The sequence below is a fragment of the Vogesella sp. AC12 genome (assembly GCF_024437575.1).
Classification (GTDB): Bacteria; Pseudomonadota; Gammaproteobacteria; order Burkholderiales; family Chromobacteriaceae; genus Vogesella; species Vogesella indigofera.
Window position 1 is genome coordinate 308,877 of sequence record NZ_JANFNU010000002.1, and the last position, 111,694, is coordinate 420,570.

Here is a 111,694-nt window from a genome sequence, read left to right on the forward strand (position 1 = left end):
GCTGATCGCTGCCGATCAGCAGCAGATCGCCAAAGACATGGGCGCGCTGTCGCACATCGCGGCGGCCTCGCCGCTGGAGACGGGCAGTGCCGATACCGCGGTCAGTTTCTCCGGCGCGATGATGAATGCGGTCAGCGAGGTCGATACCCAGAACCGCGTCGCCAGCGACAAGATGGCCGATGTCGACAGCGGCCGCAGCGACGATCTGGTCGGCGCCATGATGCTGAGCCAGGAAGCCAGCCTGTCCTTCTCCATGCTGATGCAGGTCCGTAACAAGGTCGTCGCCGCCGTCGACGACCTGATCAAGATGCCAATCTGACTGGCGGTTCCCCGTGCTGACTCAACTCAAAAACGGCTTTTCCGGCCTGCGGGCCAAAGGCCTGCCCCCGGCGGCGCTGCCCGCCGCCACCTGGCGTTACCTGTTGCCGCTGCTGATGCTGGCGCTGGCCTTGACCGTGCTGGTGGTGGTCTACCTGTGGCACGACGACGCCAGCTACAAGCCGGTGTTCGGCGAACAGGAAAAGGTGTCCGCCGCCGACATGATGGCGGTGCTCGACGCCGAGAAAATCCCCTATCGCCTGCATCCGCAGAGCGGCCAGGTGCTGGTGCCGGAGGCGCAGCTGGGCCGCGTGCGTATGCAGCTGGCCGGCAAGGGCGTGGTGGCGCAGCTGCCGGCCGGGCTGGAGCTGCTGGACAACAATGACCCGCTGGGCGTCAGCCAGTTCGTGCAGGACGTGCGCTTCCGCCGCGGCCTGGAGGGCGAGCTGGTACAGAGCATCCTGGCGCTGGAGCCGGTGCGCGCCGCGCGCGTGCACCTGTCGCTGCCGAAAAGCAGCGCCTTCGTCGGCGCCAGCGAGGACAAGGGTTCGGCCTCGGTGGTGGTGACGCTGAAGGCGGGGCAGAGCCTGAGCAACGAACAGGTGTCCGCCATCGTCAAGCTGGTGTCCGGCAGCGTGTCCACGCTGGACCCGGCCCGAGTGACGCTGGTCGACCAGGCCGGCAACCTGCTGTCGGCGCGGCTGACGCTGGCCGAGGGCGGCATCGCGCTGAACGAGAGTGACAACGAGCGCCGCCACCGCGAGCAGGCGCTGGAAAACGTGCGCGCGCTGCTGGCGCCGGTGGTCGGCGCCGACAACTTCCGCGTCAGCATCGCCGCCGAAGTCGACAACGACCGCATCAACGAAACGCGCGAGAAGTACGGCGAGGCACCGAAGGTGACCAACGAGGCCTCGCGCGAGGAAAAGAGCAACGAAAAGGCGGCGCTGGGCATCCCCGGCTCGCTGTCCAACCTGCCGATCGACACCGATGCCTCGATGCCGGCGGCCGAGGGTTCCGCGGTCAGCAAGAACGCGGTCACCCGCCAGTACGCCTACGACCGCAGCATCATGCAGATCCAGCATGCGCGCGGCGAATTGTCCCGTCTCAGCGTGGCGGTGGTGCTGAACGAGGGCGCGGCGCCGAACGGCCGGGCGTGGACGCCTGCGCAGCTGGCCGGCATCGACAAGCTGCTGCGCGGCGGACTCGGCATCAAGGCCGAACGCGGCGACGCGCTGGTGCTGTCGGCACTGGCCTTTCCGGCACAGGCGGCGCCGCTGCCGTGGTGGGAGGAGGGCGGCGTGTGGCTGCCGACCGCGCTGTCGTGGGCCGGTTACGCCATCAGCGGCCTGCTGCTGTACCTGCTGCTGGCGCGGCCGCTGTTGAAGCTGCTGCGGCAAAGGTTGGCCGCACCGTTGCCGGCGGCACTGCCGGTGGCGTTTGCCAGCCCCGAGCCGCTGCTGCTGACCCCGGACGACACGCCGCAGCCGGCCCCGGCCGACGAGCGCGCCGCGGTGGCGGCGCTGCCCGACCCGACGGCGGCACGCAGCGGCAGCACCGTGGTGCCGCTGCTGGAGAACTACGATCTGCCGCCGGCCGGTTCCAGCGTCGACGTGCTGGTCGATCACCTGAAGCATCTGGCGGCGAAAGAGCCGGAGCGCGTCGCCGAAGTCGTCAAACAATGGGTACAGAAAAATGGACGAACTCAATAAGTCCGACCTGCTGCACAACGCGGCGGCCAGTGCCGGTGTCGCGCTGGGCAACGCGGAAGGCATGACGCCGCTGGAACAGGCCGCCATCCTGCTGCTGTGCATGGGCGAGGAGCCGGCATCGGCGGTGCTGCGCTGCCTGTCGCGCGAGGAGTTGCTGGCGGTGACGCAGGAGATGTCGTCGCTGAGCGGCATCAAGGTCGACGCGGTGAAGACCAGCATCCAGAAGTTCTTCGACGAATACCGCGAGCAGAGCGGGGTACACGGCGCCAGCCGCGCCTTCCTCAAGCGCTCGCTGGACCTGGCGCTGGGCAGCGACATCGCCAACAGCGTGCTCAACAATATCTACGGCGACGCCATCCGCCCGAAAATGGCGCGCCTGCAGTGGGTGTCGCCGAAGTGGCTGGCCGATCGCATCGCCGGCGAACACGTGCGCATGCAGGCGGTGTTCCTCGCCTTCCTGCCGCCGGCGCTGGCCGGGCAGGTGGTCGACGCGCTGCCGCAGGACAGCCGCGACCTGGTGCTGGTCAACATCGCGCGGCTGAAGGACATCGACCGCGAACTGCTGCAGGAGCTGGAGGAGCTGGTCAACAGCTGCCTGGACAGCCTGCACACGCAAAGCACGCTGGTGGAAGGCATGCAGCAGACCGCCGACATCATCAACCGCCTGCCGGGTGACCGCGCGCGCATGATCGAGCTGCTGCGCGGCCACGATCCGGAGATCGTCAACGAGATCGAGGCGCGCATGTACGACTTCTTCATCCTGTCGCGGCAGACCGAGACCGTGCTGCTGCGCCTGACCGAGGAAGTGCCGCTGGAAATGTGGGCGATCGCGCTGAAGGGCGCCGAGCCGGCGGTCAGCCTGGCCATCACCCAGACCATGCCGCGCCGCCAGGCGCAGGCGTTCGAGGCGATGATGCGCCGCTCCGGCCCGGTGCCGCTCAGCCGCGTCGAGGAAGTGCGCCGCGACATCATGGCGCAGGTCAAGGCGCTGGCCGAGGCCGGCGAGATCGACCTGCAGCTGTTCGCCGAGGAAGTCGTCGAGTGAACCCGTGGCGTCCCTACCGCTTTCCGCCGCTCATGGCGGCCCAGCTCGGCGCCCTGGCGGCCGCCGAGCCCGGCTCGGCGCAGGCTTCCGCCGCCGACGGCTTTCGCCAGGGCATGGACCTCGGTTACGGCGAGGGCTACGCCAGTGGCGAGAGCGCCGGCAAGCAGGCCGGCTTTGACGCCGGCCTCGCCGCCGGGCGCGAACAGGGCCGTCGCGAGGCGATGCAGCAGGTGCTGGCCCAGTTCGACGGCGCGGCGCGGCCGCTGGACGCCGCCACCGCCGCCATGGAGCGCTGCCGCGTCGACTACCAGAGCGCGCTGCGCGAGGACGTGATCAACCTGGTGGCCAAGGTGGCGCGGCAGGTGATCCGCTGCGAGCTGACGCTGAAACCGGCGCAGATCCTCGACCTGGTGGAAGAAACGTTGGCCGCACTGCCGCCGCGCGCCGGCGAGGTGGAAATCCTGCTCAACAGCGAGGAATACCAGCGCATCCGCGAGCTGGCACCGGAACGTGCCAGCCGCTGGGCGCTGCGCCCGGACAGCACGCTGGCGCAGGGCGAGTGCCGCATCCGCAGCGCCGACAGCGACATCGACGCCGGCTGCGAGCAACGCCTCGGCGCCTGCGTCGAGCGCCTGCGCGAACAATTGAGTGCCGACAGCGCGCTGCCGCTGCCGGCGGGAGACGACTGAGATGCTGCGCGACGCGCTGGCGCGGCTGGACCTGTCCGACGTGCCGCTGGCCACCGTCACCGGCAAGCTGGTCGGCGCCTCCGGCCTGCTGCTGGAGAGCATCGGCTGTCCGCTGCAAACCGGGCAGCGCTGCCTGATCGAAACCGCCAGCGGCCATTACCTGGAAGCGCAGGTGGTCGGTTTCCGCCGCGAGGTGTCCTACCTGATGCCGTTCAAGAAGCCGGTCGGACTGAGCACCGGCGCGCGGGTGATTCCCGCCGCCGACAGCGCCGGGCTGATGATCGGCGACAGCTGGCTGGGGCGCATCGTCAACGGTCTGGGTGAGCCGCTGGACGAACGCGGCCGCCTCGGCGGCGACATGCCGCTGGCGGCGCATCCACCGCAGATCAACCCGCTGCGCAAGCAGCCGGTGGCGCAGCCGCTGGATGTCGGCGTCGCCGCCATCAACGGCCTCTTGACGCTGGGCCGCGGCCAACGTGTCGGCCTGTTCGCCGGCAGCGGCGTCGGCAAGAGCGTGCTCTTGGGCATGATTACCCGCCATACCGAGGCCGAGGTCGTCGTGGTCGGCCTGATCGGCGAGCGCGGCCGCGAGGTGCGCGAATTCGTCGAGCACGCGCTGGGCAAGGACGGCCTCGCCAAGGCGGTGCTGGTGGTGGCGCCGGCCGATGAATCGCCGCTGATGCGGCTGAAGGCGACCGAGCTGTGCCACACCATCGCCGCCCATTTCCGCGATCAGGGCCGCAACGTGCTGCTGCTGGTCGATTCGCTGACCCGCTACGCGATGGCGCAGCGCGAGGTGGCGCTGGCGCTGGGCGAGCCGCCGGCGACGCGCGGCTACCCGCCGTCGGTGTTCGGCATGCTGCCGGCGCTGGCGGAGAGCGCCGGCAACGGCGAGGGCAGCAGCGGCAGCATGACCGCGATCTACACCGTGCTGGCGGAAGGCGACGACCAGCAGGACCCGGTGGTCGATACCGCGCGCGCCATTCTGGACGGCCACATCGTGCTGTCGCGGGCGCTGGCGGAGCAGGGCCACTACCCGGCGATCGATATCGGCGCCTCGGTCAGCCGCTGCATGAGCCAGATCGGCGGCCGGGGGCACCTGGACGCGGCGCGCACGCTGAAGGCGCTGTGGGGCCGCTACCAGGAAATCCGTGGCCTGATCCCGCTCGGCGGCTACGTGCCGGGCGCCGACGCCCAGGCCGACCGCGCGGTACGGCTGATGCCGCAGATCGAACAGCTGCTGTGCCAGCGCGCCGACGACGCCGTCACGCTGCCGCAGGTGATCGCACAACTGGAGGCACTGCTCGCATGATCAAGGCCCGCACCACGCTGCAAAACCTGCAGCAATTGCTGACGCTGAAGGACGCCGACGTGGCGCGCCTGCAGCGCGAAGTCGCCGACAAGCGGCAGCTGCAGGAACGCTACCAGCGCAACATCCAGCGCATGGACGAGCTGTGCCGCCACAGCGGCGCCAGCGGTAGCCGCACGCTGCCGGCGCTGGCGCTCAATTGCGCCGGCTACAAGGACGCGCTGCTGCAGCTGAAACAGTCGCAGCAGCTGGATCTGCAGCTGGCCGAGGCCGATACCGCGGTCAGCCAGCAGGCGCTGCTGGCGGCCAGCCTGCGGCGCGAGGTGCTGATGAGCCTGCAGCAGCGCACCGCCGCTGATCTCGCGCAGCAGCAGCAACGTCAGGAACAGAAGCGCAGCGACGACCAGGCCAGCCTGGCGTGGCTGCGACAGCAGGGGCCGATGTGATTATTCACACTTTTTCAAGCAAACAGCGCGCCGCGTCGCCTTGTCAGGTATTCGCTACGCGTTCGGAGGAACAGGAAAGTGGACATTAATCCGTCACAGATGGCATCGCAGATGGCATCGATCTACATGCAGAGCGCCGAGCAGCAGCTGGCGGCACAGAACAAGACCAGCAAGGCGCGCAGCGACGGCCTCAGCCAGTTGCAGAAGGCACTGCAGGATTTTCGTAGCAGCCTTGCCACCCTGGCCGGCAAGAAAAGCATGCTGGCGATGAGTGCCAGCCTGAGCCGCGACGGCATCGCCACCGCCAGCGCCGGTGCCACCGCGCAGGCCGGTAGCTATTCGCTGTTCGTGGACAAGGTCGCCTCCGCGCACCAGCTGGCGTTCGGCAATATCGGCGGCGTGCCGGCGGCCGAGGGCGGCAGCTTCAGCGTTACGCTGCAGGGCGGCGCCACCTTCAATGTCAGCCTCGCCAGCGCCGACGTCGACGGCGACCTCAGCCTGTCGGCCAGCGAGATCGCGCGCGCCATCAACCAGGCCGCCGACAACCAGGGCAAGGTCAACGCCATGGTGCTGACCGCCGACGGCCAGAGCCGGCTGGTGCTGTCGTCCGCCGCTACCGGCGCCGCCGGCCAGATCAGCCTCGATACCAGCGGTATTGGCAATGCCGCGCTGAAGGCGGCACTGGACGCGCCGACGCAGCTGAGCGCGGCGCAGGACGCGGAAGTGTGGCTGGGGGGCAAGACCACCGGGGTGCTGGTGAAGCAGGCCTCGAATACCTTTACCGCGATCCAGGGCGTGACGCTGACGCTCAGCCGCGCGATGAGCGACGGCGACGCGCTGCTGCAGCTGACGGTGGCGCGCAATGACGGCGACACCGCGGCCAACCTGCAAAGCTTCGTCGACAGCTACAACACGCTGCTGAAATCGCTGGGCACGCTGACCAGCAGCGGCGACGGCAAGACCGCCGCCGGCATCTTCGCCACCGATTCCGGGGTGCGCACCCTGCGCGACCAGCTCAACAACATGGTGCGGCAGAACATCGGCGGCGTGCGCCTGGCGGAGATGGGCGTCAGCGCCAGCCGCGATGGCAGCCTGACGCTGGACCGCAGCAAGCTGACCAAGCTATTGCAGGACAAGCCGGCGGCGCTGGACAGCTTCTTCAGCGACAGCAACGGCGACGGCCTGATCAAGTCGGTGCGCGGCTACCTCGACCAGTGGCTGAGCAGCACCAAGGGCGTGATCACGCAGCGCCGCGACTCCATCACCCGCACGCAGAACGATCTGGACAAGCGCCAGATCCGCCTCGAAGCCGAATACCAGCAGGTGTACCAGCGCTATCTGGGGCAGTACTCGCGCCTGCAGGCGATGCAGAGCCAGATGAGCAGCACGCTGGACAGCCTCAACAACTACTTCGCCCAGAACCAATAAGGACCGCCGCCATCGTGGACTACGACGCTTACCGCAGCTATCACGCTGTCAACCTGGAATCGCAAACCGCCACCGCCTCGCCGGTGCAGCTGGTGCTGGTGCTGTTTGACGGCCTGCTGGAAGAGCTGGCGCGGGCGCGTGGCCACCTGGAGCAGCAGCGCTACGAGCAGAAGGGCGACAGCATCAGCAAGTGCATCAACATCCTGGGTGGCCTGTCCAGCGCGCTGGACAGCGACCACGGCGGCGAGGTGGTGACCAATCTGGCGCGGCTGTACGACTACTGCGTGTTCCGCCTCTACCACGCCAGCATCGAGCTGGATCTGGCGGCGCTGGACGAGGTGGTGCAGCTGCTGCACACGCTGAAGGGCGGCTGGATGGGGGTACAGGAACAGCATGCCGCGCTTTGACGTCACCGCCTTCGGCCAGCAGCTGCAGCAGGCGGTGGCAAGCCGCGACTGGGATGCGTTGCAGCGCCTCGATCGCGCGCTGGCCGCGCAGCTGCCGCAAGCGCCAAGGCTGCGCCCGGACGAGGTGGCGCAGCTGCAGCAGTTCTACCAGGCGCTGCTGTGCGAGATCGGCAGCGCGCTGCAGCAATCGGAACAGGACATGGCGCGCTGCCTGCAGCAGCGCGAGCAGAGTCTTGCCTACGCCAACGTCAGCGAATTTGCGGAACAACCATGAACAGCACCCTCCTGGCGCCTGCCGCCCCCGTTCCTGCCAGCACCCCCGCGACCGCGGTGGTGGCCGCGGCCTTGCCGTCTGTCGCTGCCGGCAGCAGCGGCCCGTCGCTGTTTGCGCTGCTGATGGGCGGCCTGCCGGCCACCGACGGCGAACCCGCGACCGACACGGCTGCGCCCGAGGTGGCGACGGCCGCTGCGCCGGCGCCGCTTGCAGCCACCGCGTTGCCATTCGGCCCGCTGCCATTGCCGGCGGAGAGCACACCGGCACCGGCTACCGACACGGCGGCCACGCCGGGCGGCGCTAGCGCCGGGCTGACGCCTGCCGTCGCTGCCGGCGTGCCGGCATCCCCTGAGCCGGCTGTGCCAGTGGCGCTTGCCCCGCTGCCGCGCGGTGCGGCACCGGTCGCGCTTGCCCCGCTGACGCTTGGCGCGGCACCGGCGCTGGCGACGATGCCGGGCAGCCTGCTTGCGGCCAACGTTGGCCGCAACGGCGGCGTGAGCGGCGACGGCAACGCGAGCAGTACGGTGCCTGCCACCGACGGCAGCGAGCTGGCGGCGGTGGCGGTGGCCGACGCGGCGGCCAGTACGCCGCTGCCGGCCGAGCCGCGGCTGCTGGCTGGCGGCGTGCCCGCGTTGCCAGTGCCGGCGCACGAACTGGGCAAGCCACCGGCGGCCGCGGCGGCGCTGCCGGAGTGGGCGCCGCTGTCGGTCGACGACGGTAGCGCGGGCGCTCAGGGCGGTGCCTTGCACCAGCTGCTGGCGCAGCGGCTGGCGGTGCAGTCCAGCCACGGCATCGACCGCGCGCTGATCCGCCTCGACCCGCCATCGTTCGGCTCGCTGGAAATCGCGCTGCGCCACGAGGGTGGCCACCTGACGGTACAGCTGACCGCCAGCAACGGCGACATGGCGCGCCAGCTGCAGGGCATCGGCGAGCTGCTGCGCCAGGAGCTGGGCAACCGCCAGTTCCAGTCGGTGCAGCTGGAGGTGCGCCACGGCGCCGGTGACGGTCACGGCGGGCAGCAGCAGGGACGGCGCGAGCCGGAGCAGCAGGCGAGCCCGGGGCGCGCGCTGCAGCTGGCGGCAGAAGATGACGGATTTGGCCTGGCAGGTTATCAGGCAGGAGCAGAGGCATGAAAAGCAAAACGGTGGTGATTTTCCTGGTCAGCATGCTGCTGACGCTGTTGCTGGGCGGCGGTGCCACCTACTGGTGGCTGCAGCAGCAGGGCGGCGCGGCCCTGAGCAGCCCGCTGCGCGAGCCGGTGGCCACGGAGGCGGCCGAGCCGGCGACGCCGAAGCGCTACCTCACCCTCGACAAGATCATCGTGATGCTGCGCGAGGCGGGGCAGGACGAGCTGCACTACATGTCGATCGACCTGGTGTTCCGCACCGACAACGAGCAGCAGGCGCAGGTGAAGGAACAGCTGCCCTTGCTGAAGAGCATCGCGGTACGCGCGCTGTCGCAGCTGACGCGCACGCAGGCGGCGGCGATGAGCGTGGACGAATTCCAGGCCCTGCTGCTGCAGCACTACAGCGCGGCCTACCGCAAGGACCAGCAGCCGCAGCCGTTCAGCGACGTGATGGTCAGCAAGCTGATCGTCGAGTAAGCGATGAGCGCGGCCTACGCCTTGTTCGAGACGCCGGCGCTGGACGAGGGCGCCATCATCGCCCGCCATGCGCCGCTGGTGAAGCGCGCGGTACGGCAGCTGTCGTCGCAGGTCGGCGCGGTGCTGGAGCGCGAGGACATGGAGCAGGTCGGCCTGCTGGCGCTGCTGGAGGCGGCGCGGCGCTACGGCGAGCCGGACGAGCAGTTCACCGGCTTTGCCATGCTGCGCATCCGCGGGGCGATTCTCGACGAATTGCGGCGCCTGGACTGGCGGCCGCGCAGCGTGCGCCAGGATGCGCACCGCCTGCGCGACGGCTGGCGCGCGCTGACACGGCAGCTGGGGCGCGAGCCGTCGGAGCGCGAGGCGGCCGCAGCGCTGGGTATCGGCCTGGACGAGGTGCAGGCGCTGCTGCTGGCGGAAAACGCCGAGGCGATGCACAGCTTTGACGAGATCGTCGCCAACGGCGGCGATGTCGGCGACGAGCGCGCGCCGGAGCAGCAGATGCAGCTGCGCATCGCGCTGGCGTCGGCACTGCAGCACCTGGCGCCGCGCGAGCAGCAGGTGATCCAGCTGTACTACGAGCACGAGCTGAGCCTGAAGGAAATCGCGCTGGTGCTGGAGCTGACCGAGGCGCGGGTGTGCCAGATCAACAAGGCGGCACTGAAGAAGATGAAAAACTGCCTGGCGGCCGCGCCCGACTGAGGGCCAGCGCCGGGTCTTGCTTAACAGGGAAGGATCAACATGCAGCTCATCCTGGGCATCGGCATCGTGCTGGTGTGTGTATTTGGCGGCTTCATGCTGCATGGCGGCTCGATGGCGGTGATCTGGCAGCCGGTGGAGCTGCTGATCATCTGCGGCGCGGCGCTGGGGGCACTGGTGCTGGGCAACCCCAAGCACGTGCTGGTGGAGATGCTGGGCCAGATCAGGCGCATCGTGATGCGCAAGAAACATGGCGCCGAATTCCAGCGCCAGCTGCTGCTGCTGATGTACGAGCTGCTGATCACCGCGAGCCAAGGGCTGAAGGCGCTGGACGAGCACGTGGAATCGCCACGGCAGAGCCCGCTGTTCAACCGCTACCCGCTGGTGCTGCAGCAGCCGAAACTGCTGGCCTTCATCGTCGACAACTTCCGGTTGATGGCGATGGGCAAGATCAACGCCCACGAGCTGGAGGGCGTGCTGGACCAGGAGATCGACGCCATCCACGAGGAGCTGAACCAGCCGTCGAAATCGCTGCACAAGATCGGCGAGGCGATGCCCGGCTTCGGCATCCTGGCGGCGGTGCTCGGCATCGTGATGGCGATGAACAGCGTCAGCGAGGGCGCCAGCGCCGGCGAGATCAGCCAGAAGGTGGCGGCGGCGATGGTGGGCACCTTCATCGGCATTTTCTTCTGCTACGGCGTGCTCGACCCGTTGAGCAACGTGATGCACCAGCAGGTGAAGGAGGAACTGTCCAACTTCGAATCGGTGAAGGTGGTGCTGACCACCCACGCCGCCGGCAAGCCGCCGCTGTTGGCGATCGACGCCGGCCGCCGCCTGGTGCAGCTCAATACCAAGCCCAGCTTTTCGCAGCTGGAGTCGTGGATCAATGCGCTGGAAGGCGTGTGAGGCATAGCGCGCAATGAGTGCACTGAAACACCGCGAGCAGCACGAGGGCACGGTCATCAAGAAGGTGGCGCGGCGCGAGGAGGACGGCGGCCACGGTGGCGCGTGGAAGGTGGCATTTGCCGACTTCGTGCTGGCGCTGATGTGCCTGTTCCTGGTGCTGTGGGTGCTGGCGGCGCGCGAACAGGAAAACCTGGAACAGCTGCTGCGCGACGGCGGCGGCAAGCCGACCGCGGAAGGCACCAACTACCGCATCGAGCACCAGGGCACGCCGCCGGGCAGCCTGATCCCGCGCGAACTGGTGCCGGGGCTGAGCAGCACGCAGCCGAGCGCGGACAGCCGGCTGAAGACCACCGGCTTCCCGACGGTGCTGGACGGCGACGGCCGCCGCGTGCGGCAGAAGCTGGAATCGCCGGCGGCGCTGAACCAGCTGGCGCAGATGCTGGCGTCGATGTCGAAACAGGCCGGGCTGGAGAGCAACCTGCAGCTGGTGGTGACGCCGCAGGGGCTGCGCGTGATGCTGCACGACACCGAGCGCGAGGGCATGTTCGAGCGCGGCAGTGCCATCATCAACCGCCGCTTCAAGGGGCTTCTGCAGGAGATGGGGCAGCTGCTGTCTTCGCTCGACAACCAGCTGCTGGTGATCGGCCACACCGACGCCATGCAGTACCGCAGCGCCGGCAATACCGCGCTGTCGAACTGGAGCCTGTCCGCCAACCGCGCGATGAGCGCGCGGCTGCATCTGCTCGATGGCGGCCTGCGCAAGGAGAGCGTGCTGCAGGTGGTGGGCATGGCCGACCGCGCGCCGCTGGACAAGCGGCAACCGACCGCGGCGCACAACCGCCGCATCGAGCTGCTGGTGCTGACACCGGCGCAGGCGGACAGCATCAGCGCCATGTTCGGCTCGCCGCAAGCGGCGGGTGCCACCGAAAAACGCAGCGAAATCAGCGTGACGCCCAACCCCGATCTGGACATGCTGCGCGCCAAGATGAACAACCCCGGCTGACGACGCAAGCCCTTGTTGCGGCAAGAAAAAACCCGGCCTCGTGCCGGGTTTATTTATTGCGGCTAACACATTGTCGTGGCGCGATCGCGGCATTTATCGAGATTGTAAACATTGTGTGTCTAATTGACGGGTTGATTGGTAATATTTACAATCAAATCACAATATCAAAAACGACCCCGCCGGAAGATCCCGGCCGGGAACGCAACCCCGTAATGCACACTGTAGGAAGAAGTGAAGAAATGAACCTGGACGACATCAAGGCGCAGTTGGCCGCAACCGATTTTTTTGCCGACCAGTCCCCCGTGGTTTTGGACAGAGTGATCGACCATGCCATTTCCCTGCGCGTGCGCAAGGGCGAGTACGTGTTCCAGGAAGGGCAGACCGTGTCCGCCATCTACCTGGTGGTCAGCGGCCGCCTGCAGGCGCACGTCTCGGACAGCGCCAACCGCAAGTACGTGCTGATGTTCAACAACCCCGGCGAGCTGATGGGCGAGGTGTCCTACCTTGACGGCGGCCCCTGTGCCTGGAGCGCGATGGCGGAGGAGGACTGCCTGCTGTTCAAGTTCAACCGCAATGACCTGATCAGCATTTTCGGCACCGCCGACGGCCTGCCCAGCGACACGGTGCGCAACCAGATCCTGATGCGGCTGGCCGGCATGGTGCGCCGCATCTCGGCGTCGGCCAAAAGCCTGGCGCTGCTTGATGTCTACGGTCGCATCCGCCTGCTGTTCAACGATTACACCGTGACCCGTGACGGCGTGATGCAGCTGCAAAAAACCTTTACCCAGCAGGAAATCGCCGACCTGATCGGCTCCTCGCGCGAGATGGTGGCGCGCATCTTGAAGGAACTGGTGTTCGGCCGTTACATCACCATGGAAAACCGCCGCATCGTGCTGCTGAAGATGCTGCCGGAGAACTTCTGAGCCGGCGCCGCCGCCGATTTAAGTTTTCCGCCGCGACGGTCGTCCTTTACTGGATAACCGTCTTATTCCTGTCCGAGGCCGACATGCGCATCACCCCACTCCGTCCCGAACTGCGTGACAACGCAATCCAGTCCGACCGCAGCCAGGCGCCGGCCGCCAGCGGCAAGGCCGCGGTCGCGCCGCTGCCGGCTGCCCAGCCGTTGAGCCAGGCTGCCGGCGTGCTGCAGGCGCTGCCGGAGGTCGACCTCGACAAGGTGGCCGCGGTGCGTGCCGCGCTGGCGCGCGGCGAAATCAGCCTCGACGCACACAAGCTGGCGGCCACCATCGCCGCCTATCACCGGGGCTGAGCATGACGGCGAAGGCGCAGTGGCGACAGTTGCTGCAGGACATCCACAGCGATCTGGGCGATTACCGGCAGCTGCAGCTGGCGCTGGAGCAGCAGTTTTCCGCCGCGCTGGGGCACGACGCGGCGGCGCTGTCCTGCTACGCCGATCGCATCGGCCAGCTGGTGACGCAGCTGCAGCAACGCCGCCTGCGCCGCGAACAGCTGGCGCGGGCGCTGCTGGCCGGCAACGTTGGCCGCAAGCCGTCGCTGATGGCGCTGTTCGCGCTGCTGCCGGAGCCGGCACGCCAGCGCTGCCAGCAACAGTGGCAGGCGCTGCAGGCGCTGGCGGCCGACTGCAAGCAGCTCAACGAGCGCAACGGCCAGCTGCTGCTCAACCAGCACGAGTGCTACCAGCGCGTCCTGTTTGGCGAAAGCGATACCTATGCTGCACCCTGATTTCCGTATCAACTCCCCGGCCATGACGCCCTCCGCCAGCAGCATCGCGCCGGCGGCGGATGGCGGCCAGTTCGCCGCCGTGTTCCGCGACACGCGGCAGGAGATCGTGGCGCTGATCGACCAGGGCTTTCCGGCCGGCGACGAGGCGCTGACGCCGCAAGGGCTGCTGCTGCGGCAGCGGGCGCAGGCGGCCGCAGCGCCGCTGGCGGTGGATGGCAATCATCTCGACGCGCAGCAGCAGGCGTTTCTCGGCGACATCCTGCCGCACGCGCAGAAGGCGGCGCGCGCGCTGGGGGTGTCGCCCGACATCATCGCCGCGCACGCGGCACTGGAATCCGGCTGGGGACAGGCACCGCTGCGCCGTGCCGACGGCTCCAGCAGTCACAACCTGTTCGGCATCAAGGCCGGCCAGGGCTGGCGCGGCGAGCGCATCGCCGCGCTGACCACCGAACACCAGGACGGGGTGGACGTGAAGCAGGTGGCGCCGTTCCGCGCCTACGCCGACTACGACGGCGCCTTTGCTGACTACGTCAGCCTGCTGTCGTCGTCGCCGCGCTTCAAGGCGGTGCAGGGCGTGGGCAGCGATGCCGCCGCCTTTGCCGCGGTGCTGGCCCGCGGCGGTTACGCCACCGATCCCGCCTACGCCAGCAAGCTGCAGCAGACCGTCAGCCGCCTGCGCGGCCCGGCCTGAACCCGGCTCGCCGCCGCGATGGCGGCGGCGTGGCAACGCCGGCCGGTCGCGTCGCCGGCCCTGCGTGTTACTGGCTGATTTCCGGGCTGACCACGCCGGTATCGATGACGCGGGCGCGGATCACCTTGCCGCTGTTGCCGTTCTTCACCCGTACCCACTCGTCCTTGCCGGCGGTTTCCAGCGCCGTGCCCGCCACCTCGACGCGGATGCCTTCCTGTTCGGCGACGATCGCCACCGCCATGCCGCGTTTCACCAGTGGCGCCGTTTCCAGCAGCAGGCCGCGCAGCGGCGTGCCCTGGCGGATCTGCGTCTTGCTGCGCAGGCCGTCCAGCGCCGCGTCCGGCGCCAGCAGCGGCTGCGGGCTGCGCAGCGTCACGCGCTGCTCGCTGACGTCGGCCGTGCTCAGCGCCTGGCCGGGGGCGATGTCCCTGGCCGCGGCCAGTGCCAGGCCGCTGACTTCGGCGCGGAACAGGTAGCCGATCTCGCCGGCGCCCTGGCAGCGCACCCGTACCCGCACGCGGCCGAGCTGGCTGTCGCTGCCGATCTCGGCCACGGGCTTGCCGAGGCAGCTGCCCGGCGCCAGGCGGGCGGGCAGCGCTTGCAGCCGTACTTGCGGTGCGCGCAGGCCGCTGGCGGCGGCCTGTTGCAGCAGCCATTGCTGTGCACTCTGCTGCGCCAGCTCGGCCGCTGTGGCTGCCTGCGCGGCCGGAGACAGCAGGCTGCCGGCGCTGGCCAGCAGCAGGCCTGCCGTGCGCCACAGCGCGGCCGGCGGGCGGTTTGTGAATATTGCCATTGGCTCGGTCTTGGTAATTATTACGTGTACTTGCGGTAGGACGATTAATTAGTATCGCCTTATAACTGGTGGCCGGATTGTCAATCATTGCCACCATATCCATCTTAAGAGAACCGCAAGAGGTGTGGCAATGGGCTTCAGTCTGAGTCAGGCGCTGAGCGTGCATCCGGAGGCGCTGAAACTGCGTGCCGAGCGTACCAAGGTACTGGCATCCAATATCGCCAACGAAAGCACCCCCGGCTACCAGGCGCGGGATTTCGATTTCCGCAGCGCCCTTGCCGAATCCGACACCGGCGGCGGCCTGCTGCTGCAAACCGACGGCGGCGAGCTGGCGTACCGCACGCCCAATCATCCGTCGCGGGACGGCAATACCGTGGAGCTGGGCGTGGAGCAGGCCGAGTTCGCGCAGAACGTCGCCGATTTCCAGGTCAGCCTGACTTTTCTCAACATGAAATACAAGGGGCTGGCAAAAGTGATTGCCGGGCAATAAACCATGTCCTTCCGAGATATTTCCCGTATCGCCGGCTCGGCGATGACCGCGCAGACGGTGCGCCTCAATACCGTGGCCAGCAACCTGGCCAACGCCGATTCCGCCGCCGGCTCCGAGGCCGCCGCCTTTCGCGGCCGCAAGCCGGTTTTCGCCAGCCAGATGCAGGGCAGCGGCGAGTGGCAGGGCGTCGGCGTGCGCGTGCTGGACGTGGTGAAAAGCGACAAGCCGGTGCGCAAGGTCAACGATCCGTCCAATCCGCTGGCCGACCAGGACGGCAACGTCTACTTCGGCAACGTCAACGCGGTGGAAGAAATGACCGACATGATGGCCGCCTCGCGCGCATTCCAGACCAACGTCGAGGTGATGGCGCGGGTGAAGGTGATGCAGCAGGACCTGCTGAAACTGGGAGAAGGCTGATGGCCATCGACGCAAGCGCGCTCAACCAGCGCAGCCAGAACGGCAGCAGCACGCAGGCCACCGCGGTGGCCGGCCAGCAGCTGGGCGCCGATGGCGACATGTTCATGACGCTGCTGATGGCGCAGATCAAGAACCAGAACCCGCTGGAGCCGACCGACCCGGCGCAGTTCGTCAGCCAGCTGGTGCAGATGAACCAGATGCAGAGCACGCTGGGCATGCTGTCGGAGCTGAAAAGCAATGCGCTGATGATGCGCGAGCTGCAGGGCCTGGCGCTGGGCGAGCAGGTCGGCAAGCAGGTGCTGGTGCAGACCGACCAGCTGCTGCTGGACGGCAAGCCGGTCGACGGCCGCATCACGCTGGACGGCAGCGACGAGGTGCAGCTGCAGCTCACCGGCGCCGACGGCAGCAGCAAGCTGATCACGCTGGGGCGACAGGACGCCGGCGAATTTGCCTTCACGCTGGACCCGGCCGCCCACGGCCTGCCGGCCGGCCAGTACCAGGCGCAGGTGATCACCGCCGCCAAGTCCGCCGCGCGGCTGGAGTTTGCCGCCGAGGTGCAGGCGGTGCGGCTGCCGGTGCAGGGCGGCGAACCGATTCTTTCCCTTGCCGGGCTGGGTGAGTACCCGGCGTCGTCGATCACCCGACTGTTGGGGTCTGCCAGCAGCACCTCGTCTACCAGGAGCTAACTCAGCATGAGTTTCGAAATCGCGCTTTCCGGCATCAACGCCGTCAATAGCCAGCTTGGCAACATCAGCAACAACATCGCCAACTCCGGGACCTACGGCTTCAAGTCCAGCCGCGACAACTTCGCCTCGATGTACGCCGGCAGCCAGGCCACCGGCGTCGAGGTCGGCTCCACCACCCAGAACATCGGCCGCGGCGGCAGCGTGGTCGCCACCGGCCGCGCGCTGGACGCGGCGATCCAGGGCGGCGGCTTCTTCGTTACCAAGGACAACAACGGCAGCGTTGCCTACACCCGCGTCGGCATCTTCAATACCGACAAGGACGGCGTGCTGGTCGATGCCTTCGGCCGCAAGGTGCAGGGCTATGCCGCGGTAGAGGGCGCACCGGCCGGCACGCTGGGCGCACTGGGCGACATCCAGGTGCCGACCGGCCAGGTCGCGGCCAAGGCCAGCAGCACGCTGGCGTACAGCGGCAACCTGTCCTCCGGCTGGGTGGCGCCGGCGGTGGCGTTCGACAAGGACAATCCGGCCACCTTCAACGGCTCCAGCGTATCGACGGTGTTCGACTCGCTGGGCCAGAAGCACAGCGTCACGCAGTACTTCGTGAAGACCAATCCCAACGAAGTGACCGTGCACTACGCGATGAACGGTGCGCTGCTGCCGACCACCGCGGTGATGACCTTCGGCACCGACGGCCAACTGACTGCCCCGGCGGCCCCGGTGGCGCTGCCGCTGGGCACCCCGGCCGGCGCCTCGGCGCTGAGCGTCAACGTCGACTACAGCGGCACCTCGCAGTTTGCCGGCGAGACCACCTCGGCGGTGAACAGCAGCGACGGCTACGCCGCCGGCACCCGTACCGGCCTGCGGCTGGAAGAGGACGGCACCGTCACCGCCACCTACAGCAACGGCGAGAAACGCGCCGTCGGCACCATCGCGCTGGCGACCTTCCCCAACGAGAACGGCCTGGTGGCGGTGTCCGATACCAGCTGGACCGAGTCCGGCGCCTCCGGCACCGCGCTGCTGTCGGCGCCGGGCAGCGGCAACGTCGGCACGCTGGCGGTCAACGCACTGGAGCAGTCCAACGTCGACCTTACCGCCGAGCTGGTCAACCTGATGACCGCGCAGCGCAACTACCAGGCCAACACCAAGGTGATCTCCACCGAGAACCAGGTGATCCAGGCCCTGATGCAGGCCGTCTGAGCATGGACGCGCTGATCTACACCATCATGAGCGGTGCCAACCGCACCCTCAAGGCGCAGCAGGTGCGCGCCAACAACCTGGCCAACGCCGACACCCCCGGCTTTCGCGCCGACATCGAGGTCGCCAGCAGCCAGGCGGTGCCCGGTTACGGCTACGACGCGCGCCACATGACGGTACTGCAGCCCAGCGCGGTGTCGGTGAAGCAGGGCGTGATCGCGCAGACCGGCCGCGAGCTGGACGTGGCGATCCAGGGCGAGGGCTTCTTTACCGTCGCCACCGCCACCGGCGAGGCCTACACCCGGGGCGGCCAGTTCGATGTCGCCGCCGACGGCACGCTGATGCTGGGCGGCCGCCAGGTGCTGGGCGACGGCGGCGCCATCGTGCTGCCGGAACACCGCCAGGTACAGGTAGCCGCCGACGGTACGGTGTCGGTGCTGCCGCCGGGCTCGGAGGCGATGCAGGCGGTCGGCCGCCTCAAGCTGGTGAAACCGGCGCCGGAAGAACTGAGCAAGACCAGCGACGGCCTGATCGTCAGCCGGCTGGAGCCAACGTTGGCCGCAGACGACACGGTACGGGTGCAGGGCGGCCATCTGGAGCGCAGCAACGTATCGGCGGTGGAAGAGATGATCGCCTCGATGACGCTGAACCGCAGCTTCGAGATGCAGTTGAAGATGTTCAATGCCGCCAATGACATGGTCGAGGCCGGCAACCGCCTGGTGCGCGGCTGACAGGAGAAACCACCATGAATCCAGCACTGTGGATCAGCAAGACCGGCATCCAGGCGCAGGACGCGCGCCTGGGCGCCATCGCCAACAACCTCGCCAACGCCAATACCGTCGGCTTCAAGCGCGACCGCATGGTGTTCGAAGACCTGTTCTACCAGGTGGAACGCCAGCCCGGCGCGCAGGTGGACGACAACAACCTGTCGCCGTCCGGCGTGCAGCTGGGCAACGGCACCCGCCTGGTCGGCACCCAGAAGATCTTCACCACCGGCAGCATCAACACCACCGGCCAGGCGCTGGACGTGGCCATCGTCGGCCAGGGTTTTTTGCAGGTGCAGATGGCCAACGGCGAAACCGGCTACACCCGTGCCGGCCAGCTGCAGGTCAACGCCGAGGGCCGCCTGGTCAACGCGCAGGGCCTGCCGCTGCTGCCGGCGATCACGCTGCCGGCGGACACCACCGCGGTCAACATCAGCGACAGCGGCATGGTGTCGGTCACGCTGTCCGGCGGCACCGCCACCACCGAGGTCGGGCAGCTGACGCTGGCCAACTTCGTCAACCCCACCGGCCTGTTGGCGCTGGGCGACAACCTGTTCCAGCAGACCACCGCCAGCGGTGAGGCGGTGGTCGGCAACCCCGGCAGCGACGCATTGGGCAAGCTGCGCCAGCGCGCACTGGAAGGCTCCAACGTGCAGGTGGTGGAAGAAATGGTGGACATGATCGCCGCGCAGCGCACCTACGAGATGAACACCAAGGTGCTGTCCGCCGCCGACAACATGATGCAGAACCTGGCGCAGGCGGTGCGATGAAGGCGCTGCTGCCGCTGTTGCTGCTGCTGTCGGCCTGCGCGCAGCTGCCGCTGGCACAGGACAGCGCGGAGCTGCCGCTGCCGCCGGTACCGGAGGTGGCGGCGCGGGGCGTGGCCGGCGGCGTGTTCAATCCGGCCGCCGGCTGGTCGCTGCTGTCCGACCGGCGCGCCTTTCGCAGCGGCGACGTGCTGACGGTGCTGCTGGAAGAAACCACCCAGGCCAGCAAGAGCGCCGGCACCAGCTTCGACAAGCAGTCCGGCGTCAGCATCACGCCGTCCATCATCGGCACCCGCGAGTTCGACACCCGGGTCGGCATCTCCGCCGGCCGCGAGTTTGACGGCAATGCCTCCTCCTCGCAGCAGAACAGCCTGTCCGGCGCGCTGACCGTGGTGGTGCAGCAGGTGCTGCCCAACGGCCTGCTGCTGATCAAGGGCGAGAAGCAGCTGACGCTGAACCAGGGCGAGGAATTCCTGCGCCTGGCCGGCTACGTGCGCAGTGACGACATCGACGCGCGCAACCGCGTGTCCTCGCTGCGCATCGCCAATGCCCGCATCGCCTATTCCGGTCGCGGCGCGCTCAGCGACGCCAACGCCCCCGGCTGGCTGACGCGCTTCTTTACCAGTCCGTGGATGCCGTTCTAAGAGAAATCATGCCGAAATTCCTTTCCGTGCTGTTCGCGCTGCTGCTGTGCGGCAGCCTCCTCCCGGCGCAGGCGCAGCCGCTGCGTAACCTGGTGCACGTCGAGGGCATCCGCGACAACCAGCTGATCGGCTACGGCATCGTGGTCGGCCTCGACGGCAGCGGCGACAATTCGCAGGTCAAGTTCACCGGCCAGGCGGTGGCCAACCTGCTGAAACAGCTGGGCCTGCAGCAGGGCGAGCAGGCCGATCCGAAAGTGAAGAACGTGGCGGCGGTGACGGTCAGCGCGGTGCTGCCGCCCGGCTACCGCCGCGGCCAGACCATCGACGTCACGGTGTCGTCGCTGGGCGACGCCAAGAGCCTGCGTGGCGGCACCCTGTTGCTGACGCAGCTGCGCGCCGCCGACGGCGAGATCTACGCGCTGGCGCAGGGCAATGTGGTGATCGCCGGGCTGTCGGCGCAGGGCAAGAGCGGCTCCAGCATCACCGTCAACACTCCGACCTCCGGCCGCATTCCCAACGGCGCCTCGGTGGAGCGCGAGATCGCCAGCGATTTCGACAGCGGCCCCAGCGTCCACCTCAGCCTGAAGAAACCCAATTTCGAGACCGCCACCAACGTGGTCAACGCCATCAACCAGCGCTTCGGCCGTATCGCCAGCACCCGCAACGCCACCGCCATCGAGGTGCAGGCACCGGCGGACCCGACCGCGCGCGTCGCCTTCGTCGCGCGGCTGCAGGCGCTGAACATCAATGTCGGCGGCGAGCTGCCCAGGGTGGTGTTCAATTCGCGCACCGGCACCGTGGTGGTCAGCCAGGGGGTGACGGTACGCCCGGCGGCGGTATCGCACGGCAGCCTGAAGGTGGTGATTTCCGAGCGGCAGCAGGTCAGCCAGCCCGGCGCCTTCAGCAACGGCACCACCGTCGCGGTGCCGGAATCGCAGCTGCGGGTGGAGCAGGGCGAGGGCCGCATGTTCCAGTGGCCGGCCGGCGCGCGGCTGCAGAGCATCATCGACACCGTCAACAGCACCGGCGCCACCCCGGACGACATCATGGCCATCCTGCAGGCGCTGGATCAGGCCGGCGCCATCGACGGCGAACTGGTGGTGATCTGATGGAAACGGTTTTTTCCCCGGACAGCGGCGCAAGGTTGGCCGCAACGGCAGACAGCGCGACGGCCATCGCCCCGGCGCAGCGGCAGCAGGTCGAGCGCGCGGCGGAAGGTTTCGAGGCGCTGTTCATCAAGGAGATGCTGGCGCAGATGCGCAAGGCGACGCGCAGCATGGCCGGGCCGGACAGCATCTTTGCCGACAGCATCAACAGCGACATGCTCGATTTTGCCGACATGGCGATTGCCGAGCAGCTGGCGCGCGAGCGCCGCTTCGGCATCAGCGAGGTGCTGATCGCGCAGCTGCTGCCGCAAAATGCGGCGCCGCCACTTAAGGAATCGCCGGCGGCGGTCGCTTATTCCCCAGTACAGGCCGGCGCCGGCAGCGAACTTGCTGCCTTTGCGATGCCGGTGAATCTCCCTTTCCGTCAGTAAGGTTACGCTATGCGCATGGTGCACAACGCGCTGTCCGGTACCGCCGCCGCCCAGGCCGCGCTCAATACCGTCAGCCAGAACATCGCCAACGTGATGACTCCCGGCTACTCGCGCCAGGGCGTGGTGCTGGCCACGCTGGTGCCCAATGCCGGCGATCCGCACAGTGCCGGCTCCGGCGTCGATGTCAGCGCCATCCGCCGCTTCAGCGACGACTACAAGAACCTGCAGCTGTGGCAGGCGGCGGCCAGCCGTGGCGAGCTGGGCGCGGCACGTCCGTACTACACCCAGCTGGAACAGGTGATGGGCAACAGCGGCAGTAGCCTGTCGGTCGGCCTCGACAAGTTTTACGCCGCGCTGAACGCGGTCAGCGCCGATGTCGGCTCCAGCCCGCTGCGCGACCAGGTAATCAGCGAGGCCGGCGCGCTGGCGCAGCGCGTCAACCACCTCAACCGTGTCTATGCCACGCAGCAGGCGTCGGTCAACGAACAGCGCGGCGCCACGCTGACCCAGATCAACAGCCTGTCCGGCAATATCGCGGCCCTCAACGCCAAGATCGCCGCGGCACAGTCGTCGCAAGTGAACACCTCCGGCCTGCTCGACGAGCGCGACCGCCAGATCGACCAGCTGGCGGCGCTGGTCGACGTGCGGGTGATGTCGCAGCCGGACGGCAGCAAGAGTCTGACATTGCGCAGCGGCCAGCCGCTGGTGATGGGCGACACCGCCGCTCTGCTTGCCAGCAGCACGCAGCCGGACGGCTCGCAGCGGGTGACGCTGGCCTTCGCGCAGGAAACCTTCGTGCTGGCCAATGACAATGTCGGCGGCCAGCTCGGCGGCCTCAACCACTACGAACGCGCGGTGCTGCGCCCGATGGTGGCGGCGGTGAGCACGCTGGCGCAGGAACTGGCCGACCGCGTCAACGGCCAGCTGGCCGCCGGTTTCGACATGGCCGGCAACCCTGGCGCACCGCTGTTCGTGTTTGACGCCGCCAGCGCCGACGGCATGCTGCAGCTGGCCGCGATCCAGTCGTCGCAGCTGGGTTTTTCCGGCGACGCCACCGCCGCCGGCGACAGCCAGAACCTGCTGGCGCTGATCACGGTGAAAGACCAGCCGGTGGTGATCCCCGGCCTTGGCAGCGTGACGCTGAGCGACGCCTACTCGCAGCTCACCGGCCGCCTCGCCATCGACAGCCAGCAGAACAAGGCGGCGCTGAGCACCGCCGAGGTGGTGCGCGCCGAGGCGGAGAGCAGCTGGAAGTCGACCAGCAGCGTCAACAACGACGAAGAAGCGGTCAACCTGATCGAATTCCAGAAAATGTACCAGGCGAACATGAAAGTGATCGCCGTCGCCAACGAGCTGTTCGACAGCACGCTGGCCATGCTGTAAGGAGCCGCCGATGCGCATCGCCAGTACCCAGTACCACACCGCCATGAGCCTGGCGCTGGACCAGACCAGCGCCAAGACCGCCGAGCTGCTGCAGCAGATGTCGTCCGGCAAGCGCCTGCTGCTGCCGTCCGACGACCCGATCGCCAGCGTGCGCCTGCTGCGCCTGGGGCGGGAAGAGGCGGCGCTGGGGCAGTACCGTGACAACATCGCCAGCGTGCGCAGCAAGCTGTCGGTGAACGAGTCCTATCTTGCCGGCATGGGGCGCGACATGCTCGACGTGCGCGACCTGCTGCTGATGACGCTGGAAGGCAGTTACACCGCGCAGGACCTGCGCGACATGGCCGGGCCGCTGCAGAGCCTGCGCGACAGCCTGTTCTACGCCGCCAACAGCAAGGACCAGGAGGGGCGCTACCTGTTCTCCGGCACCGCCATCGCGCAGCCGGCGCTGAGCCTCGATGCGGCGCAACCGGCCGGCAGCCGCTACAGCTTCACTGGCAACAGCCTGCCGCAGCAGGTGATGGTCGGCCACGGCGTGACCCAGGCCGCCAACGTGACGCTGGAACACCTGCCGGACTTCCTCAACAGCCTGGACGCGACCATCGCCGTGCTGCAGGACCCGGCGCTGAACCCGCAGGACCCGGCCACCGGTAGCCAGCTGAGCGCCACGCTGCAGGCGCTGGACGTGGCGCACAACCGCAATACCAGCAAGATCTCGCAGCTGGGCAGCAGCCAGAACACGCTGCAGATGATGGCCGACAACCACGGTAACGTCAGTCTCTCCAATCAGCAGAGCATCACCCAGCTGGAAAGCCTGGATTACGCGCAGGCCAATATCAATATGAACAGCTACATGCTGGCGCTGCAGTCCAGCCAGAAGGCCTACGGCCGCGTCAGCAGCCTGACGCTGTTCGACGTGCTGTAAGGTTGGCCGCACCATGAGTCGCTCCTCGCTTCATCTGGACAGCCCGCGCCAGCCGCTGGCGCGCACCGGTGCCGGCAGTCCGGCCCCGGCCAGCAACGCCGGCGCCGCGCCGGCCACCCCCGCCAGCTCGCCGTCACCGTCTCTGCCGCGCAGCGGCGGCGATCACTGGCGCTACAGCAGCCAGCTCAACCAGCAACTGACCGCGGCGCAGCGCGCGCTCGGCTTTGTCGACGGCCTCGCCGGCCAGCTGGAGGCGCTGAAGGGCGAACTCAGTGGCCAGCTGACGCAGCGGCGGGTGGACAGCGCGCGGCTGGCGCGCGGCATCGAGCAGGTGGCGCAGCAGTGGTCGCAGCGCGGCGCGGCCAGCGGCGGCAGTCTCGACAGCCGCCTGCAGTTCCGCCTGGCCGCCGACGCGCGGCAGACCTTTACCGTGCGCGGCCTGGAAATCGCCAACCTGACCCAGGGCGCACCGGAAACGCTGGTGTTCTTCAGCGGCGAGCCGGGCAGCGGCCCGGCGGCGGTCAAGGTCGGCGAGCCGCTGAGCGAAGCGGCGCTGCTGGCCGCGCTCGGTCGCGCGCTGGCACCGTCCGGCATCCAGCCGCAGCTGGACGAACAGGGGCAGCTGCAGTTTTCGGTGGCGGAAATGGCGTGGCAGGGCGTGCGCGAGCGCTTCAGCCTGCGCGGCGGCGGCATCCGCTTTCCTGCCGGCCAGCCGCAGCACCTGAAACTGCAGCCGACGGAGCAGGCGCTGCAGCCGCAGCAGTGGCAAAGCGCCGACCACGCCGGCGCCCGCCAGACACTGCAGAAGGTGCTGCGCGCGCTGGACCAGCTGCAGCTGTCGCGCGCCGCCATCAGCCGTGCGATGGCCGAGGTGCGCCACGCCATCGCGCAGCTGTCGCAGATGAGCGAACAGCTGTGGGCCGACGGCTTCGTCAACGATTTCAATGCCCGCTTCAACACGCCGGACAGCGAGTCGGGGCTGTACGAGGTGGTGCCGGCGCTGCTCGGCGTCAGCCGCTACCGCGTGCTGTCGCTGCTGGCGTTGCCGTAGCCGACGGCGCGGCAAAGGTTGGCCGCAAAAAAAGGGCGTGCCTCCGTTACGGAGACACGCCCTTGTCGCGTGTGCGCTGGCGCGTCAGAGCCTGTTCAAAGTCTCGCGAGCTAGAGCGAGACAAGGCGAAAACGACTGAGGAGGCGGAGTTTACAAGTAGTAAATGAGCATTCCGAAGGCGTTTTTAACGCCGTATCGCCGAAGCACAGCAGACATTGAACAGGTTCTCAGGCGATCAGGCTGGCCACCTTGGTGGTGATGATATCCACCGCCGGATCGTTGGCACCGTGCGGCAGGATCACGTCGGCAAAGCGCTTGGTCGGCTCGATGAACTGGTTGTGCATCGGGCGCACCGTGGCCAGGTACTGCTCGATCACGCTGTCGGTGGTGCGGCCGCGTTCGGCGATGTCGCGCTTCAGGCGGCGGATGAAACGCACGTCGGCGTCGGTGTCGACGAAGATCTTCAGCGACATCATCTCGCGCAGCGCGGCGTCGTACAGCGGGAACAGGCCCTCGATCACGATCACCGGTGCCGGCTGGATGGTCACGGTGCGCTCGGCGCGGGTGTGGTTGGTGAAGTCGTAGCTCGGCATCTCGATGGCGCGGCCGCAGCGCAGCTCGTCGATGTGCTCGATCAACAGCGGCCAGTCGAAGGCGTGCGGGTGGTCGTAGTTGGTGGCGAGGCGCTGCTCGAAACTGAGGTGGCTCTGGTCGCGGTAGTAGTCATCCTGCACGATCACCGCCGCCATCTCTGCGCCTATGGTTTCCAGCACCTTGCGGGTCACCGTGGTTTTGCCGCTGCCGCTGCCGCCAGCGACGCCGATGATGAACGGAGTCGTCATTTGTCTGTGCCCGATCGAAATGAAAAACCGGCCATTCTAATGACTTGCCGCCAATTTCTCCATCGGCAATGCGTCATCGCTGGCCGGATATGCCAGAAAATCGCCGTTGCCGGCTGTTTTCTGGCAACGGCATGGTCAGGCGTCGGTGGCGGCCTGTTCCAGTTCCGCTTCATCCAGCCATTGCTGCATGGCCGGCAGCGACAGCAGGCTGTCGGCGTAGGCCTGCGACACCGGGTCCAGCGTCACGCCGTAGCTGACAAAGCGCAGCACCACCGGCGCGAACATGGCATCGGCGATGCCGAAGTGGCCGAACAGGAAGTCGCCGTCGGCGACGAAACGCTGGCGCAGCTGGCGCCAGATGGCGGTAATGCGCGCGATGTCGGCGGCGCAGTCGGCGGACGGCTGCAGCTGGGTACGCAGGCAGGCGTTCATCGGCATCTCGCTGCGCAGCGCGGTGAAACCGGCGTGCATCTCGGCGCTGATGGCGCGCGCCTCGGCGCGGTCGGCGCGTTCCTGCGGCCACAGCCGCGCCGCCGGGAACAGCTCGGCGAGGTATTCGCAGATCGCCAGCGAGTCGTGCACCCGCAGCAGGCCGTCGAACAGCACCGGCACCTTGCCGGCGGGGTTGGCGGCCAGCAGCTGCTGCTTGCTGTCCGGGTGGTAGAGGTGGATGTGTTTCTCGGCGAACGGCTCGCCCAGCTGTTTCAGTACCAGCCACGGCCGCAGCGACCACGACGAGAAGTTCTTGTTGCCGATGACGAGGGTCAGCATGATGGCTCCAGTGCAGGATTGAGGGTCATGCTGCATTACAGCCCAGCACCGGCATCAGGACAAGCAAAACGCCCTGCCGGGGTGGGCAGGGCGTGACGGCTGTTGCGGCCAACGTTGTCAGGGCCTTTCAATGTCTGCTGCGCTTCGGTGATACGGCGTTGAAAACGGCTTCGGAATGCTCATTGACCCCATGTCAACTCCGCTTCCTCAGCCGTTTTCGCCTTGTCTCACTCTAGCTCGCGAGACCTTGAACAGGACCTAGTCGGCTTCGTTGATCCAGGCCTGCTGGATCGCTTCCAGCACCTTTTCGCCACCGCGGCTGTGGTCGTCGTCAAAACCGGGCAGGTCTACCACCCAGTTGTGCAGCTCGACGAAGCGGATGGTGGTCGGGTCGATGTCCGGATGTGCCTCGTACAGTTCGATGGCGATATCGTTGATGTCGGTCCATTTCATGGCACGTCTCCTTGGATGCGGCGCGGCTCAGTGGTGTTCGCGGGCGTGGTTGATGGTGTAGCGCGGGATCTCCACCACCAGGTCTTCGCTGGTGACGATGGCCTGACAGGACAGTCGCGACTGCGCTTCCAGCCCCCACGCCTTGTCCAGCATGTCGTCTTCCAGGTCGTCGGACGGCGGCAGCGAGTTGAAGCCTTCGCGCACGATGACGTGGCAGGTGGTGCAGGCGCAGGACATCTCGCAGGCGTGTTCGATTTCGATGTCGTGGGCGAGCAGGGCTTCGCACACGGTGGTGCCGGTGGCGACATCGTCGAGCACGGCGCCCTCGGGGCACAGGTCGGCGTGTGGCAGCACAATGATACGCGGCATGGTCAATCCTTCAGGTGTCGTTCTGCGTTGCGGCCAACGTTGGCCGCAATGCTTACAGGGTTTCGATGTTCTTGCCGGTCAGCGCGCGCTGGATGTTGCGGTCCATGCGGCGCGCGGCAAACGGTTCACTGGCCTGGTTCAGCCGGTGCGAGCAGGCGTTGATGTCCTTGGTGCTCTCGGCGGCGATGGCGTCGCGCAGCGCCTGCATCGCGGCATCCAGCGCGGCGCGTTCGGCCTCGTCGAGCAGGTCGGCGTCGCTGGCCAGCGCGACGCCGATCGCGTCCAGCAGGCTGTCGGCGTCGACGATCGCCTCGCGCAGCTTGCGCGCGTTGATGTCGTCGGCGACGTGGGCGATCGAGTCGGTCAGCATGCGCGTGATCTCGTCATCGGACAGGCCGTAGGACGGTTTCACCTCGATGCTGGCCTCGACGCCGGAGATCATCTCGCGCGCGGTCACCGCCAGCAGGCCGTCGGCGTCGACCTGGAAGGTGACGCGGATGCGCGCGGCGCCGGCCACCATCGGCGGAATGCCGCGCAGCACGAACTTGGCCAGGCTGCGGCAATCGGACACCAGTTCGCGCTCGCCCTGCAGGATGTGCACGGAGAGGGCGGTCTGGCCGTCCTTGAAGGTGGTGAATTCCTGCGCCCGCGCGATCGGGATGGTGCTGTTGCGCGGGATGATCTTCTCGGTGAGGCCGCCCATGGTTTCCAGCCCCAGCGACAGCGGGATCACGTCCAGCAGCAGCCACTCGTCGTCGCCCTTGTTGCCGGCCAGCACGTTGGCCTGGATGGCGGCGCCCAGCGCCACCACCTTGTCCGGGTCGAGGTTGGTCAGCGGCGGGGTGCCGAAGAAATCGCCGACGGCTTTTTGTACCTGCGGCATGCGGGTGGCGCCGCCGACCATCACCACGCCCTTGACGTCCTCGGCGCCGATCTTGGCGTCGCGCAGCGCCTTGCGTACCGGCAGCAGCGTCTTGTCGATCAGCGTCTTGCTGATGGCGTGGAAGGTGGCCTGCGACAGTTGCAGGTCGATGGTCTGGCCGTCGGACAACAACGCGGTGATGCGGGTGTCGGCGTGCTCGGTCAGCGCTTCCTTCGCCTCGCGGGCACGGGTCAGCAGCAGGCGGGTGTCGTGGGCGGAGAGGCCGTGCAGGCCGGCCTGTTCCAGGATCCAGCAGTAGATGCGGTGGTCGAAGTCGTCGCCGCCGAGCGAGGAGTCGCCGCTGGTGGCCAGCACCTCGAACACGCCGCGGGTCAGCGCCAGCACCGACACGTCGAAGGTGCCGCCGCCGAGGTCGTACACCACGTAGGTGCCCTCGGCGCCGTTATCCAGCCCGTAGGCGATGGCGGCAGCGGTCGGCTCGTTCAGGAGGCGCAGCACGTTGAGGCCGGCCAGACGCGCCGCGTCCTTGGTCGCCTGCCGCTGCGCGTCGTCGAAGTAGGCCGGCACGGTGATCACCGCGCCGATCAGTTCGCCGCCGAGGCTGGCCTCGGCGCGTTCACGCAGGCTCTTCAGGATGTCGGCGGACACCTCCACCGGGCTCTTGTGGCCGGCGCGGGTCACCAGCTGCACCATGCCCGGCGCGTCGACGAAGCGGTACGGGCTGCGCGCCACGTCCAGCAGGTCGGCCAGGCCGCGGCCCATGAAGCGTTTCACCGACACGATGGTGTTGTTCGGGTCGCGGCTCTGTTCCGCCTGCGCGTCGAAACCGACGATGGTGCGGCCGTCGTCGCGGTAGCGCACCACCGACGGCAGCAGGCTGCGGCCGTGTTCGTCCGGCAGCACGGTGGCGGCACCGCTTTTCACGGTGGCGACCAGCGAGTTGGTGGTGCCAAGGTCGATCCCGACCGCCAGACGGTGCTGGTGCGGGGCGGCGGATAAGCCGGGTTCGGCGATTTGCAGTAGGGCCATGGCTGCTAGCTACTCTTTATTCAATGATCCGGGCTGGCCGCGGTATTGCGGCCAACCTTGGGTATGCTCAAAACAGCAACGCCTCGATGGCGTCGCCGATTTCCTGATCCAGCTTTTCCAGAAAGCGCAGCTTGCGCACCAGGAGCGCGGCGCTGGCGTGGTCGTGCTGCTCATCCAGCGCGGCGCCCAGCTCGTCTTCCATCGCGCGCACGTCCTGGCGCAGCTGGCGCGACAGCCGTTCCAGCGCGTCGACATCATGACCGTGGCGGGCGTCCTCGATCGCTTCGCGCCATTCCATCTGCGCCATCAGGAAGGCCGGCGGCATGCTGGTGTTGGTTTCCTCGGCGGTGTCGACACCGGCCAGTCGCAGCAGGTAGCGCGCGCGCGCCAGCGGCGATTTCAGCGTCTGGTAGGCTTCGTTGACACGGGTGGCGGCCATCAGCGCGACGCGCTTTTCGGCATCGCCGGCGCTGGCGAAACGGTCCGGATGCACCTGCGCCGCGGCGGTGCGCCACAGCGTGTCCAGTGCGGCGCCGTCCAGCGCAAAGCGGCGCGGCAGGCCGAACAGGGCAAAGTGGTCCTGCTGGAAGTCGGAGAACAGGTCGGCGGTCATGGAGGCTTTCTGCGGGCAACACCCGAGGCGGGCTCGGGACGCGACAGCGGCCCCTGTCAGACAGGGGCCGTCAGCGCGGCAAGGAAATCAGACGTTGAAGCTCTCGCCACAACCGCATTCGTTTTTCACGTTCGGGTTGTTGAACTTGAAGCCTTCGTTGAGGCCTTCCTTGGTGTAGTCCAGCTCGGTGCCGTCAAGGTAGGCGAGGCTCTTGGCGTCGGTGAACACCTTGACGCCGAAGCTCTCGAACGCGATGTCGTCATCGCTGGCGACATCGACGAATTCCAGCTTGTAGGCCATGCCGGAACAGCCGGAAGTCTTGACGCCGAGGCGGACGCCCAGACCCTTGCCGCGCTTGGCGATAAAGTTGCTGACGTGACGGGCGGCGTTTTCGGAAAGCGTGATAGCCATAGTGCGTTTGCCTTCAGGATTAAGAGGGCGGCCACGGCCGCCCGGAATCATTTAGCGTGCTTTTGCTTGTAGTCGGCGACGGCCGCCTTGATCGCGTCTTCGGCCAGGATCGAGCAGTGGATCTTGACCGGTGGCAAGGCCAGTTCTTCGGCGATTTCGGTGTTCTTCAGCGCCATCGCCTGGTCCAGCGTCTTGCCCTTGACCCATTCGGTCACCAGCGAGCTGGAGGCAATGGCGGAGCCACAGCCGTAGGTCTTGAACTTGGCGTCTTCGATCACGCCCTGTTCGTTGACCTTGATCTGCAGCTTCATCACGTCGCCACAGGCCGGGGCGCCGACCATGCCGGTGCCGACCGATTCGTCGCCCTTGTCAAAAGCCCCCACGTTACGCGGGTTCTCGTAGTGGTCCATTACCTTGTCGCTGTATGCCATGATTTTCTCCTTGTCGATGCGGCCGGCCGGTGCAAGGTTGGCCGCATCATGCCATCTGTTAGTGTGCAGCCCATTCGATGCTGTTGAGGTCGACGCCGTCCTTGAACATCTCCCACAGCGGGGACATCTCGCGCAGCTTGCCGATCTTTTCCTGCAGCAGCTTGATCGCGTAGTCGACATCGGCTTCGGTGGTGAAGCGGCCGATGGAGAAGCGGATCGAGCTGTGCGCCAGTTCGTCGTTGCGGCCCAGTGCACGCAGCACGTAGGACGGTTCCAGCGAGGCCGAGGTACAGGCGGAGCCGGACGATACCGCCAGGTCCTTGATCGCCATGATCAGGCTTTCGCCTTCGACGAAGTTGAAGCTCACGTTCAGGTTGTGCGGCACGCGGGCGTCGATGTCGCCGTTGAGGTAGGTTTCCTCGATGCCTTGCAGGCCGGCCCACAGGCGGTCGCGCAGCATGCGGATGCGCTCGTTCTCGGCGTGCATGCTTTCACGGGCGATGCGGTAGGCTTCACCCATGCCGGCGATCTGGTGCGTGGCCAGGGTGCCGGAGCGGAAACCGCGCTCGTGGCCGCCACCGTGCATCTGCGCTTCCAGGCGCACGCGCGGCTTGCGGCGGATGTACAGCGCGCCGATGCCTTTCGGGCCGTAGGTCTTGTGCGCGGAGAAGCTCATCAGGTCGACCTTGAGCTTGTCCAGGTCGATGTCGATCTTGCCGGTGGCCTGCGCCGAATCCACGTGCAGCAGGATGCCGCGGCTGCGCAGCATTTCGCCGATGGCCGGGATGTCCTGGATCACGCCGATTTCGTTGTTCACGAACAGCACGGAGACCAGGATGGTGTCCGGACGCAGCGCCGCTTCCAGTGCCGCGAGGTCGAGCAGGCCGTTGTCCTGCACGTCGAGGTAGGTAACCTCGAAGCCCTGGCGTTCCAGCTCGCGCATGGTGTCCAGCGTGGCCTTGTGTTCGGTCTTCAGCGTGATCAGGTGCTTGCCCTTGCTCTTGTAGAACTGGGCGGCGCCTTTCAGCGCGAGGTTGATCGATTCGGTGGCACCGGAGGTCCACACGATTTCTTTCGGATCGCAGTTCACGAGGGCAGCGACCTGGGCGCGGGCGTTTTCCACCGCTTCCTCGGCGGTCCAGCCGTAGGCGTGGCTACGCGATGCCGGGTTGCCGAAGTTTTCGGTCAGGAACGGGATCATTACCTCCGCCACACGCGGGTCGACCGGCGTGGTCGCGGAGTAATCGAGGTAAATGGGGTGTTTCAGCTCGCTCATTACGGGTTCTCCACGAGGTCGACGGTCAGATGGTGCCGGCGAGAGGCTCGCTACAGGTGCCATTACGGCGTTGTGGGCGTTGATCTATTACTACGCAGGTTTCTTTGGCGCGCTGCGCGTCGACCAGGCTGGCCAGGCTGACCTTCGACAGGTAGTCGAAAATGGTCAGGTTCAGGTTGGTCCACAGGTCGTGTGTCATGCAGCGGTGGTTGTCGTGACAGTTCTCGCGGCCACCGCACTGGGTGGCATCCACCGATTCGTCGACCGCGACGATGATGTCGGCGACGGAGATTTCCTGCACGGTGCGCGCCAGCGTGTAGCCGCCACCGGGGCCGCGCACGCTGTCTACCAGCTGCGAGCGGCGCAGCTTGCCAAATAATTGCTCGAGATACGACAGGGAAATGCCCTGGCGCTCGCTGATGCCGGCCAGCGTCACCGGACCGTTTGCTTCGCGCAGGGCGAGGTCCAGCATGGCTGTTACGGCAAAGCGGCCTTTGGTGGTCAAGCGCATGGTGAAAGGCTCCCTGAATAGTTGTGGCGATTATACCCTAAATCCGAGTAATTTAGTCAACTATTACGGGGCTTGGTTCCACGGGACTGTGGTATCGGGAGTGCCGTCTGGCAAGGGTTGGCCGCAAGGGCCGGGGCAGGCTAGCGCGTGATTATAACGCGCTTTGCTGCGCGTGGCCGGGATTTTTCCGCCGCGACTGGTGTATGATTCGCACAAACAATTGTTTGAATTTTAGCTGCCATAGCGCACACGCCGAAGGATTCTCTATGTATAAGGTTGTCATCAGCGGCACCGGCCTGTTTACCCCGCCCCACGCCGTCAGCAACGAGGCCCTGGTGGTGGCCTTCAACCAGTACGTCGCCGATTTCAATGCTGCCCACGCGGCGCAGATCGCCGGCGGCGAGATCGCGGCGCTGACCGAATCCAGTGCCGAATTCATCGAGAAGGCCTCCGGCATCAAGCAGCGCTACCTGATGGACGCCGCCGGCGTGCTCGACAGCCGGCGCATGGCGCCATCGCTGCCCGAGCGCGACAACGACGCGCTGTCGGTGCAGGCGGAGATGGCGGTGGCGGCGGCGCGCGAGGCGCTGGCCCGCGCCGGGCGCACGGCGGCCGACATCGACATGGTGATCGTGGCCTGCTCCAATATGCCGCGCCCGTACCCGGCGCTGTCGATCGAGGTGCAGCAGGCACTGGGCATCAGCGGCTACGCCTTCGACATGAACGTCGCCTGCTCCTCGGCCACTTTCGGCATCCAGACTGCGGTGGGCGCCATTGCCAGCGGTCAGGCGCGCGCGGTGCTGATGGTGAACCCGGAGATCTGCTCGGCGCACCTCAACTTCCGCGACCGCGACAGCCATTTCATCTTCGGCGATGCCTGCACCGCGGTGCTGCTGGAGCGCGCCGAGCTGGCCACGGCGGCACAGCGCTTCGAGGTGGTGGACTGCAAGCTGGCGACGCTGTTCTCCAACAATATCCGCAACAACTTCGGCTTCCTCAATCGTTGCGACGAGCGCGGCATCGGCGCACTGGACAAGCTGTTTGTGCAGCAGGGGCGCAAGGTATTTAAAGACGTGTGTCCGATGGTGGGCGAACACATCGTCGCGCACCTGGACAGTCAGGCGATCCAGCCTGGCGACGTGAAGCGCTTCTGGCTGCACCAGGCCAATCTGAGCATGAATCAGCTGATCGCGCGCCGTGTGTTGGGGCGCGACGCCGCGGCCGACGAGGCGCCGGTGATCCTGGATCGCTACGCCAATACCAGCTCCGCCGGCTCGGTGATCGCGCTGCACCTGCACCATGAAGACATGGCCGCCGGCGACCTTGGTGTACTGTCGTCGTTCGGTGCCGGTTACTCGGTGGGTAGCGTGATCCTGCGCAAATGCTGAGTGGCAAAATTTAAGTGTCACTAAAATGCCACAGTTTACGGTGGCATTTTTTGCGGCTTTTTTTAGTGGTTGGCGGCATGTTGCCATGGCACCAGCGCCGGGTCCTGAATCACTTTCATGGTGGCGGTACGGAAGTCATGCACCAGAGTGGAGCGGCGGCCGGTGCTGGGGTAGGCCAGTACGTAATCGTGGGTCGCCTCGGTCTGGAATGGCTTTACGACAACGCCATGTTTCTCCCATACCTGGGCGCCAAACGGCTCGACAATGGAGACGCCGAGACCGTGCGCCACCATCGCGTAGCGGGTGTGCGAGGTGTGGGTGCGGATCGGAAACCTAGGTTTTTCAATGCCTTGCGGGAAGTACTTGTCTTCCTGGCCCTGGCTGAGCGGACGGTTGGGTATCCAGCCGATCACGTTCTCGCCGGCGAGGTCGGCCGGGGTGATCACCTCCCTGTCGCACAGCCGGTGTCCGGCCGGCAGCGCGCACAGCACCTCGGCCTGCAGGATCGGTTCCACCTCGATGCCGGCGATCGCGGGGAAGGCGAGGCTGAGGGCGACGTCCACTTTCAGGTCCTGCAGCCGCACCAGTACCTCGGCATTGCCGACCGAGTCGATGTTGACCGGTACGTCCGGCTGCATCTTGAAAAACTCTTTTAAAATCAAAGGTAATAGAGTGGTGGACAGTACCGGCATGCAGGCGACGCTCAGCGCCTGGGTCTCGTCCTTGCGGATGGTTTCGGCGGCCTTGCGCAGGCGTTCGAGGCCGAGGAAATTCTCTTCTACCGCCAGCTGGAAGCGCACCGCCGCGGTGGTTGGTTCCATGCGGCCCTTGGTGCGGTTGAACAGGCGGAAGCCGAGGTCGGCCTCCAGGTCGGCGATCAGGCGGCTGACCGCCGGCTGGGTGATGTGCATGCGCCGCGCCGCGCCCACCGTGGTGCCGGTGTCCATTAACGAGCGGAATGCCTCAATTTGGCGAAAACGGATCATGCCGCGGCCCTGGAAAAGTGAAAGCAAAATCCTATAACAAAATCACATTGATGATGATAATAACTTAGTGGATGTGATAGGTTGGCTGTGAAATACTGCGCCGCAGCCGGCAGACTTTGCCCGGTTCGCAGTTTTTTTACTTGGGCTGAGGTGTGCTTTTTCTGATGCTCCGTTGCAGCGATCGGTATAAAGTCAACTCAAACATGCTGCTGCCAGCCATACACGTAGAACGTTATCGGCTTGTTAGTTGCATGTCGTAATCGGGAAGGGCTTTGCCGCGGTCGTCCGTCAGGATGGCAGCGGAAAACGAGCGGCCCGTCAGCCCGGAACATGGAGGCGTATCAACGCCGTCATTAAAAACACAATAAGGAATAGAGAAACTATGCGAGTTGCTAAACACCTTTTGCTGGCCGCCGGTCTGACTGCCGCGGCATCCGCCGCCCAGGCTGCAGGGACCCTGATCTACTGCTCCGAAGCCAGCCCTGAGGGCTTTGATTCCGCACAATACACTGGCGGCTCTACCTTTGACGCTGCCGGTCACGCCATGTTCAACCGCCTGATCGAGTTCAAGGCCGGCTCCACCAATATCGAGCCGGGTCTGGCCGAGTCGTGGACTTCGTCGCCGGACGGCCTGACTTACACCTTCAAGCTGCGCAAGGGCGTCAAGTTCCACACGACCGAATACTTCACCCCGTCCCGCGATTTCAACGCTGATGACGTGGTGTTCAGCTTCATGCGGATGATCGACAAGAACCATCCGTTCCGCAAAGCGTACAACGTTGAATTCCCGTACGCCTCCGATACCGGCCTGGACAGCAACATCACCGCCGTCGAGAAGACCGATCCGTACACCGTGGTGTTCAAGCTGAAGGCTCCGGATGCCGACCTGCTGGCCAAGATCGCGATGCCGTTCGCGTCGATCCTGTCTGCCGAATTCGGCGACAAGCTGATGAAGGAAGGCAAGGCGTCGATGATCAACCAGCAGCCGGTCGGCACTGGTCCGTTCATCCTGAAGCGCTACCAGAAAGACGCGCAGATCCGTTATGCGGCCAACAAGCAGTACTGGAAAAAAGGCGACGTCAAGGTCGACAACCTGATTTTCGCGATCACCACCGACCCGTCGGTACGTGCGCAGAAGATGAAGGCCGGCGAATGCCAGATCATGTCTTATCCTAAGCCGCAGGATCTGGCCGGTATGAAGGCTGATCCGTCGCTGAAGATGCTGTCCGCTCCGGGCTTCAACATCGGCTACCTCGCCTACAACGTTGAAAAGCCGCAGCTGAAGAAGCTGGAAGTGCGCCAGGCACTGGACATGGCCATCAACCGCAAGGCGATCATCGATGCCGTGTACCAGGGCCAGGGCCAGGAAGCGGCCAACCCGTTCCCGGCATCCTTGTGGTCGTATAACAAGTCGCTGCGCAACCAGCCGACCGATATCGCCAAGGCCAAGGCCCTGCTGGCCAAGGCCGGCTACCCGAACGGCTTTGAAATCACCCTGTGGGCGATGCCGGTACAGCGTCCGTACAACCCGAACGCCAAGCTGATGGCGGAAATGATCCAGGCCGACTGGGCCAAGATCGGCGTCAAGGCCAAGATCACTTCCTACGAGTGGGGCGAATACCTCAAGCGCATGAAGAACGGCGAGCATGATGCCGGCCTGATCGGCTGGACCGGCGACTACGCCAGCCCGGACAACTTCCTCGGCGTATTGCTGACTTGCGAAGCTATCGGCGGTTCCAACTACGCGCGCTACTGCAGCAAGGCTTTCGACAAGGAAGTGCTGGGCGCCCGCAAGAGCACCGACCTGAAGCAGCGCACCGCCATGTACGCGAAGGCCCAGGAAATCTTCAAGAAAGATATGCCATGGTCGACCATCGCCCACTCGGTGGTGAACCAGCCGATGCGCAAGGAAGTGAACGGCTTCAAGATCAGCCCGTTCGGCGACTATTCCTTCAAGGGTGTTAGCGTCAAGTAAGTTCGCGGTATCGCCCGGCGGGTCCGGGTGAATGGCAAGGAGGGCGCCTTTGGCCCCTCCTTGTTCATTATCAGGCGAACGGTTTATGCAAAAGGAAAGTCGGGGCGCGGCAGCGGTGGGTAGATGTCTCGTGATTGACCTGCATCAAGGCGGTCACGGCGTGCGATCCGTAAAGTGCGTCTTGCCGTGGCGGCGATTGCATCTGGTGTAGGTGGGTGGTCAGATGCAGCTACGTCGCCCGGCACCCCTCCCGCTTTCCTTCCTGCTGTTCCCGTTCCCTGTCTCTTGCAGCAATACGTCACGCCAGTCTTGTGCGTGTACGGGAGACCTTCACATGTTTTTCTTTATCCTGCGTCGTCTTGGCGTACTGATTCCGACATTTTTCGGCATCACGCTGATTACCTTCAGCCTGATCCGCATGATCCCGGGCGATCCCATCGAAGTGATGATGGGGGAGCGTTCGCTTGACCCCGCCCTGCACGCGGCGGCGATGAAGCGTCTGGGTCTGGATCAGCCGCTGTATATCCAGTACTTCGACTACATCAGCAACCTGTTCCAGGGCAACCTGGGTGCCTCGCTGAAAACCCAGCAAAGCGTGTGGAGCGAATTCACCACCCTGTTCCCGGCGACGCTGGAACTGGCGCTGTGCGCACTGGTGTTCGCCACCGTCTGTGGCCTGCTGGCCGGCGTGGTGGCGGCGATCAAGCGCGGCTCCATCTTCGACCACGGCGTGATGGGCATCTCGCTGACGGGCTTCTCGATGCCGATCTTCTGGTGGGGCCTGATCCTGATCATGCTGTTCTCGGTACAGCTGGGCTGGACCCCGGTTTCCGGCCGCCTCGATCTTGCCTTTGACGTGCAGCCGCAGACCGGCTTCATGCTGATCGACGCCTGGCGCGCCGAAATGGCCGATCCCGAATACAACGCCGGCGCCTTCAAGGACGCGGTGATGCACCTGATCCTGCCGGCCATCGTGCTGGGCACCATCCCGCTGGCGGTGATCGCGCGGATGACGCGCTCGTCGATGCTGGAAGTGCTGCGCGAAGACTACGTGCGCACCGCTCGCGCCAAGGGCCTGTCGCCGGCGCGCGTGATCTTCATCCACACCCTGCGCAACGCGCTGATCCCGGTGCTGACCGTGATCGGGCTGCAGGTGGGCACGCTGATGGGTGGTGCGGTGCTGACCGAGACCATCTTCTCCTGGCCCGGCATCGGCAAGTGGCTGATCGACGCCATTGGCCGTCGCGACTACCCGGTGGTGCAGAACGGCATCCTGATCGTGGCCACACTGGTGATCGTCACCAACTTCATCGTAGACATCCTGTACGGCATCGCGAACCCGCGCATCCGTCATGCCAAGTAAGAGGCGAGCAATGACATCCATTTCTACTGCGCCCGCTGCGGCGCCGGTCGAAGAGCTGGCCGCCGGCTATCCTTCGCCGCTCAAGGAGTTCTGGCAGGGCTTCTCCCACAACAAGGGCGCCGTCGCCGGGCTGGTGTTCATGTCCATCGTCGCCTTCTGTGCGCTGTTTGCGCCGTGGATCGCGCCGTATGACCCGATCGAACAGTTCCGCGACTACTTCCTGACACCGCCGGCCTGGGCCGCGGGTGGCAGCAGCCAGTTCCTGCTCGGCACCGACGAGCTTGGCCGCGATATCCTGTCGCGCCTGATCTACGGCGCGCGCCTGTCGCTGCTGATCGGTCTGGTATCGGTGGTGATGGCGCTGATTCCCGGCGTGGTGATGGGCCTGCTGGCCGCCTTCTTCCCCAAGGCGCTGGGCACCCTGATCATGCGCCTGATGGACGTGATGATGGCCTTGCCGTCGCTGCTGCTGGCGGTGGCGATCATGGCCATCCTCGGGCCGGGCCTGGTCAACGCGATGATCGCCATTGCCGTGGTGTCGCTGCCGGCCTACGTGCGGCTGACGCGTGCCTCGGCGATGACCGAACTGAACCGTGACTACGTGACCGCCTCGCGCGTCGCCGGTGCCGGCCTGTTCCGTCTGATGTTCGTTACCGTGCTGCCCAACTGCATGGCGCCGCTGATCGTGCACGCCACCATGAGCTTCTCCTCCGCCATCCTGGAAATCGCCGCCCTGGGCTTCCTCGGTCTCGGCGTACAGCCGCCGACACCGGAGTGGGGCACCATGCTGGCCTCGGCGCGTGACTACATGGACAGCGCCTGGTGGGTGGTAACCCTGCCGGGTCTGACCATCCTGGTCTCGGTGTTGTCGATCAACCTGATGGGCGACGGCCTGCGCGATGCGCTGGACCCGAAAATGAAGCGCGCGGCGTAAGGGAAAATCATGAGTCTGTTGCAAATCAAGAACCTCTCGGTCGAGTTCGGCTCCGAGAAAAACCCGTTCCGCGCCGTGGAAGGGCTGGACCTGTCGGTCGACCAGGGCGAGATTGTCGGCATCGTCGGCGAATCCGGCTCCGGCAAGTCGGTAACCATGATGGCGATGATGGGCCTCTTGGAAGGGCAGGGCCGCATCGTGGCCGACGAACTGACCTTCGACGGCAAGAACCTGCTCACCATCAGCGCGCGGGAACGCCGCAAGATCGTCGGCAAGGACATCGCCATGATCTTCCAGGACCCGATGACCTCGCTCAACCCGAGCTACACCGTCGGCTACCAGATCATGGAAGTGCTGAAGGTGCACCAGGGCCTGCGCGGCGCCGAGCTGAAGGCGCGCGCACTGGAACTGATGGAGCTGGTGGAGATTCCGGCGGCGAAGACCCGTCTCGAAGCCTACCCGCACCAGCTGTCCGGCGGCATGAGCCAGCGCGTGATGATCGCGGTGGCACTGGCCTGTAACCCCAAGCTGCTGATTGCCGACGAGCCGACCACCGCGCTGGACGTCACCATCCAGGCGCAGATCATGGACCTGCTGGTCAATCTGCAAAAAGAACGCAATATGGCTCTGCTGATGATCACCCACGATCTGGCGGTGATTGCCGAGGTGGCACACCGCGTGGCGGTGATGTACGCCGGCCAGGTAGCCGAGGAAGGCACCGTGCCGCAGCTGTTCCGTCACCCGGTGCATCCGTATACCCAGGCGCTGCTGTCCTCCATTCCGGAACACAGCAAGGGCGCACGCCGGCTGGTGACCCTGCCCGGCATCGTGCCCGGCCAGTACGACCGCCCCAGCGGCTGCCTGCTGTCGCCGCGCTGCCCGTACGTGCAGGAACGCTGCCGCAACGAGCGTCCCGGCATCACTGCGCACGAGCATGGTGCCGTGCGTTGCTTCTACCCGCTGTTCGAGAAGAAGGAGGCCCCATGAGCCAGACCGTATTGCAGGCTCGCGACCTGACCCGTCACTACGAGGTGTCGCAGGGCTTCATGAAACCGAAGGCCGTGGTCAAGGCGCTGAACGGCGTGTCGTTTGAACTGCAGGCTGGCAAGACGCTGGCGGTGGTCGGCGAATCCGGCTGCGGCAAGTCCACGCTGGCGCGGCAGCTGACGCTGATCGAGGCGCCGACCGCCGGTTCGCTGGTGCTGGACGGTGTCGACATCGCCAGCGCCGGCAAGGCCGCGCTGAAGGCGCTGCGCAGCAAAGTGCAGATGGTGTTCCAGAACCCGTACGCCTCGCTCAACCCGCGGCAGAAGGTCGGCGACCAGCTGGGCGAGCCGCTGCTGATTAACACCAAGCTGACGGCGCAGCAGCGCGAGGACAAGGTCAAGGCGATGATGAAGCGCGTCGGCCTGCGCCCCGAGCACTACTACCGCTACCCGCACATGTTCTCCGGCGGCCAGCGCCAGCGTATCGCCATCGCCCGTGCCATGATGCTGCAGCCGCAGATCGTGATTGCCGACGAGCCGACTTCGGCACTGGATGTGTCGATCCAGGCGCAGGTGCTGAACCTGTTCATGGACCTGCAGGAAGAGTTCAACACCGCCTACGTGTTCATCTCGCACAACCTGGCGGTGGTGGAGCACGTCGCCGACGACCTGATGGTGATGTACCTCGGCCGCGCGGTGGAGGTGGGCAGCAAGGAAGTGATCTACGCCAAGCCGCTGCATCCCTATACCCAGGCGCTGCTGTCGGCGACACCGTCGATCTATCCGGAAGACCGCAGCATCAAGATCAAGATCCACGGCGAGCTGCCCAGCCCGCTCAATCCGCCAAGCGGCTGCGCCTTCCACAAGCGCTGCCCCTACGCGACCGATCTGTGCGGCAAGGAAGTACCGCAATTGCGCAGCCTCGAAGGCCGCGAAGTGGCGTGCCATCATGCGGAAACCATCAACGCCTGATATTCTGTAAGAGAGTGCCGCACCGGCGTGATGCGTTACCGCACCGCGCCGGTGCTTTTATTTTTGCAATGCAGCAAAAATACCTTGTCCACCATCCCTAGCCACGCTACATTCCGCCATGACAAATAGTCGCAAAGGAAAGCATCAATTGAAGCGCGCCGTCTATGCCGGTAGTTTTGACCCGGTGACCAACGGGCACTTGTGGATGATACGCGAGGCCGTGGAACTGTTTGACGAGGTGGTAGTGGCCATCGGCGTCAATCCGGAAAAACATTGCACCTTCAGCGTGGACGAGCGTCTGGACATGCTGCGTGCGGTGACGCGCGGCTTTTCCAAGCTGCGGGTCGAGGTATTCGAGAACCAGTTCCTGGTCAACTACGCGCAGAGCATTGAAGCCAACTACATCATTCGCGGCATCCGCACCGCCAGCGACTACGAGTACGAGCGCACCATGCGCTACATCAACTCCGACCTGCACGCCGACATCACCACCATCTTCCTGCTGCCGCCGCGCGAGTACGCCGAGGTATCCTCCACCATGGTCAAGGGACTGATGGGGCCGCAGGGCTGGGAACAGATGATCCGCCAGTACGTGCCGGAACCGGTATACCGCCGCCTGGTGGCCTATCATGAACGGCAGCAGGCCGCGCTGAACAACGACTAGCCGTGCGGCCAACCCTGGCCGCCACCGAGAGCTGAATAGGCGCCGGACATGTTCCGGCGTTTGGTTTTTATTGAAAAGGAAGTTGCATGGTTGACGTTTCCGCCTTTGCCAACCGGCTTGCCAAGAACTACAAGCACTACGCCAAATGGGCGCGCCGCAACGAGCTGGACGCCTGGCGCGTCTACGACCGCGACGTGCCGCAGTTTCCGCTGATCATCGATGTCTACGGCCAGCGCATCCACCTGCAGGAATACGACACCGGCTGGCAGATCGAGGAATCCGAGTACGTGGCGTGGATCGCCGCGGTGCAGCAGGCGATCAGCGACATCACCGGCGTGCCCCTGTGGAACATCGCACTGAAGACCCGCCGCCGCCAGAAGGGCGAAAGCCAGTACGAGAAGACCGGCCGCGACGGCGAGGACTTCGTGGTGGCCGAGCAGGGGCAGCGCTTCTGGGTCAACCTCGATGCCTACCTGGATACCGGCTTGTTCCTCGACCACCGCAACACCCGCAAGCGGGTAAGCGACGAAGCCGCCGGCAAGCGCTTCCTCAACCTGTTCGCCTACACCGGCAGCTTTACCGTGTATGCGGCCAACGGTGGCGCGGTCAGCAGCGAAACTGTCGATCTGTCCAACACCTACCAGGCGTGGAGCCGGCGCAATTTCGAGCTCAACGGCCTGGACCCGGCCAAGCACCAGCTGATCCGCGACGACGTGTTCCAGTATCTGGAAGATGCCGCCTTTGCCGGCAAGCAGTTCGACCTGATCGTGATGGACCCGCCCAGCTTCTCCAACTCCAAGAAGATGATGGACGAGCTGGACGTGCAGCGCGACCAGGTCAAGCTGGTCGACGGCGCGATGCGGCTGCTGGCGCCGGACGGCGTGCTGTACTTCTCCAACAACCTGCGCAGCTTCACGCTGGACGACAGGTTGGTCGCCGACTACGCGGTGCAGGACATCAGTGCGCAGTCGGTGCCGGAGGACTTCCGCAACAAGAAGATCCACCAGTGCTGGCGCATCCGTCATCGCCACTGATAGCGACCGCCAATATGCGGTATCGCGAAATTTAATGGCGGCCATCCCTTGCCTAGTCGCCGTGCAGCGACAATCTTGAAAAGCAGCAAGGTTGGCCGCAGCGGCCGCCGCAAACGAATCCAAGGAGCCGTCATGGCCTATGTAAACGTAACTGCCGATACCTTTAACGACACCGTCGAGGGCGACGGCATGGTGATTCTCGACTTCTGGGCGCCGTGGTGCGGCCCGTGCAAGTCGTTCGGCCCGATCTTCGAGGCGGCGGCGGAAAAACACGGCGACATCGTGTTCGCCAAGATCAACACCGAGGACGAGCAGGAGCTGGCCGCCCACTTCAAGATCCGTTCCATTCCGACGCTGATGGCGCTGAAGGACGGCATCGTGGTGTTCCACCAGGCCGGCGCGATGATGGCGCCGCAGTTCGAGCAACTGGTGCAGGCGGTACGCGATCTGGACATGGACCAGGTCCGCGCCGACATGGCCGCGCAGGACCAGGGCTGAGCACCTGTTCATGATCTGCTGCGCTTCGGCGATACGGCGTTGAAAACGGCTTCGGAATGCTCATTGACCCCATGTCAACTCCGCTTCCTCAGCCGTTTTCGCCTTGTCTCGCCCTAGCTCGCGAGATAGTGAACACGGCTCTGAGCCGCAAGACGGGGAGGGCAGGCTGATGCGCAAGCAAGCATGGTGGCTGTGGCTGCTGCTGGCGGCACCGCTGGCGCAGGCAGCCTGCCCGCCGCTGCTGGATTACCGGGTGCCGCGCCTGACCGGCGGCAGCACCGACCTGTGCCAGTATCAGGACAAGACCATCGTGGTGGTCAACACCGCCAGCGAGTGCGGCTTCACGCCGCAGTTTGCCCAGCTGCAGACGCTGTGGCAGCAATACCGCAGTCGCGGCGTGGTGGTGCTCGGCTTCCCCAGCGACGATTTCTTCCAGGAGCTGGAACAGGCCAAGGACATTGCCGAGTTCTGCCACAGCAATTACGGCGTCGATTTCCCGATGATGAGCCGGATCAGCGTGCGTGGCAGCAACGCGCACCCGTTCTACCAGGCGCTGGCCAGCGCGGCCGGCAGCACGCCGAAGTGGAATTTCTACAAGTACATCATCGCGCCGGGCGGCAAGTCGGTGATCGCCTTCGGCCCGCTGACGCGGCCGGATGATCCGGCCTTCCTCAAGGCGCTGCAGCAGCGGTTGCCGGCCGCACCCTGAGCGCGGCGCTGGCCGGATGCACGACAGCTGCATTGTTATTCCGGCTGCCGTTCCAGTACCATCCGAACTTTCCGGAGCCGTACCGCTCTAGCACCCGTGCCTGTTCCGGGTTTTCCGAGAGTCCTGTTTCCATGCTGAACCGTTTACTGCTGTGCGGCAGCCTGCTGTTGCTGGCCGCCTGTTCCACCGTTTCCACCCCGCCGACGTCGTCGCCCGCCGATAGCATCCGCTACCAGCCGGCCGCGTTCAGCCAGCTGCCGCAATGGGACAGCTCGTTGGCCAGCGAGAGCCTGCTGGCGCTGCGCGAAAGCTGCCGCCCGCTGGCCGGCCGCCCGCAGTGGCAGGCGGTCTGCAGCGAGGCCGCGACGCTGGATGCGGCCAACGTTGACGGCATCCGCCGCTTTTACGAGAGCCGCTTTGTGCCGTGGCAGGTCAGTGACGCCGGCAAGGACAGCGGGCTGATCACCGGCTACTACGAGCCCTTGCTGACTGGCAGCCGCCAGCGCAGCGCGCAGACGCCGTACCCGGTGTACGGCGTGCCGCAGGACCTGCTGCTGCTCGACATCAGCGCCGAACAGCGCGCGGCCACGCAACTGGTGGCGCGCCGCAGCGGCGGCAACCGGCTGCAGGTGGTGGCGGGCAAGCCCCAGCCCGGCGCCGACGAACTGCTGGTGACGCTGGCCGATTTCGTCATCGACAGCCGTACCCGTAGCCTGAAAGGGCGCCTCGACGGCAACCGCCTGCTGCCGTACTACAGCCGCGCCGAGATCAACGCCGGCAAGGGCATCAACAGCGCGCCGGTGTTGGCCTGGGTGGAGGACGAAACCGAGCTGTTCTTCCTGCAGGTGCAGGGCTCCGGCCGCATCCAGCTGGAAGACGGCAGCTTCTTGCGCGTGACCTACGCCGAGCAGAACGGCCACCCGTACAAGTCCATCGGCCGCTGGCTGATCGACCAGCAGCAGCTGACGCTGGCCGAAGCCAGCATGCAGGGCATCAAGGGCTGGCTGGAAGCCAACCCGCAGCGCCGGCGCGAGCTGTTCGACGTCAACCCCAGCTACGTGTTCTTCCGTACCCTGAACAGCAGCGGCGGCGGCCCGATCGGCGCGCTGGGCGTGCCGCTGACCGACGGCCACAGCCTGGCGGTCGATCCGCGTTACATCCCGCTGGGGGCGCCGGTGTACCTGGCCACCACCTGGCCGCTGGACGGCAGCCCCAAGCCGCTGACCCGGCTGATGCACGCGCAGGACACCGGCGGTGCCATCCGCGGTGCGGTGCGCGGCGATTTCTTTTTCGGCTTCGGCACCGAGGCCGGCATGTACGCCGGCCGCATGAAGCAGCAGGGCCGGTTCTGGCTGCTGTTGCCGCGCGGCATGACCCCGGTAGCGCGTCCCTGAGCGCGTGTTCACGATCGCGCGCACTCCCGCGAACGCCGGCGAAAACGGCTGAGACCGCGGCGTTTGTCGAGAGATAAACAGGCATGCCGCTGCCAGCGCCGTTTCGTCGCGCCGGGAGCCGCCACCGCTGATCGTGCGCCGGCTCTGCGCCGCCACCAGATTTGAGAAAGCCTGTCACCATGACCAGTCCGACCCTGTTCCGAACTGCCTGCCTTGCCGCCAGCGTGCTGTTGCTGGCCGCCTGCGGCCAACCTGCCACCAGCGGCCATGACGCCAGCGCCGCGGCCGCCGCCGCGCCGTTGCGCCAGCTGGCGCGCGGCGACGTGCTGCAGGCGCGGCTGGCGCCGGTGGCCGCCAGCCTGCCGTTTACCGCCACCCTCAACGCGCTGACCAGCATCGAGGTCGCCGCCGAAATCGACGCCAGCGTGCGCGAGGTGCTGGTGCGCGAGGGCGAAAGCGTGCGCCGCGGCCAGCTCTTGGCGCGGCTGGACGGCGAGACGCTGCAGCAGGCGCTGGTGGAACAGCAGGCGCAGCTGGCCAACGACGAGGCGCGGCTGCGACTGGCGCGGCTGAAGCTGGACAAGCAGCGAGAGCTGTACCAGCAGGGCTTCATTTCCAAGCTGGCGTTCGACGAGGTGGACAGCGAATACCGCATCCGCGAAGGCGACGTCAACGCCCGCCGCAGCCAGCTGGCGCGTGCGCGCAAGAGCCTGGCCGATACCGCGGTGCACTCGCCGATGGACGGCGTGGTCTACGCCCGCCGCATCCAGCCGGGCGAGCAGGTCAGCCGCAACCAGAAGCTGTTCGCCATTGCCGACCTCAGCCAGCTGGAGGCGACCGCCAGCATCCCGGCGCGGCAGGTGGCGCAGGTGCAGCCAGGCCAGCGCGCGCGCTTCCGCGTCGAGGGCGCGACCGAGCCGTTTGCCGCGCAGCTGGTGCGCATCAACCCGGTGGCCAATGCCGGCAGCCGCACCTTCAATGCCTATCTGCGCGTCGACAACCGCGCCGGCCGGCTGCAGGCCGGCCAGTTCGTCACCGGCGAGGTGATCCTGCGCGAAATCAGCGACGCGGTGCGCCTGCCGCAGGCGGCGGTGCGCGATGCCGACGGCAGCAAGCCGTGGGTGATGCTGCTGGACGGCAACACCCTGCGCCGCCAGCCGGTCAGCATCGTGCTGCGCAACGACAGCGAGCGGGTGCTGGCGGTGCGCGGTATCGAGCTTGGCCGCACGCTGCTGGCGGCGCCGCTGCTGGGGCTGAAACCCGGCGACCGCGTGGCGCTGCCGCGCTAAGGAGAAGGTGACACTATGTGGTTAACCCGCGTCAGCGTGCAGAACCCCTATCTTGCCGCCGTGATGATGCTGCTGCTGACGGTGCTGGGCCTGTTTGCCTGGAAGCAGCTGCCGGTGGAGGAGTTTCCCGATATCCGCTTCCCGGTGGCGGTGGTGTCGGCATCCTATCCCGGCGCCTCGCCGGAGGTGATCGAGAGCGAGGTCACCCGCCCGCTGGAAGAGGCGGTCAACACCATCAACGGCGTCAAGCACATCCGCTCCTACTCCTCCGAGGGCGTCGCCACGCTGGTGGTGGAGTTCGAGCTGTCCACCGATCCGGCCATCGGCCTGCAGGAGGTACGCGACAAGGTCGGCGCCGCCCAGGGCCGGCTGCGGCGCGAGGTGAGCACGCCGACCATCTCGCAGATGAACCCCAACGACGAGCCGCTGATGTCGTACACCTTCAGCCAGCAGGACGGTTCGCAGCGCGAGCTGAGCAACTGGCTGGACAATGTGCTGAAGAAGCGGCTGCAGACGGTGAGCGGGGTCGGCGAGGTGAAACTGGTCGGCGCCAGCAAGCGCGAGATCCGCATCGAGCTGCAGCCTTACCGGCTGGAGGCGCTGGGGCTGTCGGTCAGCGAGGTGGCCGACGCCATCGCCGCGGCCAACCGTGATTTCCCGGCCGGTCAGGTCAGCAGCCAGCGCAACGAGCTGTCGGTGCGCGTCGCCGGCAAGCTTGAGTCGGTGGACGACTTCCGCGAGCTGGGCATCGCCACGCGCCAGGGCGCCACCATCCGCCTGGCGGACGTGGCCGAAGTGCGCGACAGCGAGGAAGAAAAGAACAGCATCAGCCTGATCGACGGCAAGCCGGCGGTGGGGCTGGACGTGCGTGCCGCGCGCGGCGCCAACGTGGTGGCGGTGGCCGATGCGGTGAAGGCAATCATCGCCGAGCAGCGGCCGCTGATGCCGGCCGGCAGCGAGGTCAAGCTCACCTACGACAAGTCGGACGAGGTGCGCAAGTCGCTGAGCGGGGTGCAGCAGACGCTGCTGGAAGGCGCCGGGCTGACGGTGCTGATCGTGTTCCTGTTCCTCGGCAGCTGGCGCAGCACGGTGATTACCGGCCTGACGCTGCCGATCGCGCTGCTGGGCACCCTGTTCGCGGTGCAGGCGCTGGGGTTCACCCTCAACGTGATGACGCTGATGGCGCTGTCGCTGTCCATCGGCCTGTTGATCGACGACGCCATCGTGGTGCGCGAGAACATCGTGCGCCACGCCACGCTGGGCAAGGGCCACTACCAGGCGGCGCTGGACGGCACCAACGAGATCGGCCTCGCGGTACTGGCCACCACGCTGACCATCGTCGCGGTGTTCCTGCCGGTCGGCTTCATGGGTGGCATCATCGGCAAGTTCTTCCACCAGTTCGGCCTCGCGGTGACGGTGGCGGTGCTGATCTCGATGTTCGTGTCGTTCACGCTGGACCCGATGCTGTCCTCGGTGTGGCACGACCCGCACCGCCACGGCGATCACCACAAGGGCCCGGTCGGCCGCGCGCTGGACTGGTTCGAGGCCTCGCTCGACCGCCTCGCCGACGGCTACGTGCGGGTGATCCGCTGGGCGCTGGCGCACCGCAAGACGGTGCTGCTCACGGCGCTGGCGCTGACCGTCGGCAGCTTTATGCTGGTGCCGGTGATCGGTGGCGAATTCCTGCCGCGTGCCGACAACGGCGATTTCCGCCTGTCGTTCAAGACCGCGCCCGGCTCGACGCTGGAATACACCGCCGCCAAGGCGCGCGAGGTGGAGGCGCAGCTGCGCAGCATTCCGGAGGTGAACACCGTCGACAGCAAGATCGGCGGCGGTCGCTTTGGCGCCGGCCGCAACGAGGCGCAGCTGACCATCGATGTCGGCGACAAGCAGTCGCGCCAGCGCGACCTGTTCCAGCTGATGGCGGCGGCGCGCAGCAGCGCGCAGCGGGTGGCCGGCATCGAGCTGGATTCGGTGCAGGAGCTGGGCCAGCACGGCCCCGGCGGCAAGCCGGTCAATATCGGCATCCGTGGCAGCGACCTGCAGGCGCTGAGCCAGGCCACCGACGCGGTGATGGCGGCGATTGCACGCGTCAACGGCGTGCGCGACGTGCAGAGCAGCTTTTCCGACGCCGATCCGGCGCTGGACGTGCGCCTGGACCGCGATGCCGCCGCCTCGCTGGGTGTCGATCTCACCCGCGTCGGCAACACGCTGTCGGTGCTGCTGGCCGGCAGCACGGTGACGACGTGGGAGGCGCCGGACGGCGAAAACTACGATGTGCGCCTGCAATTGCCGCGCGAGGGGCGCGAGGCGGCGCTGCTGGAGGTGCTGATGGTGCCCGGCACGCGGCGCGACAACGGCGAGGCCAATATGGTGCCGCTGGCACAGCTGGCGCGCATCGAGCCGGGCAGCAGCCCGCGCCAGATCGAGCGCACCGACCTGATGCGCGAGATCAGCGTCACCGCCAACATCAGCGGTCGCAGCGCCGGCGAGGTGTTTGCCGGTGTCGACGCCGCGCTGAAACAGCTGCGGCTGCCGGCCGGGGTGATGCTGTCGCAGGAGGGCGAGCGCAAGAGCATGCAGGAATCGCTGGACTACGCGGTACAGGCGCTGGCGATGGGGGTGATCTTCATCTATCTCATTCTCGCCGCGCAGTTCCGCAGCTTTACGCTGCCGGTGACCATCATGATGGCGCTGCCGCTGGCCTTCGTCGGCGTGTTCGCCGCGCTGTGGCTGTTCGGCTCCACGCTGAACATGTTCTCGGTGATCGGCATCATCATGCTGATGGGGTTGGCAGCGAAGAACGGCATCCTGCTGGTCGACTTCATCAACCAGAGCCGCAAGGAAGGCATGGCGCGGCTGGATGCCATCGTCGAGGCCGGCCGCGTGCGGCTGCGCCCGATCATGATGACCAGCTTGGCGATGATCTTCGGCATGCTGCCGCTGGCGCTGGCCAGCGGCGCCGGTTCGGAGACGCAGCGGCCGATGGCGCACGCCATCATCGGCGGCCTGATCACCTCCACCGTGCTGACGCTGATCGTGCTGCCGGTGGTGTACACCTACCTCGACGGCCTGCGCACGCGCATCCGCCGCCTGCTGGCGCGGCTCACCGGCCAGACGGCGGCCTCGCCGCACTGAGCCGCCGGGCATTGACGACGCTTGCGGCCAACCTTACTGCTTCACGTACACCACCTGCGCCGGCATCGGCGGCGGGAAGGCCGCGCCGCCCAGTGCGTCGCGGATCTGCTGGTTGGTGTCGAAGTACACCTGCCAGTAGTGGTCGTTATGGCAGAACGGGCGTACCGCCAGCACCGGCCCCACCAGATTGAACTCCAGGATCGCCACCTCCACCGCCGGCTCCGCCTGCACGTTGGGGATGGCGGCCAGCCGCTGCCGCAGCAGCGCGATGGCGGCGGCGGGGTCGGCGCTGCCGGCCAGCTGCGCCTTCAGCTCCACGCGGCGGTAGGGATTGCTGCTGAAGTTCTGCAGCGTGTCGCCCATGATCTTGCCGTTGCCGACCATGGTCAGCACGTTGTCCGGGGTGTTGATGGCGGTGGTGAACAGGCCGATCTCCTTCACCGTGCCGGTGACGCCGCCGGCGGTGACGAAATCGCCGACCTTCATCGGCCGCAGCACGATCAGGAACACCCCGGCGGCAAAGTTGGACAGCAACCCGGACCAGGCCATGCCGATGGCGACGCCTGCGGCGGCGAACAGCGCGGCAAAGGTGGTGGTCTGGATGCCGAAGTAGCCGAGGATGCCGACCACCAGGATCACGTTGAGGGTGACGTGGATGGTGGTGCCGAGGTAACGCATGATGGTGGCGTCGACATGCTGCCGCTCCAGCGTGCGCTGCAGCAGGCGGCCGACCTGGCCGATCAGCCAGCGGCCGATGATCCAGAAGGCCAGCGCGGCCAGCAGCGTGCCGCCGATATTGAACGCATAATCCGTGGCGACCTGCTGCCAGTGGGAAAGGTCGATCTGATTCATGACAACTCCTTGTCGGGCGGGTGGGATCTGCATCCAGTTAAGCAGCTGGCATTGCCGGCAACAAGTTCATTTGCATGAATTGTCGCCGCTGGCGGGCAAAAACATCGGGCGATGCCGCAGTCAGGTCAAGGCAGCGCCGCCGGCGCAGGGTATAATGCGGCCAACCTTTTTCTGCCCGTATAGCCAACATGACCCAGCTCAAGAACGATACCTTCCTGCGCGCGCTGCTGAAGCAGCCGGTTGAATACACCCCGATCTGGATGATGCGCCAGGCCGGCCGCTACCTGCCGGAATACCGCGCCACCCGCGCCCGCGCCGGTAGCTTCATGGGCCTGTGCACCAGCCCGGACTACGCGACGGAGGTCACGCTGCAGCCGCTGGAGCGCTTCCCGCTGGATGCGGCCATCCTGTTCTCCGACATCCTGACGGTGCCGGACGCGATGGGGCTGGGGCTGTCCTTCGCCGAGGGCGAGGGCCCGCGCTTTGCCCGTCCGCTGCGCGACGAGGCGGCGATCAAGGCGCTGCAGGTGGCGCCACTGGACAAGCTGCAGTACGTGTTCGACGCGGTATCCAGCATCCGCAAGGCACTCGACGGTCGCGTGCCGCTGATCGGCTTCTCCGGCAGCCCGTTCACGCTGGCCTGTTACATGATCGAGGGCGCCGGCTCCGCCGACTTCCGTCACGTGAAGGCGATGCTGTACGGCCGCCCGGAACTGCTGCACCACATCCTGCGCATCACCGCCGACTCGGTGACCGCCTACCTCAACGCGCAGATCGATGCCGGCGCCCAGGCGGTGCAGATCTTCGATACCTGGGGTGGCGCGCTGAGTCACGCCGCCTACCAGGAATTCTCGCTGGCCTATATGCAGCAGATCATCGCCGGCCTCAAGCGCGAGGCCGACGGCCGCCGCGTGCCGGTGATCGTGTTCACCAAGGGTGGCGGCCAGTGGCTGGAACAGATCGCCGCCATCGGCGCCGACTGCGTCGGCCTGGACTGGACCACCGACATCGGCCAGGCGCGCGCGCGCGTCGGCGACCAGGTGGCGCTGCAGGGCAACTTCGACCCCAACGCGCTGTTCGGCAGCCCGGCGGCGATCGAGCAGGAAGCCGGCCGCATCCTGGCGGCGTACGGCCACGGCTCCGGCCACGTGTTCAACCTCGGTCACGGCATTTCGCAGTTTGCCGACCCGGAACACGCCAAGGCACTGGTCGCCGCCGTACACCGCCTGTCGCGCCCGTACCACGCCGTCTGACACGTCAAACCGGTCACAGCCACCGCCTGCCGGCGGTGGCTTTTTTTGATGCATAAACAAAGCTTGCCGGCAAGGCTTGACAGTTGTCGCCGCAGTTGTTCCACGACTTATGCACACCAAAACGGGGCATTTTTCCGGCCTGTCAAGGCTTGTTGCCAAAGAAAGATGAAATTTATATAAGCATCTGATTTTATTGGTTTTAATATTTCAGATTAAAATTTGTGCAATCTAATGGAATGCCCGATTGACGTGCTTTTTGCCAGCCGGCTCGTCAGTTGTTCACAAAGTTATCCACAGTATCTGTGCACAGCTGGCGCCAAGCCGCGCCAGTGCTGGATTAGCGGGGAGTCCGTCCAATCATGACTGCAATGCAGCACATCAGTGTCTGGCTCGATGTGCCCTTGCGTGGTGCATTTACCTACCTGCATCCGCAGCCGCTGCCCAGTGGCCAGCGCGTCCGCGTCGCCTTCGGCAATCGCGAGTTGTGCGGGGTGGTCGACAACAGTGTGCCGCCGCAGGCGCTGGACGAGGCGCGCTGCAAGCCTATCCTGGCGGTGCTGGACGAGCTGCCGCCGCTGCCGGAGACGCTGCTGCAGCAAGTGCGCTTTGCCGCGCGCTACTACCTGCATCCGCAGGGGCAGGCGCTGTTCACCGCCTTGCCCACCGCGCTGCGCGAGCCGCGCGCGGTGACGCTGGCCGATCGCCGCCAGTATCGCCTCAATGCCGCCGGTCTTGACGCCGAGCCGTCGGCGCGCAGCACGGTACAGCGGCAGTTGTGGCAGGCGCTGCAGCAGCCGCAATCGCGCGACGCGCTGCGCCGCGTGCACCCGCAGGCGACGGCTTTTCTCAAGCAAAGGTTGGCCGCAGGCCATATCGACATCCTGCCGTGGCAGGCGCCGCCCTTGCAGATCGCCGCAGCGCTAACGCTGAACGACGAGCAGCAGGCGGCGCTGGACGTGGTGGCGGCCAACCTTGGCCGCTTTGGCGCCTTCCTGCTGCACGGCATCACCGGCAGCGGCAAGACCGAGGTCTACCTGCAGCTGATCGCCCGCGTGCTGGCGGCCGGGCAGCAGGCGCTGGTGATCATTCCCGAGATCAACCTCACCCCGCAGCTGATCGAACGCTTCGCGCAGCGTTTTCCCGCCAGCCACATCGTCTGCCTGCACAGCGGCCTGTCCGACGGCGAGCGGCTGCAGGGCTGGGTCGACGCCTGGCAGGGCGTCGCCGACATCGTGATCGGCACCCGGCTGGCGGTGTTCACACCGCTGCCGCGTGCCGGGCTGGTGATCGTCGACGAGGAGCACGACGGCTCGTTCAAGCAGCAGGACGGCCTGCGCTACCACGCGCGCGATCTGGCGGTGTGGCGCGCCAACCAGGCGCAGGTGCCGGTGCTGCTGGGCAGCGCCACCCCCAGCCTGGAAACGGTGGCCAACGTCGAGGCCGGCCGCTACCGCAAGCTGCTGCTGTCGGCGCGGGCGCACGGCAGCGCGCGGCTGCCGCGCATCGGCCTGGTCGACACTCGCCGCCTGAAGCTGGTCGACGGCCTGTCCGAACCGGTGATCGCCGCGCTGCAGCAGCGCCTGGCGCGGCGCGAGATGAGCCTGCTGTTCATCAACCGCCGCGGCTATTCGCCGGTGCTGGCCTGCACCGCCTGCGGCTGGACCTCGGCCTGCAAGCACTGCAGCGCGCGCATGGTGCTGCACCTGTCGGCGCGCCAGCTGCGCTGCCACCATTGCGGTGCGCAGCAGCGGGTGCCGCTGCAGTGCCCGGCCTGCGGCAATCCCGACGTGCAGCCGCTGGGCGAGGGCACGCAGCGGCTGGAAGAGGCGCTGCGCCGGCTGTTGCCGGAGGCGCGCATCCTGCGCATCGACCGCGACAGCACCAGCCACAAGGCGGCGTGGGACGCGGTGTACCAGCGCGTGCACGCCGGCGAAGTGGACATCCTGCTCGGCACCCAGATGCTGGCCAAGGGCCACGACTTCGGCGCGCTGTCGCTGGTGGTGGTGCTGGGCAGCGACGGCGGCCTCTATTCCGCCGATTACCGCGCCAGCGAGCGCCTGTTCGCGCAGCTGCTGCAGGTGTCCGGCCGTGCCGGCCGCGCCGAGCTGGCCGGCGATGTCATCGTGCAGACCAACTGGCCGGAGCACCCGCTGTATCTCGCGCTGACGCGGCACGATTTCGACGGCTTTGCCGCCAGCCAGCTGCAGGAGCGGCGCGAGGCCGGCTTCCCGCCGGCGGCCAGCCAGGTAATCCTGCGTGCCGACGCGCCGCAGTACCACGAGGCCGAGGCCTTCCTGCAGCAGGTGCTGGCGCTGTGCGGCGAACTGCCGCCGCCGCTGTTCGTGTTCGGCCCGGCGCCGGCGCTGATGGCGCGCCTCGCCGGCCGCGAGCGGGCACAGCTGACCTTCGAGGCGCCGCAACGGGCGGCGCTGCACGCCTGGCTGCGCGCGCTGTTGCCGCAGCTGGATGCGCTGGCGCGCAAGGCGCCGCGCCAATTACGCTGGTCGCTGGATGTCGACCCGCAGGAGATCTGAGTGACACTACGTTTGCTGATTGCCATGCTGGCCGTTTCGCCGCTGGCGCTTGCGGCCAACCTTGGCGCCTTGCGCGCCGACGAGGTGGCGCTGTGGGCGGCACCGGTGGAAGGACGCACGGTGTTCGACGAGCACCGTGCCGATGCCGCGATGAACCCGGCCTCGACCATGAAGCTGGTCACCGCCTGGGCGGCGCTGAACCGGCTGGGGCCGGGCTACCGCTGGCGCAGCGAGCTGAAAAGCAATGCCGTGCTGGAAAACGGCGTGCTGCGTGGCGACCTGTACTGGATCGGCCGCGGCGATCCGCGTTTCGATTCCGCACGCCTGACCGAGCTGCTGCGCCAGCTGCGCCTGCGCGGCGTGCAGCGCATCGATGGCCAGCTGCTGCTGGACAAGCGCGCCTTCAGCCGCATCAGCAGCGCCGACGGCTTCGATGGCGACGCCGAGCGCGTGTTCTCGGTGCCGCCGGATACCCACCTGTCCAACCTGAAGGTGGCGTGGCTGCGCTATTTCTACGAGCAGGGCCGGCCGCAGGTGGTGCTGGACCCGCCGCTGCCGGCCTTTCGCCTCGACAACCGGCTGCAGCCCGGCGCCGCCGCCAGCTGCGGCGACGTGCGCGAGCACGCCGCGGTCAGCATCAGCGGCAACAGCATCCGCGTCAGCGGCAAGCTGCCGCCGGCCTGCGACGGGACGGCCAGCTACGTCAACGTGCTGGATAACGACGGCTACGCCGGACAGAGTTTTGCCGCCATCTGGCAGATGCTGGGCGGCGAGGGGCCGCGCGGCATCGCGCAGGGCAGCACCCCGCCCGACGCGCGCCAGTTGGTACGCCTGGATTCCGAGCCGCTGCCGCAGGCGCTGAGCGACATCAACAAGTACAGCAACAACACCATGGCGCGCAGTGTGTGGCTGACGCTGGGGGCGGAAAACCCGCACAGCGGCGATACCGTGGCCGATGCGCAGCTGGCGGTGCGCTCGCTGCTGCTGGAGCGCGGCATCGCCGCCGAGCCACTGCAGCTGGAAAACGGCGCCGGCCTGTCGCGGCGCGAGCGCATCAGCGCGCGCCAGCTGGGCGCGATCCTGCTCGATGCCGCACGCGGGCCGTACGCGGCGGAATTCATCGCCAGCCTGCCGCTGGCCAGCGAGGACGGCACCCTGCGTCGCCGCTTTGCCGAGCTGGGGCCACGGCTGCGGCTGAAGACCGGCACTCTCGGCGATACCCGTGCGCTGGCCGGCTACTGGCAGGCGCCGTCCGGGCAGCGGCTGGCGATCGTGGCGCTGCTCAATTCCGCGCGGGCGGCGCAGCTGCAGGGCGCGCTGGACGCGCTGGTCGGCGATGTGGTCGAGCGTTACGCGGCGCAGCTGCAACGGCAGCCCTGAGCCTTGCCTTGGGCGCGGTAACTGGCCTTATAATCACTGTTTGTTTTAGCTTAAGGCCGTCACCATGAAACCCGTTACCATGTACACCTCGGCCTATTGCCCGTACTGCATTCGTGCCAAGCAGGTGCTGGCCCAGAACGGCGTGACCGACATTGAAGAAGTCCGCATCGACCTTGACCCGCAGGCGCGCGACACCATGATGTCGCTGACCGGGCGCCGCACCGTGCCGCAGATCTTCATCGGCGACGTGCACGTCGGCGGCTGTGACGACCTGGTGGCGCTGCATTCGGCCGGCAAGCTCGATGTGCTGCTGGCCGGTTGACGCGCGCAGCTGTCATCATTTTCGTGCGATGATCCGCACTTGATTCCAACCCCGCGCCTGACGGCGCTACCGAGATCCAACACCATGAGCGAACAACAAGAGCTGCAACCGGTATTCTCCATCGAAAAAATCTACGTCAAAGACCTGTCGCTGGAAATCCCGAACGCACCCGCCATCTTCCTGGAGCAGGAACAGCCGGAAATCGACATGCAGCTGGCTTCCGAAGGCCGCCAGCTGGAAGACGGCTTCTTCGAAGTGTCGCTGACCGTGACCGTCACCGCCAAGCTGCCGGAAAAAACCATGTTCCTGTGCGAAGTGGCACAGGCCGGCATCTTCCAGATCCAGAATATTCCTGCTGAAGACATCGACCCGATCCTCGGCGTGGCCTGCCCGAACATCCTGTTCCCGTACGCCCGCGAAACCGTGTCCAGCCTGGTTGGCCGCGCCGGTTTCCCGCCGGTACTGCTGGCACCGATCAACTTCGAAGCCCTGTACATGCAGCAACGCGCCGCCCAGGCCGAAGCCGGTACAGCCTGATCGCGATGAAACCGACTCGCATTGTGTTTGCAGCCGTACTGGCCCTGCTGGCCAGTACGGTTTTTGCATTGGAATTCCGTTCGGTCAAGGAAACCGGCGTCGCGCTGTACGAGGCGCCCAACCTTGCCGCCAAGAAACTGTTCGTGGTCAGCCGCTACTACCCGGTGGAAGTGCTGGTGACACAGAAGGACTGGGCGCGGGTGCGTGACGCCACCGGCGGCATCGCCTGGATCCCGGCGGCGGCGCTGTCGACGCGGCAGATGCTGCTGGTCACCGCCGAGCAGCTGCCGGTGCGTGCTGCGCCGGCGGAAAGCGCGGCCGTGCTGTACCAGGCCGGCAAGGATCTGGCGCTGGAGCTCTTGGAGCCGCCGCAAAGCGGCTGGGTCAAGGTACGTCATCGCGACAATACCGTGGGTTATGCCCGCATTGCCGGCCTGTGGGGGCTGTAAGGAACACGATGAAAATAGCCGTACTTGGTGCCGGTGCCTGGGGCACGGCGCTGGCGTTCGCGTTTTGCCGCCAGCATCATGTCACGCTGTGGGGCCGCAACGCCGAGCAGATGATCGACATGCAGGCCACGCGCCTGAACCGGCGCTACCTGCCGGAGTGCCCGTTCCCGGCCGATCTGCACCTGTCCGCCGACCTGTCCGAGGCGGTGGTCGGGGTCGATCTGGTACTGGTGGTGACGCCGATCGCCGGCTTGCGGCCAACCTTGCGCGAGCTCGCGCGGCTGAAGGTGGATGCGCCGCTGCTGTGGGCGTGCAAGGGCTTCGAGGCCGGCTCCAGCCTGCTGCCGCACCAGGTGGTGGCCGAGGAATTTCCCCATCTCAAGAGCGTCGGCGTGCTGTCCGGCCCCAGCTTTGCCCGCGAAGTGGCGCAGGGGCTGCCGGCGGCGGTGACGCTGGCGTCGGAAAACTACGCCTTTGCCCGCGACTACGCGCGCGAGCTGCACAGCCCGCTGCTGCGCATCTACGCCAATGACGATCTGGTCGGCGTGGAAGTCGGCGGTGCGGTGAAAAACGTGATGGCGATCGCCACCGGCGTCGCCGACGGCCTCGGCTTCGGCATGAACGCGCGCGCGGCGCTGATTACCCGCGGCCTCGCCGAAATCACCCGCCTGGCAGTGGCGCTGGGCGGCAGCCAGCAGAGCATGATGGGCTTGTCCGGCGTTGGCGACCTGCTGCTGACCTGCACCGGCGCACTGTCGCGCAACCGTCAGGTCGGTCTCAAGCTGGCGGAGGGCAAGTCGCTGGACACCATCCTCGCCGAGCTGGGCCACGTCGCCGAAGGGGTGCCGACCGCGCGTGAGGTGCTGAAGATGGCGGAACGGCTGCAGGTGGACATGCCGATCACCGCCGCGGTGTGCGAGCTGCTCTATCACCAGGCCACGCCGCAGCACGTGGTGGAGCGCCTGCTCGGACGCTCGCCCAAGCCGGAGTTTCACGCCCCCGGCGCCTAAACCGTTGCTACGCAGCAAGCGCAACATCCTCACCGGCAGCCTGGCGCTGCCGGTTTTCACGTCTGCACTGGTCTAGCGCGGCAGGGTGGAGTAGCGTTCCACCAGCTTCTGCCGCAGCTCGGCGAAGTTGAAGTCGTCGTCTTCGTGGCGCAGCCGCTGCGCGTAGTCGATGCGATCGTCGCCATCCACCAGCCACAGCGCCGGGCAGGTCATGCCGGCCAGCGGCACATCCTGGATCAGCACGCCGAAGTGCTTGTGGAAGTCGCGTCCGCGCAGGGTGGAGAGCAGCACCGCGTAGGGCAGGCCGTGCGCCTGGCGCGCGCGGGCGAGGCTGAACGGTGAGTCGACGGTGATCACGATCAGCTGCAGCTGCGGCCACGGCTCCAGCTGGCGGCGCAATTCCTGCAGCAGCGCCAGCCCGGCCTTGGGCGCGTCCAGCGACAGCAGGGTCACCACCAGCTTGTCGTGGCCGAGAAAACGCTCCAGCGACACATCGCGCAGCTGTTCGTCGACCAGCATGAAGCTGGGCAGGGTCTCGCCCGCCTGCGGGAAACGGCCTTCTACCGCCAGCCATTCGTCGGCATAGCGGAAATGGGTGTGGGTCATGGTCTGCTCCTGGTTGTTTCTTCATGGTGGAACAGAACATGCGAAAAGCAAGCGCGGGGTGGTGAGCTTATGAAAAAAGCCGGTGACCGGCAGCGTGATGGCTGCGGGCACCGGCTTTAGCGCCAGGCGGGGTCAGGGGTAGTAGAAGTGCAGGCTGTAGCCCAGCGCCTTGGCGTCGCGGACTTCCATGCGGGTGACAATCTTCAGCTCGCTGCTGGCGTTGAAGCGGCCCAGCTTGAGGTCGTCGGCGGACAGGTACTGTTCCGGTTTCAGCGTCTTGCGAATCAGCACGCGGTCCTCGCCATCCTTCAGCGACACCTCCATCAGCGGGAAGGCCTGCGGATAGGGGGCCAGGTTCTTCAGGGTGGCGTCCAGCTGGATCAGGTGCTCGTGCTGCGGCACGAACGACAGCTCGGACCACTCGGTGCGGATCAGCTGGCGCTGGGTCGGCAGCGGCACCTCGCAGCCGAGCGACTGGCACAGCGACTCGAAGGCGGGGCGCAGTTCCGGCAGCTCGGCGCTGACCGCGGTGCGGTTGATGAAGGCCAGCTGCAACAGCAGCAGCAGCACGCCGATGACGCCGAGCAGGCCGAAGGCGGTGGCGCGCAGCCAGCTGCCATCGCCGGTGCTTGCGGTGTCGCTTTCTTCTGCGTCGTGGTTGCTGGCGGCCGGCGCCGGCACGTCGTCGTCCAGGTCGGCGGCGGAAATCGGTGGCAGCGGGCTGTCCGTGTGCTCTGTGTCGTACTGTGCGGCCAACCTTTGCTGACGGTTGGGTGCCGGCGTTGTGGGTGCCGGCGGTTCGTCGATCAGTGCCACCGGCTCACTGGCACGGCTGGCCGGAGTCTGCAGCGCTTCGGCCAGCGCGCGCTGGAAGGCGGCGATGTCCTGCTGCGGCTCGGCGGCCGGGGTGTCGTCTTGCCGGGGCGGGGTATCCAGGTCCTGCCACGACAGCGGCTGTTCCGGTTCCGGCAGCAGGTCGAAGTCGGGCAGATCCAGTGCCGCCTCAGGCCCGGGGGTGGCGGCTACCGCTGCCGCGCGCGGCTCGGCGCTGGCGGCAAGGTTGGCCGCATCCCGCTCCGGATGAAAGTCCGGCAGCTCCAGCTCGAAGTCGTCGTCGGGCACCGTTTCGAGGCGATTGCTGGCCGCATTAGCCGGGGTGCTGATGACCGGCGGCGCCTCGGCGACTGTCGGCGCCTGCTCGAAATGGCTGGGTGCGTGGAAGACATGGCTACAGCGCCCGCAGCGCACCATGCCGGCAGCAAGGGCGAGGTGGGCATCGGAGACCTTGAAGCGGGTCTGGCAGGCGGGGCACTGTGTGGTGTAGCTCATGGTTCAGCCGCGTTTCACGCCGGAAAGGCGGGTCCAGCCGTCGTCGAACACCGGCGCGTCCATGTCGAACCATTGGCTGTAGATCGCCGCCAGTTCTTCGGCCTGTTCCTGCAGGATGCCGGACAGCACGATGCGGCCACCGGCACGCACATGGCCAGCCAGCAGGCCGCCGAGCAGACGCAGCGGATTGGCCAGAATGTTGGCGACCACGACATCGTACTCGCCCGGCAGCAGGCTGTCGGGCAGGCCGAAGTCGGCGCTGACGTCATTCTGCGCGGCGTTGTCGATGCTGGCGCGCACCGCTTGGGCATCGATGTCGATACCGCGGGTGGCGCCGGCGCCCAGCTTCAGCGCGGCAATGGCGAGGATGCCGGAGCCGCAGCCGTAGTCGAGCACCGTTTCGCCGCCCTTGATCTGTTCATCCAGCCACTGCAGGCACAGGCGGGTGGTCGGGTGGCTGCCGGTACCGAAGGCGAGGCCCGGGTCCAGCTGCAGGTTGATCGCCGCCGGATCCGGCGACTGGTGCCAGGTCGGGGTGATCCACAGTCGCGACGAAATGCGGATCGGGTCGAACTGGCTTTGCGTCAGGCGCACCCAGTCCTGTTCCTCGACGCGGCCAACCTCGTACTGCGGCAGCGGCAGGCCGCACTTGAGCGCGGCCATGGCGACCATGGCGGCGACGTCGGCGTCCTCGGCAAACAGGCAGTTGATCAGGCTGTGTTGCCACATCTGGTCAACCGGCTCGCCCGGTTCGCCGAAAATCGGCTGCTCTTCGGCGGTGCCGGCCAGCGCGTCCTCGATGGTGGCGGACAGGGCGCCGACCTCCATCAGGACGTCGGCGAAGCGCTCGGCTACCGCCGAGTCAGCTTGAATGGTGGCTTGCAGCCATGCCATAGAATTAACTGCCTTTCTTCAACTGCGCCAGACGTTCTTCCAGGTAGTGAATGCTGGTGCTGCCTTTTTGGAAGGCGGCATCGAGGAACAGTTCCTGGTGCAGCGGGATATTGGTTTTGATGCCGGTGATGGCCATTTCCGACAGCGCGACGCGCATGCGCGCCATCGCCTGATCGCGGGTATCGCCGTAGGCAATCAGTTTACCCACCATCGAATCGTAATGCGACGGCACGGTATAGCCCTGGTAGATGTGCGAATCGATGCGGATGCCCGGGCCGCCGGCCGGATGGTAGCTCTCGATCTTGCCTGGTGACGGCACGAAGGTGAACGGGTCTTCGGCGTTGATGCGGCATTCCATGGCGTGGCCACGGAAGTGGATGTCCTTCTGCTTGAAACGCAGCGGCAGGCCGGCGGCGATGCGGATCTGTTCCTGCACGATGTCGATGCCGGTGATCAGCTCCGATACCGGATGCTCCACCTGCACGCGGGTGTTCATCTCGATGAAGTAGAACTCGCCGTTTTCGTACAGGAATTCAAAGGTACCGGCGCCGCGGTAGCCGATACGGCGGCAGGCGTCGGCGCAGGCTTCGCCGATGCGCTTGCGCTGCTCGGCGGTGATGCCCGGTGCCGGTGCTTCTTCGATGATCTTCTGGTGACGGCGCTGCATCGAGCAGTCGCGCTCGCCCAGATGCACGGCGTTGCCGTGCTGGTCGGACAGTACCTGGATCTCGATGTGGCGCGGCTGCTCCAGGAACTTTTCCATGTACACGGTCGGGTTGCCGAAGGCGGCACCGGCTTCGGTACGGGTCATGTTCACCGAGTTGATCAGTGCGGCTTCGGTGTGCACCACGCGCATGCCGCGACCGCCACCACCGCCGGAGGCCTTGATGATCACCGGGAAGCCGATCTTGCGGGCGATCTTGGTGATTTCAGCCGGATCATCCGGCAGGGCACCGGCGACGCCGGGCACCGTTGGTACGCCGGCTTCGATCATTGCCTGCTTGGCGGACACCTTGTCGCCCATCAGACGGATGGTCTCCGAGCGCGGGCCGATGAACACGAAGCCGGACTGCTCGACGCGTTCGGCAAAGTCGGCGTTTTCCGACAGGAAACCGTAGCCGGGGTGGATCGCCTGCGCGTCGGTGACTTCAGCCGCAGCGATCAGCGCCGGTACGTTCAGGTAGCTGAGGGTTGAGGAGGCCGGGCCGATGCAGACCGATTCGTCGGCCAGCTTCACGTATTTGGCTTCGCGGTCGGCCTCGGAGTGCACCACCACGGTCTTGATGCCCATTTCGCGGCAGGCGCGCTGGATGCGCAGGGCGATTTCGCCGCGGTTTGCAATCAGGATCTTTTCAAACATGTATTTCTCCACTGCAGGGCGCGCGCCGGTGTGCGATCTGGACCGGGCGCCGTGCGCAGGCTGGGGTTTTTCCCGTAAACGGTGCGTCAAACAACAAGGGCACTGACCAGACTGGCGTGCCCTGTGTTCAGCATGTCGTGCGGCAGGCTGCTTATTCGATGATGAACATCGGCTCGCCGAACTCGACCGGCTGGCCTTCTTCGATCAGGATGGCTTTCACCACGCCGGCGCGCTCGGCCTCGATCTCGTTCATCAGCTTCATCGCTTCGATGATGCACAGCGTGTCGCCGACATTGACCTGCTGGCCAACCTCAACGAACGGGGTCGATTGCGGGCTAGGGCGACGGTAGAAGGTGCCGACCATCGGCGACTTGACGGTGCCGGGGTTGTTGGCCACTGATACCACGGCCGGTGCTTCGGCGGCGGCCGGCGCGGCGGCTGGTGCGGCGTGCTGCGGCACCTGCATGGTCATCGGCTGTGCGTAGTGCACGGTGCTGTTCGGGGAAACGCGGGTAATGCGGACTTTTTCTTCGCCTTCGGTCACTTCCAGTTCGGCAATGCCGGACTCTTCGACCAGATCAATCAGCTTTTTCAGTTTGCGCAGGTCCATGGTTTTCCTTCTTTAGGTATTCGGGTGTTTATGCCGGCTGTGCCAGACGCTTGATCGCGTGGGCCAGGGCCAGCTCGTAGCCGTGTGCGCCCAGACCGCAAATGACGCCGATCGCCAGATCCGAGAAATAGGAATGGTGGCGGAAGGCTTCGCGGGCGTGGACGTTCGACAGGTGAACTTCGATGAACGGTACCTTGACACCGGCCAGGGCATCGCGCAGGGCGACGCTGGTATGGGTGAATGCGGCCGGATTGATGATGACCAGATCGGTGCCGTCACCGAGACAGGCGTGGATGCGGTCGATCAGTACGGACTCGGCGTTGCTTTGCAGCGAATCCAGTTCAATACCGGCCGCAGCGGCCTGTTCCTGCAGACGACGGTTGATGTCGTCCAGTGTGTCCCGGCCATAATGCTGTGGCTCGCGCAGTCCGAGGAGATTCAGATTGGGGCCGTGCAGCACAAGGATTTTTCGGGTCAAGGTAGCAGTCTCGATTTTGATATGGGCGCGAGTTTGCCGCAATTGTCAGCACGATGTCCAGTATTTGCAGTATTTCAAACGCGCGTTTGCTTTTTGCGGTGGCGGAAAATTGTGCTGGTTTGGAGTAAAAACCCCAGCGCCGGTTCCCGCGACACGGCAGCTTGCCGCCTTGTCGCCGGCGATGACTTGATCTGGGGCAAGTGATGCCACCGGCGGAACGCTGTGCGGCAAACGCGCTCGAAAGGTATAATCCGCCGGTTTCCTTGAAGATGCCTGTCATGCTTGTTTCCGATTTCGATTACCACCTGCCCGAACACCTGATTGCCCAGCATCCGCCGGCCGAACGCGGCGGCAGCCGTCTGCTGCGCGTCAACGGGCGGGTGTTGCAGGATGATCACTTTGCCGCTATCGCCGACGCCCTCGACGCCGGCGACGTGCTGGTCTTCAACGATACCCGCGTGATCAAGGCGCGCCTGTTTGGCGAGAAGGCCAGCGGCGGCAAGATCGAGGCGCTGGTGGAGCGGGTGCTGAACGAGCACGAGGTGCTGGCGCACGTGCGCGCCAGCAAGTCGCCGAAACCGGGCACGCGGCTGGTGTTTGCCGGCCGCTGGCAGGCGGAGATGGTCGAGCGCGCCGGCGAGCTGTTCAAGCTGCGCTTTCTGGATGCGGCCAACGTGTTCGACATCCTCGATGCCTCCGGCAAGCTGCCGCTGCCTCCTTATATCGAGCGCGACACCGACGGCGACGACGACGAGCGCTACCAGACGGTGTACGCACGGGAGAAGGGCGCGGTGGCGGCGCCGACCGCCGGCCTGCACTTCACCGACGCCATGCTGCAGACGCTGCGCGACAAGGGCGTGATCCTGTGCAGCGTGACGCTGCACGTCGGCGCCGGCACCTTCCAGCCGGTGCGGGTGGAGAACATCGCCGAGCACAAGATGCACAGCGAGATCTACGACATCCCGCAGGCGACGGTGGACGCCATCGACGCGGCACACAAGGTTGGCCGCAAGGTGCTGGCGGTGGGTACCACCAGCATGCGCGCACTGGAATCGGCGGCACGGCCGGATGGCGTGTTGCGCGCCGGTCGCGGCGAGACCGACATCTTCATCACACCCGGCTACCGTTTCAATGTGGTGGACAAGCTGCTGACCAATTTCCACCTGCCCAAATCCACGCTGCTGATGCTGGTGTCGGCGTTTGCCGGTTACGAGGAAATGCGCGCCGCCTATGCCCACGCGGTGGCGCAGGAGTACCGTTTCTTCAGCTATGGCGATGCCATGCTGCTAACCCGCAAGGAGTGATGCCATGAGCGGACTGAGCCCGGACAGCGCCCGCCCGGTGGAGATCAAGCTGCACAGCGTGTCGAAAAAGCTGGAGATCAGCTTCGACGACGGTGCCAGCTTCCAGCTGCCGGCCGAGTACCTGCGCGTCTATTCGCCGTCGGCGGAAGTGCGCGGCCACGGTGTCGGCAACGAAACGCTGCAGACCGGCAAGATGCACGTCGGCATCACCGCGCTGGAGCCGGTCGGCCACTACGCGTTGAAGATCACCTTTGATGACGGCCACGACAGCGGGCTGTATAGCTGGGCCTACTTATATGAGCTGGGCGTCAAGCACGACCAGTACTGGCAGGATTATCTGAATCGGCTCGCCGCTGCCGGCGCGCTCAGGGAGTAAACATGGACAAGCAGACGCACTTTGGTTTCAAGACCGTCGACGAGAGCGAAAAGGCGGACAAGGTCGCCGAGGTGTTCCACTCGGTGGCACAGAAGTACGACGTGATGAACGACCTGATGTCCGGTGGCCTGCACCGGGTGTGGAAGCACTTCACGCTGACCACCTCCGGCGTGCGCGCCGGTGACAAGGTGCTGGACATCGCCGGCGGTACCGGCGATCTCGCCCGCGGCTGGGCCAAGCGTGTCGGCAAGAGCGGCGAAGTGTGGCTGACCGACATCAACAGCTCGATGCTGACCGTCGGCCGCGACCGGCTGCTGGACGAGGGCATGATCCTGCCGGTGTCGCTGGCCGACGCCGAGAAGCTGCCGTTCCCCGACAACTATTTCAACGCGGTGTCGGTGGCCTTCGGCCTGCGCAACATGACGCACAAGGATGCGGCGCTGAAGGAAATGTGCCGCGTGCTGAAGCCGGGCGGCAAGCTGTTCGTGCTGGAATTCTCCAAGGTGTGGAAGCCGCTGTCGCCGTTTTACGACTTCTATTCCTTCAAGGCGCTGCCGGTGATGGGCAAGCTGGTGGCCGGCGATGCCGACAGCTACCAGTACCTGGCCGAATCCATCCGCATGCACCCGGACCAGGAAACACTGAAGCAGATGATGCTGGACGCCGGCTTCGGCCGCGTCGACTACCACAACATGACCGGCGGCGTGGTCGCGCTGCACAAGGGCGTGAAGTTCTGATGCCGGACGAGCTGGCCGCCCTCAACGCCACCCTCGGCATCGACGTGCAAACGTTGGCCGCACGCGGCCTGGTGCCGTTCGCCGAGGCGGACACGCTGGTGGTGGCGGAGCGCAATGCCAGCGGCCGCGAGTTCGAACTGACGCCGGCAGCCGCCGGCGCGTGGCTGGCGATGCGCGACGCCGCTGCCGCGGACGGGGTGACATTGCAGCTGGTGTCGGCCTATCGCAGCATCGCGCGCCAGCACGAGATCGTCGCCGCCAAGCTGGCGCGTGGTCAGAGCCTGGACGCCATCCTGCAGGTCAGCGCCGCGCCCGGTTTCAGCGAGCATCATACCGGCCGCGCCGTCGATATCGGCACCCCGGATTCGCCGGCGCTGGAAGAAGCATTCGAGCAGACGCCGGCCTTCGCCTGGCTGCAGGCCAATGCCGGCCGCTTCGGCTTCGTGCTGAGCTTCCCGCGCGACAACGCCTGCGGCTATCTGTACGAGCCGTGGCACTGGTGCTACCAGCAGGTGACGACATGAATCCGTGGCTGATGCTGGCGCTGGCGATCGGCACCGAGGTGATCGCCACCAGCTCGCTGAAGCTGGCCGCCGGTTTCACCAAACCGCTGCCGTCGCTGCTGGTGGTGCTCGGCTACATCGCCTCGTTCTGGCTGCTGTCGCAAGTGCTGCTCAGGCTCGATCTCGGCGTGGTGTACGCGATCTGGTGCGGGGTCGGCATCGCGGTTGTGGCGACGGTGGGCGTGCTGCTGTTCGGCGAGAGCCTGTCGCCGCTGCGTATCGCCGGGCTGCTGGCGATCATGATCGGCACCATCTTGTTGAGTTTGTCGGGCAAAGGACATTAATGATGCGTATCCGCGTGGCGGCTTTCAATCATCTGCTGAACCAGCATCCGGCGCAGCGTGCCGAGCTGGCGCAGTTCGCCGGGCGCCGCATCGGCATCGTGCTGCCGCCGCTGGACGTGCACGGCGTGGTCACCGAAGAGGGCTGGCTGGCGGTGTGCGAGGGCGGCGCCGAAGCCACCCTGCGCCTGAAACACGGCGTGGCGCTGGCGCAGCTGTCCGGCCGCGCGCCGGACCTGGCCGACGTGCTGCTGGAAGGCGATACCGAACTGGCGGCCAACGTTGGCCGCATCGTGCGCCAGCTGAAGTGGGACGCCACCGAAGACCTGTCGCGCGTGGTCGGCGACATCGCCGCGCAGCGGCTGCAGGGCTTTGCCCGCGGCCTGTTCGGCATCAAGGGCGAGATCGGCGGCCGCCTGCTGGACAACTGGCTGGAACACCTGCGCGAGGAAAGCCCGCTGCTGGCGCGCAAGGATAGCGTCGAGCAGTTCGTGCGCGCGGTGGATACCCTGCGCGACGACGCCGAGCGGCTGGAAAAACGCCTCGCCCATCTCGAAGCCCTGGCGCAAGCCAGCAACCGGAACTGACCTCCCTCATCATGCGCATTGCCCGTTTTAGCAAAATCGTTGCCACCTTTTACCGTTTCGGTCTCGACGAATTCTTTGCCGGCCGCGCGCGCGTCGGTTTCATCCACCGCCTGTGCCAGCTGACGCCGCTGCCGCGCGATCTGTCGGCGCCGTTGCCGCAGCGGGTGCGGCTGGCGCTGGAAGCGCTGGGGCCGATCTTCGTCAAGTTCGGCCAGGTGTTGTCTACCCGCCGTGACCTGCTGCCGGAGGCGTACGCCGACGCGCTGGCCCATCTGCAGGACAATGTGCAGGCCTTCGACGGCGCCATCTCGCACCAGGTGATCGAGCGCAATCTGGGCCAGCCGGTGGCGGCGCTGTACGCCGAATTCGACGACGTGCCGGTGGCCAGTGCCTCGGTGGCGCAGGTGCACCGCGCGCGGCTGCACGGAACGGACGGCAAGCCGGGGCGCGCGGTGGCGGTGAAGGTGCTGCGTCCGGGCATCCTGCCGGTGATTGAGCAGGACCTGGCGCTGATGCGGCTGCTGGCGCGGCTGGTAGAGCGCTTTCTGCCGGACGGCAAGCGGCTGAAACCGCTGGAAGTGGTGGCCGAATTCGACCGCCACCTGCACGACGAGCTGGACCTGATGCACGAGGCCGGTAACGCCAGCCAGTTGCGCCGCAATTTCACCGGCTCCGACATGCTGCTGGTGCCGGAGGTGTTCTACGACTACTCGGCGCGCGAGGTGCTGACGCTGGAGTGGATGGACGGCATTCCGGTGGGGCAGATCGAGCGCCTGCGCGCCGCCGGCGTCGACCTGAAAAAACTCAGCCGCTTCGGCGTCGAGATCTTCTTCACCCAGGTGTTCCGCCACGGCTTCTTCCACGCCGACATGCACCCCGGCAATATTTTCGTCGCCGACGACGGCCGCTATATCGCGCTCGATTTCGGCATCGTCGGCAGCCTCACCGAGTCCGACAAGCACTACCTGGCGGTGAACTTCCTCGCCTTCTTCAACCGTGACTACCACCGCGTCGCCACCGCGCACATCGAATCCGGCTGGGTGCCGAAAGACACCCGCGCCGAGGAACTGGAAGCGGCGGTGCGCACGGTGTGCGAGCCGATCTTCGACAAGCCCTTGTCGCAGATCTCCTTCGGCCTGGTGCTCTTGCGCCTGTTCGAGACCAGCCGCCGCTTCAACGTCGAGATCCAGCCGCAGCTGGTGCTGCTGCAGAAGACGCTGCTCAACATCGAGGGCCTCGGTCGCCAGCTCGATCCCGATCTCGACCTGTGGGATACCGCCAAACCGTTCCTCACCAAGTGGATGAACGAGCAGATCGGCTGGCGCGGCCTGCTGCGCACGCTGAAGAACGAGGCGCCGGAGTGGGCGACCACGCTGCCGGCGATCCCGCGCAAGCTGAACGAGGCGCTGTCCGGCAAGGGTAGCGAGCTGGCGGTGCAGGGCTACATCCAGCTGATGCGCGAGCAGAAAACGCAGAATTTCATGCTGAAGCTGATCGCGCTGCTGCTCGCCGCACTGCTGCTGCGCGACTGGCTGTAACACGATCCGTCGCGTCTATATATAAGCCGCCTGCGGGCGGCTTTTTTGCGGCCAACGTTGGCCGCAGGCTTGACCTTGCGAATTAAATATATAAAAATATATAACGTAAATTATTTAATCGTAAGAGGGCAAGTATGAGTCACAACTATCAGGAGCTGACCGCCGCGCTGTCGGCCAAGCTGGCCGAATTCCGCAAGGAAATGCCGGACACCATGCGCGGCTTCGGCCAGATGAGCAAAAGCGCGCACAGCGACGGGGCACTCGACAACAAGACCAAGGAGCTGATCGCGCTGGCCATTGGCATCGCCGGCCGCTGCCAAGGCTGCCTCGCCTTTCACGGCAAGGCGCTGGTGGAGCTGGGCTGCACGCGCGCGCAATTCATGGAGATGCTGCAGGTGGCGGTGTACATGGGGGGCGGGCCGTCGCTGATGACGGCGGCGGAGGCGCTGCTGGCCTACGAGAGCTTCGGCGGCGAACGCGCCAGCTGACAATGGTGACGGGGTGGCAGGCTGGCTTGCGGCCAAGCTTGCGGGCTTCAGCTCATCAGCCGAGTCCAGCCCCACAGCAGCAGGGCGGCGGCCAGCAGCCAGGCGAGGGTGGCCAGCAGTAGCGTCGGCACCAGCGCGGTGCGGGTGCTGAGCCAGTACACCGCCAGCAGGTACAGCGCGTAGGGCAGCAGCGACCACAGCCCGAACAGCGCGGTGCGCTGCAGGGCCTGTGCGTCGCGCTCGCTGCCGACGATGTAGTGCGCGATCAGCGCGAAGGTGGGAAACAGCGGCACCAGGCCGGCAATATAAAAGGCGCGCGACTGCGACAGCAGCGCGATCAGCAGGACCGCCAGTGCGCCGAGGCTGCACTTGGCGAACAGCGCCAGCATCAGTCCTGCAGCAGCGCGGCGACCACGCCGCGGCCTTCGGCCAGCAGGATGTTATAGGTACGGCACAGCGCGGCGGTGTCCATCACCTCGACACCGATGCCGGCATTGGTCAGCGCCGCGTACAGCTTCGGGTGCGGAAAACGCAGCTTGCTGCCGGTACCCAGCAGCACCAGTTCCGGCTGCTTGGCCAGCACCGCGGCAAAGTCGGCGTCGCTGAAATCCTCGAAGCGGGCCGGGCGCCACGGCGTGATGCTGTCGGCGGTGACGATCAGGCTGCCCTCGTGGCGCACCTTGTTGATCTCGACATGGCCGGCGCCGGAGGCGGTGAACAGGTTGGATCCGGCGGTGTTGGCTTCGTGAAGTTTCATGATGTCATCCTGGCGTGAGAAGCTGGTGCAGTGCACCACGTATTGGGATAGGATTATACCTTGCCCGCAAGCGGTGCATGCCCTGCATTGCGCTTGCGACATATCGTGAACCGACCCCCAGCCAGTGGTAACAGTGCCCATGCAGCCTATCCAGAAATCACAAAAACTTGCCAACGTCTGCTATGACATTCGCGGCCCGGTGCTTGAGCACGCCAAGCGCATGGAAGAAGAAGGTCATCGCATCATCAAGCTCAATATCGGCAATCCGGCGCCATTCGGCTTTTTCGCCCCGGACGAGATCATCGAAGACGTGATCGCCAATTTGCAGAATGCGTCCGGCTATTGTGATTCCAAGGGCCTGTTCGCCGCGCGCAAGGCGATCATGCACTATGCGCAGCAAAAGCATATTCCCAACGTCGGCATGGAAGACATCTACATCGGCAACGGCGTGTCCGAGCTGATCGTGATGGCGATGCAGGCCTTGCTCGACAACGGCGACGAGGTACTGGTGCCGGCGCCGGACTATCCGCTGTGGACCGCTGCGGTGAGCCTCGCCGGCGGCCGCCCGGTGCACTACCTGTGCGACGAGGCCGAGGGCTGGCTGCCGTCGATCGCCGACATCCGCGCCAAGATCACGCCGCGCACCAAGGCGCTGGTGGTGATCAACCCCAACAACCCGACCGGCGCGCTGTACCCGGATCACATCCTGCAGCAACTGGTCGAGGTCGCCCGCGAGTTCGGTCTCATCCTCTACGCCGACGAAATCTACGACAAGGTGTTGTACGACGGCGCCACCCACACCTCCATCGCCTCGCTGGCGCCGGACCTGCTGGTGTGCACCTTCAACGGCCTGTCCAAGAACTACCGCGCCTGTGGCTACCGTGCCGGCTGGATGATCCTCGCCGGCGAAAAGCGCCACGCCAAGGACTATATCGAGGGCCTCAACATGCTGGCCTCAATGCGGCTGTGCGCCAACGTGCCGGCGCAGTACGCGATCCAGACCGCGCTGGGCGGCTACCAGAGCATCGACGATCTGGTGGCGCCGGGCGGGCGCCTGGCGCGACAGCGCGATCTGGCCTGGGAGCTGCTGACCGCGATTCCCGGCGTGACTTGCGTCAAGCCGCAGGGCGCGCTGTACCTGTTCCCGCGGCTGGACCCGGCGGTGTATCCGATCGAGGACGACCAGCAGTTCATCCTGGAACTGCTGCAGCAGGAGCGGGTGTTGCTGGTGCAGGGCAGCGGCTTCAACTGGGTTGCCCCCGATCACTTCCGCGTGGTATTCCTGCCTAATAGCGACGACCTGACCGAGGCCATTGGCCGTATCGCGCGTTTTCTGGAAAACTACCGCAAACAACACGGTACCGCCTGATCGTGATGCAAAGGGGAGCCGCGGGCTCCCCTTTTTTGCACGCGGCAGGACGCCCAGTACGGCTAATCAAGGTTGGCCGCACTGGACGCCTTGCGCCAGGGACAAATCAATAACACTTTGGAGTTCAGCATGAAACCGATCAACATTGGTCTGATGGGAGTGGGGACAGTCGGTGGCGGTACCGCCACCGTATTGAAGCGCAACGCGGAAGAGATCAGCCGCCGGGCCGGACGCGAGATCCGCCTGTTCATGGCTGCCAACCGCGATCTGGCGCGCGCGCGCGAGGTCGTCGGCGACGGCGTGCCGCTGGTCGATGATGCCTTCCAGGTGGTCAACCATCCGGAAGTCGACATCGTGGTCGAGCTGATCGGCGGCGACACCATCGCCAAGGAGCTGGTGCTCAAGGCCATCGACAACGGCAAGCACGTGGTCACCGCCAACAAGAAGCTCTTGGCGATGCACGGCAACGAGATCTTTGCCCGCGCCCAGGAAAAGGGCGTGATGGTGGCGTTCGAGGCCGCGGTGGCCGGCGGCATCCCGATCATCAAGGCGCTGCGTGAAGGCCTGTCCGCCAACCGAATCGAGTGGCTGGCCGGCATCATCAACGGCACTTCCAACTTCATCCTGTCGGAAATGCGCGAAAAAGGCGCCGATTTCGGCGACGTGCTGAAAGAGGCGCAGGCGCTGGGCTATGCCGAAGCGGATCCGACCTTCGACGTGGAAGGCCACGACGCCGGTCACAAGCTGACCATCATGGCGGCGATCGCGTTCGGCATCCCGATGAACTTCGACAACTGTTATCTGGAAGGCATCAGCCAGCTGGAAGGCAAGGACATCCAGTACGCGGAAGAACTGGGTTACCGCGTCAAGCTGCTGGGCCTGACCCGCCGCACCGCCGCCGGTGTCGAGCTGCGCGTGCACCCGACGCTGATCCCGGAAGACCAGCTGATCGCCAACGTCAACGGCGTGATGAACGCGGTGCTGGTGCGTGGCGATGCCATCGGCCAGGCGCTGTTCAACGGCCCGGGCGCCGGTGCGCTGCCGACGGCGTCGGCGGTGGTGGCCGACATCGTCGATGTGGCGCGCCTGTTGACCTCCGATCCGGAACACCGCGTGCCGCATCTCGCGTTCCAGCCGGACCAGCTGCAGAACCTGCCGATCCTGCCGATGGGCGAAGTGGTCAGCAGCTACTACCTGCGCATCCAGGCCGCCGACCGCGCCGGGGTGATGGCCGACATCACCCGCCTGCTGGCGGAGAACAACATCTCGATCGAAGCGCTGATCCAGAAGGGCTCCGCCACCGACGGTTCCGCCGAGATCGTGATCCTGACCCACCGCGTGGTGGAGAAGTCCGCCAACAAGGCGATCGCCGCCATCGAGGCGCTGGACAGCGTCGCCGGCAAGGTGGTGCGCCTGCGCATGGAAGAGTTGAATGGCTAAGTGTGGCTGGCTGCTGTTGCTGCTGCCGGCGCTGGCTTGCGCCGGCAACGGCGCCAGTGGCAGCGCTGGCGCGATCCCGCGCCAGCCGGTGATACAGCTGCTGACCTCCGCCTGTCTGGCCAAGGCCGGGCAGGAGCCGCTGCTGAAAAGCCTGCTCAGCAGCCCGGCGGCGGCCAGCGCCTACTGCGGTTGCGCCGGCGAGCGCATCGTCAGCGGCCTCAGCGACGACGAATTGCTGGATGCAGTCAGCAAGGGCAAGGGCGTGGCGCAGGACCCGGTGTGGAAACGGCGCCTGCTCAATGTCGGACTGCAATGTCTGGATCAACTGGTTAAATAAACAACATGCGATACATCAGCACCCGTGGCGGCATGGCGCCGCTTGAATTCTCCGACACCATCCTGATGGGGCTGGCCCCGGACGGCGGTCTGGCACTGCCGGAAAGCTATCCGCAGATCAGCCGCGCACAGCTGGACGCCTGGCGTGGTCTGTCCTACGCCGACCTCGCCTTCGAGATCATCAGCCTGTTCGCCACCGACATTCCGGCCGCCGACCTCAAGGACATCCTCGACCGCACCTACACCGCCAAGGTGTACGGTAGCGCGGCGATCACCCCGGTGAAGCGTCTTCACGACGGCCTGGTGATCCTGGAACTGTCCAACGGCCCGACGCTGGCGTTCAAGGATATGGCGATGCAGTTCCTCGGCAACCTGTTCGAGTACGTGCTGGCGAAAAAGGGCGAGCAGCTCAACATCCTCGGCGCCACTTCCGGCGACACCGGCTCCGCCGCCGAGTACGCGATGCGCGGCAAGCAGAACATCAACGTGTTCATGCTCAGCCCGGACGGCCTGATGAGCCCGTTCCAGCGCGCGCAGATGTACAGCCTGCAGGATGCCAACATCCACAACATTGCCATCCGTGGCATGTTCGACGATTGCCAGGACATCGTGAAGGCGGTGCAGAACGATCATGCCTTCAAGGCCAAGTACAAGGTCGGTACCGTCAACTCCATCAACTGGGCGCGCATCGTGGCGCAGGTGGTGTACTACTTCAAGGGCTACTTCAACGCCACCGCCAGCAACGACGAACAGGTCAGCTTCTGCGTGCCGTCCGGCAACTTCGGCAACATCTGCGCCGGTCACATCGCGCGCCAGATGGGGCTGCCGGTACAGCGCCTGATCGTGGCCACCAACGAAAACGACGTGCTGGACGAGTTCTTCAGCAGCGGCAAGTACGCGCCGCGCGGCACCGCCAACACCTGGGTCACCTCCAGCCCGTCGATGGACATCTCCAAGGCGTCCAACTTCGAGCGTTTCATCTTCGATCTGGTCGGCCGTGACGGCGCGCAGGTCAAGGCGCTGTGGGCGCAGGTGGACAGCGGCAACGGTTTCGACCTTGCGGCCAACCTTGGCGCGGTGCGCGAGCAGTTCGGCTTCGTGTCCGGCAAGAGTACGCACGCCGACCGCCTGGCCACCATCCGCGCCGTCGATGCCGAGGACGGCGTGGTGGTGGACACCCACACAGCCGACGGCATCAAGGTGGCACGTGAAGTGCGTCTGCCGGGCGAAACCGTCGTCTGCCTGGAAACGGCGCTGCCGGCCAAGTTCGCCGACACCATCCACGAGGCGCTGGGGCGCGACGCCCCGCGTCCGGACGGCTTCGAAGGCCTGGAAGACCTGCCGCAACGGGTGACGGTATTCGATGCCGACGCCGCGTCGGTGAAGACCTATATCGAGCAGACGCTGGCCTGATTCCGGCTGCGCCCGAAGCATCCAGCCCCCGCCATACGGCGGGGGCTTTTTGTTGCCCGGTGCGCGCCGCTGCTCTCAGCCGCGCGGACATCGGGCTAGCCGGCAATCGTTTTTGCATGCTCGGGTGGCGCGGGTACAATGGGCGGATGATGCGAAATCCATTGTTGTACGGCCTGCTGCTGCTCAGCCTGTTTGCCAGCGCCGCCGGGGTGCAGGATCTGCGCCAGCTGGAGCAGGTGGCAACGGCGTTTGCCGAGGCCGAGGCCGGTAGTGACGGCTTCCGCTACCAGGCCGGCAAGGCCGATCCGCGCTTGCGGCTGCCCGCTTGTGCGCAGCCGCCGACGGCCGGTTGGCCCGGCGGCCAGAAGCCGCCGTTCACGGCGCTGGAGCTGGCCTGTGCCGGACAGGGCTGGCGCATCCTGCTGCCGGTGACCGCCAGCCAGCTGAGCGTCGGCTACGTCACCACCCGGCAGTTGCGCGCCGGCGAGGTGCTGCAGCCGGGCGACATCAGGCTGATGCCGGTCAGCAACCGCGCACTGGCGCTGCAGGCGGTGCGCGATCCGGCGCTGATCGTGGGCAAGGCGCTACGCAGCACCCTGCCGGCCGGCAGCCTGCTGCGCGAAAGCCAGCTACGCCTGCCGCTGGTGATCAAGACCAACCAGCCGGTGCGGGTACTGGTGCAGGGCAGCGGCTTCGCCATCGGCAGTGATGCGGTGGCGCTGGGCAATGCCGCCGTCGGCGAACGGCTGAATGTGCGGGTACCGTCCGGCAAGGTGATCTCGGGTGTGGTGCAGGAAGATCTGAGCGTGCTGGTCGCGGCGCCCTGAAAAAATAGTCAAGTTTTTGCATTTTCAGGCGATAATGACTTCAGATTACAAAACTTTTTGTCGGGCGGGTGACATATGAAAATCGACAATTCGGGCAAGGTAGCGGCGGCTTATGGCGCGCCGGTACGTGCTGCCAAGAAGGAAGACGTGGCCACCACGGCGTCAGGCGCCACATCGCGTAGCGAAAGCGTAGCCATCAGCTCGCAGGGACTTGCCAAGGCGGCGCAAGCGGCCGAGGCTTTCGATGCGGACAAGGTTGCCGCCATCAAGGCTGCCATTGCCGCCGGCGAATTCAAGATCAATCCGGAAGCCATTGCCGACAGCCTGATCGCCAGCACGCGCGAGTTGCTGGCCGGCTGATAGCGGAAACGCGTGATGCCAAGCGAACTGTTCCTACAGCAGTGCCAGCAGGAAACGGCGGCACTGCATGCGCTATTGTCGCTGCTGGAAGAAGAGCAGCGCGCGATCGTGCGTTTTGACGCGCTGAAACTGGATGCCTGTGCCGTCAGCAAGCAGCAGCAACTGCAGCTGCTGCAGGACAGCAAGGCGCAGCGTCTTGCGCTGCTGGCCGCGCACCAGCTGGACGGCAAGACCGCCTTCCTCTCGTGGTTGTCCGCCGCCGAGCCGGCGCTGCAGCAAGCCTGGATGGCGCTGGAGCACGAGCTGGCCAAGGTGCAGGCGCTGAACGACAGCAATGCCGCGATGGCGGCGGAACGGATGACCTTTGCCACCGAGGCGCTGACCGCGCTGCGCGAGGAAGCCAAGGCCATCGACGGTTACGGCCGCGACGGCAACTTCGCCGCCACGCTGGCCGCGTCGCGCCGTCTGGGTTCTGCCTGACAGCGATTGTTGTTTTTGTGTTATCTTCCCTCGCGAGTTCATCTCTTGCGTCTGCGTTAATTCATGACCCTGATCTCCCTTATCGTTGCACTGGCTCTGGAACAATTGCGCCCCCTGGGTAACCGCAACCGGGTATGGCGCGTGTTTACCCGTTACGCCAACCATCTGGAACGCACGCTGAATGCCGGCTACAACCGGCACGGCGTACTGGCCTGGGTGGTGGCGGTGCTGCCGGTCGTGGCGGTGGTGATGGCGGTGTACTACGCGCTGTACCAGGCCAGCCCGCTGTTTGCCCTGCTGTGGAACATCCTGGTGCTGTACCTGACCATGGGCTTCCGTCATTTCTCGGGCTCGTTTTCCGAAATCGCGCTGGCACTGGGCGAGGGGCGGGATTTTGACGCACGCAAGGAACTGGCACGCTGGACCAACCAGCCAACCTCCGAGCTGTCGATCGAGGAAGTCTCGCGGCTGGCCATCGAGCAGGGCGTGCTGGACAGCTACCGCCACGTGTTCGGCACCATGTTCTGGTTCGTGCTGCTGCCCGGTCCGGCCGGTGCCGTGCTGTACCGTGCCACGCAGATGCTGGCGCAGAAGTGGGGCGCCCGCGACGACGACCTGTTCGGCCGTTTCTCGCGCCGTGCCGGTGAATGGCTGGACTGGATTCCGGTGCGTCTGACCGCGGCCAGCTTTGCGGTGATGGGCGATTTCGAGGACGCGGTGTACTGCTGGCGCTCGCAGGCCAAGACCTGGGGCAACTACGCGACCGGCATCCTGCTGGCCTCGGCGGCCGGCGCACTGGGCGTCAAGCTCGGCGATCCGCTGCGCCAGGACTACACCGTGAAATACCGCCCAGAACTGGGTGTCGGCGATGATGCCGATCCCAACTACCTGAAAAGCGCCGTCGGCCTGGTATGGCGTACCGTGCTGCTGTGGCTGTTCGTGGTATTGCTGATCAGCGTGATCTCATTCTTCGGCTGAACACAGCCTGTTGCTGCGCCGCCAGTGTTGGCGGCGCTTCGCTTTTTAATTGATTATTGAACAGGGGCCGGGGCGCAGCACAGCGCCAGCCCTGATGGAGTTCCCGACATGTCTTTTGCCGAACTGGGTCTATCGCCCGAAATCTTGCGGGCCGTAGATGAACTGGGGTACAGCGAAGCCACCCCGATCCAGGCCAAGGCGATTCCGCTGGTATTGTCCGGACGGGACCTGTTGGCCGCGGCGCAGACGGGTACCGGCAAGACGGCGGCCTTCCTGCTGCCGATCCTGGAGCGTCTGAAAAAATTTGCCAATCCCAGCGTGTCGCCGGCGATGCACCCGGTGCGCGCACTGATCCTGTCGCCGACGCGCGAGCTGGCCGACCAGATCGGCGTCAACGCCAAGGCCTACACCAAACACCTGCCGCTGCGCTGCACTACCATCTACGGTGGCGTGAACATGGATCCGCAGACGGCGGACCTGCGTCGCGGTATCGAAATCGTGATCGCCACCCCAGGCCGCCTGCTCGACCACATCCAGCAGAAAACCATCCAGCTGAACAAGGTCGACGTGCTGGTGCTGGACGAGGCCGACCGCATGCTGGACATGGGCTTTATCCAGGACATCCGCAAGATCATGTCGCTGCTGCCCAAGCAGCGCCAGACCCTGCTATTCTCCGCCACCTTCGCGCCGGAAATCAAAAGGTTGGCCGCAGACTTCATGCACGACCCGCAAACGGTGGAGGTGGCGCGCCAGAACTCCACCAATGCCCAGGTCGAGCAGCTGGTGTATGCCGTCGACAGCGGCCGCAAGCGCGCGCTGCTGTCGCACCTGATCCGCGAACGCGAGATGAGTCAGGTGATCGTGTTCTGCAAGACCAAGATTTCCGCCGACCAGCTGTCGCGCGACCTGAAGCGTGACGGCCACGCCGCCGAGGCGATCCACGGCGACAAGGCGCAGAGCGCACGCCTGGAAACGCTGAACAGCTTCAAGAGCGGCGAGGTGAAGGTGTTGGTGGCCACCGACGTGGCGGCGCGCGGTCTCGACATCTCCGAGCTGCCGTTCGTGGTCAACTACGAAATGCCGAACTCGCCGGAAGACTACGTGCACCGTATCGGTCGTACCGGCCGTGCCGGCGCCTCCGGGGTGGCGATTTCGCTGATGTCGCCGGACGAGGTCAAGCAGCACGAAGCTATCGAGAAACTGACCCGGCAGACGCTGCCGCCGCAGACTGTCAACGGTTTCGAGCGCCGCGATGCGTCGTCCGCCGCCGACAGCGGCTTTGGCAGCCGCAACGCCGGTCGCGAGCGCAGCGACGCGCGGCCAGTACGCGAACCGCGCGCCGAGCGGACGGAACGCAGCGAACGGCCGGAGCGCAGTGAGCGTCCCGAGCGCAGCGAACGCCCGGAACGCAGCGAGCGCCCGGAACGCAGCGAGCGTCCGGAGCGTACTGAACGTGCGCCGCGCGCGCCGCGTGACCTGCGCGATGCGGCCACCCGCAGCCGCGAGCAGCGCGACCCGCAGGAAGGCCTGAAAGTGGCGCGCGTTGGCGAGATCGGCGGTCGCATCCTGCCGCAGCGGCAGCGTGAAGTGCCGGCATTGTTGCTGCCGCCGCGCTACAAGGTGAACCAGGAGCGCTAAGCGCCTGTCCACGGTCTGCTGCGCTTCGGCGATACGGCGTTGAAAACGGCCTCGGAATGCCCATTGACCCCATGTCAACTCCGCTTCCTCAGCCGTTTTCGCCTTGTCTCGCTCTAGCTCACGAGATCGAGAACACGCTCTAAGCGCCGCGGTTCCGCCCCCACCCGCGCAAGCTGTATTGCGCGGGTTTGTTTTTCCGGCGCCTAGTCGGCGAGGGCGATCACCACCCGCTTGTTGCGTGCGCCCTTGCTTTCGATCTTTTTCACCAGCACGCGGCCGATTTCGCCGGTGCGGGCCACGTGGGTACCGCCACAAGGTTGCAGGTCGACGCCGTCGATCTCGATCAGGCGGATTTCCGGCAGGTGCAGCGGCGGGGTCACCGACATGGTCTTGATCAGCTCGGGTTGCGCCTGCAGCGCGGCGCCGCTGGTCATCTTGACGCTGACCGGCAGATCGCGCGCGATCAGCTCGTTGAGCGCCTGTTCGATGGGCTGCGGCTCCAGCTGCATGCCTTCGGGCAGGTCGAAGTCGAGACGGCCGCCGTCGGCGGTGAGGTTGCCGCCGGTGACGCCGGCCTTGATCACCACCGACAGCAGGTGCAGGCAGGTGTGCACCCGCATGTGGCGGTAGCGGCGTTCCCAGTCCAGGGTCAGCGTCAGCGGCGTGCCGGGCGCCAGCAGCGGCGCATCGGCGTCGAGCTGGTGCACGATGCGGCGGCTTTCCTTGTCGCGGCGGGTGTCGTGGACGGTCAGGCTGCGGCCGTCGGCCAGTGTCAGCGTGGCGCGGTCGCCGGGCTGGCCACCGCCCAGCGGGTAGCACAGGGTGTCGGCCAGCACCAGGCCGTGGGCGTCATGCTGCAGCACTCGGGTGTCCAGCGTGCGCTGGTAGGCGTCGAGATTGAATTGTTCGGACATGGTTTCCCCTGATGGTGTCGTGTGCCTCGTGGCGCACGACCGGTATGGTTACGCGCAAAGGTTGGCCGCAAGCGGTCAGCGAACAGAATAGATGATGACGTTGTCGCCACAATCAAGCATGCATACGCTGGATGATTACACGCCGCCGCAAGAGGCGGTCGCGGTGCTGCACGCCGATGCCCAGCTGCTGGTGGTGGCCAAGCCGGCCGGGCTGCTGGCGGTGCCGGGGCGGCTGCCCGAAATGCAGGACTGCCTGATTCACCGCGTGCAGCAGCAGTATCCGGACGCGCTGGTGGTGCATCGCCTGGACATGGCGACCTCGGGGCTGATGGTGCTGGCGCGCAGCCCGGCGGCGCAGCGCGCGCTGAGCGAGGCCTTTGCCAGCCGTGAGGTGAGCAAACAATATGTCGCGCTGCTGGATGGCCAACTGCCGGACGCGGCCGGGACGGTGGATTTCCCGCTGATGAGCGACTGGCTGCGGCGGCCACGACAGAAGGTGGATGCCGCCGGCAAGCCGGCACTGACCGAATACCGGCTGTTGCAGCGGCAGGCCGACGGCAGCCGCGTGCTGCTGACGCCGGTGACCGGCCGTACCCACCAGCTGCGGGTACACATGCTGGCGCTGGGCTGTCCGATTGTCGGCGACGCGCTGTACGGCGGCCGTGCCGCGCCGCGGCTGATGCTGCACGCACAGTCGCTGGCGCTGCGTCATCCACATAGCGATGCGTTGCTGCAGTGGCAGCTGGCGGCACCGTTCTGAACGGATGCCAAACCGAAACCCGAGGAAATGAGGCGCATGAGCCAGACCAGACAGTTGTCCCGAGACGAGATCAAGACCCTGCCGCTGTTCCCGGCGCTGGGGCCGGCGCAGATCACGGTGGTGGATCGCGCCGCCTTGCCGGGGGCGCTCGCGGCGCTGCGCGCGGCACGGGTGGCCGGCTTCGATACCGAGTCGCGGCCAACCTTTCGCAAGGGCGAAGAGGCCACCGGCCCGCACCTGATCCAGCTGGCCACCAGCGAGCACGCCTACCTGTTCCCGGTGTCCGATGCCGAGGTGCTGGCGGCGCTGGGCGCGCTGCTGGCCAGTGGCGAGGTGCTGGTGGTCGGTTTCGACCTGCGCTCCGACAAGCGCCACCTGCGCGACCGCTTCGGCATCGAGTGCCAGGCGCTGTTGGATGTCGGCAGCCTGTTCCAGAGCGATTCGCCAACCATCACCGTCGGCGCGGTGCAGGCGGTGGCGCGGGTGTTCGGCCAGTATTTCCGCAAGTCGAAAAAACTGTCCACCTCCAACTGGGGCGCGAAGGTGCTGAGCGAGGCGCAGCAGGTGTACGCCGCCAACGACGCCTGGGTGGCGCTGCGCATCTACCAGGCGCTGCGCCCGGAGACGTGATGCGGCCAACGTTGGCCGCAAGGTCATTGCCGCGCGGCAGCGGCGCTGCCGTGCCGGAACGATTAACAGGAGTCAGGGGTAAGCATGCTGTTTGATCGGCCTTGTGCCATTGTCGACCTGGAAACCACCGGCGGCCACATCAGCCGCGACCGGATCACCGAAGTCGGCGTCATCCTGATTGACGGCGAGCGCGTCGAGCGCTTCGACATGCTGGTCAATCCGGGGCAGCCGATCCCGCCCTTCATCGAGCAGATCACCGGCATCAGCGACGCGATGGTGGCCGACGCGCCGCCGTTCGCCGACATCGCCGCCATGCTGCTGGACAAGCTGCGCGGCCGGCTGCTGATCGCGCACAACGTGCGCTTCGACTATGGTTTCCTGAAGAACGAATTCAAGCGCCTCAAGCTGCCGTTCCGCAGCGAGGTGCTGTGCACCGTCAAGCTGTCGCGGCTGCTGTATCCGCAGCACTTCAAGCACAGCCTGGACAGCATCATCGCGCGCCACGGCATCGAGCAGGCCGAGCGCCACCGCGCGCTGGCCGATGCCGACGCGCTGTACCAGTTCCTGCAGCAGGCGATCGCCGAACACGGCCAGGCCGAGGTCGAGGCGCAGGCGGCCGTGCTGATGGCGGCACCGGCCGCGCCGCCGGGCATCGATCCGGAAGTGGTGGAGCAACTGCCGGACGTGCCGGGGGTGTATTCCTTCTACGGCGAGGACGGGCAGGCGCTGTATGTCGGCCGCAGCGACAACCTGCGCCGCCGCGTGCTGGCGCACTTCGGTGCCGAGCCACGCCCGCACAAGGACGTGCGCATCGGAGAGCCGATCAAGCGCATCGAGTGGCGGGAGACGGTCGGCGAGTTCGGAGCGCAACTGCAGGAATTGCAGCTGATCCGTGCCTTGCAGCCGCTGCACAACCTGCGCGGCCGCCTGTCGCAGGAGCTGTGCTCGCTGCAGCTGACGCCGCTGGACAGCGGCTTCCTGACACCGCGCATCGTGCTGGCGAGCGAAGTCGACTTCTCGCGGCTGGATACGCTGTACGGCCTGTTCCGCAGCCAGAAGGAAGCCAAGAAGGCGCTGGCGGAACTGTGCGCCGGAAACGGCCTGTGCCAGACCTGTCTTGCACTGGAAAAGCGCGGTGCGCGCAAGGGCGCCTGTTCCGCCTTCGCCCTCGGCCGCTGCAAGGGTGCCTGCATCGGGCGCGAGGACGCCGCCGCTCACAACCAGCGCCTGCAGCAGGCGCTGGCGCGGCTGAAGCTGCAAAGCTGGCCCTATCCCGGCGCGGTGGCGGTGCGCGAGACCGATCCGGTGTCCGGCCAGTGGCAGGAACACCTGTTCGAGCGCTGGTGCTATCTCGGCTCGCGCAGCGAGGAAGCGGCCGTGCCGCAGGGCACGCCGACCTTCGATGCCGATACCTACAAGCTGCTGGCGGCCTTTCTGCGCAAGCCGCTGCCCGATGCCGAATTGCGCGTGCTGTGACGCGCGCACCAGCCACGAGCGAGAGCCATGTTTGATCTGCTGCACACCGATCCGCGTTTTTACGTCATCGCCAAGCATCCCGGCGTCAGCTTCCACGCCGACGGCGAGGAGGCCGGGCTGATGAGCGCGCTGCGCGCCGGTCTCGGCGATGACGCGCTGTGGCCGGTGCACCGCCTCGACCGCGTCACCTCCGGCCTGCTGCTGATCGCGCGCAGCCAGCAGGTTGCGGCCAACCTTGGCGCCGCCTTTGCCGGGCGCGAGGTGGAGAAATACTACCTGGCGCTGTCCGACGCCAAACCGGCGAAAAAGCAGGGCCTGATCCGCGGCGACATGGAAAAGGGCCGTGGCGGCGCGTGGAAGCTGTGCCAGAGCCAGCTCAATCCGGCTGTGACGCAATTCTTCAGCCACTCGCTGGCGCCGGGGCGGCGCCTGTTCCTGCTGCGGCCGCGTACCGGCAAGACCCACCAGCTGCGGGTGGCGATGAAGTCGTTGGGCGCGCCCATCCTCGGCGACGCGCTGTATGGCGGCAGCGCCGCCGACCGCACCTATCTGCACGCCTATGCGCTGGCGCTGACGCTGGACGGCGAGGCGCTGCGTTTCGTCTGCCCGCCGACACAGGGTGACGAGTTCGCCGTGCCGGCACTGGCCGATTACCTGCAGCAACAGCCGCCGTGGATGCTGCCCTGGCCGCAACGCTAGCCTTTCTCCTGCTCTGGCCTGCGACGGGCCGGAACGCGCGCTGCTACACGGCATCTCCCGCCCGGATCACCGCTACGGCAACTGGATACACGGCAGAGCGTGGCGGCGACAGCTATGCTTTTAAGGGAAAGCGCCTTGCACGCCGTTTTAATTACGGCGCCATGGCGGGCAAGCGGCGATTTAATCGGCAAGCAGCGCCGCTGTACTGCTAAGCTCCGGACACAGGGGCCGCCGTTTTGCCCGCCATGTCAGCGGCGGTGCGGCGGCCGGTACGGCAGTGCGCCGGCGGTGGCCGCCACAGTCGCATTGCTTGAATAAAACATACTGCTCGACATTCTCGCTGGTGAAGCGACGCCATGGATAATTCAGACATCCAACTCAAAAAGGGTAACGGCCGCGGCTGTCGTTATGCGCTGTGGTCGGTCGGCATCCTGTTGCTGCTGCTGATTGGCGGGCTGCTGTATCTGCTGCTGGACGAGCTGCAGCACTCGCGGCAGCAGGCGCGCTTTTTCAGCGATGCGGCGCGGCACGCCAGCTATCAGGTCAAGGCGGGGCCGAGCCAGGCCATCCGCTTTCCGACGAGCGGCGGCCCCTACGACCAACGCCTGGGCTATACCGCGATGCCCGGCTATCTGCAACGGTTGCAGGCACGCGGCTACGCCATCGCCAGCCAGGCCGAGCTGTCCGACGGCATGCTGGCGCTGGCCGATCACGGCGTGACGGCGCCGTTTCTGCCGCTGGGCCTGTTCCTGCCGTATCACGAGAAGGACCAGACCGGCCTCACCCTGACTGACGGCTACGGCCAGACCATCTATCAGTCGCGCACGCCGCAGCGCGTGTACGCGGATTTCAACGCCTTGCCGTCCTTGCTGGTCGGCGGCCTGCTGTATATCGAGAACCGGACGCTGCTGGAGAAGGACAGTCCGCAGCGTAATCCGGCGGTGGACTGGTCGCGCTTCAGCAAGGCGCTGGTCGACAAGGCGCTGCACCTGTTTGATTCCGGCTATCGCGCCGCCGGCGCCAGCACCCTGGCGACCCAGATCGAGAAATACCGCCATTCGCCGGCCGGGCGCACCAGCTCGGATCAGGAAAAACTGCGCCAGATGCTGTCGGCCTCGGTGCGCGCTTATCTTGATGGCGAGGACACTACCGCCGCCCGCCGCCGGCTGGTGGTCAAATACCTGAACACGGTGCCGCTGGCGGCGCGCGCCGGTTTCGGCGAGGTGTCCGGCATCGGTGACGGCATGTGGGCGTGGTACGGGCGCGATTTCGCGCAGGTTAACCGGGCGCTGACCGGCGCCAGCGTGCCGGTGGCGGAGCGTGCGGTGGTGTTCAAGGAAGCGTTGAGCCTGATGATCGCACAGCGCAGCCCCTCCATTTTCCTGAACGGCGACATGAAGGTGCTGGAGGCGATGACCGACGCCTACCTGCGCATGATGGCCAGGGACAAGCTGATTCCCCCGGCGCTGCGTGACGCGGCGTTGCGGGTGTCGCTGCGGCAGCAGCGCGAACGGGTGCGGCTGCCGGTGGTGGCAGCGGTCGCGCAGAAGGGCGCCAATGCGGTGCGCATCAAGCTGGCCGGCTTGCTGGGTGTGCGGCGCATGTACGATCTGGACCGGCTGGATCTGGCCGCCAGCAGCACGCTGGACCTGACGCTGCAGCAGCAGGTCACCGCCGAGCTGCTCAGGCTGCGCGATCCGGAGTACGCGCGTGCGGCCAACCTTAACAACGAGTATCTGCTGCAACAGGGCTCGCCGCAGGGGGTGACCTACAGCTTCACCCTGATCGAGCGCACGCCCACCGGCAACAAGGTGCGGGTGCAGGCCGACAACTTCGCGCAGCCGTTCGACATCAACGAAGGCGCCAAGCTGGATCTCGGCTCCACCGCCAAGCTGCGCACGCTGGTCAGCTACCTGATGGTGGTCCACGAACTGCACCAGCAATACGCGGCGCTGGGCAGCGAGCAGCTGGCCGCCATCAGGCCCGGTGCCAGCGAATCCGTGCTGCGCCGCTGGGCGATCGACTATCTGGTGCAGGCGACGGACAACAGCCTGACCGCCATGCTGGAGGCGGCGCTGGAGCGCACCTATTCCGCCAGCCCCGGCGAGAGCTTCTTCACCGCCGGCGGGCTGCACACCTTCAACAACTTCGACGAAAATGACGACAGCAAGACACTCACCGTGCGCGAAGCCACCCGCCGCTCCGTCAATCTGGTCTACATCCGGCTGATGCGCGACATCGCGCGTTACTACATGCAGCCGGCGGCGGCCAGCGGCGAAACCGCGGACGAGGACGACGACACCACGCGCCGCGAATACCTGCAGCGTTTTGCCGATCGCGAAGGGCGCACCTTCCTTGCCGGTTTCTACAACAAGTACCGCCACAAGAGCGCGGAGGAAATCGACGCCCTGCTGGTGGCGCGGGCTCGGCAAAGCCCTAAGAAACTGGCGGTCATTTTCCGCAGTATCCGCCCCGAGGCCGGGCTGGATGCGTTCACCGCGTTCCTGGCCCGGCACCTCGACGTGCGGCAGCAGCCGGACGCCAAGACGCTGGCCAGGCTGTACGACGAGCTCGGCCCAGAGCGCTTCAACCTGAACGACCGCGGCTATCTGGCCGGCGTGCACCCGCTCGAGCTGTGGCTGGTGGCCTATCTGCACCAGCATCCGGACGCAGACTGGAGCGAGCTGGTCCGCGCCAGCACCCAGCAGCGGCAAGAGGTTTACCAGTGGCTGCTCAACAGCAAGAACCGGGCAGGGCAGGCGTCGCGGATCAGGGCCATCAAGGAGATCGACGCCTTCAAGCAGATCCACAAAGGCTGGAAACGGCTGGGCTATCCGTTTGACGCACTGGTGCCGTCCTACGCCACCGCGCTGGGTGCCTCCGCCGACCGCCCGGCGTCGCTGGCGGAACTGATGGGTATCCTGTCCAATGACGGCGTGCGCCTGCCGACGGTCTACCTCGACAAGCTGCACTTTGCCGCCGGCACCCCGTACGAAACCAGCCTGACCCAGACGCCGGCCAAAGGCGAGCGCGTGTTGCCGGCCGAGGTGGCACAGGTGGTGCGCCGGGCGCTGGCCGAGGTGGTGGAGCTGGGCACCGCGCGCCGTGTGGCCGGCGCCTTCGACCTGGCAGACGGTACCCGCATCCCGGTCGGTGGCAAGACCGGCACCGGCGATCACCGTTTCAAGGTGTTTGCCAGAGGCGGGGCGCTGCTCTCTGAGCGGGTGGTCAGCCGCGCCGGTGCCTTCGCGTTCTATATCGGTGACCGCTACTTCGGCACGCTGATTGCCTATGTGGCGGGGCCGCAGGCGGGCGATTACCGCTTCACCAGCGCCCTGCCGGTACAGGTGCTGAAGATACTGGCACCGACCCTGCGCCAGCGCCTCGAGCTGAAACCGGGCTAGTCCACCGGCCTTGCCAGACAGCCTTGCCCGAGCATGCTGGCGCATGGCGGCGCAGCCCGGTGTCCGTCATTTTCCGTCGTGACGGACTGCTCCCGCCGGCCGAGGACTATGCCCAGCGCGGCGCACCGCAGCACCGCTGCCTGCCTGGTGTGTGTTGGCGATGTCGCATCGAGTCGGCTTACCTGCCGGCCCCGGCAACGCTTTACTGTGCGGTGCTCAATCTCCTGACTGTGGCTTGCGGCCAACCTGCTATTTGTCATGTGCTGCCTGAAAGTGCAACAGTATCAATAAATGTCGAATGACTATTCCGCCAGTTGTGCTACATAGAAAAGGGTGTCTCCCGCGTTCTGATGCGATCCATAGCGAGTTACCCGAACCATGCAGCGATCAGCCTCATTGCAGTACGAAGGGTTCGCCTTTCTGTCCACCTCTGCCCCCTCGCAGAAACAGCAGCGCTTGATGCTGGCGGTGATCGTCATCTCCGCGCTGCTGTTCGCTGCGCTGGTGCCGTTTGCCAAGCAGCCGCAGGCCAAAGTATGGGCGTTTATCCCGGCCTATCAGTCGGCGCTGGTGCTGAACGACCTGATCACCGCGATCCTGCTGTTCGGCCAGTTCTATATCCTGCGCTCGCTGGCGCTGCTGACGCTGGCCACCGGCTACCTGTTCACCGCCTTTATGGCGGTGGTGCATGCGCTGAGCTTTCCCGGCCTGTTCTCCCCCGGCGGGCTGCTGGGTGCCGGGCCGCAGACCACAGCCTGGCTGTACATGTTCTGGCATGGCGGCTTTCCGCTGCTGGTGATGGTCTACACCATGCTGGCGCGGCGGAAGCTGGAACTGCCGCCACGCTGGCACCCTGCCTCCGCCATCCTGCTGTGCTGCATGTTTGCCGCACTGGCCACGCTGGCGCTGTTGCTGGTGGTCACGCTGGGACATGCCTATCTGCCGCCCATCATGCAGGGCAACCACTACACGCCGGTCATGCGCGGGGTGGTGTTCAGTGTGTGGGGGCTCAGTCTGCTGGCGTTTGTGCTGCTGCTGCGCGACCGGCTGCGCACGACGCTAGACTTGTGGCTGAGCGTGGTGATGTTCGCCTGGGTGTGCGATATCGCCTTGTCCGCGGTATTGAATGGCGGCCGTTTCGACCTTGGTTTCTACGCTGGCCGCATCTACGGGTTGCTGGCGGCCAGTTTTGTGCTGATCGTGCTGCTGCTGGAAAACGGCCTGCTGTACACCCGGCTGGCACAGAGCGCCGCCGCACTGCGCGCGGCGAAACACGAGGCCGAGCAAGCCACCAGTGCCAAGTCCATGTTCCTGGCGAACATGAGCCACGAGATCCGCACGCCGATGAACGCCATCATAGGCATGTCCTATCTGGCACTGAAAACCGAGCTGAGCCAGCGCCAGCGCGACTATGTCAGCAAGATCCACAATGCCGGCACCTCGCTGCTGGGCATCATCAACGACATTCTGGACTTCTCCAAGGTAGAGGCTGACCGCATCGAGCTGGAGACGGTGAGTTTCCGGCTGGACGAGGTGCTGGAAAATGTGTCGTCGCTGGTCGGGCAGAAGGCGGCGGACAAGGGGCTGGAGCTGCTGTTCGAATGCAGTCCGGCCGTGCCGCAGAACCTGGTGGGCGATCCGCTGCGCCTGGGGCAGGTGCTGACCAATCTGGTGGGCAATGCCATCAAGTTCACCGAACAGGGGCAGGTGACCGTGAGCATCCAGTTGCTGGAGCAGGTGGGCGACAAGGTCAAGCTGCGCATCGGTGTGACCGATAGCGGCATCGGCATGGATGAGGCGCAACAGGCGCGACTGTTCCGGGCCTTCAGCCAGGCCGATGGCTCCACCACGCGCCGGTTTGGTGGCACCGGGCTGGGCTTGGCGATTGCCAAGCGGCTGGTGGAGCTGATGGGTGGTGCGATCCAGGTGGAGTCGGCGCCAGGCTGCGGCAGCAGCTTCCTGTTCAGTGCCTGGCTTGGGGTGTCCAGTGCGGTTGATACCCGTGGCAAGTCCTTGTCCGATCTGGCAAGCGGGCTGCGCGTGCTGGTCATTGACGACAATGCCTCGGCGCGCGACATCCTGTCCGAGCAGTTGCGCGGACTGGGTTTTGCCGTCAGCACCTGCGCTTCCGGGCGCGAGGCGCTGGACATCTATCGCCAGGCCAGCATGGATCATCCTTTTGACATCGTGTTCGTGGACTGGATGATGCCGGTGATGGACGGTGTCGAGACCGCCCGCCGCATCCGGGCGCTGAATGGTGCCAGGATCATCATGGTCACCGCTTTCGGCCGTGACGACGTGCGCGCCGCGGCGGAGACGGCCGGCGTGGAGGCCTTCCTGGTCAAGCCGGTGAGCCAGTCGTCGCTGCTGGACGTGATGCTGGGCCTGTTCGGCGTGCAGCGCGAGAGCGATACCGCCCGCCAGATGCTGGCCTTGCCATGCCTGGACGGGGTGCGCGTGTTGCTGGCCGAGGACAACAAGATCAACCAGCAGCTGACGGTGGAGCTGTTGCAGGCGGCTGGCGCCACGGTCGAGGTGGTGGACAATGGCCGCGATGCGGTGATCCGCCTGGCAGAGCAGGCGGCGGATCACTACCAGCTGGTGCTGATGGACGTACAGATGCCGGTGCTGGACGGCATTGAGGCCACGCGGCTGATTCGCGGTGACCCGCGCCTGCTGGAGTTGCCCATCATCGCGCTGACCGCGGATGTGCAGGCAACCGAATACGATAATTGTATGGCGGCCGGGATGGTCGATCGCATCCTCAAACCGGTAGACCCGTACCTGATGTTCGAAACACTGCTGCGCTGGCTACCGTCGGGGCCGGCCGCTGCCGCGGCGACCCCGCCCGCAGTATCGGCTACCGCCGCGGCTATCCCTGCGGCATTGCTCAGCCAGAGTGCGGGCCTGGCCAGCGTGGCCGGCAACCGCAGCCTGTACCTGCACCTGCTGCGCCAGTTCGTGGCGGAAGAGGGCGACGCGGCCAGGCGGATCGCCTCCGCGCTGGCCGACGCCGACTACGAGACGGCGGTGCGGGTGGTGCACAGTCTCAAGGGGCTGGCCGGTACCCTGGGCTTCCTGCGCCTGCAGGTGGTGGCGGCCAGCCTGCAGCGGGCCATCGTCGAGCGCGAGGCCTATCAGCAGCTGCTGGCGGACTTCGACCAACAAATGCAGCGGGTGCTGTCGTTGCTGAAAGACGCGCTGGCGCAGGAGGAGCATGCCGGCGAGCTGCGCCCGGACAATACGGCGCTGCAGCTGCGTGAACTGGCCGCTCTGCTGGCCGCCAGCGACGGCGATGCGCTGGGCGTTTTTCTGGAACATTCCGATAGCCTGCGTGCCGTGTTGCCTGCCGCCAGTTATGCCGCTTTCGACAAGGCGATGCGGCAGTTCGACTTTCCCGCCGCGCGCGAATGGCTGGAGCAGGCCGCAACGGAGGCCGGCATTTGCTGGCAGGAGGACGCGCCATGATCGACTCTCCACTGCGGCAAGCGCGGCAGACGGTGTTGGTCGTCGACGACACGCCGGAAAACCTGACCCTGTTGTACGGCCTGCTGAAAGACCGCTACCGCGTGCTGGTGGCCAACAGCGGCGAGCGTGCTTTGCAGCTGCTGGAGGGCGAGCTGCTGCCGGATCTGGTGCTGCTGGACGTGATGATGCCGGGCATCGGCGGCTTTGCCGTGTGCCGCCAGCTCAAGAGCAGCGCGCGCACCGCCAGGATTCCGGTGATCTTCCTGACCGCGATGAGCGAGCACGACGACGAACAGGCCGGTTTCAATGCCGGCGCGGTCGACTACATCGTCAAGCCGATCTCGCCGCCCATCGTGCTGGCGCGGGTGAATACCCACATGCAGCTGAAGGCGGCAGCGGATTTTCTGGAGGACCAGGCGGCGTTCCTGCGGCGCGAGGTGGACATCCGCACCCGGGAAGTACAGGTGATCCAGGATGTCACCATCATGGCATTGGCGTCGCTGGCCGAAACCCGCGACCACGAAACCGGCAACCACATCCGCCGCACGCAGAACTACGTGCGGGCGCTGGCGCTGCAGCTGCAGTCTCTCCCGCGTTTTGGCGCCGTGCTGGACGACGACACCATCGACATGCTGTACAAGTCGGCGCCGCTGCACGACATCGGCAAGGTGGGCATTCCGGATGCCATCCTGCTCAAGCCGGGCAAGCTGACGCCGGAAGAATTCGAAATCATGAAGACGCACACCACGCTGGGGCGTGATGCCATCGCCACGGCGGAGAGGCTGCTGGACGCGCCCAGCAGCTTTCTGCGGCTGGCGCGCGAGATCGCCAACTATCACCAGGAAAAGTGGGATGGCAGCGGCTATCCGGAAGGCTTGGCCGGTGATGCCATCCCGGTATCGGCGCGGCTAATGGCGGTCGCCGATGTTTACGACGCGCTGATCTCGCGCCGGGTGTACAAACCGCCGTTTCCGCACGAGCAGGCGGTGGAGATAATCCGCGCCGGGCGCGGCCAGCACTTCGACCCAGACATGGTGGATGCCTTCGACGCGATTGCCGAGGAGTTCCGCGCCATCGCCCGGCGCTACGCCGACGAATAGGGGATGCGCGGCAGCCCGACTGCCATGATGGACGCGGCCACCATCAGGCACTGGATAGCTAAATGCAAAAAGCCCCGGCATCGCTGCCGGGGCTTTGGCCTGATCACGGTCTGGTTTTTCAGGTGCTGATGAGTTTCTTCACACACTCAGCGAAGCTGTTGCTCAGGCCTGGCCTTCCAGTCGCATCTGCGGGAACAGGATGACGTCGCGGATAGAAGGCGAATCGGTCAGCAGCATCACCAGACGGTCGATGCCGATGCCGCAGCCGCCGGTCGGTGGCAGGCCGTATTCCATGGCGCGGATGTAGTCGGCGTCGTAGTGCATCGCCTCGTCGTCGCCGGCATCCTTCTGCTCGACCTGCGACAGGAAGCGCGCGGCCTGGTCTTCCGGATCGTTCAGCTCGGAGTAGCCGTTGGCGTGTTCGCGGCCAACGATGAACAGCTCGAAACGCTCGGTGATCGACTGGTCGGCATCGGAGCCGCGTGCCAGTGGCGACACTTCGACCGGGTAGTCGACGATGAAGGTCGGGTTCCACAGCTGGCCTTCCGCGCACTCTTCAAACAGCGTCAGCTGCAGGCTGCCCAGGCCCGGTGCCGGTGGCAGTTTGCCGCCCAGGCGCTGGATCTCCGCGGTCACCCACTCGGCATCGAACAGCTGCGCGTCGGTGTACTGCGGGTTGTAGTGCATGATGGCGCCGACGATGGTGAAGCGGTCGAACGGCTTGCCGAGGTCCACTTCCTTGCCGTGGTAGGTCACGGTGGTGTGGCCGGTGGCGGCGATGGCGCACTGGCGGATGATGTGCTCGGTCATCTGCATCATGCGCTGGTAGTCGCTGTAGGCCTCGTAGAATTCGATCATGGTGAACTCGGGGTTGTGGCGCGTGCTCATCCCCTCGTTACGGAAGTTGCGGTTGATCTCGAACACGCGTTCCAGGCCGCCGACCACCAGGCGCTTCAGGTACAGCTCCGGGGCCACGCGCAGGTACAGCGACATGTCCAGCGCGTTGTGGTGGGTGACGAAGGGCTTGGCGGTGGCACCACCCGGGATCGGGTGCATCATCGGGGTTTCAACTTCCAGATAGTGCTGGGCGACCATCACTTCACGGATGGTCTGCACGATCTTGGAGCGCTTGATGAAGGTGTTGCGGCTGTGTTCGCTGGTGATCAGGTCGACGTAGCGCTGGCGGTACTTCTGTTCCTGGTCGGTCATGCCGTGGAACTTGTCCGGCAGCGGACGCAGCGACTTGGTCAGCAGGCGCAGCTCGGTCACGTTGACCGACAGTTCGCCCTTGTTGGTCTTGAACAGGGTGCCGCGCGCGGCAATGATGTCGCCCATGTCCCAGTGCTTGAACGCGGCGTGGACTTCCGGACCGACGCCCTGGTCGTTGATGTACAGCTGGATCTGGCCGGTCACGTCCTGGATGGTGGCGAAGCTGGCCTTGCCCATCACGCGCTTGAGCATCATGCGGCCGGCGACGGCAACCTGTACGTTCAGCGGCTCCAGCTCTTCCTTGCTGTTGTCGTTGTAGCGGGTGTGCAGATCGCCGCTGAAGTCTTCGCGTTTGAAGTCGTTGGGGAAGGCAACGCCGGCTTCGCGCAGGGCTTTCAGTTTGTCACGGCGCTCGGCCATGATGTGGTTTTCGTCGTGCTGCGGCTGGCTGGATTCGTGTTCCGACATGGTATCTCCATCAATGTAAAAGGTTGGCCGCATCGCGTGCGGCCAACCTTGGGTATCGTTTAAACGCCCTGTTTCAGGCTGGCTTCGATAAAGCCGTCCAGGTCGCCGTCCATCACGCCCTTGATGTTGCCAACTTCATAGCTGGTACGCAGGTCCTTGATGCGCGACTGGTCGAATACGTAGGAGCGGATCTGGTGGCCCCAGCCCACGTCCGTCTTGCTGTCTTCCAGCGACTGCTTGGCTTCGTTGCGCATTTTCAGTTCGCGCTCGTACAGCTTGGCGCGCAGCATCTGCCACGCTTCGTCGCGGTTGCGGTGCTGCGAGCGGTCGTTCTGGCACTGCACCACGATATTGGTCGGGATGTGCGTCAGGCGCACCGCCGAATCGGTCTTGTTGATGTGCTGGCCGCCGGCACCGGAGGCGCGGTAGGTGTCGGTGCGCACGTCGGCCGGGTTGATGGTGATCTCGAAGCTGTCGTCCACTTCCGGATACACGAACACCGAGCAGAACGAGGTATGGCGGCGCGCGTTGGAGTCGAACGGCGACACCCGTACCAGGCGATGGACGCCGACTTCGGTGCGCAGCAGGCCGTAGGCGTACTCGCCCTCGATCTTGATGGTGGCGCTGCTGATGCCGGCCACTTCGCCTTCGGATTCTTCCAGGATGTCGACCTTGAAGCCCTTGCGTTCGGCGTAGCGCACATACATGCGCAGCAGCATGCCGGCCCAGTCTTGGGCCTCGGTACCGCCGGCGCCGGCCTGGATGTCCAGGAAGCAGTGGTTCGGGTCCATCGGGTCGTGGAACATGCGACGGAATTCGAGCTTGGCCAGCTTGGCCTCGACCTCGTCCAGATCAGCCTTCACCGCCAGGATGGTGTCGTCGTCGCCTTCGGCGCGGCCCATTTCAAACAGTTCGGCGCAATCGGCGAGGGTGGCGGCGATGCCTTCGATCACCAGTACCACGTCTTCCAGCTGCTTGCGCTCACGGCCCAGTTCTTGTGCCTTTTTGGGGTCGTTCCAGATATCGGGATCTTCGGTCAGGCGGGAAACTTCTTCCAGACGGTCTTTTTTACCGTCGTAGTCAAAGATACCCCCGGATATCAGTGTTGCGGGTAGCCAGATCGTCGATCTGTGCCTGAATTTGATTGAGAACTTCGGCTTCAATCATGGTGTTTCGACCTCCAAAAAGAGCGGGATTGCGTTGTGATTCGGTAATTCGGTAAAGACAAAAAGCGCACCTTGCGGTGCGCTTTTGCCGGAACGCTCAGTCATCAACCCAGCAGGTGGGCAACGCCGGCGCGTTCTTCTTCCAGTTCGTTCAGGGTGACGTTGATGCAGTCACGGCTGAACTGATCGATTTCCAGGCCTTCGACCATCTTGTACTCGCCGTTTTCGCAAGTCACAGGGAAACCGAACATCACGTCTTTCGGGATGCCGTAGGAACCGTCGGATGGAATGCCCATGGTCACCCACTTGCCGTTGGTGCCCAGTACCCAGTCGCGGATGTGGTCGATGGCGGCGTTGGCGGCCGAGGCGGCCGAGGACAGACCGCGCGCTTCGATGATGGCGGCGCCACGCTTGCCCACGGTCGGCAGGAACACGTCGCGGTTCCATTCGTGGTCGTTGATCATGTCTTTTACCGACTGGCCATCGATGGTGGCGAAACGGTAGTCGGCGTACATGGTTGGCGAGTGGTTACCCCACACGGCCAGCTTCTCGATGGCGGCAACCGGCTTGCCGGTCTTGGCGGCGATTTGCGACAGCGCGCGGTTGTGGTCCAGACGCAACATGGCGGTGAAGTTTTTCGGATTCAGGTCCGGCGCCGACTTCATCGCGATGTAGGCGTTGGTGTTGGCCGGGTTGCCGACTACCAGTACTTTTACATTGCGGTCAGCCACTTTGTTCAGGGCGGCGCCCTGCACGGTGAAGATTTCGGCGTTGGCGGTCAGCAGGTCCTTGCGTTCCATGCCTTTGCTGCGCGGACGGGCGCCAACCAGCAGGGCAACCTGTACATCCTTGAAAGCCACTTCCGGGTCGTCGGTCGCAACCATGCCGGCCAGCAGCGGGAACGCGCAGTCTTCCAGTTCCATCATCACGCCTTTAACGGCGGTCTGGGCTTGTGGCAGGTCCAGCAGTTGCAGGATGACAGGCTGGTCCTTGCCCAGCATTTCACCACTGGCAATGCGGAACAACAGGCTGTAACCAATCTGACCGGCTGCACCAGTGACGGCGACGCGAACGGGGGCTTTCATCGATGTACTCTCCTTTAGAACTTTGGAATGACTGCTCTTTGGATGCTGCTTTGCAACAGTTTCAGCGAGTTTAGCATGCTGCACCGCCTTTGTGCTGCCCTTGCACCGCTCTGTGCAATCAGGACGTGACTTTTTGTCTTATGTCTTATATAAGACTAGTGTTTACCTTGATCGCGTTTGGTGTTAAAAAGTCCATGAACAGCAAGAGTCTCAATCGTATCCCTTTGTATAGACAGGCAAGACAGCAGATTCTGGAGCGTCTGTGCGATGGGGAGTGGCAGGTGGCGGAGTCGCTGCCCAGCGAGTGGGAGCTTGCCGAACAGCTGTCCGTCAGCCAGGGCACGGTACGCAAGGCGCTGACCGAGCTGGTGGCCGACGGGGTGCTGTACCGGCAGCAGGGCAAGGGCACTTTTGTGGCGCCCGGGGCCGATGACTGGGCCGGGATGTCGATGATCTCGCCGGGGCTGTTGTCGGAGAGTCCGGACCGTCTGCAGCGCGAGTTTCTCGGTATCGCGCGCGGCAATGCGCCGGATGATGTGTCGGCGGCGCTGGGTCTGCGCCGCGCGGCGCCGGTGTTTCGCATCCGCCTGTTGTGGCGGCTGCGCGGTCAGGCGGTGGCGCTGGACGAGGTGCTGTTGTCGGCCGAGCGTTTTCCGGCGCTGGATTCGCGCTGGCTGCGCCAGTTGCCCGGCGTGTGGGCGGTACTGCAGCAGCACTTCGGCGTCCGCCTGCGGGTGGCGACCGAACAGTGGCGGGCGGTGGTGCTGGAGCGCGACGAGGCGCAGTTGCTGGCGGCGGTGTCCGGCACGCCGGTGCTGTCGCACCTGCGGCTGGCGGTGGATGTCAACGGCGCGGCGGTGGAGTGGCGGCAGCGCTTGTGTCTGACCGACCGGCTGGCGTTGACGCTGCAGCATTTGCCGGCATGACGATGTGTCGCAAACGCGGTTCTATGTGTCGCATTTCGGATAGCCTGGTCGGCAGCGACGCGCAGATTTGGTAGAATCTTCAGATTATGTTGCACGTGCAGCATCGTGCAGCATGATCTTGATGGATCAGGGGTGGCCCCTGGCTCCTAACGGCGACGGCAGTTTTCGGGCCGCCGCTAACGTAAAAAACCACTTGGTTCATGCACATCCAAGGAAGCTATATGCAGAAGCAACGACCAAAGCACTTAGATCTGAGCAAGATCAGACTGCCCGTGCCGGGTATTGTCTCGATCCTGCACCGGATCAGCGGTGTGGCACTGTTTTTCTCCCTGCCACTCCTGATTTACCTTCTCAGCGGTTCGCTCAGTTCCGCCGACGCCTTTGACAGCTACCGTGCTGTTGTCGCCCATCCCCTGGTGAAATTGATCCTGATCGGCTTGCTGTGGGGCTTCCTGCACCACGCCGCCGCCGGCATCCGTTTCCTGCTGCTGGATATCCACAAGGGACTTGAGCTGCAAACTGCCCGCGCTACCGCGAAAATGGTTCTGGCCGTCAGCCTGAGTCTGACCGCCATCATCGGAGGCATCCTATGGTAAACCGTCAAGTTGTCGGTGCTCACTACGGCCTGAAAGACTGGATCGTCCAGCGCGCTACGGCCGTGATCATGCTGGTGTATACCGCCGCACTGATCCTGTTCCTGCTGGCGATGCCTTCCGGCTATGAAGGCTGGAAGCTGCTGTTCGGCCAGACCTGGGTAAAAGTGCTGACCCAGACCACCTTGATTGCGCTGTTCCTGCATGCATGGGTAGGCATTCGCGATCTCTGGATGGACTACATCAAACCGGTTGGCGTGCGTTTGACCATGCACACCCTGACTGCGGTTTGGCTGGTGTCCTGTTTTATTTATTCGCTTAAGGTTGTATGGGGGCTGTAATGACCATTCCCGTTCGTCGATTTGATGCAGTAATTGTTGGCGGCGGTGGCGCAGGTCTGCGTGCTGCCTTGCAACTGTCCGAGTCCGGCCTGAAAACTGCCGTACTGTCCAAAGTATTCCCGACCCGTTCGCACACCGTTGCCGCACAAGGTGGTATCTCCGCCTCGCTGGGCAATGTGCAGGAAGACCGCTGGGAATGGCACATGTTCGATACCGTGAAGGGTTCGGACTGGCTGGGTGACCAGGACGCCATCGAATTCATGTGCCGCAAGGCGCCTGAAGCCGTGATCGAGCTTGAGCACTTCGGCATGCCGTTCGACCGTCTGGAAAACGGCAAGATCTACCAGCGCCCGTTCGGCGGCCACACCCAGAATGAAGGCGAAGCGCCGGTGCAGCGTGCCTGTGCCGCGGCCGACCGTACCGGTCACGCGATGCTGCACACCCTGTACCAGCGTAACGTGCGCGCCAACACCCAGTTCTTCATCGAGTGGATGGCACTGGACCTGATCCGTGACGAAGACGGTGATGTGGTCGGTGTGACTGCTCTGGAAATGGAAACCGGCGAGGTTTACAACTTCCACGCCAAGGGCGTGCTGTTCGCCACCGGTGGTGCCGGCCGTATTTACGCCGCCTCCACCAACGCCTTCATCAACACCGGTGACGGCCTGGGCATGAGCGTGCGTGCCGGCATTCCGCTGGAAGACATGGAATTCTGGCAGTTCCACCCGACCGGCGTGGCCGGTGCCGGCGTGCTGATTACCGAAGGCGTGCGCGGCGAGGGCGGCATCCTGCTGAACAGCAATGGCGAACGCTTCATGGAGCGCTACGCGCCTAACCTGAAAGACCTGGCCCCGCGTGACTTCGTGGCCCGCTCGATGGAGCAGGAAGTGCTGGAAGGTCGTGGTTGCGGCCCGAACAAGGATCACGTGTTGCTGAAACTGGACCACCTCGGTCCGGACATCATCAAGCAGCGTCTGCCGGGCATCCGCGAGATCGCCATCAAGTTTGCCGGTGTCGACCCGATCAAGGAACCGATCCCGGTGATCCCGACCTGCCACTACATGATGGGCGGTATTCCGACCAACTACCGTGGCGAAGTGGTGATCCCGAAAGGCGACAATCCGGAAGCCCGCGTCAACGGCTTCTACGCTGCCGGCGAATGCGCGTGCGCCTCGGTGCACGGTGCCAACCGTCTGGGTACCAACTCGCTGCTCGACCTGGTGGTGTTCGGCAAGTCGGCCGGTGACAGCATGGTCGAATTCATCAAGAACGAAATGCCGACCTGGAAGCCGTTGCCAGCCAACGCCGGCCAGATCTCGCTGGATCGTATCGCGCGTCTGGACAACCAGACCGGTGGCGAAGAAGTCGCCGACGTGCGCGCCGCAATGCAGCGTACGGTACAGGCGCGTGCCGCCGTGTTCCGCAACTCGGAAAACCTGGCGCTGGGCGTGAAGGAAATCCAGGAAGTGGCCGAGCGCGTGAAGCGCACCCAGATCAAGGACAAGTCCAAGGTGTTCAACACCGCCCGCGTGGAAGCGCTGGAACTGGAAAACCTGATCGAAGTGGCCGTGGCGACCCTGATCTCGGCCGATGCGCGCAAGGAGTCCCGTGGCGCCCACGCCCACGCCGACTACCAGGAGCGCGACGACGAAGTCTGGATGAAGCACACCCTGTACTACGGTGAAGATCGTCGTCTGACCTACAAGCCGGTACACACCAAGCCGCTGTCGGTTGAGTACATCGCACCGAAAGTGCGTACCTTCTAAGCGCCGGCCGGAGACTTATATGAAAACAGCACGTTTTTCCATCTATCGCTACGATCCGGACAAGGACGCCAAGCCGTACATGCAGGATTACGAGGTCGAGCTGTCGCCGACCGACGTGAAACTGCTGGACGTGATCGTCAAGCTCAAGGCGATGGACGACACCCTGTCGTTCCGCCGCTCCTGCCGCGAGGGCATCTGCGGTTCCGATGCGATGAACATCAACGGCAAGAACGGTCTTGCCTGCGTGACCAACGTCGCCGATCTGAAACAGCCGATCGAGCTGCGTCCACTGCCGGGCCTGCCGGTCATCCGCGACCTGATCGTGGACATGACCCAGTTCTTCAAGCAGTACCACTCGATCAAGCCGTACGTGATCAACGACACGCCACCGCCAGAGCGCGAGCGTCTGCAGTCGCCGGAAGACCGCGAAGAGCTGGATGGCCTGTACGAGTGCATTCTGTGCGCTTGCTGTTCCACGTCCTGCCCGTCGTTCTGGTGGAACCCGGACAAGTTCGTCGGCCCGGCCGGCCTGCTGGCGGCGTATCGCTTCATTGCCGATACCCGCGACCTGGCGACCAACGAGCGTCTGGACAACCTGGAAGATCCGTACCGTCTGTTCCGCTGCCACACCATCATGAACTGTGTTGACGTATGTCCTAAGGGTCTGAACCCGACCAAGGCCATCGGCAAGATCAAAGACCTGATGGTCAAGCGTGCGGTATGACCGATTTTGATCCGATCGAACTGAAACGGATCCGCTGGCGCTCGCGCCGTGGCCTGCTCGAACTCGACCTGGTGCTGGAGCGTTTCCTCGCCAACGGTTTCGAGCAGCTCACCACGGCCGAGCTGTTTGCGTATCAGAAATGTCTGGATCTGGGCGATAACGACTTTCTGGACTACGTGAACGGCAAGGCGGAAGTGGACGATCCCGAGTTGGCGCACATCATCGGGATCTTGCGGGCAGCCTGAGGCCCGCAGCAGCAAACAATTATTACAACGACCACAAATTAGACTGGGAGTATTGCTGTGGAAAACAATCGTAAAGTGACGCTCACCTACAACGACGGCAAAGACACGCTGGAAATGCCGGTGCTGAAGGGTACCCTGGGACCGGACGTCGTTGATATCCGCGCCTTCTCCAAGACCGGCATGTTCACCTTTGACCCGGGTTTCCTGGCTACCGCCAGCTGCGAATCCGCCATCACCTTTATCGATGGTGATATCGGTCAGCTGTACTACCGCGGTTACCCGATCGAACAACTGGCCGAAAAGAGCGACTACCTCGAAGTCTGCTACCTGCTGCTGAACGGCGAACTGCCGACCGCGGCGCAACGTGCCGAGTTCGAACGTGGCGTGATGCGCCACAACATGCTGCACGACCAGATCATCAGCTTCTACAAGGGTTTCCGCCGCGATGCGCACCCGATGGCCGTGATGGTGGGTGTGGTCGGCGCGCTGTCCGCGTTCTATCACGATTCGCTGGACATCAATAACTCCGAACATCGCCGCATCTCCGCACACCGCCTGATCGCCAAGCTGCCGAACATCGCGGCACAGGCGTATCGCTACAACAAGGGCCTGCCGTTCTCCTATCCGAAGAACGGTCTGACCTACGCCGAGAACTTCCTGCACATGATGTTCTCCACCCCGTGCGAAGAGTACAAGGTGAATGCGGTGACCGCGCGCGCGCTGGACCGCATCTTCACCCTGCACGCCGACCACGAGCAGAACGCCTCCACCTCCACCGTGCGTCTGGCCGGCTCCTCCGGTGCCAACCCGTTCGCATGTATCGCCGCCGGTATCGCCTGCCTGTGGGGCCCGTCGCACGGCGGCGCCAACGAGGCGGTACTGAAGATGCTGGACGAAATCGGTTCCGTGGACAACGTGGCCGAATTCATGCAGGGCGTGAAAGACAAGCGCTACAAACTGATGGGCTTCGGCCACCGCGTGTACAAGAACATGGACCCGCGCGCCGCCATCATGAAGAAGACCTGCGACGAAGTGCTGACCGAACTGGGTCTGCAGAACGATCCGAAGTTCAAGCTGGCGATGGAACTGGAAAAGATCGCGCTGTCCGATCCGTACTTCATCGAGCGCAAGCTGTACCCGAACGTCGACTTCTACTCCGGCATCGTGCTGTCCGCGATCGGTATTCCGGTATCGATGTTCACGCCGATCTTCGCGCTGGCACGTACCGTGGGCTGGATCTCGCACTGGACCGAAATGATCGCCGATCCGGCGATGAAGATCGGCCGTCCGCGCCAGCTGTACACCGGTGCACCGCGTCGTGACTTCATCGACGAAGGCAACCGCTAAGCAGTAGACAAGGTTGGCCGCATGCTTGCGGCCAACCTTTTTCTGCCCGCTGGGGCAGGGCAGAGCGTTCTGTCAAAGGGAGCGGGGGTGTCAAGCGCCCACTCTCTTTGTCAAAACGGTTTTTGCAAAGCAGCAACGCAGACAAAAGGGTCGAATAATGATGCAATCCATGTACAGTCATTCCTACCTGTTTGGTGGGAATGCACCGTTCATCGAGGATCTCTACGAGCAGTACCTCGCTGATCCGACAGTCGTTTCGCAGGAATGGCGGGACTACTTCGACAAGCTTTCTACCGCGCCTGGTGCTGCCGACCGTGATGTCGCTCACCAGCCGATCCAGGAATCCTTCATCCAGCTGGCCAAGCGCCCGCCGGTAGCACAGCGCAGCAGCGCCGCTACCGACTGGGAGTCGATGCAGAAACAGGTGGCGGTGCTGAAGCTGATCTCGGCCTACCGCGTACTGGGTTCGCGCCAGGCCAACCTCGACCCGCTGAAGCGCATGGACCAGGCGACGCTGCGCGAGCTGGATCACGCCACCCACGGCCTGACCGATGCCGACATGGCAGTGCACTTCAATGTCGGCTCGCTGGTGGCGCCGCAAAAGCTGCCGCTGTCCGAGATCATTGCCCGTCTGAAGCAGACCTACTGCGGCAATATCGGCGTCGAGTACATGCACATCACCAACTCCGAAGAAAAGCACTGGGTACAGAAGCGCTTCGAGGGTGACCTGTCGACCCCGCACTACAACGCCGACAAGAAAAAGCGCATCTTCAAGCAGATCACCGCTGCCGAAACGCTGGAACGCTACCTGCACACCAAGTACGTCGGCCAGAAGCGTTTCTCGCTGGAAGGTGGCGAATCCGCCATTGCAGCGCTGGACCACCTGATCCAGAACGCTACCTCGGTGGGCGTGGAAGAGCTGATCATCGGCATGGCCCACCGTGGCCGCCTGAACGTGCTGGTCAACACCCTGGGCAAGCAGCCGCGCGACCTGTTCGCCGAGTTCGAAGGCAAGGCGGCGCAGGAGCTGGCTTCCGGCGACGTGAAGTACCACATGGGCTTCTCCTCCGACATCCCGACCGCCAACGGCCCGATGCACGTGTCGCTGGCGTTCAACCCGTCGCACCTCGAGATCGTCAACCCGGTGGTCGAGGGTTCGGTGCGCGCGCGTCAGGATCGCCGCAAGGACAGCGAGCGCAAGGCCGCGGTACCGGTGCTGATCCACGGTGACTCCGCCTTTGCCGGTCTCGGCGTCAACCAGGGCACCTTCAACCTGTCGCAAACGCGCGGTTACGGTACCGGCGGCACGCTGCACATCGTGATCAACAACCAGGTCGGCTTCACCACCTCCGATACCCGCGACATGCGTTCCACGCTGTACTGTACCGACGTGGCGAAGATGATCGAAGCGCCGATCTTCCACGTCAACGGCGACGATCCGGAAGCGGTGTGCTACGTGATGCAGGCAGCACTGGACTTCCGCATGAAGTTCAACAAGGACGTGGTCATCGACCTCGTCTGCTACCGCAAACTGGGCCACAACGAGGGCGATGACCCGTTCCTGACCCAGCCGATGATGTACAAGAAGATCGCCAAGCACGGCGGCGTGCGCGCGATGTACGCCGAGCGTCTGGTTGGCGAAGGCGTGCTGACCGCCGCCGAGGCCGACAACTTCATCCAGGCTTACCGCGATGCGCTGGACAAGGGCGAACACGTCGAACAGACCGTGCTGTCCAACTACCGCCGCGAACACGCGCTGGACTGGTCGCAGTACCAGGGCACCCACTGGGCACACCCGACCGACACCTCGCTGCCGCACGCCGATATCCAGCGTCTGGCCGAGAAGTTCACCTCGGTGCCGGAAAACTACAAGCTGCACCCGACCGTGAAGCGCGTGCAGGATGCCCGTCGCGCGATGGCTGCCGGCGAGCAGGCGATCGACTGGGGCATGGCCGAAACACTGGCTTACGCCTCGCTGGTAACCAACGGTTACGGCGTGCGCATCTCCGGTGAAGACTCCGGTCGCGGTACCTTCTCGCACCGTCATGCCGTAGTGCACGACCAGAACCGCGAGCGCTGGGACCAGGGCACCTACGTGCCGCTGCGCAACATGTCGGACAACCAGGCCGATTTCCTGGTGATCGACTCGATCCTGAACGAAGAAGCGGTCCTCGCTTACGAGTACGGCTACGCCTGCTCGGCACCGGACCAGCTGGTGATCTGGGAAGCGCAGTTCGGCGACTTCGCCAACGGCGCCCAGGTCGCGATCGACCAGTTCATCTCCTCCGGCGAAACCAAGTGGGGCCGTCTGTGTGGCCTGACCACCATCCTGCCGCACGGCTACGATGGCCAGGGTCCGGAGCACTCCTCCGCGCGTCTGGAACGCTGGCTGCAGCTGTGCGCCGAGCACAACATGCAGATCGTGATGCCGTCCGAAGCCAGCCAGATGTTCCACGTGCTGCGCCGCCAGGTACTGCGTCCGTTCCGCAAGCCGCTGGTGATCTTCCTGTCCAAGCGCCTGCTGCGCTACAAGGATGCGATGAGCCCGCTGGAAGACTTCACTTCCCACAGCTTCCGTCCGGTGATCGGCGATGCCGGCATCAGCGACGCCAAGGCAGTGAAGCGCGTGATCCTGTGTTCCGGCCAGGTCTACTACGATCTGGTCAACGGTCGCAAGGAGCGCGAGCTGGACAGCGAAGTGGCGATCATCCGCGTCGAGCAGCTGTATCCGTTCCCGACCGAACAGCTGCAGGCCGAGCTGGCACGCTTCTCCCACGTGAAGGAAATCATGTGGGTTCAGGAAGAGCCACGCAACCAGGGTGCCTGGTATCAGATCCGCCACCGTCTGGAGGCGCTGCTGGGCGCCAAGCAGACCCTGCTGTTTGCCGGTCGTCCGTCGTCGGCATCGCCGGCCGTGGGTTACATGAGCAAGCACGTTGCGCAACTGAAGGGCTTCATCGAAGAAGCCATGTCGGTTAACAAATAACACCTGTAGAACAAAGGGCGGCTGCCAGCCGCCCCAAAACGGAGAAGAACATGGCCATTATCGAAGTGAAAGTGCCGCAGTTGCCGGAATCGGTTTCCGAAGCCACCCTGATGTCCTGGCACAAGCGTGTCGGTCAGGCGGTTGCCCGTGACGAAAACCTGATCGATCTGGAGACCGACAAGGTCGTGCTGGAACTGCCGGCACCACTGGCCGGCGTGATCGTCGAAATCATCGAGCAGGATGGCGCGACCGTGGTTTCCGGTCAGCTGATCGCCCGCATCGACACCGCGGCTACCGCCGGCGATGCCGCCCCGGCCGCAGCAGCAGCTGCCCCGGCCCCGGTTGCCGCAGCACCGGTACAGGCTGCAGCGCCAGGCGGCGCGGCGATGCCGTCGGCTGCCAAGCTGGCTGCCGAAAGCGGCGTGGACCTGGCTGGCGTGGCCGGCTCCGGTCGTGACGGTCGCATCCTGAAAGAAGACGTGGCTGCTGCTGCCGCCAAGCCGGCACCTGCCGCTGCCAAGCCGGTAGCACCGCTGCCACCGGTTGCCGCCGATGCGTCCGGCCGTCCGGAGCAGCGCGTGGCGATGTCCCGCCTGCGCCAGCGCGTGGCCGAGCGCCTGCTGCAATCGCAGCAGACCAACGCGATTCTGACCACTTTCAACGAAGTGAACATGAAGCCGCTGATGGACCTGCGCGCCAAGTACAAGGACAAGTTCGAGAAAGAGCACGGCGTGAAGCTGGGCTTCATGGGCTTCTTCGTCAAGGCCGCCGTGGCCGCGCTGAAGAAATTCCCGATCGTGAACGCATCGGTTGACGGCAACGACATCATCTACCACGGCTACTTCGACATCGGCGTCGCCGTTGGCAGCCCGCGTGGTCTGGTGGTACCGGTGATCCGCAACGCCGACCAGCTGTCGCTGGCCGACATCGAGAAGCAGATCGCCGAATTCGGCAAGCGTGCGCAGGAAGGCAAGCTGACCGTGGAAGAGCTGACCGGCGGTACCTACACCATCTCCAACGGCGGTACTTTCGGCTCGATGATGTCGACCCCGATCATCAACCCGCCACAGTCCGCCATCCTCGGCATGCACGCCACCAAGGAGCGTGCGGTAGTGGAAAACGGCCAGGTAGTCGTGCGTCCGATGATGTACCTGGCGCAGTCCTACGACCACCGCATCATCGACGGCCGCGAAGCGGTGCTGTCGCTGGTGGCGATCAAGGACGCGATCGAAGATCCGGCCCGCCTGATCCTCGACCTGTAAGCCTGTCCGGGACGGCTGGTCCCGCTTTCCCGGTTGCGGCCAACCTTGAGGGGTTGGCCGCAATGAATACAAGGAACAATCATGAGTCAACAGTTTGACGTGGTGGTAATCGGCGGTGGCCCAGGCGGCTACGTCGCTGCCATCCGTGCTGCCCAGCTGGGTTTCAGCACCGCTTGCGTAGACGCCACCAAGAACCCGGAAGGCAAGCCTTCGCTGGGTGGTACCTGCCTCAACGTCGGTTGCATTCCGTCCAAGGCACTGCTGCAGTCGTCGGAAAACTTCCACGCGGTACAGCACGACTTCCAGAAGCACGGCATCAGCGTCGATGGCGCCCAGATGGACGTGGCCAAGATGCTGGCGCGCAAGAACGACATCATCACCAAGAACGCCGGCGGCATCGCCTTCCTGTTCAAGAAGAACAAGGTTGCCAACGTGCACGGTCTGGGTGGCCTCAAGGGCCGCCAGGGCGACAAGTGGCTGGTGGAAGTGACCGACAACGGTGCCGTGGTCGATACCCTGGAAGCCACCCACGTGATCGTCGCCACCGGCTCCAGCCCGCGTCAGCTGCCGGGCCTGCCGACCGACAACCAGATCGTGCTGGACAACGAAGGCGCACTGGCGCTGGCAGAAGTGCCGGCCCGCCTGGGCGTGATCGGCGCCGGTGTGATCGGCCTGGAAATGGGTTCGGTATGGAAGCGCCTCGGCGCCGACGTGACCATCCTCGAAGCGATGCCGACCTTCCTCGCCGCTGCCGATCAGCAGATCGCCAAGGAAGCGTTCAAGACGCTGACCAAGGATACCGGTCTCGACATCAAGCTGGGCGTGAAGATCGGCGAGATCGTCAAGGGCGACAAGGGCGTGACCGTCAACTACGAGCTGAACGGCGAAGCCGTGAAGGCCGAGTTCGACAAGCTGATCGTGTCCATCGGCCGCGTGCCGCACACTGCCGGTCTCGGTGCCGAAACCGTCGGCCTGCAGCTGGACGAGCGCGGTTTCGTGGTGGTCGATGACCACTGCCTCACCAACCTGCCGAACGTATGGGCGATTGGCGACGTGGTGCGTGGCCCGATGCTGGCGCACAAGGCGTCGGAAGAGGGCGTGGCGGTGGCCGAGCGTATCGCCGGTCAAAAGCCGCACGTCGATTTCGGCGTGATTCCGTGGGTGATCTACACCTCGCCGGAAATCGCCTGGGTCGGCAAGACCGAAGAGCAGCTCAAGGCCGAAGGCATCGAGTACAAGAAGGGCACCTCCGGCTTTGCCGCCAACGGTCGCGCGCTGGGTCTGGGTCAGGCACAGGGCACCGTCAAGCTCTTGGCCTGCGCCAAGACCGATCGCATCCTCGGCCTGCACATGATCGGCCCGATGGTGTCCGAGCTGGTCACCGAAGGCGTGGTGTCGATGGAGTTCAAGGCGGCCAGCGAAGACCTGGCGCGCATTGTCCACGCCCATCCAAGCCTGTCGGAAGTGGTGCACGAGGCGGCGCTGGCTGCCGACAAGCGCGCACTGCACGGCTAAGCACGCTACACGATTAAACAAGACCGCCCGCGCCGCGGGCGGTACAATCGCAGAATCACAGGCATAGCAAGGTTGGCCGCAAGGCCTGCCAACTATCCACCCGAAAGGAAACTCAATGAACCTGCACGAATACCAAGCGAAAGAGCTGCTGGCCAAATACGGCTTGCCGGTGCAAAAGGGCATTCTGGCGAACTCGCCAGAAGAAGCCGCTGCTGCTTACGACACTCTGGGCGGCAAATTTGCCGTTGTTAAGGCCCAGGTCCACGCCGGTGGCCGTGGCAAGGCCGGTGGCGTGAAAGTGGTGAAAAGCCGCGAAGAAGCCGCTGAAGTTGCCAAGAGCCTGATCGGTACCAATCTGGTGACCTACCAGACTGACGCCGCTGGCCAGCCAGTTCACAGCGTACTGGTATGCGAAGACATGTACCCGGTACAGCGCGAACTGTACCTGGGCGCCGTGGTTGACCGTGGCTCCCAGCGCGTGGTGTTCATGGTTTCCACCGAAGGCGGTGTGGAAATCGAAAAAGTAGCGGAAGAAACCCCGGAAAAGATCATCAAGGTGGAAGTGGATCCGCTGGTCGGCATGCAGCCGTTCCAGGCACGCGATTGCGCGTTCGCCCTGGGCCTGTCCGGCAAGCAGATCGGTGAATTCACCAAGCTGATGCTGGGCGCTTACGACGCGTTCGTGTCCAACGATTTCGCACTGTTCGAAGTGAACCCGCTGGCGCTGCGTGAAAACGGCGAACTGGCCTGCGTCGACGGCAAGATCAACCTCGACTCCAACGCCCTGTACCGTCACCCTGAGCTGCTGGCCCAGCGCGACAAGTCGCAGGAAAACGAGCGCGAAGTGAAAGCTTCCGAGTTCGACCTGAACTACGTGGCACTGGAAGGCAACATCGGCTGCATGGTGAACGGCGCCGGTCTGGCGATGGCCACCATGGACATCATCAAGCTGAAAGGCGGCCAGCCGGCCAACTTCCTGGACGTAGGCGGCGGCGCCACCAAAGAGCGCGTGATCGAAGCGTTCAAGCTGATCCTGGCCGATACCTCGGTCAAGGGCGTGCTGATCAACATCTTCGGCGGTATCGTTCGTTGCGACATGATCGCCGAAGCGATTATCGCTGCCGTTAAAGAAGTGAACGTGACCGTTCCTGTCGTTGTGCGCCTGGAAGGCAACAACGCTGAACTGGGCGCCAAGATTCTGGACGACTCCGGCCTGAAGCTGGTATCCGCCCAGGGCCTGAACGACGCAGCCGAGAAGATCGTTGCTGCCGTTGCCGCGCTTTAATCACCTGCACCGCATAAGGATTTCAAAATGAGCGTATTGGTAAACAAAGATACGAAAGTGCTGGTGCAAGGCTTCACCGGCAAGAACGGTACTTTCCACGCCGAACAGGCGCTGAAAGTCGGCACCAAGGTTGTCGGTGGCGTGACCCCGGGCAAGGGCGGTTCCGAGCACCTGGGCCTGCCGGTGTTCAACACCATGAAGGACGCCGTACGCCAGACCCAGGCTGATGCCTCGGTTATCTACGTACCGGCAGCTTTCGCCAAGGACTCCATCCTGGAAGCCATCGATTCCGGCGTGAAGCTGATCGTGTGCATCACCGAAGGCGTGCCGACCCTGGACATGCTGTACGTGAAGAAAGCCGTCGACGAAGCCGGCATCCGCCTGATCGGCCCTAACTGCCCAGGTATCATCACCCCGGGCGAGTGCAAGATCGGCATCATGCCGTGGCACATCCACAACCCGGGCCGCATCGGTATCGTGTCCCGTTCCGGCACCCTGACCTACGAAGCCGTGGCACAAACCACCGCGCTGGGTCTGGGCCAGTCGACCTGCATCGGTATCGGCGGCGACCCGATCCCGGGCACTTCGCACATCGACGCGCTGAAACTGTTCCAGGACGATCCGGATACCGACGCTATCGTGATGATCGGTGAAATCGGCGGCTCCGCAGAAGAAGAAGCGGCCGAATTCGCCAAGCAGTACGTGACCAAGCCGGTTGTTGGTTACATCGCCGGTGTGACTGCCCCGAAAGGCAAGCGCATGGGCCACGCTGGCGCCATCATCTCCGGCGGCAAGGGTACTGCCGAAGAGAAGTTCAAGGCTTTCGAGCAGGCAGGCATCGCCTACACTCGCAGCCCGGCCGAAATCGGCAAGACCATGTTCGAACTGCTGAAAAGCAAGGGCATGATCTAAGTCGCAAGACTGCCTGATCCAAGCACAACGCCACCGTTCGCGGTGGCGTTTTTCATGGCGCGGCGGCGATGGTGCCGCGCGGGCGTGTTAGGGCTGCAAGGTTGGCCGCATTGCTTGCGGCCAAGCTGGTGCTGCGGTGCGCTGCTCAGTGCCCCGGCAACAGGATTTCGCGGGTCAGCGTGATCCAGGCGCGGGCGGCGTGCGACAGATAGCTGTCCTTCTTCCAGATCAGGCCGATGTGCCACATGATGCGCTCCTCGTCGACCGGCACCACGTCGAAGCGGTGCGGCTCCAGGTGACTGGCGACCACTTCCGGCAGCAGCGCAATGCCGAGCCGCGCCTCCACCATCGCGGCGATGAAGTCCCAGTGCGCACTGCGCCCGGCGATGTGCACGCTCTTGCCGAGCAGGCGGAAGGCGTCGGTGATGCGCGCGCTGAGCGAGAAGTCCTCCGGATAGAACACCAGCGGCCGGTCGGCGATGTCGAGCAGGGTGACGCTGTCCATGCCGTGCCACGGGCTGCCGGTGGGCGCGATCAGGCACAACCGGTCGCGTACCAGGCTCAGGCTTTCGAACACGGTGTTGTCCACCGGCAGCACCGCGGCGCCGATTTCCAGCAGGCCGTTGCGCACGCTGCTTTCGATGGCGCGGGCGCCGTCTTCCACCATCTTCAGCTCGACATTGGGATAGCGGTCGCGGAAGGCGCCAACCACCGGCGCGAAAAAGGCACCGCCGGTCATCGGCGGCAGGCCGACCACCAGCTCGCCGCGCGCCAGCTCCGCCAGTTCCGCCAGCTGGCTGTTGAGGCGCAGCTGTGCCGCCAGCACGTCCTGGCCGCGCTGGTAGACCACGCGGCCGGCGTCGGTGAGGTGGAAGCTCTTGCCTTCGCGGATCAGCAGCGGGCTGCCGATCTCGTCCTCCAGCTGTTTCACCATCTTGCTGATGGTGGGCTGGGTGACAAACAGCGCCTCGGCGGCGCGGGTAAAGTTCTGCTGGCGCACCAGCTCGGTAAAGTAACGCAGCGCCTTGATGTCCATCTTGACTATGCCTTAATGGAATTGATTTGATAATTTTAATTCATTTCCAGAATGAACGGCGGCTACCTATACTGCAATCACTCTCTGTGTTGTGTTGTGGCTCGTAACGACAACCCAGCGCTGGCATCCAGGCTGCAGAACGGATTCTCCTCCCGACTCGCGCCGCCAGTGACAGGTTGTGATCGGTGGTAGCGATACCGCTGAAAGGCATCAGCCGAGTGCTGAATCAGAATTGACTGATGCCTCGTACATCCGGGGATTGTGTACGAGGTTTATTCCTTGGATTCCCCTTACGAGCATGTTAGGCCGGCTACTTAGCCGGCTATTTTTTTGCCCGCCGTTGGTTGATTCTATATTGGAATGATTTTGATAATTTTAATTCATTTCCGGAATGTCTAGGGCCTGCTTATACTGCAATCACTCTCTGTGTTGTGTTGTGGCTCGTAACGACAACCGACGCTGGCTCCAGGCTGCAGAACGGATTCTCCTCCCGACTCGCGCCGCCAGTGACAGGTTGTGATCAGTGGTAGTGATACCGCTGAAAGGCATCAGCCGAGTGCTGAATCAGAATTGACTGATGCCTCGTACATCCGGGGATTGTGTACGAGGTTTATTCCTTGGATTCCCTTTACGAGCGTTGTTAGGCCGGCTTCTTAGCCGGCTATTTTTTTGCCTGTCGCCGGCGGATGGCAGACGCACGGCTCGCCACTGGAGGCGTCTTCCAGCGTTTTCAGGATGCCGCAATCGGCCAGCGTGTGCGGGCTGTGGCAGCGCCCGCGCAAGGCCAGCAACTGCTGCTCCAGCTGCTGCAGCGTCTCGATCTGGCTGTGCACGCGGCGGATCTGGTCGTCGATCAGCGCATTGACGCGGTCGCAGGGCTCCGGTGCCGGATGCTGGTGGTAGTCGGCCAGCTGGCGGATGTCGGCCAGCGACATGCCCAGCGAACGGCAGTGGCGGATGAAGTTGAGCTGCTCTACATGGCCCGGCTCGTAGCGGCGATAACCGCTGGCGCTGCGCGCCGGTGCCGGCAGCAGTCCCTCGCGCTCGTAGTAGCGGATGGTTTCCACCTCGCAGCCAGTCTGTCTGGCCAATTCCCCGATTTGCATCAGCTTGCTCCCGCGATCATCAATTCGTGCTTGACCCTATAGTAGCTACAGGGTGTGCAATACACGAATGAAATCTGCGGGAGCCCGCCATGTCCTCTTGTTGCAAGCACCAGCCCGCCGCCGGCGCAGGCGCATCCTGCGCCACGCCGGAACACCACGGCCATGACCACAGCGGCCACGATCATGCCGCCCACACCGAGACCCCGCCGCCGGCCAACACCGCCGGCGAGCGTCTGCAGCTGGCGATTCCGGCGATGGATTGCCCCACCGAGGGCCAGCTGATCGCCAAGGTGCTGCGCCCGCTGGCCGGCGTCAACGACCTGTCCTTCAACTACATCGAGCGAACGGTGACGCTGCACCACGACGGCGTGGTCGAGACCGAGGTGC

General features: G+C 65.3%; 114 protein-coding genes (2 of these 114 only partly in view). 87 read left to right on the plus strand and 27 right to left on the minus strand.

Annotated elements, in window-relative coordinates:
* The 18 genes from NOM55_RS05305 to NOM55_RS05390 form a co-directional block, all read left to right on the plus strand.
* Window positions 1–319: the 3' portion of a flagellar hook-basal body complex protein FliE gene (locus NOM55_RS05305; RefSeq protein ID WP_047968386.1), read on the plus strand. Its footprint begins 20 nt before the window's first position; 319 of the gene's 339 nt are visible here — the last part of the coding sequence; its start codon lies off the left edge, out of view; it ends in the stop codon at window positions 317–319.
* Between the two features lie 13 nt (window positions 320–332).
* Complete coding sequence (gene fliF, locus NOM55_RS05310; RefSeq protein WP_255907784.1) at window positions 333–2,027, plus strand: flagellar basal-body MS-ring/collar protein FliF; 1,695 nt, start codon at window positions 333–335, stop codon at window positions 2,025–2,027.
* Window positions 2,011–3,072, plus strand: coding sequence for a flagellar motor switch protein FliG (locus NOM55_RS05315; protein WP_255907785.1), 1,062 nt, complete (start codon window positions 2,011–2,013; stop codon window positions 3,070–3,072). The genes fliF and NOM55_RS05315 overlap by 17 nt, the downstream gene beginning before the upstream one ends.
* The gene (gene fliH, locus NOM55_RS05320; protein WP_255907786.1) at window positions 3,069–3,761 is read left to right on the plus strand and encodes a flagellar assembly protein FliH; all 693 of its coding nucleotides are present in this window, start codon (window positions 3,069–3,071) and stop codon (window positions 3,759–3,761) included. The genes NOM55_RS05315 and fliH overlap by 4 nt, the downstream gene beginning before the upstream one ends.
* Window position 3,762: 1 nt before the next feature.
* On the plus strand, window positions 3,763–5,073 hold the full coding sequence (fliI, locus tag NOM55_RS05325) for a flagellar protein export ATPase FliI (protein ID WP_255907787.1): 1,311 nt from the start codon (window positions 3,763–3,765) through the stop codon (window positions 5,071–5,073).
* Window positions 5,070–5,516, plus strand: coding sequence for a flagellar FliJ family protein (locus NOM55_RS05330; protein ID WP_120810518.1), 447 nt, complete (start codon window positions 5,070–5,072; stop codon window positions 5,514–5,516). Before fliI ends, NOM55_RS05330 begins: the two co-directional genes overlap by 4 nt.
* Window positions 5,517–5,594: 78 nt before the next feature.
* A complete protein-coding gene (fliD, locus tag NOM55_RS05335) occupies window positions 5,595–6,944 on the plus strand; it encodes a flagellar filament capping protein FliD (protein ID WP_370687861.1) in 1,350 nt (449 codons plus the stop codon).
* 14 nt (window positions 6,945–6,958) lie between these two features.
* Window positions 6,959–7,351, plus strand: coding sequence for a flagellar export chaperone FliS (gene fliS / locus NOM55_RS05340; RefSeq protein WP_255907788.1), 393 nt, complete (start codon window positions 6,959–6,961; stop codon window positions 7,349–7,351).
* A complete protein-coding gene (locus tag NOM55_RS05345; protein WP_255907789.1) occupies window positions 7,338–7,625 on the plus strand; it encodes a 13E12 repeat family protein in 288 nt (95 codons plus the stop codon). The genes fliS and NOM55_RS05345 overlap by 14 nt, the downstream gene beginning before the upstream one ends.
* Window positions 7,622–8,758 (plus strand): flagellar hook-length control protein FliK, encoded by a 1,137-nt coding sequence (locus NOM55_RS05350; protein ID WP_255907790.1) that lies wholly within the window; start codon window positions 7,622–7,624, stop codon window positions 8,756–8,758. The genes NOM55_RS05345 and NOM55_RS05350 overlap by 4 nt, the downstream gene beginning before the upstream one ends.
* Entirely contained in the window at window positions 8,755–9,228 is a 474-nt protein-coding gene (gene fliL / locus NOM55_RS05355; protein WP_255907791.1) for a flagellar basal body-associated protein FliL, read from the plus strand. The genes NOM55_RS05350 and fliL overlap by 4 nt, the downstream gene beginning before the upstream one ends.
* A 3-nt stretch (window positions 9,229–9,231) precedes the next feature.
* Window positions 9,232–9,930, plus strand: a complete 699-nt coding sequence (locus NOM55_RS05360) for a FliA/WhiG family RNA polymerase sigma factor (RefSeq protein ID WP_255907792.1) — start codon at window positions 9,232–9,234, stop codon at window positions 9,928–9,930.
* A gap of 39 nt (window positions 9,931–9,969) precedes the next feature.
* Window positions 9,970–10,833 carry a flagellar motor stator protein MotA gene (gene motA, locus NOM55_RS05365; RefSeq protein WP_047966889.1) on the plus strand — a complete coding sequence of 288 codons (864 nt, stop codon included), beginning with the start codon at window positions 9,970–9,972 and terminating at the stop codon, window positions 10,831–10,833.
* A 13-nt stretch (window positions 10,834–10,846) separates the two neighbouring features.
* On the plus strand, window positions 10,847–11,836 hold the full coding sequence (locus NOM55_RS05370; RefSeq protein ID WP_255907793.1) for a flagellar motor protein MotB: 990 nt from the start codon (window positions 10,847–10,849) through the stop codon (window positions 11,834–11,836).
* Window positions 11,837–12,075: 239 nt separating this feature from the next.
* Complete coding sequence (locus NOM55_RS05375) at window positions 12,076–12,759, plus strand: Crp/Fnr family transcriptional regulator (RefSeq protein WP_255907794.1); 684 nt, start codon at window positions 12,076–12,078, stop codon at window positions 12,757–12,759.
* Between the two features lie 83 nt (window positions 12,760–12,842).
* Window positions 12,843–13,106, plus strand: a complete 264-nt coding sequence (gene flgM / locus NOM55_RS05380; protein ID WP_255907795.1) for a flagellar biosynthesis anti-sigma factor FlgM — start codon at window positions 12,843–12,845, stop codon at window positions 13,104–13,106.
* A 2-nt stretch (window positions 13,107–13,108) separates the two neighbouring features.
* Window positions 13,109–13,540, plus strand: coding sequence for a flagellar export chaperone FlgN (gene flgN, locus NOM55_RS05385; RefSeq protein WP_255907796.1), 432 nt, complete (start codon window positions 13,109–13,111; stop codon window positions 13,538–13,540).
* Window positions 13,527–14,231: a glucosaminidase domain-containing protein gene (locus NOM55_RS05390; protein ID WP_255907797.1), complete on the plus strand. Its 705-nt coding sequence runs from the start codon at window positions 13,527–13,529 to the stop codon at window positions 14,229–14,231. Before flgN (NOM55_RS05385) ends, NOM55_RS05390 begins: the two co-directional genes overlap by 14 nt.
* 67 nt (window positions 14,232–14,298) lie before the next feature.
* On the opposite strand, the gene flgA (NOM55_RS05395) is transcribed toward NOM55_RS05390, so the two are convergent.
* A complete protein-coding gene (gene flgA / locus NOM55_RS05395; RefSeq protein WP_255907798.1) occupies window positions 14,299–15,024 on the minus strand; it encodes a flagellar basal body P-ring formation chaperone FlgA in 726 nt (241 codons plus the stop codon).
* Between the two features lie 130 nt (window positions 15,025–15,154).
* On the opposite strand from flgA (NOM55_RS05395), the gene flgB reads away from it, so the two are divergent.
* The 12 genes from flgB to NOM55_RS05455 are packed head-to-tail and all read left to right on the plus strand — an operon-like array spanning window position 15,155 to window position 24,879.
* Window positions 15,155–15,514: a flagellar basal body rod protein FlgB gene (gene flgB, locus NOM55_RS05400; RefSeq protein WP_047966882.1), complete on the plus strand. Its 360-nt coding sequence runs from the start codon at window positions 15,155–15,157 to the stop codon at window positions 15,512–15,514.
* Window positions 15,515–15,517: 3 nt separating this feature from the next.
* Complete coding sequence (gene flgC / locus NOM55_RS05405) at window positions 15,518–15,931, plus strand: flagellar basal body rod protein FlgC (protein ID WP_047966881.1); 414 nt, start codon at window positions 15,518–15,520, stop codon at window positions 15,929–15,931.
* Window positions 15,931–16,617: a flagellar hook capping FlgD N-terminal domain-containing protein gene (locus NOM55_RS05410; RefSeq protein WP_255907799.1), complete on the plus strand. Its 687-nt coding sequence runs from the start codon at window positions 15,931–15,933 to the stop codon at window positions 16,615–16,617. The genes flgC and NOM55_RS05410 overlap by 1 nt, the downstream gene beginning before the upstream one ends.
* 6 nt (window positions 16,618–16,623) lie before the next feature.
* Window positions 16,624–17,814, plus strand: coding sequence for a flagellar hook protein FlgE (locus NOM55_RS05415; RefSeq protein ID WP_255907800.1), 1,191 nt, complete (start codon window positions 16,624–16,626; stop codon window positions 17,812–17,814).
* A 2-nt stretch (window positions 17,815–17,816) separates the two neighbouring features.
* The gene (locus NOM55_RS05420) at window positions 17,817–18,542 is read left to right on the plus strand and encodes a flagellar basal body rod protein FlgF (RefSeq protein ID WP_255907801.1); all 726 of its coding nucleotides are present in this window, start codon (window positions 17,817–17,819) and stop codon (window positions 18,540–18,542) included.
* Between the two features lie 14 nt (window positions 18,543–18,556).
* Window positions 18,557–19,345 carry a flagellar basal-body rod protein FlgG gene (flgG, locus tag NOM55_RS05425; protein WP_120810532.1) on the plus strand — a complete coding sequence of 263 codons (789 nt, stop codon included), beginning with the start codon at window positions 18,557–18,559 and terminating at the stop codon, window positions 19,343–19,345.
* The gene (flgH, locus tag NOM55_RS05430) at window positions 19,342–19,986 is read left to right on the plus strand and encodes a flagellar basal body L-ring protein FlgH (RefSeq protein ID WP_120810533.1); all 645 of its coding nucleotides are present in this window, start codon (window positions 19,342–19,344) and stop codon (window positions 19,984–19,986) included. The genes flgG and flgH overlap by 4 nt, the downstream gene beginning before the upstream one ends.
* 8 nt (window positions 19,987–19,994) lie before the next feature.
* Window positions 19,995–21,095 (plus strand): flagellar basal body P-ring protein FlgI, encoded by a 1,101-nt coding sequence (locus NOM55_RS05435; RefSeq protein ID WP_255907802.1) that lies wholly within the window; start codon window positions 19,995–19,997, stop codon window positions 21,093–21,095.
* Window positions 21,095–21,523: a flagellar biosynthesis protein FlgJ gene (locus NOM55_RS05440; protein WP_255907803.1), complete on the plus strand. Its 429-nt coding sequence runs from the start codon at window positions 21,095–21,097 to the stop codon at window positions 21,521–21,523. The genes NOM55_RS05435 and NOM55_RS05440 overlap by 1 nt, the downstream gene beginning before the upstream one ends.
* Before the next feature lie 9 nt (window positions 21,524–21,532).
* Window positions 21,533–22,906 carry a flagellar hook-associated protein FlgK gene (flgK, locus tag NOM55_RS05445; protein ID WP_255907804.1) on the plus strand — a complete coding sequence of 458 codons (1,374 nt, stop codon included), beginning with the start codon at window positions 21,533–21,535 and terminating at the stop codon, window positions 22,904–22,906.
* Between the two features lie 10 nt (window positions 22,907–22,916).
* Window positions 22,917–23,828 carry a flagellar hook-associated protein FlgL gene (flgL, locus tag NOM55_RS05450; RefSeq protein WP_047966872.1) on the plus strand — a complete coding sequence of 304 codons (912 nt, stop codon included), beginning with the start codon at window positions 22,917–22,919 and terminating at the stop codon, window positions 23,826–23,828.
* A gap of 13 nt (window positions 23,829–23,841) precedes the next feature.
* A complete protein-coding gene (locus NOM55_RS05455) occupies window positions 23,842–24,879 on the plus strand; it encodes a hypothetical protein (RefSeq protein WP_255907805.1) in 1,038 nt (345 codons plus the stop codon).
* A 227-nt stretch (window positions 24,880–25,106) separates the two neighbouring features.
* On the opposite strand, the gene udk is transcribed toward NOM55_RS05455, so the two are convergent.
* From udk to iscR, 10 genes are all read right to left on the minus strand, one after another.
* Window positions 25,107–25,721 (minus strand): uridine kinase, encoded by a 615-nt coding sequence (udk, locus tag NOM55_RS05460; RefSeq protein WP_255907806.1) that lies wholly within the window; start codon window positions 25,719–25,721, stop codon window positions 25,107–25,109.
* A gap of 135 nt (window positions 25,722–25,856) precedes the next feature.
* Entirely contained in the window at window positions 25,857–26,492 is a 636-nt protein-coding gene (locus NOM55_RS05465; protein WP_047966870.1) for a glutathione S-transferase family protein, read from the minus strand.
* 258 nt (window positions 26,493–26,750) lie between these two features.
* Window positions 26,751–26,945 carry a Fe-S cluster assembly protein IscX gene (iscX, locus tag NOM55_RS05470; protein ID WP_047966869.1) on the minus strand — a complete coding sequence of 65 codons (195 nt, stop codon included), beginning with the start codon at window positions 26,943–26,945 and terminating at the stop codon, window positions 26,751–26,753.
* Window positions 26,946–26,972: 27 nt separating this feature from the next.
* Window positions 26,973–27,314, minus strand: a complete 342-nt coding sequence (fdx, locus tag NOM55_RS05475; RefSeq protein ID WP_047966868.1) for an ISC system 2Fe-2S type ferredoxin — start codon at window positions 27,312–27,314, stop codon at window positions 26,973–26,975.
* A 52-nt stretch (window positions 27,315–27,366) separates the two neighbouring features.
* Window positions 27,367–29,226, minus strand: a complete 1,860-nt coding sequence (gene hscA / locus NOM55_RS05480) for a Fe-S protein assembly chaperone HscA (protein ID WP_255907808.1) — start codon at window positions 29,224–29,226, stop codon at window positions 27,367–27,369.
* Window positions 29,227–29,293: 67 nt separating this feature from the next.
* On the minus strand, window positions 29,294–29,839 hold the full coding sequence (gene hscB, locus NOM55_RS05485) for a Fe-S protein assembly co-chaperone HscB (protein ID WP_255907810.1): 546 nt from the start codon (window positions 29,837–29,839) through the stop codon (window positions 29,294–29,296).
* Between the two features lie 87 nt (window positions 29,840–29,926).
* On the minus strand, window positions 29,927–30,250 hold the full coding sequence (gene iscA, locus NOM55_RS05490; protein WP_047966865.1) for an iron-sulfur cluster assembly protein IscA: 324 nt from the start codon (window positions 30,248–30,250) through the stop codon (window positions 29,927–29,929).
* A 47-nt stretch (window positions 30,251–30,297) separates the two neighbouring features.
* Window positions 30,298–30,681 (minus strand): Fe-S cluster assembly scaffold IscU, encoded by a 384-nt coding sequence (iscU, locus tag NOM55_RS05495; protein ID WP_047966864.1) that lies wholly within the window; start codon window positions 30,679–30,681, stop codon window positions 30,298–30,300.
* Window positions 30,682–30,739: 58 nt separating this feature from the next.
* Window positions 30,740–31,948 carry an IscS subfamily cysteine desulfurase gene (locus tag NOM55_RS05500; protein ID WP_202902726.1) on the minus strand — a complete coding sequence of 403 codons (1,209 nt, stop codon included), beginning with the start codon at window positions 31,946–31,948 and terminating at the stop codon, window positions 30,740–30,742.
* 34 nt (window positions 31,949–31,982) lie between these two features.
* Window positions 31,983–32,468 (minus strand): Fe-S cluster assembly transcriptional regulator IscR, encoded by a 486-nt coding sequence (gene iscR, locus NOM55_RS05505; RefSeq protein WP_047966862.1) that lies wholly within the window; start codon window positions 32,466–32,468, stop codon window positions 31,983–31,985.
* Between the two features lie 266 nt (window positions 32,469–32,734).
* Between iscR and NOM55_RS05510 the strand changes: the two genes are divergently transcribed.
* On the plus strand, window positions 32,735–33,856 hold the full coding sequence (locus tag NOM55_RS05510; protein ID WP_255907811.1) for a beta-ketoacyl-ACP synthase III: 1,122 nt from the start codon (window positions 32,735–32,737) through the stop codon (window positions 33,854–33,856).
* A gap of 62 nt (window positions 33,857–33,918) precedes the next feature.
* Here NOM55_RS05510 and NOM55_RS05515 read toward each other — a convergent pair whose 3' ends face one another.
* Entirely contained in the window at window positions 33,919–34,842 is a 924-nt protein-coding gene (locus NOM55_RS05515; RefSeq protein ID WP_255907812.1) for a LysR substrate-binding domain-containing protein, read from the minus strand.
* A gap of 382 nt (window positions 34,843–35,224) precedes the next feature.
* On the opposite strand from NOM55_RS05515, the gene NOM55_RS05520 reads away from it, so the two are divergent.
* From NOM55_RS05520 to NOM55_RS05575, 12 genes are all read left to right on the plus strand, one after another.
* The gene (locus NOM55_RS05520; RefSeq protein WP_047966859.1) at window positions 35,225–36,817 is read left to right on the plus strand and encodes an ABC transporter substrate-binding protein; all 1,593 of its coding nucleotides are present in this window, start codon (window positions 35,225–35,227) and stop codon (window positions 36,815–36,817) included.
* 334 nt (window positions 36,818–37,151) lie between these two features.
* Window positions 37,152–38,180, plus strand: a complete 1,029-nt coding sequence (locus NOM55_RS05525; RefSeq protein WP_047966858.1) for an ABC transporter permease subunit — start codon at window positions 37,152–37,154, stop codon at window positions 38,178–38,180.
* 10 nt (window positions 38,181–38,190) lie between these two features.
* Window positions 38,191–39,114, plus strand: a complete 924-nt coding sequence (locus tag NOM55_RS05530; RefSeq protein ID WP_255907814.1) for an ABC transporter permease subunit — start codon at window positions 38,191–38,193, stop codon at window positions 39,112–39,114.
* A gap of 9 nt (window positions 39,115–39,123) precedes the next feature.
* On the plus strand, window positions 39,124–40,101 hold the full coding sequence (locus NOM55_RS05535) for an ABC transporter ATP-binding protein (RefSeq protein ID WP_120810542.1): 978 nt from the start codon (window positions 39,124–39,126) through the stop codon (window positions 40,099–40,101).
* Window positions 40,098–41,072 (plus strand): peptide ABC transporter ATP-binding protein, encoded by a 975-nt coding sequence (locus NOM55_RS05540; RefSeq protein ID WP_047966855.1) that lies wholly within the window; start codon window positions 40,098–40,100, stop codon window positions 41,070–41,072. Before NOM55_RS05535 ends, NOM55_RS05540 begins: the two co-directional genes overlap by 4 nt.
* 118 nt (window positions 41,073–41,190) lie before the next feature.
* A complete protein-coding gene (gene coaD, locus NOM55_RS05545; protein WP_047966854.1) occupies window positions 41,191–41,736 on the plus strand; it encodes a pantetheine-phosphate adenylyltransferase in 546 nt (181 codons plus the stop codon).
* Between the two features lie 86 nt (window positions 41,737–41,822).
* Window positions 41,823–42,770, plus strand: coding sequence for a class I SAM-dependent methyltransferase (locus NOM55_RS05550; protein WP_255907815.1), 948 nt, complete (start codon window positions 41,823–41,825; stop codon window positions 42,768–42,770).
* Window positions 42,771–42,902: 132 nt separating this feature from the next.
* Window positions 42,903–43,268, plus strand: coding sequence for a thioredoxin (trxA, locus tag NOM55_RS05555; protein WP_255907816.1), 366 nt, complete (start codon window positions 42,903–42,905; stop codon window positions 43,266–43,268).
* Window positions 43,269–43,437: 169 nt separating this feature from the next.
* A complete protein-coding gene (locus NOM55_RS05560; RefSeq protein ID WP_255907817.1) occupies window positions 43,438–43,977 on the plus strand; it encodes a glutathione peroxidase in 540 nt (179 codons plus the stop codon).
* 131 nt (window positions 43,978–44,108) lie between these two features.
* Window positions 44,109–45,371 carry a murein transglycosylase A gene (locus NOM55_RS05565; RefSeq protein WP_255907818.1) on the plus strand — a complete coding sequence of 421 codons (1,263 nt, stop codon included), beginning with the start codon at window positions 44,109–44,111 and terminating at the stop codon, window positions 45,369–45,371.
* Between the two features lie 179 nt (window positions 45,372–45,550).
* The gene (locus tag NOM55_RS05570; protein ID WP_255907819.1) at window positions 45,551–46,660 is read left to right on the plus strand and encodes an efflux RND transporter periplasmic adaptor subunit; all 1,110 of its coding nucleotides are present in this window, start codon (window positions 45,551–45,553) and stop codon (window positions 46,658–46,660) included.
* A 15-nt stretch (window positions 46,661–46,675) separates the two neighbouring features.
* Window positions 46,676–49,798, plus strand: coding sequence for an efflux RND transporter permease subunit (locus tag NOM55_RS05575; protein ID WP_255907820.1), 3,123 nt, complete (start codon window positions 46,676–46,678; stop codon window positions 49,796–49,798).
* A gap of 33 nt (window positions 49,799–49,831) precedes the next feature.
* On the opposite strand, the gene NOM55_RS05580 is transcribed toward NOM55_RS05575, so the two are convergent.
* A complete protein-coding gene (locus tag NOM55_RS05580; protein WP_255907821.1) occupies window positions 49,832–50,650 on the minus strand; it encodes a mechanosensitive ion channel family protein in 819 nt (272 codons plus the stop codon).
* 188 nt (window positions 50,651–50,838) lie between these two features.
* Between NOM55_RS05580 and hemE the strand changes: the two genes are divergently transcribed.
* From hemE to NOM55_RS05615, 7 genes are all read left to right on the plus strand, one after another.
* Complete coding sequence (gene hemE, locus NOM55_RS05585) at window positions 50,839–51,903, plus strand: uroporphyrinogen decarboxylase (RefSeq protein ID WP_047966846.1); 1,065 nt, start codon at window positions 50,839–50,841, stop codon at window positions 51,901–51,903.
* A 359-nt stretch (window positions 51,904–52,262) separates the two neighbouring features.
* Window positions 52,263–54,437 carry a primosomal protein N' gene (locus NOM55_RS05590; RefSeq protein ID WP_255907822.1) on the plus strand — a complete coding sequence of 725 codons (2,175 nt, stop codon included), beginning with the start codon at window positions 52,263–52,265 and terminating at the stop codon, window positions 54,435–54,437.
* Window positions 54,438–55,817 (plus strand): D-alanyl-D-alanine carboxypeptidase/D-alanyl-D-alanine-endopeptidase, encoded by a 1,380-nt coding sequence (gene dacB / locus NOM55_RS05595; RefSeq protein ID WP_255907823.1) that lies wholly within the window; start codon window positions 54,438–54,440, stop codon window positions 55,815–55,817.
* 64 nt (window positions 55,818–55,881) lie between these two features.
* Window positions 55,882–56,139, plus strand: a complete 258-nt coding sequence (grxC, locus tag NOM55_RS05600) for a glutaredoxin 3 (protein WP_047966844.1) — start codon at window positions 55,882–55,884, stop codon at window positions 56,137–56,139.
* Between the two features lie 84 nt (window positions 56,140–56,223).
* Window positions 56,224–56,676, plus strand: coding sequence for a protein-export chaperone SecB (secB, locus tag NOM55_RS05605; protein WP_047966843.1), 453 nt, complete (start codon window positions 56,224–56,226; stop codon window positions 56,674–56,676).
* A 68-nt stretch (window positions 56,677–56,744) separates the two neighbouring features.
* A complete protein-coding gene (locus tag NOM55_RS05610) occupies window positions 56,745–57,125 on the plus strand; it encodes an SH3 domain-containing protein (RefSeq protein WP_238377293.1) in 381 nt (126 codons plus the stop codon).
* Between the two features lie 8 nt (window positions 57,126–57,133).
* On the plus strand, window positions 57,134–58,135 hold the full coding sequence (locus NOM55_RS05615) for an NAD(P)H-dependent glycerol-3-phosphate dehydrogenase (RefSeq protein ID WP_047966841.1): 1,002 nt from the start codon (window positions 57,134–57,136) through the stop codon (window positions 58,133–58,135).
* Window positions 58,136–58,207: 72 nt separating this feature from the next.
* On the opposite strand, the gene NOM55_RS05620 is transcribed toward NOM55_RS05615, so the two are convergent.
* From NOM55_RS05620 to aroQ, 6 genes are all read right to left on the minus strand, one after another.
* Window positions 58,208–58,741 (minus strand): redoxin family protein, encoded by a 534-nt coding sequence (locus NOM55_RS05620; protein WP_255907824.1) that lies wholly within the window; start codon window positions 58,739–58,741, stop codon window positions 58,208–58,210.
* Window positions 58,742–58,873: 132 nt separating this feature from the next.
* On the minus strand, window positions 58,874–60,070 hold the full coding sequence (locus NOM55_RS05625; RefSeq protein ID WP_255907825.1) for a DUF3426 domain-containing protein: 1,197 nt from the start codon (window positions 60,068–60,070) through the stop codon (window positions 58,874–58,876).
* Window positions 60,071–60,073: 3 nt separating this feature from the next.
* Window positions 60,074–60,964, minus strand: coding sequence for a 50S ribosomal protein L11 methyltransferase (gene prmA, locus NOM55_RS05630; RefSeq protein WP_255907826.1), 891 nt, complete (start codon window positions 60,962–60,964; stop codon window positions 60,074–60,076).
* A gap of 4 nt (window positions 60,965–60,968) precedes the next feature.
* Window positions 60,969–62,324, minus strand: coding sequence for an acetyl-CoA carboxylase biotin carboxylase subunit (gene accC / locus NOM55_RS05635; protein ID WP_120810555.1), 1,356 nt, complete (start codon window positions 62,322–62,324; stop codon window positions 60,969–60,971).
* Window positions 62,325–62,475: 151 nt separating this feature from the next.
* Window positions 62,476–62,934 carry an acetyl-CoA carboxylase biotin carboxyl carrier protein gene (gene accB / locus NOM55_RS05640; RefSeq protein WP_047966836.1) on the minus strand — a complete coding sequence of 153 codons (459 nt, stop codon included), beginning with the start codon at window positions 62,932–62,934 and terminating at the stop codon, window positions 62,476–62,478.
* A 28-nt stretch (window positions 62,935–62,962) separates the two neighbouring features.
* Window positions 62,963–63,412, minus strand: coding sequence for a type II 3-dehydroquinate dehydratase (aroQ, locus tag NOM55_RS05645; protein ID WP_047966835.1), 450 nt, complete (start codon window positions 63,410–63,412; stop codon window positions 62,963–62,965).
* Between the two features lie 278 nt (window positions 63,413–63,690).
* Here aroQ and queA point away from each other — a divergent pair, with 278 nt between their 5' ends.
* From queA to NOM55_RS05685, 8 genes are all read left to right on the plus strand, one after another.
* Window positions 63,691–64,716 carry a tRNA preQ1(34) S-adenosylmethionine ribosyltransferase-isomerase QueA gene (gene queA / locus NOM55_RS05650; protein ID WP_047966834.1) on the plus strand — a complete coding sequence of 342 codons (1,026 nt, stop codon included), beginning with the start codon at window positions 63,691–63,693 and terminating at the stop codon, window positions 64,714–64,716.
* Between the two features lie 4 nt (window positions 64,717–64,720).
* On the plus strand, window positions 64,721–65,092 hold the full coding sequence (locus NOM55_RS05655) for a gamma-butyrobetaine hydroxylase-like domain-containing protein (RefSeq protein WP_047966833.1): 372 nt from the start codon (window positions 64,721–64,723) through the stop codon (window positions 65,090–65,092).
* Between the two features lie 2 nt (window positions 65,093–65,094).
* Window positions 65,095–65,829: a bifunctional demethylmenaquinone methyltransferase/2-methoxy-6-polyprenyl-1,4-benzoquinol methylase UbiE gene (gene ubiE / locus NOM55_RS05660; protein WP_047966832.1), complete on the plus strand. Its 735-nt coding sequence runs from the start codon at window positions 65,095–65,097 to the stop codon at window positions 65,827–65,829.
* A complete protein-coding gene (locus NOM55_RS05665) occupies window positions 65,829–66,353 on the plus strand; it encodes a D-alanyl-D-alanine carboxypeptidase family protein (protein WP_255907828.1) in 525 nt (174 codons plus the stop codon). Before ubiE ends, NOM55_RS05665 begins: the two co-directional genes overlap by 1 nt.
* Window positions 66,350–66,676, plus strand: a complete 327-nt coding sequence (locus NOM55_RS05670) for a multidrug efflux SMR transporter (protein WP_047966830.1) — start codon at window positions 66,350–66,352, stop codon at window positions 66,674–66,676. Before NOM55_RS05665 ends, NOM55_RS05670 begins: the two co-directional genes overlap by 4 nt.
* Window positions 66,676–67,260, plus strand: coding sequence for an SCP2 domain-containing protein (locus tag NOM55_RS05675; RefSeq protein WP_238377292.1), 585 nt, complete (start codon window positions 66,676–66,678; stop codon window positions 67,258–67,260). The genes NOM55_RS05670 and NOM55_RS05675 overlap by 1 nt, the downstream gene beginning before the upstream one ends.
* An 11-nt stretch (window positions 67,261–67,271) precedes the next feature.
* Window positions 67,272–68,798 carry a ubiquinone biosynthesis regulatory protein kinase UbiB gene (gene ubiB / locus NOM55_RS05680; RefSeq protein WP_255907829.1) on the plus strand — a complete coding sequence of 509 codons (1,527 nt, stop codon included), beginning with the start codon at window positions 67,272–67,274 and terminating at the stop codon, window positions 68,796–68,798.
* Window positions 68,799–68,932: 134 nt separating this feature from the next.
* On the plus strand, window positions 68,933–69,286 hold the full coding sequence (locus NOM55_RS05685; protein ID WP_255907830.1) for a carboxymuconolactone decarboxylase family protein: 354 nt from the start codon (window positions 68,933–68,935) through the stop codon (window positions 69,284–69,286).
* Between the two features lie 47 nt (window positions 69,287–69,333).
* On the opposite strand, the gene NOM55_RS05690 is transcribed toward NOM55_RS05685, so the two are convergent.
* Both NOM55_RS05690 and NOM55_RS05695 read right to left on the minus strand, forming a co-directional pair.
* Complete coding sequence (locus NOM55_RS05690; RefSeq protein ID WP_255907831.1) at window positions 69,334–69,675, minus strand: GlpM family protein; 342 nt, start codon at window positions 69,673–69,675, stop codon at window positions 69,334–69,336.
* Window positions 69,675–70,043 carry an Mth938-like domain-containing protein gene (locus tag NOM55_RS05695; protein ID WP_255907832.1) on the minus strand — a complete coding sequence of 123 codons (369 nt, stop codon included), beginning with the start codon at window positions 70,041–70,043 and terminating at the stop codon, window positions 69,675–69,677. Before NOM55_RS05695 ends, NOM55_RS05690 begins: the two co-directional genes overlap by 1 nt.
* 139 nt (window positions 70,044–70,182) lie before the next feature.
* Here NOM55_RS05695 and NOM55_RS05700 point away from each other — a divergent pair, with 139 nt between their 5' ends.
* From NOM55_RS05700 to NOM55_RS05740, 9 genes are all read left to right on the plus strand, one after another.
* A complete protein-coding gene (locus tag NOM55_RS05700) occupies window positions 70,183–71,412 on the plus strand; it encodes a pyridoxal phosphate-dependent aminotransferase (protein WP_255907833.1) in 1,230 nt (409 codons plus the stop codon).
* Window positions 71,413–71,541: 129 nt separating this feature from the next.
* The gene (locus NOM55_RS05705) at window positions 71,542–72,852 is read left to right on the plus strand and encodes a homoserine dehydrogenase (protein WP_047966895.1); all 1,311 of its coding nucleotides are present in this window, start codon (window positions 71,542–71,544) and stop codon (window positions 72,850–72,852) included.
* Window positions 72,845–73,189, plus strand: a complete 345-nt coding sequence (locus NOM55_RS05710) for a hypothetical protein (RefSeq protein WP_255907834.1) — start codon at window positions 72,845–72,847, stop codon at window positions 73,187–73,189. The genes NOM55_RS05705 and NOM55_RS05710 overlap by 8 nt, the downstream gene beginning before the upstream one ends.
* A gap of 5 nt (window positions 73,190–73,194) precedes the next feature.
* Complete coding sequence (gene thrC / locus NOM55_RS05715; RefSeq protein WP_255907835.1) at window positions 73,195–74,601, plus strand: threonine synthase; 1,407 nt, start codon at window positions 73,195–73,197, stop codon at window positions 74,599–74,601.
* Window positions 74,602–74,747: 146 nt separating this feature from the next.
* Complete coding sequence (gene flgA / locus NOM55_RS05720) at window positions 74,748–75,428, plus strand: flagellar basal body P-ring formation chaperone FlgA (RefSeq protein ID WP_255907836.1); 681 nt, start codon at window positions 74,748–74,750, stop codon at window positions 75,426–75,428.
* Window positions 75,429–75,503: 75 nt separating this feature from the next.
* Entirely contained in the window at window positions 75,504–75,788 is a 285-nt protein-coding gene (flgM, locus tag NOM55_RS05725; RefSeq protein ID WP_047966822.1) for a flagellar biosynthesis anti-sigma factor FlgM, read from the plus strand.
* Window positions 75,789–75,803: 15 nt separating this feature from the next.
* A complete protein-coding gene (gene flgN, locus NOM55_RS05730; RefSeq protein WP_047966821.1) occupies window positions 75,804–76,268 on the plus strand; it encodes a flagellar export chaperone FlgN in 465 nt (154 codons plus the stop codon).
* 63 nt (window positions 76,269–76,331) lie between these two features.
* Entirely contained in the window at window positions 76,332–77,246 is a 915-nt protein-coding gene (locus tag NOM55_RS05735) for a CobD/CbiB family protein (RefSeq protein ID WP_047966820.1), read from the plus strand.
* Between the two features lie 108 nt (window positions 77,247–77,354).
* On the plus strand, window positions 77,355–78,884 hold the full coding sequence (locus tag NOM55_RS05740; protein ID WP_255907837.1) for a DEAD/DEAH box helicase: 1,530 nt from the start codon (window positions 77,355–77,357) through the stop codon (window positions 78,882–78,884).
* Between the two features lie 203 nt (window positions 78,885–79,087).
* Here NOM55_RS05740 and NOM55_RS05745 read toward each other — a convergent pair whose 3' ends face one another.
* A complete protein-coding gene (locus NOM55_RS05745; protein ID WP_255907838.1) occupies window positions 79,088–79,798 on the minus strand; it encodes an alanyl-tRNA editing protein in 711 nt (236 codons plus the stop codon).
* A gap of 118 nt (window positions 79,799–79,916) precedes the next feature.
* On the opposite strand from NOM55_RS05745, the gene NOM55_RS05750 reads away from it, so the two are divergent.
* From NOM55_RS05750 to NOM55_RS05780, 7 genes are all read left to right on the plus strand, one after another.
* Window positions 79,917–80,558: an RluA family pseudouridine synthase gene (locus NOM55_RS05750; RefSeq protein WP_255907839.1), complete on the plus strand. Its 642-nt coding sequence runs from the start codon at window positions 79,917–79,919 to the stop codon at window positions 80,556–80,558.
* A gap of 36 nt (window positions 80,559–80,594) precedes the next feature.
* Window positions 80,595–81,188, plus strand: a complete 594-nt coding sequence (locus NOM55_RS05755; protein WP_255907840.1) for a 3'-5' exonuclease — start codon at window positions 80,595–80,597, stop codon at window positions 81,186–81,188.
* Window positions 81,189–81,272: 84 nt separating this feature from the next.
* On the plus strand, window positions 81,273–82,664 hold the full coding sequence (locus NOM55_RS05760; RefSeq protein WP_255907842.1) for an exonuclease domain-containing protein: 1,392 nt from the start codon (window positions 81,273–81,275) through the stop codon (window positions 82,662–82,664).
* A gap of 27 nt (window positions 82,665–82,691) precedes the next feature.
* Window positions 82,692–83,363, plus strand: a complete 672-nt coding sequence (locus NOM55_RS05765; RefSeq protein ID WP_255907843.1) for a TIGR01621 family pseudouridine synthase — start codon at window positions 82,692–82,694, stop codon at window positions 83,361–83,363.
* A 356-nt stretch (window positions 83,364–83,719) separates the two neighbouring features.
* Complete coding sequence (locus tag NOM55_RS05770) at window positions 83,720–86,767, plus strand: transglycosylase domain-containing protein (protein WP_255907844.1); 3,048 nt, start codon at window positions 83,720–83,722, stop codon at window positions 86,765–86,767.
* A gap of 378 nt (window positions 86,768–87,145) precedes the next feature.
* Entirely contained in the window at window positions 87,146–90,235 is a 3,090-nt protein-coding gene (locus NOM55_RS05775) for a response regulator (RefSeq protein WP_255907845.1), read from the plus strand.
* A complete protein-coding gene (locus NOM55_RS05780; protein ID WP_047966812.1) occupies window positions 90,232–91,335 on the plus strand; it encodes an HD-GYP domain-containing protein in 1,104 nt (367 codons plus the stop codon). The genes NOM55_RS05775 and NOM55_RS05780 overlap by 4 nt, the downstream gene beginning before the upstream one ends.
* A 162-nt stretch (window positions 91,336–91,497) precedes the next feature.
* Here NOM55_RS05780 and lysS read toward each other — a convergent pair whose 3' ends face one another.
* The 3 genes from lysS to NOM55_RS05795 all read right to left on the minus strand — a co-directional run bounded on the left by lysS (window position 91,498) and on the right by NOM55_RS05795 (window position 95,263).
* Complete coding sequence (lysS, locus tag NOM55_RS05785) at window positions 91,498–93,012, minus strand: lysine--tRNA ligase (protein WP_255907846.1); 1,515 nt, start codon at window positions 93,010–93,012, stop codon at window positions 91,498–91,500.
* A gap of 59 nt (window positions 93,013–93,071) precedes the next feature.
* Window positions 93,072–94,176, minus strand: a protein-coding gene (prfB, locus tag NOM55_RS05790) for a peptide chain release factor 2 (protein ID WP_120810658.1) whose coding sequence is annotated in 2 segments (ribosomal slippage) — window positions 93,072–94,094 and window positions 94,096–94,176 — 1,104 coding nt in all. Because the reading frame shifts where the segments join, the coding sequence is not laid out codon by codon here.
* Between the two features lie 106 nt (window positions 94,177–94,282).
* Window positions 94,283–95,263, minus strand: coding sequence for a malate dehydrogenase (locus tag NOM55_RS05795; protein ID WP_047966809.1), 981 nt, complete (start codon window positions 95,261–95,263; stop codon window positions 94,283–94,285).
* Between the two features lie 194 nt (window positions 95,264–95,457).
* Here NOM55_RS05795 and NOM55_RS05800 point away from each other — a divergent pair, with 194 nt between their 5' ends.
* The 12 genes from NOM55_RS05800 (at window position 95,458) to sucD (ending at window position 109,165) form a co-directional block, all read left to right on the plus strand.
* Window positions 95,458–96,189, plus strand: a complete 732-nt coding sequence (locus NOM55_RS05800) for a GntR family transcriptional regulator (protein WP_255907847.1) — start codon at window positions 95,458–95,460, stop codon at window positions 96,187–96,189.
* Window positions 96,190–96,410: 221 nt separating this feature from the next.
* Window positions 96,411–96,785: a succinate dehydrogenase, cytochrome b556 subunit gene (sdhC, locus tag NOM55_RS05805; RefSeq protein WP_047966892.1), complete on the plus strand. Its 375-nt coding sequence runs from the start codon at window positions 96,411–96,413 to the stop codon at window positions 96,783–96,785.
* On the plus strand, window positions 96,779–97,123 hold the full coding sequence (sdhD, locus tag NOM55_RS05810; protein WP_047966807.1) for a succinate dehydrogenase, hydrophobic membrane anchor protein: 345 nt from the start codon (window positions 96,779–96,781) through the stop codon (window positions 97,121–97,123). The genes sdhC and sdhD overlap by 7 nt, the downstream gene beginning before the upstream one ends.
* A complete protein-coding gene (sdhA, locus tag NOM55_RS05815; RefSeq protein WP_255907848.1) occupies window positions 97,123–98,889 on the plus strand; it encodes a succinate dehydrogenase flavoprotein subunit in 1,767 nt (588 codons plus the stop codon). Before sdhD ends, sdhA begins: the two co-directional genes overlap by 1 nt.
* A gap of 19 nt (window positions 98,890–98,908) precedes the next feature.
* Window positions 98,909–99,613: a succinate dehydrogenase iron-sulfur subunit gene (locus tag NOM55_RS05820; RefSeq protein ID WP_047966805.1), complete on the plus strand. Its 705-nt coding sequence runs from the start codon at window positions 98,909–98,911 to the stop codon at window positions 99,611–99,613.
* Window positions 99,610–99,858 carry a succinate dehydrogenase assembly factor 2 gene (locus NOM55_RS05825; protein WP_047966804.1) on the plus strand — a complete coding sequence of 83 codons (249 nt, stop codon included), beginning with the start codon at window positions 99,610–99,612 and terminating at the stop codon, window positions 99,856–99,858. Before NOM55_RS05820 ends, NOM55_RS05825 begins: the two co-directional genes overlap by 4 nt.
* A gap of 57 nt (window positions 99,859–99,915) precedes the next feature.
* Window positions 99,916–101,205 (plus strand): citrate synthase, encoded by a 1,290-nt coding sequence (gene gltA, locus NOM55_RS05830; protein ID WP_047966803.1) that lies wholly within the window; start codon window positions 99,916–99,918, stop codon window positions 101,203–101,205.
* A 157-nt stretch (window positions 101,206–101,362) separates the two neighbouring features.
* The gene (locus tag NOM55_RS05835; RefSeq protein ID WP_120810577.1) at window positions 101,363–104,191 is read left to right on the plus strand and encodes a 2-oxoglutarate dehydrogenase E1 component; all 2,829 of its coding nucleotides are present in this window, start codon (window positions 101,363–101,365) and stop codon (window positions 104,189–104,191) included.
* 50 nt (window positions 104,192–104,241) lie between these two features.
* Window positions 104,242–105,453 carry a 2-oxoglutarate dehydrogenase complex dihydrolipoyllysine-residue succinyltransferase gene (odhB, locus tag NOM55_RS05840; protein ID WP_120810578.1) on the plus strand — a complete coding sequence of 404 codons (1,212 nt, stop codon included), beginning with the start codon at window positions 104,242–104,244 and terminating at the stop codon, window positions 105,451–105,453.
* Window positions 105,454–105,534: 81 nt separating this feature from the next.
* Window positions 105,535–106,968 carry a dihydrolipoyl dehydrogenase gene (gene lpdA / locus NOM55_RS05845; RefSeq protein WP_255907849.1) on the plus strand — a complete coding sequence of 478 codons (1,434 nt, stop codon included), beginning with the start codon at window positions 105,535–105,537 and terminating at the stop codon, window positions 106,966–106,968.
* Window positions 106,969–107,083: 115 nt separating this feature from the next.
* A complete protein-coding gene (gene sucC / locus NOM55_RS05850) occupies window positions 107,084–108,253 on the plus strand; it encodes an ADP-forming succinate--CoA ligase subunit beta (protein WP_047966799.1) in 1,170 nt (389 codons plus the stop codon).
* Between the two features lie 27 nt (window positions 108,254–108,280).
* The gene (gene sucD, locus NOM55_RS05855; protein ID WP_047966798.1) at window positions 108,281–109,165 is read left to right on the plus strand and encodes a succinate--CoA ligase subunit alpha; all 885 of its coding nucleotides are present in this window, start codon (window positions 108,281–108,283) and stop codon (window positions 109,163–109,165) included.
* Window positions 109,166–109,310: 145 nt separating this feature from the next.
* On the opposite strand, the gene NOM55_RS05860 is transcribed toward sucD, so the two are convergent.
* On the minus strand, window positions 109,311–110,201 hold the full coding sequence (locus NOM55_RS05860) for a LysR family transcriptional regulator (RefSeq protein WP_120810580.1): 891 nt from the start codon (window positions 110,199–110,201) through the stop codon (window positions 109,311–109,313).
* Between the two features lie 653 nt (window positions 110,202–110,854).
* Window positions 110,855–111,307: a Cd(II)/Pb(II)-responsive transcriptional regulator gene (cadR, locus tag NOM55_RS05865; RefSeq protein ID WP_120810581.1), complete on the minus strand. Its 453-nt coding sequence runs from the start codon at window positions 111,305–111,307 to the stop codon at window positions 110,855–110,857.
* 89 nt (window positions 111,308–111,396) lie between these two features.
* Here cadR and NOM55_RS05870 point away from each other — a divergent pair, with 89 nt between their 5' ends.
* A protein-coding gene (locus NOM55_RS05870) for a cation-translocating P-type ATPase (protein WP_255907850.1) crosses the window boundary here: on the plus strand, window positions 111,397–111,694 show its start. It continues 1,967 nt past the right edge of the window; only the first 298 of its 2,265 coding nucleotides appear in the window; its start codon is at window positions 111,397–111,399; the stop codon falls past the right edge of the window.

Bases quoted from the DNA above. Each gene is read 5' to 3' on its own strand.
- flgC (WP_047966881.1), top strand. From the start codon at position 15,518: ATGTCCTTCCGAGATATTTCCCGTATCGCCGGCTCGGCGATGACCGCG.
- NOM55_RS05535 (WP_120810542.1), top strand. From the start codon at position 39,124: ATGAGTCTGTTGCAAATCAAGAACCTCTCGGTCGAGTTCGGCTCCGAG.
- accB (WP_047966836.1), bottom strand. From the start codon at position 62,934: ATGGACCTGCGCAAACTGAAAAAGCTGATTGATCTGGTCGAAGAGTCC.
- NOM55_RS05750 (WP_255907839.1), top strand. From the start codon at position 79,917: ATGCATACGCTGGATGATTACACGCCGCCGCAAGAGGCGGTCGCGGTG.
- NOM55_RS05740 (WP_255907837.1), top strand. From the start codon at position 77,355: ATGTCTTTTGCCGAACTGGGTCTATCGCCCGAAATCTTGCGGGCCGTA.
- lysS (WP_255907846.1), bottom strand. From the start codon at position 93,012: ATGTCGGAACACGAATCCAGCCAGCCGCAGCACGACGAAAACCACATC.
- NOM55_RS05465 (WP_047966870.1), bottom strand. From the start codon at position 26,492: ATGCTGACCCTCGTCATCGGCAACAAGAACTTCTCGTCGTGGTCGCTG.
- trxA (WP_255907816.1), top strand. From the start codon at position 42,903: ATGGCCTATGTAAACGTAACTGCCGATACCTTTAACGACACCGTCGAG.
- NOM55_RS05350 (WP_255907790.1), top strand. From the start codon at position 7,622: ATGAACAGCACCCTCCTGGCGCCTGCCGCCCCCGTTCCTGCCAGCACC.
- NOM55_RS05345 (WP_255907789.1), top strand. From the start codon at position 7,338: ATGCCGCGCTTTGACGTCACCGCCTTCGGCCAGCAGCTGCAGCAGGCG.
- flgM (WP_255907795.1), top strand. From the start codon at position 12,843: ATGCGCATCACCCCACTCCGTCCCGAACTGCGTGACAACGCAATCCAG.
- motA (WP_047966889.1), top strand. From the start codon at position 9,970: ATGCAGCTCATCCTGGGCATCGGCATCGTGCTGGTGTGTGTATTTGGC.
- NOM55_RS05705 (WP_047966895.1), top strand. From the start codon at position 71,542: ATGAAACCGATCAACATTGGTCTGATGGGAGTGGGGACAGTCGGTGGC.
- flgN (WP_255907796.1), top strand. From the start codon at position 13,109: ATGACGGCGAAGGCGCAGTGGCGACAGTTGCTGCAGGACATCCACAGC.
- NOM55_RS05690 (WP_255907831.1), bottom strand. From the start codon at position 69,675: ATGCTGGCGCTGTTCGCCAAGTGCAGCCTCGGCGCACTGGCGGTCCTG.
- NOM55_RS05820 (WP_047966805.1), top strand. From the start codon at position 98,909: ATGAAAACAGCACGTTTTTCCATCTATCGCTACGATCCGGACAAGGAC.
- NOM55_RS05835 (WP_120810577.1), top strand. From the start codon at position 101,363: ATGATGCAATCCATGTACAGTCATTCCTACCTGTTTGGTGGGAATGCA.
- NOM55_RS05735 (WP_047966820.1), top strand. From the start codon at position 76,332: ATGACCCTGATCTCCCTTATCGTTGCACTGGCTCTGGAACAATTGCGC.
- NOM55_RS05655 (WP_047966833.1), top strand. From the start codon at position 64,721: ATGAGCGGACTGAGCCCGGACAGCGCCCGCCCGGTGGAGATCAAGCTG.
- queA (WP_047966834.1), top strand. From the start codon at position 63,691: ATGCTTGTTTCCGATTTCGATTACCACCTGCCCGAACACCTGATTGCC.
- flgB (WP_047966882.1), top strand. From the start codon at position 15,155: ATGGGCTTCAGTCTGAGTCAGGCGCTGAGCGTGCATCCGGAGGCGCTG.
- NOM55_RS05520 (WP_047966859.1), top strand. From the start codon at position 35,225: ATGCGAGTTGCTAAACACCTTTTGCTGGCCGCCGGTCTGACTGCCGCG.
- NOM55_RS05570 (WP_255907819.1), top strand. From the start codon at position 45,551: ATGACCAGTCCGACCCTGTTCCGAACTGCCTGCCTTGCCGCCAGCGTG.
- NOM55_RS05860 (WP_120810580.1), bottom strand. From the start codon at position 110,201: ATGGACATCAAGGCGCTGCGTTACTTTACCGAGCTGGTGCGCCAGCAG.
- NOM55_RS05800 (WP_255907847.1), top strand. From the start codon at position 95,458: ATGAACAGCAAGAGTCTCAATCGTATCCCTTTGTATAGACAGGCAAGA.
- sucC (WP_047966799.1), top strand. From the start codon at position 107,084: ATGAACCTGCACGAATACCAAGCGAAAGAGCTGCTGGCCAAATACGGC.
- NOM55_RS05575 (WP_255907820.1), top strand. From the start codon at position 46,676: ATGTGGTTAACCCGCGTCAGCGTGCAGAACCCCTATCTTGCCGCCGTG.
- accC (WP_120810555.1), bottom strand. From the start codon at position 62,324: ATGTTTGAAAAGATCCTGATTGCAAACCGCGGCGAAATCGCCCTGCGC.
- NOM55_RS05665 (WP_255907828.1), top strand. From the start codon at position 65,829: ATGCCGGACGAGCTGGCCGCCCTCAACGCCACCCTCGGCATCGACGTG.
- NOM55_RS05670 (WP_047966830.1), top strand. From the start codon at position 66,350: ATGAATCCGTGGCTGATGCTGGCGCTGGCGATCGGCACCGAGGTGATC.
- grxC (WP_047966844.1), top strand. From the start codon at position 55,882: ATGAAACCCGTTACCATGTACACCTCGGCCTATTGCCCGTACTGCATT.
- NOM55_RS05770 (WP_255907844.1), top strand. From the start codon at position 83,720: ATGGATAATTCAGACATCCAACTCAAAAAGGGTAACGGCCGCGGCTGT.
- NOM55_RS05540 (WP_047966855.1), top strand. From the start codon at position 40,098: ATGAGCCAGACCGTATTGCAGGCTCGCGACCTGACCCGTCACTACGAG.
- sdhA (WP_255907848.1), top strand. From the start codon at position 97,123: ATGACCATTCCCGTTCGTCGATTTGATGCAGTAATTGTTGGCGGCGGT.
- NOM55_RS05615 (WP_047966841.1), top strand. From the start codon at position 57,134: ATGAAAATAGCCGTACTTGGTGCCGGTGCCTGGGGCACGGCGCTGGCG.
- iscR (WP_047966862.1), bottom strand. From the start codon at position 32,468: ATGCGCTTGACCACCAAAGGCCGCTTTGCCGTAACAGCCATGCTGGAC.
- NOM55_RS05530 (WP_255907814.1), top strand. From the start codon at position 38,191: ATGACATCCATTTCTACTGCGCCCGCTGCGGCGCCGGTCGAAGAGCTG.
- NOM55_RS05390 (WP_255907797.1), top strand. From the start codon at position 13,527: ATGCTGCACCCTGATTTCCGTATCAACTCCCCGGCCATGACGCCCTCC.
- NOM55_RS05415 (WP_255907800.1), top strand. From the start codon at position 16,624: ATGAGTTTCGAAATCGCGCTTTCCGGCATCAACGCCGTCAATAGCCAG.
- NOM55_RS05695 (WP_255907832.1), bottom strand. From the start codon at position 70,043: ATGAAACTTCACGAAGCCAACACCGCCGGATCCAACCTGTTCACCGCC.
- flgK (WP_255907804.1), top strand. From the start codon at position 21,533: ATGCGCATGGTGCACAACGCGCTGTCCGGTACCGCCGCCGCCCAGGCC.
- NOM55_RS05780 (WP_047966812.1), top strand. From the start codon at position 90,232: ATGATCGACTCTCCACTGCGGCAAGCGCGGCAGACGGTGTTGGTCGTC.
- flgA (WP_255907836.1), top strand. From the start codon at position 74,748: ATGATGCGAAATCCATTGTTGTACGGCCTGCTGCTGCTCAGCCTGTTT.
- NOM55_RS05765 (WP_255907843.1), top strand. From the start codon at position 82,692: ATGTTTGATCTGCTGCACACCGATCCGCGTTTTTACGTCATCGCCAAG.
- flgM (WP_047966822.1), top strand. From the start codon at position 75,504: ATGAAAATCGACAATTCGGGCAAGGTAGCGGCGGCTTATGGCGCGCCG.
- hscA (WP_255907808.1), bottom strand. From the start codon at position 29,226: ATGGCCCTACTGCAAATCGCCGAACCCGGCTTATCCGCCGCCCCGCAC.
- NOM55_RS05330 (WP_120810518.1), top strand. From the start codon at position 5,070: ATGATCAAGGCCCGCACCACGCTGCAAAACCTGCAGCAATTGCTGACG.
- sucD (WP_047966798.1), top strand. From the start codon at position 108,281: ATGAGCGTATTGGTAAACAAAGATACGAAAGTGCTGGTGCAAGGCTTC.
- NOM55_RS05525 (WP_047966858.1), top strand. From the start codon at position 37,152: ATGTTTTTCTTTATCCTGCGTCGTCTTGGCGTACTGATTCCGACATTT.
- NOM55_RS05440 (WP_255907803.1), top strand. From the start codon at position 21,095: ATGGAAACGGTTTTTTCCCCGGACAGCGGCGCAAGGTTGGCCGCAACG.
- ubiB (WP_255907829.1), top strand. From the start codon at position 67,272: ATGCGCATTGCCCGTTTTAGCAAAATCGTTGCCACCTTTTACCGTTTC.
- hscB (WP_255907810.1), bottom strand. From the start codon at position 29,839: ATGACCGCCGACCTGTTCTCCGACTTCCAGCAGGACCACTTTGCCCTG.
- NOM55_RS05360 (WP_255907792.1), top strand. From the start codon at position 9,232: ATGAGCGCGGCCTACGCCTTGTTCGAGACGCCGGCGCTGGACGAGGGC.
- fliI (WP_255907787.1), top strand. From the start codon at position 3,763: ATGCTGCGCGACGCGCTGGCGCGGCTGGACCTGTCCGACGTGCCGCTG.
- lpdA (WP_255907849.1), top strand. From the start codon at position 105,535: ATGAGTCAACAGTTTGACGTGGTGGTAATCGGCGGTGGCCCAGGCGGC.
- NOM55_RS05775 (WP_255907845.1), top strand. From the start codon at position 87,146: ATGCAGCGATCAGCCTCATTGCAGTACGAAGGGTTCGCCTTTCTGTCC.
- iscX (WP_047966869.1), bottom strand. From the start codon at position 26,945: ATGAAATGGACCGACATCAACGATATCGCCATCGAACTGTACGAGGCA.
- flgA (WP_255907798.1), bottom strand. From the start codon at position 15,024: ATGGCAATATTCACAAACCGCCCGCCGGCCGCGCTGTGGCGCACGGCA.
- odhB (WP_120810578.1), top strand. From the start codon at position 104,242: ATGGCCATTATCGAAGTGAAAGTGCCGCAGTTGCCGGAATCGGTTTCC.
- NOM55_RS05700 (WP_255907833.1), top strand. From the start codon at position 70,183: ATGCAGCCTATCCAGAAATCACAAAAACTTGCCAACGTCTGCTATGAC.
- sdhC (WP_047966892.1), top strand. From the start codon at position 96,411: ATGCAGAAGCAACGACCAAAGCACTTAGATCTGAGCAAGATCAGACTG.
- iscA (WP_047966865.1), bottom strand. From the start codon at position 30,250: ATGGCTATCACGCTTTCCGAAAACGCCGCCCGTCACGTCAGCAACTTT.
- secB (WP_047966843.1), top strand. From the start codon at position 56,224: ATGAGCGAACAACAAGAGCTGCAACCGGTATTCTCCATCGAAAAAATC.
- NOM55_RS05370 (WP_255907793.1), top strand. From the start codon at position 10,847: ATGAGTGCACTGAAACACCGCGAGCAGCACGAGGGCACGGTCATCAAG.
- NOM55_RS05760 (WP_255907842.1), top strand. From the start codon at position 81,273: ATGCTGTTTGATCGGCCTTGTGCCATTGTCGACCTGGAAACCACCGGC.
- NOM55_RS05515 (WP_255907812.1), bottom strand. From the start codon at position 34,842: ATGATCCGTTTTCGCCAAATTGAGGCATTCCGCTCGTTAATGGACACC.
- fliL (WP_255907791.1), top strand. From the start codon at position 8,755: ATGAAAAGCAAAACGGTGGTGATTTTCCTGGTCAGCATGCTGCTGACG.
- NOM55_RS05685 (WP_255907830.1), top strand. From the start codon at position 68,933: ATGAGTCACAACTATCAGGAGCTGACCGCCGCGCTGTCGGCCAAGCTG.
- NOM55_RS05565 (WP_255907818.1), top strand. From the start codon at position 44,109: ATGCTGAACCGTTTACTGCTGTGCGGCAGCCTGCTGTTGCTGGCCGCC.
- NOM55_RS05580 (WP_255907821.1), bottom strand. From the start codon at position 50,650: ATGAATCAGATCGACCTTTCCCACTGGCAGCAGGTCGCCACGGATTAT.
- NOM55_RS05625 (WP_255907825.1), bottom strand. From the start codon at position 60,070: ATGAGCTACACCACACAGTGCCCCGCCTGCCAGACCCGCTTCAAGGTC.
- NOM55_RS05795 (WP_047966809.1), bottom strand. From the start codon at position 95,263: ATGAAAGCCCCCGTTCGCGTCGCCGTCACTGGTGCAGCCGGTCAGATT.
- NOM55_RS05550 (WP_255907815.1), top strand. From the start codon at position 41,823: ATGGTTGACGTTTCCGCCTTTGCCAACCGGCTTGCCAAGAACTACAAG.
- NOM55_RS05825 (WP_047966804.1), top strand. From the start codon at position 99,610: ATGACCGATTTTGATCCGATCGAACTGAAACGGATCCGCTGGCGCTCG.
- NOM55_RS05455 (WP_255907805.1), top strand. From the start codon at position 23,842: ATGAGTCGCTCCTCGCTTCATCTGGACAGCCCGCGCCAGCCGCTGGCG.
- NOM55_RS05435 (WP_255907802.1), top strand. From the start codon at position 19,995: ATGCCGAAATTCCTTTCCGTGCTGTTCGCGCTGCTGCTGTGCGGCAGC.
- udk (WP_255907806.1), bottom strand. From the start codon at position 25,721: ATGACGACTCCGTTCATCATCGGCGTCGCTGGCGGCAGCGGCAGCGGC.
- NOM55_RS05510 (WP_255907811.1), top strand. From the start codon at position 32,735: ATGTATAAGGTTGTCATCAGCGGCACCGGCCTGTTTACCCCGCCCCAC.
- coaD (WP_047966854.1), top strand. From the start codon at position 41,191: ATGACAAATAGTCGCAAAGGAAAGCATCAATTGAAGCGCGCCGTCTAT.
- sdhD (WP_047966807.1), top strand. From the start codon at position 96,779: ATGGTAAACCGTCAAGTTGTCGGTGCTCACTACGGCCTGAAAGACTGG.
- hemE (WP_047966846.1), top strand. From the start codon at position 50,839: ATGACCCAGCTCAAGAACGATACCTTCCTGCGCGCGCTGCTGAAGCAG.
- NOM55_RS05410 (WP_255907799.1), top strand. From the start codon at position 15,931: ATGGCCATCGACGCAAGCGCGCTCAACCAGCGCAGCCAGAACGGCAGC.
- NOM55_RS05710 (WP_255907834.1), top strand. From the start codon at position 72,845: ATGGCTAAGTGTGGCTGGCTGCTGTTGCTGCTGCCGGCGCTGGCTTGC.
- NOM55_RS05375 (WP_255907794.1), top strand. From the start codon at position 12,076: ATGAACCTGGACGACATCAAGGCGCAGTTGGCCGCAACCGATTTTTTT.
- flgN (WP_047966821.1), top strand. From the start codon at position 75,804: ATGCCAAGCGAACTGTTCCTACAGCAGTGCCAGCAGGAAACGGCGGCA.
- flgL (WP_047966872.1), top strand. From the start codon at position 22,917: ATGCGCATCGCCAGTACCCAGTACCACACCGCCATGAGCCTGGCGCTG.
- NOM55_RS05620 (WP_255907824.1), bottom strand. From the start codon at position 58,741: ATGACCCACACCCATTTCCGCTATGCCGACGAATGGCTGGCGGTAGAA.
- NOM55_RS05590 (WP_255907822.1), top strand. From the start codon at position 52,263: ATGACTGCAATGCAGCACATCAGTGTCTGGCTCGATGTGCCCTTGCGT.
- flgH (WP_120810533.1), top strand. From the start codon at position 19,342: ATGAAGGCGCTGCTGCCGCTGTTGCTGCTGCTGTCGGCCTGCGCGCAG.
- NOM55_RS05755 (WP_255907840.1), top strand. From the start codon at position 80,595: ATGAGCCAGACCAGACAGTTGTCCCGAGACGAGATCAAGACCCTGCCG.
- iscU (WP_047966864.1), bottom strand. From the start codon at position 30,681: ATGGCATACAGCGACAAGGTAATGGACCACTACGAGAACCCGCGTAAC.
- flgG (WP_120810532.1), top strand. From the start codon at position 18,557: ATGAATCCAGCACTGTGGATCAGCAAGACCGGCATCCAGGCGCAGGAC.
- NOM55_RS05420 (WP_255907801.1), top strand. From the start codon at position 17,817: ATGGACGCGCTGATCTACACCATCATGAGCGGTGCCAACCGCACCCTC.
- thrC (WP_255907835.1), top strand. From the start codon at position 73,195: ATGCGATACATCAGCACCCGTGGCGGCATGGCGCCGCTTGAATTCTCC.
- cadR (WP_120810581.1), bottom strand. From the start codon at position 111,307: ATGCAAATCGGGGAATTGGCCAGACAGACTGGCTGCGAGGTGGAAACC.
- prmA (WP_255907826.1), bottom strand. From the start codon at position 60,964: ATGGCATGGCTGCAAGCCACCATTCAAGCTGACTCGGCGGTAGCCGAG.
- NOM55_RS05560 (WP_255907817.1), top strand. From the start codon at position 43,438: ATGCGCAAGCAAGCATGGTGGCTGTGGCTGCTGCTGGCGGCACCGCTG.
- NOM55_RS05315 (WP_255907785.1), top strand. From the start codon at position 2,011: ATGGACGAACTCAATAAGTCCGACCTGCTGCACAACGCGGCGGCCAGT.
- ubiE (WP_047966832.1), top strand. From the start codon at position 65,095: ATGGACAAGCAGACGCACTTTGGTTTCAAGACCGTCGACGAGAGCGAA.
- NOM55_RS05745 (WP_255907838.1), bottom strand. From the start codon at position 79,798: ATGTCCGAACAATTCAATCTCGACGCCTACCAGCGCACGCTGGACACC.
- NOM55_RS05675 (WP_238377292.1), top strand. From the start codon at position 66,676: ATGATGCGTATCCGCGTGGCGGCTTTCAATCATCTGCTGAACCAGCAT.
- fdx (WP_047966868.1), bottom strand. From the start codon at position 27,314: ATGCCGCGTATCATTGTGCTGCCACACGCCGACCTGTGCCCCGAGGGC.